Source organism: Candidatus Uabimicrobium amorphum (assembly GCF_009002475.1).
In the GTDB taxonomy this organism is placed as follows: domain Bacteria; phylum Planctomycetota; class Uabimicrobiia; order Uabimicrobiales; family Uabimicrobiaceae; genus Uabimicrobium; species Uabimicrobium amorphum.
In genome coordinates this window covers 6,260,586-6,375,928 of sequence record NZ_AP019860.1, presented here as the reverse complement: position 1 = coordinate 6,375,928, position 115,343 = coordinate 6,260,586, and the positions used below count along the sequence as shown (strand labels likewise).

The following is a 115,343-nucleotide window of genomic DNA, read 5'->3' as shown; positions in this document are numbered from 1 at the left end:
TTTAGTATTGTTCATTTATCCCCTGCTGGCGCAAAATTCAAAAACTAAAGCACTGCTCATCGGTATTAATAAATATGAGAATTTACCAAAGAAATATTGGCTTGATGGTTGCGAAAATGATGTTTCTATTGTAAAAAACATGCTCAAAACGCATTTTTCTGTAGATAATATCACAACTTTAATCAATGAAGAAGCAACACGAGAAACCATTTTAAAAGAACTCGACAAGTTGTCACAATACGCAAAAAAGCCTTCAACGCAAATCATCATTTTTTTTAGCGGACATGGTTCTTTAAAAAAAGATGGTCCTGATGGAGATGAAGCGGATGGTTTTGATGAAACTATTTTAACCTATAACAGTACTCTACAGGGCGAAGGAGATATTATTGATGATGAAATTCATCAAGTATTACAAAACTTAACAGCTCTTAAAGCTCATGTAACCATGATTTTTGATTGTTGCCACTCTGGATCAGGAAATCGTGGCAGTACAAAGATGCGTAATTTGGAAAGACCCTTTTCGCTATTGTCGCAAACAGCAAAGATGGAAGTGGAAAAGCATGAGGCTATTCCAGGGATGGTATTTTTGTCTGCATGCCATTCATATGAAAAAGAACCTGAATACGTGGATAAAATTAGCGGAAAAACATTTGGTCTTCTCACTTTTCACCTTGTCAAAGCAATAGAAGAAGCAAAACAACAAACAATTACATACCAATGGCTTTTTGAAAAGATTCACTCTTACTACGCCCAAATCCCCTGGACACCATCGCCAACATTATCAGGTAACAAACAAAAAATAGTGTTCGCTAAACAATTACAAATCTTACCAAAAATGGCAAAAGTCACCAAAGTACAACAGAGAAAAAAACGCGTCTTTTTAAATCGTGGCTCTTTACACAACTTTAGCAAAGGGTCTATTTTTTGTTTGTTGCCTCCTGATGAAGTCTTAAAAATAGGAACAAATCTTCCGAAGAAATACCTACTAGTAAAGCTTATCGATTGTTCTCCTTTTTCAAGTATTGCTAAAGTCATCCGTAACAAAGGTGACATTACTCATCACTTTCCTCGAGAAATGCATCCGCTACTCAGTAACAATACACATATTAGACATGTAACAAAAAACTGGAAAGCGTTAGAGCTACTACATAACTATGGCGATTTACGACTGCAATTGTTTATAGAGCACGAGTTCTATAATGAGGAACTCCATAGGAAAGCAATTAGTTTTGAGTATTTTACAGCACATCATCCACTATTATCTGCCACATTAAAACAACTTGAAGAGGTAAATGCGGTTAAGATGGTATCAAAACTACAAAAAGCAGATGCTATACTCCGAGTAGGAAAAAAGAAAGCTGCTGTTGTCTGGGCTCAAGGTGACAATATTTTAGATTCTTCTCCTATTTCTAAAAATCATGAGCCAAAAGGGTTTGGTCCTGTTCTCTTAAACAATAGCAAACAAAGTTGTTTGAAGTTAGAAGATATATTGTTACACATGGGAAAGGCATACAACCTCATTACTCTAAACCCAATAGAAGAATGGAACGGGTTTACGGTGGACTTAGTGGATCTTGAGGAAATAGATGAAAGTGATGACATCGATGAGATAGTAGCGATTGATGATGAAATGCCTTCGTTCGAAGATTTAAGGCAAATTGGTTTTTTATTTCATAACAATACCGATAGCGATGTATACCCTCATGTGATTTATATCGATAGCTCGTTACAAATTCAGGTGCTATACCCGCCAAAGTCAGTCCCTGATGATGTGGAAATTTCTGTTGGCCCTGGCCAAAAAAGAATATTGAGTGGCTTAGAGCTAGAATCACTAGACGAAAATGGAAGAGAAACACTCAAAATAATTGTTTCCAGTATTCATCAGGACTTTAGTGAACTCGAACTTCATTCTCTTAGCAAAAGTCGCGCACAAAAAATATCTGAAACAGAACAGACTGTCATTGGTAATTTGTTATTTCAAAGTGTATTTAGTAAAAAACGCTCTACATTTGGTGCTTTCTGTAAAAGGGCTCGTCTATTAAAACAACCACCTCGATGGACAGTACTAACAAAAAGATGGATTACTACTGGCGAATAAAGACAAAACCAATGTCAAAATATTACCTACTACTTTTTATACTAATAGCGACAATACTAGCGCAACAATACACAGATAAGGAACTAGACTCGTGGTTAGCAAACCTAAAGCATCGCGATGTAAATATAAAAATTCATGCGATTAAAAAGTTACAAAAACATCGTGTAGAACGTGCGGTTCCAGCGCTCCTTGCTGCTTTGTATGATACAGATTCCTCTGTGCGTCAAATGGCCTTAAACGCACTGCAAAAAATTGACCGCGATGTTTTTCCTTATGCCCAAAAAATTTATGCGAAAAATGTCGATATGGCTATCGGTTCTTTGTCGTCTTCCCCAAAAAACCGTACACGTGCCATTTCGCAGTTAGTGAACCTAGGAGGCATTAGCGTTTTGGGAACTAGTGCTGATTTTCGCCAAGGGCTTAAGTATGAAAAGCGTCATGCTTTGTTAATTGGTATTAACAATTATGACAATTACGGAAATCTCAATGGACCTCATTTTGATGCGGCGGCGATTGCTTTAGTTCTTAAACAACGTTATGGTTTTGAAAAAGTTGTATTACTTGTTGATAAAAATCCTGACAATGTAGATACTTCTGGAATTACCATTTCTGTTAAAAAAATTACTCGCGAAGTTATCCGGAGATATTTAGATAAACTAGTAAAGAGCGTGAGTCCACAAGATGCCTTATTCTTCTTTTATGCTGGTCATGGCGTTCCAGGACACATCGTGGCTAGTAATTCTACAAAGAAAAGTTTTTTATCTTTGACAAATATTGCATCTAAGTTGCATAAAGCTAAAGCACATCACACATTGATGGTTTTAGATTGTTGTTTTAGTGGTTCGCTGTTACAGGGACACTATCGCCCGCAGTTTTTGGATCTAGCAAAAAAAGAGATCGAGTTTGGCGGTGGAAACAATTTATCACGTGTATTTAGACGACGCACTTTTCAGGTAATCACTGCTGGCGCAGGTAGTGAAGCGGTAGCAGATACGATTAGTGCGTTAACACGCTACGCCAAACTTACCAAAGATAGCCAAGGGCATTCCCCATTCACCGCTGTTTTCCTACAAGCGCTACGTGGTCTTACGGGTCGCGAAGACGGTGTTCAGTTGGCGTCTGATCTTGGATATTACATGGGCTATCAGCTAGTAAATGATAAACGCATAGAAGCTTCACAAGCCCCTCGCTATGGATCCTTAGGTGGCGAGGGGGATTTTATGTTTTTCCCTGCGCACAAAGTCCTAAACCCCAAGCTATTAGCGCCATTATATCTAACCGATAAAAAATATGCACAAATGCGCAGTTCCGGCTGCACATCGTTGCTGGAATTTATTTTGCAAACACCTAAAAAAGAAGATCGCATAGCTTTGGCACGTAGTGCCATACCGCATGTCGTAAAACTACTTGAACCAGACTCGTATTCGCAAAGAGCAGCGATGGCTTTTATTAATAAAATTGCTCAGAGTTATGGTAAAGAGGTGACTCAATTACGTATGGCAATACCACTTCTTACCGCATTATTGGAGCAAAAAAAGCCATATACTGAACTTGTTGCAAAATGTTTGGGAAGTTTGCATATTTACGCCAACTCTAAAGCAGAGAGATCTTTTGAAAAATATCTAATAGAATTACGACGTAATTGGGAGCGAAAAATATCTTCCATGCCGCAAGAATTATTGGTGATTATCAACAATCAAAAAAGACGTATGGAAAAAGACATTTTACAGATCAAGCAATCTGCTAACGAAAAATCTCAGAAAATATTATGTTGCGAGCGTGAACGTTTGTTCTATGAATGGTTTGAAAAAGAAGCGCCAAACGTTTTGAAACAGCATCAACGGCAGTTACAAGATCGTTATAAAAAAGGTAAGTGGTTTGTTGAAACGGCGCGTAAAAAATATCAACAAAAAGATTATTTTGCCGCAAAGTTTATCTCTGCTTGTGCTTTGGGATTTTTAGGAGAAAGTAAAGATTTTCCGCCGCTACTTCGTCAAGGTAGTCGTGAATGGCAACAAGCACTCGATATTTTAAATGAAGAGAAGCCAAGTATATCTTTAGAAAAAAGTTCGGTTGCCCAGCGTCACCATAGTTATTCCATACACCGTTTGTTAGCGCAAAAAAACACTTTGGTTTCGGTGGATAAAGGAAACAATATCAAGGTTTGGCGCAAAAATAAGCTGGCATATCATTTACAAAAAAATATAGCTGTTGTGGATGTTGCGCTTTCACAAGATGCGAAAACCTTAGCTGTTCTCTTCAAAAATGAATTACAGATTTGGGATGTAGATCGTTTTCAACAAACACATTCTTTTCGTTTAGAGCAAGCTCAGAAAATACAATTTACTCACAGCAATGATATATATGTTTTGGTTGGAAACCAGCAGTTATATTGTTATCCGCATGGCGATCGATTCGCGCGTCAAATACACAACCTTCCTCTAGGTCTAGAAAAATTTGTATTTGTAGGAATTAATAAAATCTGTAGCGTAACATCACAAGGCGAAATTATTTTTTATCATTTGCAAACCGCTGTGATTTCATATCCCAAGAGAAATAAAAATTATTTCCCTAAAATAAAGCGTATCTTGCCGTGGCAAAAAGGCATTGTCTGTGTACAAGGCAAACACAAAGTGGTTTATTATGAGCCGAATAAGGTAGAAGTTGTATTAGCAGAGCACCATTCATCCATTTACGATGTAGCTATTTACAACCATCAACTCCTAACGATTACAAAAAATGGCGAATTGTGTATCTTTGATATCAAAAATCAAAGCCTAATAAATAATATATTTCTAGTGTCACCAACATTTGCTATTGCCGCAACAAATGATCATTATTTTCTTGGAACAAAGAGTGGCAAAATCATTTCTTCAAAAAACAGTGAACAAGCTCAAAAGATTTCATTTTCTATTAGTGGTAATCGAAAATTACTTGCGGTTGTTTATAACTCAAAACGCGTTGAATTATGGAATGCACATACATTGATGTACAGAAAAACACTTCCTCTACAGGCTACAGATGTCGCCTTTCACCCTTCCAAAAATGTTCTGGCTTTTTCTACAGATGATGGAAGAATTGGTATGTTTTTAGTAAAAGAAAATCGGGTAGAAAAATATTATCATTGCTCTGATCAAAAAATAACGCGCCTACAATGGTGCTCCAATTGTCTTTTAATACGCGACGATCAAAAAACCTTGTTCATGTGGAGCAAGAAACAGATCAAAGCCCTAGGACGCAATGTTACCAATTTCATAATACACGGCGATAGTTTTGCCTATAAAACAACAACTGGTATAAAAATTTGCACGCCACAACAAGAAAAACACCACTGGCGTTATGAAAATCCTATGACACATCGTCAATTTTTAATGTTTTTGCACCAAAAACTACCACAAGCATGGCCACCACTTCCTAAATTTAATGAAAAGCCACTGAAAATATCGCAAAACAAAAGTTTATGTATAGCTACATTTAGCAATGGGCAAATCCAACTCTGGAAAGATGCTGATCTTTTAACAGAGATCACTACGGAAAGCTCTATTGCTTTGCAGGTATTACAACACGATTCACTGTTGTATACTTTGCATAGCGATCAGTGTATACGCAAATGGCGTATACATATGCCCAGTTTAAAGCAGGAAATTCATTGTCCGTTTGTTGTAAGTGCAGTGTGCTTTACAAATAAAAAAATTATTGCTGGTGATAATAAAGGGTTTTTGCACCGTTATCACTCAAATACATCAAAATGGCAAATAATCAAACGGTGCCATTTGTCGGCGATTACCATGATAAAAGCTTTTGATAATCATAGTATTCTAACAGCAAGCAGTAATGGGGAAATTTGTTTACACAAAACAAACAATGAAAAACGTATTCAAACCAAACAACAAATCGAGGGAATGTTTTTTGTAGGAGATGTGAATACCATACTGGTAGATGGAAAATACAGTAGCAAAATATGGAATTTAAATAGCGGTATGGAAAAGATACATCTTATCATCAATACAAGTGCACCAAAGTCGTGGTGGAACGAAAATCGCGATACACATGTGAGCAAGAAAAATTCACATTTGCAAATACAAAAAATAAATTCACAAAAACATTATTCTTTTCCGTTAAGGAGCGACTTTGTTACCTGTATAGTCGACAATAGCGGAGAAAAACTGGCAGTTGTATACCGCGAACAGGTAGAAGTTTGGCAACCAACTACTTTTCGTAGGTTATGTAACATTCCCGTTCGTTTTCCTGTAAAACTAGCCTTTTCTAAAAATTCGCAAGAACTAGCTGTTGCTCAAGGTAATGCGATTAAAATTTGCAAAGTAAAAATGCCAAATTACTTTACATACACACAGCATTATCAGTTTAATAATCGTGGAGAGATTCGCTTTCACCTAATAAACTTATTTCTAAAATAAACTGGAGTTGTTATGAAACATGCATGTGTATTATTTTTACTGTTACTGACTACCGTATGGGGAGATTTAGGAAAGAGAATTTATTTTGATCACGAGGTAATAATGGCGGGTAAAAAGTCTATTATTTTGGAATCCCCTTCTTCATTTATTAATAAAACACAACTCGGAGATTTTGTATGTGTTGCCCCTGAGTTTTTTAGTCGAGACTTAAAGAAACAACCGCCACAAAAGTACGTTGTGGCGGTTGTCTCAAAGATCTATTCGCCTTTTCGTTTTCAAGTACAACCCCTTAGTGAAAAAGATCGCGAATCTTTTCCCATAAAAAGTTTACTGACAAATCAAGAGAGTTTTATAAATGTAAATGAGCGTTGGTACGCTCTACATGTATCAACCCCAAAACCAATTGTAAAAATTCGCTTCACACAAAATCATGAAGTAATTACTTCACCGCAAGATATACCTGTACCATACAAAAACACATTATCGAAGTTACACCATCGTGAAATCATATCTCTAGCAGAATCCAATGCTCATGTTCACATAAAAATTAGCGATAGTAACATACAAATACAATGGCAAACAATCCGTCTTCAACGAGAGTTTACAGCACAGCAACAAGATGAGTTGTATAAATACTTTGTCAGGGCAAAACGTTACATACATCTGTTAAGTGTGAAAGCACCGCGAAATTTCTCACAGAGTAATGTACGACTTGTAGGATTACAGCAGAATAAGCAAAACTCAAATGGTATTGTATATCAGCAGGCACGGCCTTATTTTCGTTTACACAAGGGTAATATACGATATATGATTGTCGACACAAAAAAGCAGCTTGTAGCTTCAGCATCCGATCAAGATGTTATTCTTTGGGATGCCACACAGTTACAAAAAATTTGTTCGTGGGACATAGATGACCGTGTAAGTTCTTTGTGTTTTGATGAGCAACAAAATTTGTACTGCTCTTTACAAAAAACGGTTGTACTTTTGCATCGCGAAGGTTCGATCTCTCCTATTTTTAAAACAAAAAGACGTATTCGATATATTAATATCTTAAATAAAAAAATGTTGGTTCAAACGGAAAGACATGCATGGCTGTGGGATTTAAACAAAAGTATTTCTCTAGGGAAACTGAAATTCCCCAATGTGCTTTTTATCGATGATACAACCTGTATTTCTTACGAAGATGATTACATCGCATTGATAGATCTTCTAACAATGAAAACCATATCCGATATAGAGTTGGATGATGATATCGAGGAAAAGTATGGTTGGTTGACTATTTCCTCCAATAAAGATGAAATCATATATGCCAATACTAACCGAGATATTATGCGCTGCAAAATTCAAAATCGCCAAATTATAGCGCCTATTTTAGTTAGAGTGTCAAATAAATTTGATTGGTTCATTGTCGATTCTCAGAATAACCTACATTTTTGGAATCGATCTACTTTTGGCCGTAGCAATTTTGGAAATATTGTTTTGTTAGATGGTAATCGTAAAGTCTATACTAAAGGATCGGCTATTTACTTTGATTCTCCTGCAAAAACAGTCGAACTTTATCCTAATCAGTTTGTAGGAATCGAAGCAATAGAATGTAAAGGTTTTTCCCCAATGGTTATCTATTGGGACAAAGATTTGCAACCACAAATTGTCAATACAGAAAAACCTAAACAAATTGATGAAAGTCGATTTCTTATGGCTACTCAGAAAATTCAACAATCAGGGGTTATACGTACTTTTCTTGCCTACGGTCAAGTTAATTGGCAAGATGTTCTCAGCGAAAATCAGAAAAGCAAAGCCATCATAGTTAGAAGACCTCGCGAATGGAATGTTTTTGATTTGCACTGGAAGGTAAAAACACAAAAACCTCATGTGTATCAAGAATCAATAACGCAATATAAAAAACAGTGTGCCGTTGTAGTTGGTATAGGAAAATATCAATTTTCGGATGAATTTCCAAATTTAAAAAATCCTGCCACGGATGCACGAGCGTTGGCGAATTTACTAAAAACTAAGTTTCATTTTTCTCAGGTAATAGAACTTATCGATAGCGAAAAGTCGATTAACGCAGAAAACATTTGGCAAAGTCTGGAAAAATTAAAAAACGATTCTCCTGATGCGTTATTGTTTTTTTATTCCGGTCATGGAATACCAGGATATTTTGGTCCTACACATGATGGGAGCTGGATTTCCTATCGGAAATTAATTGGAAAAATCAATGATTGTGGTGCGCGACATAACCTATTAATCTTGGATTGTTGTGCCAGTGGAAGTATTTTTAAAACAGCTAGTCATCCACAGAAAACACACCCACAATTTCCTTATACAAGTAGTTTTAGACGTGTGTTTTTGTCAAGAGGATTTCAAGTAATTACCTCTGGAACAGGTAACGAAAAAGTTCTCGATTACGTCGAAAGCTCACAACGTTATTCTCCCTTTGCCCAATTGCTTTTTCAAAAATTACAAACACCTGCTTTACATGGACGTCTTTTAGCCTCGGAACTTGGGCAATATATTTATAACAAGCAAGTTAGCGAAAATGAGCAAAATGTTCTCCAGGCAGCTAACTACAAACGTCTATACAACAATAACGGAGAGTTTACCTTTTTTTCAAAGCCCACGTTTCCCGATGCAACAATCGTTCAAGTACTCAATAGCAAAGATTCGCGACTAAACCCATTGAAGATCTCCAGCTGTAAAATAATTGAACAGCGTATATTGAACGAAAAAAACACTGAAAAAAGAGAACGTCTTATCCAATTGATCATACCAGAATTGAAAAGTATGCTTGGTGAAAAAGACTTGCAAGGCTCTGCCATAGAATTGATTGCCAAACTCGCAGAACAAAAGGTATCTTCGGAGTTTTCTATGGTGATTGATGACATTTCACAGTTATTAAATACGCGAGAAGATTTGAGTAATGTCGCTTTAAAATGTTTAGACAAAATACGTATGTATGCCACAAAAACAACCGTTAGTCATATGGAAAAATACGTTTTGTCTATGCGACGCAATCAAAATATTTTGCGTCTTATGGACAATTCATTCTTTTCTAAACAACAACGAAAGGCTATGGCGAAAGCCGCAATGTATTCGTTGGAAAAACAAAATACCGTAAAACATTTTTCGGAATTGTTTGATGAAGTAATGTCTTATCAACATTTGCTAGCGCATCAAAAACACTATCGCGAAAAGATAAAAAAACTGGAAAGCGAAGGTCGAAGACTAGCAATGCGCGCAGCGCAGTTGCAGAAAAATAAGCAATCCTTTCCTGCAAAAATGTTCGCGGCAAAAGCAACGGGATTATGCGGTTTTGCCGAACAACGACTCGATCAGAGTTCTAGTGATTGGCAAGATGCATCTCAAGTCATTTTTACACCGCAGCAGCACCTCTCTGGAGGACAAAGTGTACGTTTGTTGTGGCAAAGTCCGGTATCGCGACATCATGATAAACCCATACGTTATTTATTGTGTTCAGAGGACAACAAACGGATTGTTTCGGCATGTGAAAATATGATTAAAGTGTGGAACTGGCAGCGTAAAACTGTCGAGGCAACTTTTTACCAACCGCAAAAATCTATTTGTGCGCTAGCGTTTTCAGATAACGTTGTCATTAGTGCGCAAGAAGATGGTTCTCTTACTGTGTGGTATATCGATACACAAGAAAAAGAAACGTGGAGTACCACCTTGAATTTTCGCATAAGTGCACTCGCAATATCTCCCGACGAAAAATTTGTCGTGGCTGGAGATTACAATGGACAGATTTTAGTGTGGGAGTTGAACACACGAAAATTATATGCGCAACGCAAAATTCATTTATCGGACATCAAGCATATTATATTTAACTCCAAAAACGATCGTTTTATTAGTTGTGGCAGCGATGATAAGATATATCAATTACAGACAGGCAACGGTAAAATAGAAGAGCTTTTTCAATACAATAAACAAAACACTTCTATTTTAGATATTGCCTTATATCGCGGGAAAATTGCCACTATTAGCGAAGATCAAGTAGTACGCATTTACACCGAAGGAAATAGCACTCCACAAATGCTGTTTCATAGCAATGGTAACCATCACTTTATTCGTTTTTGTGAACCAAACTACATCTTACTTGGTGGCAATAAAAAAATTCAAATCTACGATCCAATGTCGGGAATTGCGCTGCAAGAATACAACTACACAGAACGCATTACCGCTATGATTCGCTACTGTGATACAAGCCTTGTGATCCATCGCGGTCATGTTAAAAGGAGTACCCAATACAATTTATTATTAGGAACGAACATTGGCATCATTGACACCATAAACGTGCATAAAAAATCTTCTATATTCGCAGAAAAAAAACATGCTCATAGGACTGTCGAAAGCGTTGTTTTTCACCCGGATGGCGAAACAATTTACACCGGAAACGTTACTGGTGAGGTGATCAAATGGAATTTACCAACACATACACATGAAGTGATTGCGCGATTAGACAATAAAATAATACAACTAGGAGTAATAGACTTTCCTTTGCAACAAAAGACACAGCTGTTCATTGCGAACCAAAGTAAACAATTGTTGGTGGTGGATGATAATCGCAATGGCAAAAAACATAAAAAAACCTTATGTCACAAAGCGCAAATAGCCGATTTTTGTTTTCTGCCAGATAAACAAAAGGTAATTTCTGTCGATCATGTAGGAACTTTGAAGTTATGGCAGGCCCAAGATAAATACCAATTTGTCAAAAAGCAAGATCTAAACGATGGTATACTAAGCTTGGCCACGGCAAAATACCCCAAACCTTCGCGTGATAAAGGTGCCAATGAAAATTTTAACATAAAGTTGTTCACTGGTCATGCTTCGCGAATAAACCTATATGAAGTTTCGCTGCCAACTTCAGAAAAAAAATTACCAGAAGAATTCGTAAAATCACAACGGGAAACAGAAATAAAATACGAGAGTTCTATTGAGACCAACTCCGCCGTATTGTCTTTATGCGCGAATGAAATGTTTTTAGTAGCCGGACTTGCAAATGGTGAAGTGCTTATTTTTGAAAAAATAGACCCTGAGTTCACGCAAGAAAAAGCGTTTAAAAAAATAAAAACATTTACACATGGCGGACGTATTCGCGTTGTGAAAATTTTTGGCAATATTCTTGTTAGCGGAAGCACAAATGGGACCATTCAGATTTGTGATATAAATAGTAAAGAGATTATCGATACCATTTATGCGCATGAAGGTTGGGTGAATGATATTGATTTTAATTTGGCCAACCAAATGTTGGTATCCGTGGGGGCAGATGGATTTGTAAAACTTTGGGACCTAACAATCCATTTGCAGATCGGTAATTATAATGCCGATTATTATGAATCTGAAGATTTAGAAGATTCGGAAGATACGATGTCGTCCATTAAACACCTTGCCATTTCACCAACATCATCAATGATCGTTTCGTATCATCAAAGCCGTACTTTAGTTATAAGTGACGTGCAAATGCGTTTTTCTCCAAAAAGAATCAATACCGACATTGATGTAACATGCATCGCTTTTCGCCAAGATGGAAAAATATTCGCATGTGGCACTATGCCCGGTTATGTTTTCGTCTATGACCAATCCGGCAAACTGCTCGCAAAATTCTCAGCTCATAAAGATATGATAAAATACATTACTTTCAGTAAAGACGGTAAAACCATGAGCACCACAAGTGAAGATCGAACAATACATATTTGGGACTACCAAAAATGGGAGGCACCGGTTATGTCTCTACCTGCGTATGCCCCCTATTCACCGCAAGAAAATCAAAAACGTGTCTCCAGTCCTGATGGGAGAACTATTGCTTTGATAAACACTGACAATAGTATTGATATCGTTCGCGAAGGAAAACGTTTTCCCTTTCATTTTGCCAAACAATCGCGCAACATTGATCACGTTGCCTTAAGTTCGCATAACCAAGGTTATCCCCAAATCTTAGCATATTCTCAAGGGGAAATCATACATATTTGCAATGTCGATTTGCAAAAAACATTTGTGACCATAAAAATAAAAAACATCGCGACGCTTGCTGTTCATCATAAAGGTACTTTACTGGCCGTAGGAAAAATAGATGGCGACATTGATTTGTATGATATACCTGCGATTCCACGATACGCAAAATATCTGAACAATAATATTTATTATTTTGACAACGAACACTTGCGTTTTGATAACACAAACTCACTGTTAACACAGAGTAAAAATTTTGCTTTTATGTCGTTAAGCCCTAACAAACCATTGGCCATATCTCTACAAAAAGACATCTCTCTACAAGAAAAAAATCGTTTAAAATTTTGGCTAAATATGTATATTTGGTCTTGTCCAATTCCAGGAACAATACCAACGCAGGAGCAAATAAAATCGCAGGAACAAATAGATTGGGGCGGATTATACATCACAAGTTTGTACAATTCTTTGCCAAAGAACAAAGAGACACTCGAAATGATCTATCATATGCCTTCAACAGGGATCCAGATTGAGGAGTATGAGCTTGAGGAGTATAAGCTTAAGCTTGAGTCTGAGAATATGCCTGTTGACTCTACAGTGAAATAACCATTACCCAACGTTGAAAAGAGGCGCTGATTGAATTTAAACCGAGACTGGAGAGAAATTCAATCAGTGCCTATCACACTACTGTGTTAATCGAATCACGTAATGCCCATCTGTATTCTTTGATGTATTCGCCAATTTGAATCCTAGTTTGCGCCCATTCACATTCTCATGGGTATCATTTCCCGACCATGTGAATGCTTGGTCTGTTGATACGGCATAGATGTAAATATTGCTGTTGAGTGTACGCAAACCAGAAAGATATACACCTTTATTCGCTCTTACTTTCCACCAATACTCGGTTTTCCATTGTCCTCTGAGATCCTTGTAAGTAATGGCGATGTGGATATCCTTATTTGAATCGTTTTCAACATGAATGCGCCCGCCAATTTTGAACTTAACAGCAAGACTATTCCCTTCGATATGTGCACTAAGATTCGTATTGCGCAAGATTGCGTTGAAATAATTATTTACGTAGTTGGTACTGCCTCCAAAAGCATTGGCAATGGCCTGACTACCGTAGTGCTTTGCTAAGTAGCGTAAATCGCCATAGCTTCTGAGCACTTTTTGAATTTCGTGGTTAATATTTGTCTGAACTTGTTCCTCAACAGTGTCTCGTAGTAGAGAGGAAACAGCTCTTGTCGTAGCGTTATTGCTCGACCAGTCAACATATCTTCCCTCACACTTGGCGTTGATTTTCCAGTTGTTGACACTGAAGAATATTGGTGCGCCAATCCAACCAGAGTCTGTTACCCATGGAGTGTACCATTTTACTTTTTTGAAATGGCTTTTGATTCCCTGAAATTGCAGTTTCGTTCCCCAAGTCCAACCTCTTCTATAATATTTGTAGTCAAAGTCAACATAGAGAACTCTTTTGGATCTTCGCGAGATAAAAGAACGATTGTAGTAGCTTTTACTGGTGGATACGTTTTTGATGAACACGCGAAAATTGGATACGTGTAGCCGTTGACTGTCTCCATTTAATACATAACCAGCAACATTTGAATTTAAAGCGGCGGCCAATTCTTTGACAAAAAAGCGTTGTGGTATTTTGAGACGAAGTGTGTCATCCTCGACACTGGCTTGGATTCTCTCTGCAGATGTGAAGGCGAAAGACAGTAAAATGATAGCGATATAAATAACTTTATTCATGATAAATTCTCCTGTTTGTGTATTAAAATTTCTTGTTTATTTTTCAATACGACGCTGACAGAAAAATTTTTATTTTTTATGTAACGGTAAATTCTTTCCTAGTTATGTAAAGCGCAATCAGATCGCAGTTCTTTCATAAAAATCAAAATAAAACAAAGATGAAAGTTTCTCCTTAAGAATCAGAACACAACAACTTTTACTAGTTATTCTTCCACAGTTGTGTAAGAGGGAATTTATTTTTTAAATACAGAGTACTGTTGTCAAACAAATTGGGGTTAGTTTTATTAAAGTCAATGCCAAGTTCATTCCAACGGTATATGTTTTTGTATATTGTATGATTGCTTATGTCGGGTAAATTCCATAGCTTTGTTATTCCATTATCGTTGATTGTAATTAAACAACGTGGAGATAAATACTTCATAGCAATTATTTTTTTATCTGGGGTATAAAAAAAGAGTCCTTTTTGTGTTTGTTTGAACCAAAAATGGATGGTGTTTCCTTGATGATAGACAACATTTTCCTGGGAAAATTGTACAAATGATTTTTGATAGGACTGCTGGCCAACAGAAGCTTCCTCTTGCATGGCATTTAGATTCCATATTTTTCTAGAACCCATCTGTGATGATGATATCATTCGTTTGCCATCATGGGAGAAGTCCACATTTGTTACCGAAGTTCTGTGTCCTCTTAGTATGGAGATTTGTTGCTTATTTTTTCGATCCCATATTTTTAAAAAGCCATTATTTCCTGCGGAGATAATATATTTGCCGTTTAGGTCAAAATCAACAAGTTTAGGTGACTTTGTTGGTATAACGCCAATTTGTTTATAGGTTGTTAAACTCCATAGACGAATATTATCATTGCTCGCAGAAGCAAAAATATCTCCTTCTGGGGAACACGTTATATCTGTAATAGGCGCTTTGTGGTAAAACTTCGCAATTATTTTTTTTTGCTTTAAATCCCATAATTCGGCGATATTTTTTTGCCAGAAAGAGCAAATGAGATATCGGTCTCCAGGAACAAGATCTATCTTGTCAATAAGATCTTCCGTTTTAAATTTTGCTAACCATTTTTTTTGTACAAGACTCCACACCGCAATTTTGTTTAGATTAACGAATATCAGAATTTTGCGATTTATGTAAGCTGAATCTGTGGGGGATTTTCTTTCAAAAACGTTTATTGGTTTTCCTAGACTTATATCCCATAGTTTTAACGCGGCATCTTCCCCTGCAGAAGCAAGAGTATCTCCTTGTGGAGAAAACGCAATACTCATGATGCTTCCGTTATGCCCATCTAAAGTGGTTTCTTCGTAAGCGGTGTTATCCCAGTTCGTGAAATTCGACCACACAGTCCGCCATATTTTTACAACGCCATCACCTGCCGAAGCAAGGCTTTTGCCATCAGGACTAAAACGAACGGTATTTACCCATGAAGTATGCCCTCGCAAAGTTGTAATTTCTTTACGTTTTTCTATATTCCACAGCTTTATAGTTTTGTCGGTACTTGAAGAGGCAAGCACTTTACCGTCTGGTGCAAAATCAAGCTCTGTAATATCAGATTCGTGGCCTAATAATTCCGCGACCTTTTGATAGTTATTCGCATTCCACAAACAAATCTTATTTTCTGAGCTAGAAGCAAAAATGTCTCCTGTTGGTGAAAAGCACAAGCTCTCCACTCTGTTATTGTGCGCTTTTAGCGTTGTAATTAGTTTTCTTTCCTTGATATTCCAAATTTTTATTGTTTCAAATCCTCCGGAAATAAGAATGTTTCCATCGCGGTTAAAAGCGATACTGTCAACTCCGACAAGTATGCCATCCTCATCTGAGTGTCCTTGAAACACAGCTACTTCGCTATTATTGTCAGGATTCCATAGGCGAATAGTATTGTCCCAACTACAAGACGCTAGAATTTTATTGTTTGGACTAAAACGTACTTTATTAATAAAACCACTATGGCCGTGGAGAGTTGTATGAAGTTTTCCTGAGGTAGTACTCCAAATTTTTATAACATCATCGTGTCCTCCTGAAAGAATCCAACGTCCATCAGAGCTAAAACAGATGTCCTCGATTTGTTGTTTATGACCTGCCAATGGTGGCTTTTGTTTCCAATTTTGACAGTCCCAAAACAAAACGTTATTGTTACTCGCCACCGCAAGCATTGTACCATCACTATTAAAACAAAGGTTGTTAACCTCGAGCTTTAAATGAGCTAGCTTTTTTCCGGTGCTGTATTGCCATATCTCGATATTTTTGTTATTTGCTGTTGCAATCATATTTTTGTCGGGTGACAAAACTATGTAATAAGTAGTGGTTTCGGCTGGGATTTTTTTTATGAGTTTATATGTTGTGGCATCCCATATAACAATACTTTGATCTGTTCCAATGGAAATGATTGTCTTTCCATTGGTTGTGAAGTATGCTTTGTATATAGCCTTGTGCTCTAGGGTAGCCATTTGTTTTCTTGAGTCAATGTCCCATAGTTTTATCTTGCCATCGCCTACGGAAGCTAGGGTACTTTGCTGTCGATGAAAGCTCACATTCTGCACTTTGGGATGAAATAGTCTGAACAACTCTTTGCCAGATTGAAGATTCCACAGAATTATCTCTCCACCACTTGCAGAAGCAAAAATATTTTGCTGTGGATGAAAACTTATGCTTTTTACCACACGAGAATGACCAGAAAATTGAAGGGTGTTTTTTTTGTTCTTCACATCCCATAAATACATCTTATTATCTCTGCTACTGGCCATAATCATTTCACTATCATTCGTAAATACTAGATTGTTAATGGCCTCTTTATGCCCAGAAAGTATGGCAATTTGCTGCCCAGTTTTTACATCCCAAAGTCGAATATCTTTGTTATCACTACAGGCAAAATATTTTCCATCACGACTAAAGTGCATTGCGTTGATTTTTGATATACAATGACGCCCAATGGGACTTTGCCATAACAATTGCGCACAGTGGCGGTTGTAAATTAAGCTTTTTGCTTGTTTCCATTCGGCACTCTGCACGCGTAGCAAAGAGTTTTCGTCGTTTTCGCCGATCGCTTTTTTTGCCAAGATACGCGCTTTAAAGTAATGTTTTTTATCAAAGTAATTTTGCGCTTTAATGAGTAGATTTTTACCTTTTGCGTGTCGCCGCGCAAGTTCTTCTTCGTGCTCATTGACTCTTTTGCGCCCTTGAGTATTTAGCCACGTATAACATATATTTATTCTATGCCAAAATTGCATTTTGGCGACTAGAGTTTCTTGTGAAGGACGAAATTGTAAACGTTTTGTATACGCAACAACATCACTTGGAAGAGAACGCTGGTGACTAAACTGGTCCCACAAAGGTTTTTGATACTTCATGACATAGTTCTTTAGACTGTCTATCGCTTTTGGGTTCGCGTAAATGGCCAATTTTCCTAAAGAGCGCGCTATTGCTGTTGTTTTATTCATAGAAGAAAGGCTGAGTCTACTTTGATCTCCAACATTGTTGTTTATTTGTTCTCGTAAAAAATTGGCGATAGGAGTTACCAATTTACGCAAATCCTCTACTTTTTCCGCGGAAATCTCGTTTCCAAACACGTCATCGATAAACTTTATTGCCGCATAACGAACCGTAAATTCATCGTCACGCAAAATTTTCGCAATATGAACCATAGCGCTTTTAAATAAAGCAATGCGGTCTTCGTCTTTTTGGTCTAAAATAAACTTCTTTAGCGCTTCACATGAGGATATTCGTATGTCCAAGTAGCTTTTTTCTTCAATGTATAGAGGGCCAACAAGCTTTGGGTTGAGAACTTTGTAGGCGGGAAAGAACATAAAATCCCCATCTCCTCCAAGGCTTGCATATCTGGGCGTCTGTGATGCATCTAGTCTCTTGTCATTTACTAGCGTTGTCATCATGTAATATCCAAGGTCTGAAGACAGTTGAATTCCATCAGTTCGTCCAGTCAAACCCTTGAGTGCTTGCAACAATACCGCAGAAAAAGGAGAGTGTCCTCCTGCTTCTGTTAGTTGCGCATACTTTGTCGAAACTTGTAACTTATCAGCGACAACTTCGTTTCCTGTTCCAGCGGTAATTACCTGAAATGCCCTGCGTCCAAAAACGCGATCTATATTTTCTCCCTTACCAAACTCAAATGTACTTTCATTATATCCTTGTAATTTGGGTTTATACTCTTCTTGAAGAATGGAACCACCAAAACAACAATCCAATATCATCAGAATATGACGCGCATTTGTATTGGCGAGTTGTTGCGCGATTTGCTTTAAGGCAAGATTTTGCGGAGTACCTTCTCTACTGTCTGCAGTAACGATATGCCCAGTAACTCCATGTCCTGCATAGAAAAACATTAATGCATCATTCGCATCAACATTGCTACAGATTTCATCAATATGTTTTTGTAACACCGCTTTGTCAATATAGCCTTTTGCTACAATGATTTTTTCGGTTCCATACCTAGAATTTTTGAAAGAGTAAACATCAAAAAATGGATCTTCGCGTATTTTTTCTAGCTCATTTACTTGATATACTTGAGTTGGAATCGTATCACATAGATAAATAACGTTTTCAAATCCATAACGCTCTGACAAAACCGATGCAAGTTCACCAGCATCAAAATTTGCTCCTTCCAACGACGTATAGTATTTATATTGATTAATACCCACGATAAGGGCGTGTCGCTTACCATAACGCAGTCGTTGACGAAAATCTTCGCTAGCCCCAAGAATATTCAAACCACCCAGGTTTTGTATCATCCGTCGAACGCTAGAACGTTTCTTTGATAACGTAACAATGTGTTTTTGGGTTGCCTGCGTTAATAATTTATCGATGATGTCTAAAGCATGCCTAGTCGCATTGTGATCACGCCGACTTTCTAAAGCTTTCATGAGTAACGGTCGAATAGCTTTTGCTTCATCTCCTAGGTGTCTTATTTTTAATAACGCAGATAAGCTTTCATCAATATTAGAAGACTGTAGTTGCTGCACTAATTTTTTGAACCTTTGCGGAGGTTTTTCTGATTGGGAAAAAATCAAACCACACAAAAAGAGTCCAGAAAAAATGAAAAATGTGTGTTTAGTCATTGAAATATCCACTTTACAATACTGTTTGAACCTATTTTACTCGTTTATTCACATTATAACACTTTCTGAAAAAAGTACACTGTGTGGCCCTCTTTGCACGACATTATTACAAAATATTCATACCTACTCTATTTGAATTACATGATCTCCGTCTGAGTCTTTTGATGCATGCATCTCTCTAAATCCTAACTTGCGCCCCTTCACATAATCATGCGTGTCGTCTCCTGTCCATTCACGCGACTGATCATGAGAGATGGCATAGATGTAAATATAAGGATTGAGTGTACGTAACCCTGCAGGGTATATACCTTTCCTTGCTTTTATTTCCCACCAACATTCGGTTTTCCATTGCCCTGTTAAATCTTTGTAGTGAATGGCGATATCAATATCTTTACTTGAATTGTTTTCAACATAAATGCGCCCGCCCATTTTGATTTTAATAACAAGACCATCGTCCTCGATATGAGCACGGAGATTCGTATGATCTAAAATGGATTCAAAGTACTTTTTTATATAGTCGGCTTTCCCTCCAAAGGTGTCGGCGAGAGCTTCACCACCGTAGTGCTTTGCCAAGTAGCGTAAATCGCCGTATTTTTTGAGCAGTTTTTGAATTTCATCATTGATGTTTGTCTCAACTTCTTCTTCGACAATGTCTTGTATTAGTGATGAAAGGGCGCGTGTGATCGCATTGTTGCTCGACCAATCGATATATCTTCCGTAGCATCGAGCATCCATTTCCCAATCGTTGACACTAAAAAATATTGGTGTGCCAATCCAACCTGAATCGGTTATCCAAAACAAAGCTTTTCTATAATATTTGTAGTCAAAGTCAACATACAAAACTTTTTTCGATCTTCGCGAGATAAAGGAATGATTGTAGTAACTTTTATTGGTCGATACGTTTGTGATAAACACTCGAAAATTAGATACACGTAATCGTTCTTTCTTTCCATCCAACACAAAACCAGCCACTTCTGAATTTAAAGCGGCGGCCAATTCTTTCGTAAAAAAGCTTTGAGGTATTTTAAGGTGTAGCATGTCGTCATCAATATTGGCTTGTATTCTGTCTGCAAAAGTAAAGGTGAAAGACAGAATAATAGCGATATACACAATTTTATTCATGATAAATTCTCCTCTTTGTGCATCAAATCCCTGATTTATTTTTTCAATACGAAGTTCATAAAAAAATTTTACTTATCGGCCAATTCACATATATTTGCGAAAAGCAGCATGTGTTTCGCACAGAATATCTTTTTTATTAGTACGCTATCATGTTTAAGCATCTATCTTATGTAATTACGAATTTTTCCCCTGTCTATTTGTATCTTTTTTGTTTTTTTGAAAAAAGCTTGCTTTTAAGACATTATTCGCTATATTCAGTACCAACTTTTTTAAATAAGTTAAATATTTGCAATTTTCATCTAATATTTAATATGAAGTATTAACTACAAATAAAGTAATAAATTCAAATTTTATGCTGCTGGCAATTGCATTTAAACTTATTTAGACCAAACCTTTTCGTAAAAACAAGCCAAGTAAAAGTTTCTTCACTTTTAGCTCGAACTATTTGCTGAAATTCATATTTACACTTGGCGCGATTGAATAAACACATGCCCTTCTCTAGGAGAAAAAAGTGAGATTAATGCTCTTTCTATGCGCCTGCATGATCGTTACGCAAGGATGCATTTCCTCAAATATTGATAAATTACAAAAACAAACGATCATGGCCCAGGTTGATCCGATCACAACATCTCATCGTGGACTGACAATGGTTTTGGACATCAATATAAAAAGATACAACGAAGCACTAGAACTCTACGAAAAAACTCTTTACAACGTCTATACAGCTGAACACTACAGACTTTTGAAAGAAGTAAAAGACAAAAAAGGCATGGTGATCTATGGCGAAGTACGCAGATCTTCATTGCAAGCTCGCAAGAATATCATGAATAATTTTAGAAAAGATAAAAATGCCATTATATCTTCAGTAAAAAAGCTCAAAAAAGAAGACTTAACGAGACAACAAGATGAAAATATAACCAGCTTCGTCACTAGAGTGTGGGGAAAAATTACAGATAAAGTCAAATTATCAACCGTTGACACAACAAAACTCCAAGAACAGCTATCATTCGTGAGTAAGTTGACTATTACAGACAAAAATTTCGATATACAGCTTATTTCTGACTTTTACAACACTACGTTTTCCTCAATACCAGGTCTAACCAATGGCGGAAATGTGCTAAAAATGGCGATATATATCGAAAAAGCGAATGAGATAAAGGCCAACATCCAACAAGGTGAAGAAGCGATCTTAAGAGCTGTAGAAGTAATTGCTTCTTATTTAGCTCCGGATGAAGAAATAGATGTTGAAGCTCTGGTTAATCTCGCAAATACGGTTTATAAAGTCTACGACCAAATTAAAAATGAAGAGGAAGAGGGAGAGAATTCGTAATGAGAGTGAAAAAAACATTCGTTATTTTGCTAGTCCTTACGTCTTTGGTCTTAGGATGTCGCAATTATAATATCGGAAAAAAAGCATACGAGAATACCAGAGACGGTATCATTCAAAACCTACAAACGGCTCAAACCAACATAGGAACATCAAACCTGAAAGACCTGCTAGATGAATCGGTCGAAATTTTAGAAAGTGCACATGGCCCTTACGTCTCCTCACAAAGACTTTTAGAAGAAAGAAAACTGTTTGTTTTCAAAACAAAAGTCACTCCCAATGATTTTGAAGTGATTGATCAAAAAATTGATGCTGCCAACGCAGGGTATCATCAACGCCTAAAAACCGAAAATGCAACAGCGTTAAAAACAGTGAAAGAAACCAAAGACACCTTAGAGAAGGTGCAAAAAACATTTGAAAGTTTAAAGAAAGGCGATACCTCGATTGCTTTAGCTTTACAATACACATTGCATTACACAAGCGTTGTTCGTGCAAATGTGGACAAACTAGACTTCATTAGCGATGAGCGCAAACAAAATATCAAAGATGTTTTGGATGATATTGATTTAGTGGTTAAGGAATTTGAACAACAATTAAAGTTTTTCGAAATATTATCAGATGATAATAAAACAGCGGAAGAAAAACTACAAGAGTTGGCAAATCGAATAGAAGCATTGACCAAGGTGATTGAAGAGTTGAAAAATGACTAATTCATGGATATTAAAGGAGATTTAAATGGCTCAATCTTTAAGCACGTTATCTCGTAGCGGTAGAAGTTTTAACTCGAGTTTAAGAAATAATAGAGATGCTTTTGAAGGCGATACAGTTCCAGAAAATTTGCAAAGTATATTGAGAGAGCACTTACAAAATACGATTGAATCTTTAAAAAATGTACAACGAGAAGCCGAAAATTCAAATGGCAACCCTGTAGGGCTTACAGATAATGTTATTGATGATATTCTCGATGACTTGATCTCTCAATGTGAAGACTTAATGGTGACAGACAACAATCGCGCAGTACTTTACGAAACCTGGAAAAATCTTTTCCGCGACCAAAAAAGAAGACGCAAACCCATATGGGTAAACATTTACGATCAACGCGAAATTGCAGCCCTGGATAATGCAAGGCGAGAACTAGAGCAGGCGGTAGCTCAGATCAATAGAGTCAATAAAGCGGTAAATGTTGGTGTACAAATTTTAAACGTCGCAGCGAATGCGGCCCTTAGATTTTTGCTGTTGTAAAAGAACGTACTTTATAGATTCGTCTCTAATGGATTTGGTGGTCATAAACAAAAAAATGAACCACAGAGGTCACAGAGAAATGTTCTTAAGATTTTAAATACGTAAGTCACTATAGAAAAAGACTTAGTTATTTCTTGAAGAGTAATGTTTCTATTGTTTTTTTACAATTTTTCTCTGTGCCTCTGCAGAAGTTTCCGTAGTAGTCGGATAAGTAGGAGTTACCTAACAGAAGAAAGGGGAGAGTACTGCAACCGTTTTAATTTAAATGATTTAGAATCAAGAAAATAATGATCTCGAATATAACGAGAAAGTTTAGTAAGAGTAAATTTAGTATTTTTGATATTCCAACGCAAAGAAGGAGAAAGAGCAGCAACTTTCAAAGAAAGACGAGCAAAAATAAAACGTAAAGAACTGATGGCAAAAGAAGCATTTTGTGCGACATGATAAGTTCCATGATAAGAAGCAATGGCAAGAACATGCTTAAAGTCGCGAAACATGTTTTCGATCTTCCATCTAACAGAATGCTCTTGATGTATAACATTAGAGTTAACATTGGGGTTAGAAGAGAGAAAAACAGAATATTTAAGCCGACGAGTAAATGGGCAAAAGTAGGGTTTAATTAACAGAGCAATATCGCCGAGAATGTTATGCGATGCATTTAAACGATAGTACAAACCGATCGAATGACTATGCTTCGGAGGCTTAGGAATACAACCATTCTTAAGTTCTAAAACATGAGTATCAACAGAATCGATATTAACAACCCACGAAGACTTTAATGCTCCATAGAATTCAAGACCAAGTTGCTTTGCTAGTTTCATAACTTCAATGATGGAGTATTCCGAGTCGGTAACCATGCGCACCCCATCAAGAGTAAGACCGTTGGCATGTACATAATTATTTAATTCTAAAAGCATCTGTTTTATTTGCACTTTTGGACTTACATGATTAGGGTGCTGTTTCGATGTAATAAAAGTGGGGGCTAAAGGAAAAATGAATTTATCTTTTCCTACGCATACAGCAAAAAATAACAATTTTTGCGCATGCATGTAGCACCTATCTGTTGGATTGTACACGTTAAATGTATATGCCATTTTTCTTCCCCAGCGTTTTATTATCGTGCTGTCTAAAATTAGTCTTATTTTCCAACGACTCTTTGACGATTTCTCTTTTTTGCTTCTGTATTTTTTTAAGAACGTTACTAATAGCCCAAAGCTTATTTCTTTGATTAGTTGCCACCAATCGACATCTTTGTCTTTCAAAAGATCATAATATTTGTTTTTGTTCTTTTGTAACGTTTGTGAAATATCATTAATACTATCAAATTGAAATATTGGATAAAGTATCAGTTCATTTAGAGTTTCTTTTACTCTCGTACCATATCTTTCTTCCAATTTTTTATACTCTTCACTCTTGTACCACGGATATATTTCTTGTACTCTATCTATCAGGGGAATTCCTGTTTCCATTTTTATATCCTTAAAAAGGAAACTAATTTTTGAATTTTTGAATTTTGAATTCCCCTAATTATATTAAATTAAAACAGTTGCATCACTCTCCTTTCTTCTTTCTTCTGTTAATTCTAATCTTTAGCTAATTACTGAAACTCCTGCTCTGTGGTTTTATACTAACCACCAAAAGCGTTAGAATAAAAATAAAATATATTTAAACTAAATACAGAAAAGGTAATTATTATGAGTAAAACCAAAGATGGTAACGCTTCCATAGAAAATTTGCCGACAAAAGTTTTTGGCATTATAGGTGTTATATTGTTCGGACTTGTGATTGGTCTTTTTACGCATTTATCAAAAGGACCAGGAACTACGGCAACGTTAATTGGTTTGTTATTTGCTTTAATCGGCGGAAGTTTAGTTCCACTATTTCAAGGTACCAATTTTTCCGAGATGAAACGCCTACGCATGTTTATTTTTGCTGGGCTTATTTCTTTAGGTTTATTGTTGGGCTTATGGATCGGAATTTCTTTGCGCATCCACAGCCAGACAGACTTTATGCCTGGTATCAGTGAAGAGATTAAACAGAAAAGACTTGCAGCAAAACAAACAGAACTTGATTTAGAAAAAGATATTCAAGTAAAAAAAATACAAATGGAGAAAGCACTGATCTTGGAAGAGCTTGGACTTGATAAAAAGAGTGATATAGCGAACAATCTTGTACTTCTAAAGTGGGAAAAGACAAAGCAACTACTCGAAAATTTAGATACCTATATGAAGACAAAGAAAATTTCAGATAAAGGAAGAAACACTTTTCTTCTAGAGGTTTTAAAAAGAGATTTAGGTAATTTAACTTTTGACGCAAGTGACATATATCTGGAGGAAGATTCTGAAAAGAAAACTGAGGGAGGAGACTCAAAAACAGGAACAAATCCAGTAGAAATGCATTTTGCACCTGCACCGAAAGTGAGAAATCAGCTTGCAAGTCTTATAAGTGGATTCATGGAAACTGCCAAAGTAAAGAGTACCTGGCCAGAGGATAGAAGCGTTATTAAAGACGACAACCAAAAATCTTTAGCGAAAGTTTATGATGCGTTAACATCTAATAAAGAGATTGATATAGCAAACGTTCGCGAAATTTTAGATAAGATAGGTACTAGTAAGGCTATAGAGCTAAAGGATAACTTTAATTCGTCTTATGAAGATTGGAAAATGTCGGAGGAAGAATGAAACCATACAAGTTTTTGACATTTTTTGCGATACTACTCTCTTTACATAGCCAAGAATTATCCAGAGATGTCATAAAAAAAGCCATGGATCAATTTGCATCGCAAAGAATTTTTAGAATTTACACATCGAGAAGTCAAGGGTCTGCGGTTTTACTAAAAACAGAACGTCAGGGAGATAAAGTATTTGGATACTTTGTTACTTGTTACCATGTACTTCGTAAATCAAAGTGGTTTTCGATGAAAAACCAAAAGAAAGAAACTATATTATCACGGAACGTACAAGTATACAATAAGCCAAATGCAGATTTAACTTACATAAAAGCACAGCTCACAAAAACACCGGAAGGTATAAAGTTTTCACGGAATGATGATTCTAAAAAAAATTTACACCGAGAAGCTCTAGCTATCGGTTATCCTGTTTTCAAAAGTCTTTCCTTATACCCCTCAAAAATTCGCATGTGGGAACTTGAGACGGCTTTCTCGTTATTGAATATGCCGGCGAAAAAAGCCCCTTATAAATTTATTGTCGCTTCGGGAGAATCAACGGCAAAAGGGATGAGTGGTGGTGCAGTGGTAATTCCAACATCAAATGGCTTTTTCATTACAGGCATCGTTTTTGGCAAATTAAAAAATAGTGTTGGCTTGATTATAGGTGCCAAACAAGTAGAAGATTTATTTCCTTTGGAAAGTGATTTATCTAACTACAAAGATGCTTCCTTTGAGGCTGACGGACTGTCTATGAAGAAAGTAGAAACCCATTCGTTCGAAATTGCAGAAGCGCAAGCAATCGAACAAGATAAACTTAGCTGGAATTACTTTGATGTTGCCTCGGCTTTAGAAAATCCGGAAATGTTGCAAGAATTAAGAAAAGATTTTCAAGAAATTATTATTCGAAAATTACCAAAAGATAAGAAAATTACTCTGAGGACAAAGCAGCGTGATCTGAACATTTCCCTAAATGGAAAAAAACTACAACCGAAAGAAATCGATATAACCCTAAAAGAAAACGGCGAAACGCAACCAAAATACGAATATGAGTATACTTTATCAGAAATATTGCGCGGCGAAAATCTACTCATCATTAACAAACCAGCCAAAAGACTAAAAGCATATAAATTTACCGATTTTATTACACCATGTAAACTCGATGTACATCTGCAAGCAGATGGAAAAGACTTCTATCATATATCGCGAGAACTGCCTTTACAAACAGGTTTCACGATCTACACCACCATGGAAGAAGAAGAGCTTGAAGTTGAGGAGATTTCGGAAGCCAATGCTGCTTTAGTCGTTCATAAGAGTTTTGTCGAAGATTTAATCAATAAAGTTCCTTTTCGTTTTCCGATTGCGAAAAAGGGTAGTGTCGAAGGATTACAAGTAAAATCATCTTTCCATGGTACCCTATATTTCAATCCGCAGTGTAAGATAAACGTGATTGATCATCAAAGTCTTGAGTACGAAGCAACGGGAGGACTTTATCTCGATGACTTCAACTTTAATACATTCTTGCTGGGAGCAAAAGTCAACCGTCAGACTTTGCCGTTTCGCGGTACGACAAGAATGCAGTTTTTGCAAAACTATATAGCCATCCGCGCAACAAAAGCCCTCTCTAGCGACACCAATTTTAATGTACCAATAAAAATTGGTAGTTTGGAAATGAATCCCAACATTTCGAATATTGCCAAGGAACTCATCATCAACTTTATCAATAATGTTTTAGTGGGTTCCGAAATACCATTCAATAATTATCCTGTGGAACCTGTAGGTCTCGTTCCTAAAAGCATCATTCTTAAAAAGGATTGGTTTATTTTTCCATTTCAAGTGGGGGATGTTGCCAAGGACAAGACTTTTACAGTTAGAATACCTGATAATCCAGATGTTGTTGAATTTGAAATGCATCCTCCTTTTGCAGGAGAAGAATTTTTGACGTTTCTAAAAAATGTAATTAAGTCAGAAAAGGTTTCGTTATTGCAAAGTTTACCACTGAAAAAAATTAGCTGTAAATTCACGAAAAACGAAATCGATCTCGAACCTACATGGGAAAAACTACATTTTCACGAAGATAGCTTTAGAAGTTTTCCTCTGTTTTTAAAGAAACTAAAAAGTTCTCATGTCGTGATAAAAAAAATAAATTCTTTATTAGAACAACATCGCCCGACACAAACTTTAAATGAACTCGAAGAACTGTCAGCACAAGTACTTGCCCAAAGACTCGATGCAGATGAATTGGCCAAATTGTTAATCGCTTTGCTCAAGCAGACTTCGCAAAAAAACCTAAGCGATGCCGAAAAAAAATCAGCGCAAATACTCGCAGAAAAATTGGACGCCGACGCCCTAGCTAAATTATTGATTCCCCTACTCAAAGGCAAAATTATTCCACAAGATTCCAAAAAAAAGGCAGAGGAAGCGGCACAAACATTTTTGCTACACAGTTTAAATAAAATATTAAAGGATGCAAATTTAGCGAATGTACTAAATAAAATAAACGAAAACCTAACAGAAGAAATGAGAGAACATATTTGCGCTAGTTTGCGAAAGAAAACGAAGGAGTTAATGGGAAAAACCACATTAAGTCGTTCTCAGCGAATTTGGTGTAATCGTCTTTTGCTAGAAGATCTCTTTGCACACGAGCTAAAAAAATATCAAGAGATAGAGCTCGGAGAGAGACGTTTATGGATTGGAAAGTATCGCAAGGCGGTATTTGAACAATTGAATATTTCCGCAACAACAACAGTTGAGTTTAGCGATAAAAAAATAGGCGTTTTGAAGTTATTCGAAAATGGCGAACTTTTAAATAGCCAACTAAAAGGAAATGCGAAAATACAAAGTGTAATTCATAGCGATCAAATCCAAAATTCCCAAATAACGTGGCCAAAAGTATCACTAGATCAAACCTCGCGTTTTGTCTATGAAAACCATGGTCATAAAATGGAAATACAGTCAAACAATTTACAAATTGATCTGCAGACTTTGCTTAGTTCCTCTAGCCCAGAGGTCAAAATAAGTGGTAATTTAACGAGTATTCTTTTTACTAAGGGTAGAAATACTCTGCGTTGTTTTGGTTTAAACACCACAAACATGAAATTAAATTTGAAATCGCGCACCATGACTGGAGATTTTAGCTTTACCAAAATAGAGTACGAAACAACGGATGGTAAAATCACCGTTGCTCCAGAAGCAAACACGCGACTACAAATCACACAAAACCAAGGGAATACGTTTCTTTATCTAAAAGGACCTCTCAAACAAATAACAGTAAAATCCGGTCGTGAAGAAATAGACTTTAAACAAATCAAAAGCCATGAACTATCGATTCAATTAGCACCTATTTTTTCTATACGAGGTAGTATCAGTTTTCAGGTATCTTCTCTCGCCTTTCCTGTAAAAATAGGTAAAATTCTAGTTCGCAAAATGAATATTGATGTGAATACTCTTGGTAAAATTAAACTACAAATTCCTCATCTCCAATTGCGAATAGCTCACAATGAGTTGGAGAGTTACATCAAAAAAAACATTCCAGATAAGACAACTTTAAATATAGGTATTTCTTTAAAAATCGAAAATCTCAAACCAAAATCATTGGTTTTCAAAGACTCTTTTGTTCATGTAAAGATGGAACCAAAAGTCACTTTATTTGGTAGTGGGTCTGTCAAATGCAAACCACAAATATCTTTTCACTTGTTAAAGAATGAAAATTTGTCAAAACAAAAAGTTATAGCCGTTATGAACAAGTGCAAGATCGAAGATATTACAAACTTTCCCAACTGGATAGAAGAGACATTCCCTGTACACGAAGAATTGGAAAAGCTCATAATAAAGATATTCAAGATAGAAAAATCTTTATTTCCTAATTTTCCCGATTACATTGAGGACGGAAAATTGACAAGCTTTTCATGGCATCGCGAAGGCGACGACATAGTTTTCGAAATGTCTTGTACTCCGTAATAACTGTTGAAAACAATTTGCTCATTTTAAGTACAAAATAACAATATCCTTGTATCAAATAGACAAGGATATTGTTATATAAAAGGCGTGCGATTACTACATAAAAATGACAACATCATCAAAACCTAGAATTTAAAGTAAGCAGCAACGCGAATCCCTTTTGCTAAATCTATCGCTGTAGTTTTTCCATTTCCACGGTCGCCAACATTGTATATGTTTCTACCTCACAAATATTTATACACTTGCGAAAATACCCTTTTGCTTTTTCGCTGTCGTTGTTGATTAGATAGTACAAACCAATATAGTAATAAAACATTCCAAGATTATCTTCCTCTTCTGCCTGTGTCTGGATCTTTGCTAAAGAAATTTTCTTTTGATAGTACAAAATTAGCCTACTACCTAAGTCTTGCGCATTCTTATCCACCTTAAAAAAATCCGATGATGGTTTTTGATTTATTCTCATTGCTGCTGCAATGGCATGGAGTTTAAGATATGGCACAAATTCGGCATTTGGTGGCAGACGTTTTATTACTCGATTTAGATACGTTAATGCCATTTGAAAATCACTATCAGCGATGCTAAACAGTGCAATGGCCATCTCATAATTAACCAGTGCTTCAGCAGCTACGTATGAGAGATTGCTACGTATATAATTGAAATATTGTCTCGCTAAAGGTAGATTGAGTTTCATGGTTAACTGATTACCATATCCCATGGCTTTTTCCACAAAAAAAGCTCGTATGTTCTTATCTATTATAGAATGTTTGTTCATCGTATGATCCGCCGCAGCTAAATTCTCTCCCCACAAGCAGCGCAGCAGTAAACTTTTTTGAGACATTTTTTGCGTTAGGGCGAAAAGATGAGTATTGCGTTTTGGTGATATGATCGGACACGAGTATGAATTGTATAGATTAGGGGAAAAATCAAAATGTATATCGTCACCTATAAACTTACATAAACGATGCTTTAAGTACTGAGAATATTGTGGAGGGTGATGAGAAAAACTAAAAATGTTGACCTTATTCATCGTTGCCGAAGCAAGACGATGATGACTAATAAAATCGATTTCGTCTACGGAAGTCGAATGAGCATGCAAAGTTTTCACTTCATGTTGTTTTTCTACATTCCAAATCTTTACAGTATTATCGCGACTCGCCGAGGCAAGTAAGGCTCCATCATCGCTAAACTGCAAATGATTTATGTAGTTTTTGTGTCCGGAGAGTAGACCGACCGTTTTGTTGTGCTTGAAATCCCAAAGGCGAATATTATGTTTTTGGGCAACGGCTAGAATAGAAAGCTTAGGATGAAAGGCAGTACAACCTGAATAACTTTTTAAAACCGTCAGTAACTTTCGAGGTTTAATTTTCCAAATTTGCACCCTTGAACTACTGGTGATCGCAATCATATTATTGTTCAAACTGACATAAGAGGCATATTTTTCTTGAAAAGTGCTCACTAGCTTTTGCGATTTTAGATTCCATACATTCACAACATAACGATCGTCGACAGAAGCACAAAGTTGCTTATCGGGACTCACCGTCATGTGTCTTACTACGTGGTTGTTTTCCAATATGCCTATTCGCGAGCGGGTAGAAATATCCCACAGCTCTATATCATCATTGCGATTGGCAATCGCCAGCTGATCTTCCCCTGTAAAAGATATATCAAAAAAACCCTCCCATGGCGTATCAAGCTTTGTCAGGTAACGGCTACTACCGCTGTCCCACAAACCAACCCCCTCGTAAGTAGAACTCGCAATTGTTTTACCATCAGGGCTAAACTTTACTCCATGTGAACCTGATATGGAGTATAATACATTGTTTAAAGAGACATCCCATAGTTTTACCGCAAAACCACTATCGCCACTTGCTAGAGTTTTTCCATCAGGGCTAAAGTCAATACTGAATATGGCTCTATTAAAATCGGTTTCGTTACCTTGGATAATGGCAATGGTTTGCCAATTGTTCGTATTCCATAAACGAATAGTACCGTCTCCCCCACATGAAGCAAGTATCTTTCCGTTAGGAGTAAAAACGATATCGTTTACGATTTGTTTCTTGTCTTGCGAACTACGGTGTGCATCAAATACTTTTATCTGGCGACTCGTTTTTATATCCCAAATCAAAATGCGACCGTCATCGCTACCAACAACCAGTTTGTTACTTAATGGATGAAATGCAACACAATTTAAAGCATTATAGTGCTTGAAAGTTCTGTAGTGCTTTTTTTTCTTCACATCCCATAAAGTTACCAAAGCATCTTGACAACAATAAGCAAGTAACGTTCCTGATGGATCAAAACTTATGTCACGTATGATGTTGTCCTTTTTCAAAAGACCGTATAATTGACCACGATGCCATATTTTGACAGAGTCATTTATGCTAGCCGCGATAAAATTTCCATCAGGACTATAGCAAACTGCGCTTGTGGAGTACTTTGCTGTTTCTTTCCAGATTTGTGTTTTCTTTCCTGTAGATAAGTTCCAAGTTTCAATATAAACATCATATTTACCACTGGTCATTGAATAATCACTACGAGATATTAATAATATATTTTTTTGGGGATGAAATACAACTCTTTCCGCTCCATTTGCAAACGAGTTTTGTTGTCTGCCACTACTCACGTCCCAGAGCTTCACACTATCTTCACTACATGAAGCAACGAATGATCCATCGGGAGAAAATATGACATCTTCTACGACTTTCTGATGACCTTTACGCCCAGACAATAACTCTTTTTGCAGATAGTTCCATATTTCAAAATAACCATACGCGCCAATAACCAGCTTGTTGCGACAAAAATTTAAACTAGTAACGGCGCGTTTCATTTTTGTCAATAACCAGCTTTTCTTCACAACAGTGTCCCACAGGTAGACACAATAGTCCTTGTCAGCATACGCAATGTAACGTCCGTTATTGCAAAACGCTACGCGTTCAATGGCAACTTTGTTTTCATGAAAAATGACTTTACTTTTACGATGTGTATGCCACAGTTGCAAAGTAAAACCACGTGCAGCCACAAGCCTTTGCTTGTAAACATCTATATCAGTAACTGAGTATCGGCCAATATTCCATATTTGTAGTTTTTCGTTTGCAATATTATAACGCAAAACGCCATTGCGTTGGCTGGCACAAAATAAATGCTGCCCACGATCATCGAAATGTAGATCGAAAACCGTTACAGGATTCGATATTTTTTTGATTTGTTGGCCCGTTTTTATATTCCATAAGTAAATATTTTTATCATAACCCACAGATGCAATACAATTAGAATGAAGAGCTACGCGAGAGGCGTTTTTTGTTGACTTACTCCACAGTAAAGCACCATCCTTCACTCGCCAACATTGCAGGTGATCTAGGGCCAAAGTAATGAGTAAACGATCGTCTGAACTCCAATAACACTTGCGTATGCGATCAGAAGAAGCACCAATGCTTCTAGTCATGGTTCCAGAGTCGACATCCCATATACGAACGGTTCGCGAAACGGCAGCTAACCATTTTTTATTGTGGCTGACCGCGATATAATCACTTTTGATTGGCAGTGGACTACGCCATAGCATGCGAAAATCTGGACCAGACATAAGCAACAAACGTGCCTGCTGCCATTCATCACTATCTCTACGGAGTAAGGGCGGAAATGCAGGTAATTCTGGTCCGCATTCGTTAAAGCCAATGGCACGTGCAGCTAACATCTTTGCCGCAAAAAAGTTTTTCTCGCGCAAGTGTCTTTTCGCTTTTTCTAGTAATGTCCTACCTTTGTTGTGGCGCGCGGTCATTTTTGCTTCATGAGCCTTAACCAACGCCAAGCCATGGTCATTCAGCCATAGATAGTACTTACAGCGCTGATACCAATAGTCCATGCGTTTCTTGATATCCGTCTTTACTAGGCGAAGCTTTGTTATTTTTTCGATTTGTTGTTGTACTGCCAGAGGAAAATGTTTACCAGAAGTCACATTATCCCATTTTTGTTGTTGCAGTTCACTATATCTACGAACAATTTCTACGGCTTGCGGTTTGCTATGTCGCGAAAGTAATCCCAAACAATGCACGATTTGTCGTGTCAAAGTTTCATCCGACTGTTGTCGAAAAAGAGTGATTAATGGTGAGATAACGTCACGAAATTCGTCTATGTTATTACGATATCTCCGTGCCATTTCTTCCAAAAAAGTCACGGCGCCATAACGCGCTAAGTGCCCTTTTTCCACCAATAACCTTGACATATGCGGAATCGCACTTTGGGTTAAGGCAATGCGATCTGTAGAGGGCTGTTGCAGAATAAATTTTTGCAATGCCGCACATGCCGATTGCTTGAATTCATCGTAGCTTTCTTCTTCCAGGTACAATGGCTCGATAAATTTGGGATTTAGCACTTTGTTTTTGGGGAAAAACATAAAATCACCATTGCCATATAAAGTGCCATAACGAGGAGCTTGTGAAGCTCCTATGCGTTCATCATTTACCAAAGTATCTGTCATGTAATAACCAAGTTGCGATGTCAAAATAGTACCGTCAGCGCGACCGACCACCCCTTGCAATGCTTGTAACAGAATCGCGGTAAATGGTGAATGTCCACGAGTATCCTTAAATTGTTGCGCGTAAATAGTGGACGTTTCATTTAATTTATCGGCAACAGCTTCGTCTCCAGCCCCAGCTGTAATCACTTGAAAAACACGTCTCTCAAAAATGCGACGTAAATTATTCCCTCCGGGAGAAAAAAAAGAACTTGTTGTTAAATGCGAAAAGTGGGGACGGTATTTCGCTTCAAGTATCGAACCGCTAAAACAACAGTCTAGCACCATAAGTGTATGGCGCGCATTCATTGATTCTAATTGTTTTGCCACTTCCGTTAGGGAGATCATTGTTTCTAAGTTAGGTTTTTGGGCAATATCACTGCTACTATCCGCTGTTACCAAGTAACCAGGTATTCCGTGTCCCGCATAGTAAAAAAATAAAGCATCTCCTGGTTGCACTTTTTGTGCAAGTTGCTGTAATTCGTTTTTGATTGTTTGCTGTGTGATCTTTGGCCGAATGTGCCATTTAACTTTTCTCTGAAGAACACTTGGTCGTTCATCCACTAACAACACAACATTTTGAAAATGATAGCGCGATGTCAATACTCCAGCAACCTCTGCAGCATCAAAATTAGGACCACTAAGATCGGAAAAACGGTCATATTGATTGATTCCAATCACTAAAGCATGGCATTTGTTATATTTAAAGCCGTTAGAAAAATCGCGACTATGACCAAGGATATTTAGACCACCTAAATTACGCTTACGTATCACAATAGATCTATGCGATTTTATACGCTTTTGCTTTGGAGTTAACGAGCTGTCTATAATATCTATCGCATACTTAATGGCATTTTTGGCTTGTCCCTCTTTTACAAGCTTTAACAATTGCCGTCGAAGAATAACAGCTTCGCTCTTCATGTTTTTCAGCGCGGTAAACGCGATAAGATGCTGGTTTACATCTGAAGATTTTAGTTGCGTAACAATCTCATCTATTTGTTGACGAAATTCAGAAGTCATTGATTGCGCAATCACTAGAGAACAGATCGCACAATACAGAATAGGATACAATAGATGTTTACTTTTCATCAATTTGTGACGAGGATACAAACTTTTACAAGCTTGGGAGATATCGTTACTCGAACGCGTATGTGTTCAGTATGAGTACGATGCCTTCTAAAATCTCGTATCTCCTTTCTAGAAACAAAATATCCATCAACTTGTTGTATTCATTTACAGTAGCGACTAGTTTTTCTCCATGATCTTTACTAAATGGATAAAGGTCCTATTATACTTAGTGAATTTTAAGCGAGGCCAAAGAGTTCCTACACCACTTTGATCTATTTCAGGATATACCAAACAGAAAATCTAACAACATTACAATAGGCAATAAAATTAAAACTCCCACAATAACCAAACAAACAAATGAGGTATTAAACCATATCCAAAATACGACTAAATTTTTTACTTTTTTTTGCCAGTATACTTTTTCCATTTGCAACTTGAAAACAGACAACTCAGAGCTACCATAATTTTTGAGTATTTTAAGATGCTCTTTCGCTATATTTATCTCTTTTGAAATCAAAGCAAGCGTTACAATTTTTTCATGACAACGGATTTTATTTTGTTGGGCTTTAGTGTTGTTTGGTTTTAGTTCTATCGCTCTTTCATAAAGAGCGATAGCCTTCATAAAAGTTGTGTACAAGTAAGCAACAGGTAATGATGAGGCAGGCGTCTTATCAAAAATTTTTGAAAAAATTGTTCTTTTCTGTTTAGGTAGAGCTTTTTGCTCTAAGAGAAAGATTGTTGCTTTATTGTATAAATCAGTCGCTTTGTTGGCTAGGGTTGTACTTTCTTGGTGCTCTAAGTAGTTTTCTATCGCCTGTTTAAATTCGCTGATACTTTGATAACGCTCTACTATATTTTTTGCTAATGACTTTTTACACGTTTGTTGAAGTTGAACAGATATTTTGGGATGAAAAACGGGTGGCTTACTTTCTTTTGCAGCAAGTAGAACCAGCCACAGACTCTTACCAGTGTGTGGTGGCCTGCGATGTAAAATTTCGAACAAGATACCTCCCAAAAGATAAACATCGGTACCATATGATATATCTTGGCCTCTTCCTTCTGCAAGCTCTGGTGGCATATAGCAAGGAGTTCCCATAGGCGTTGTAATGTCTTTTTTATGAAAAGTGCGTTGTTCACCATAATTTTTGTTAATCTCAACAGCGATTCCCCAATCCACCACCAATACCTCACCAAAGTCTCCAATCATGATATTTTCTGGCTTGAGATCACAGTGAATTACCCCTTTACTATGTGCATAGCTTATCGCATCGCACACTTTGAGCAAAATTTCTAAGTGCTTTCGTAGATTATATTCTCGTGCTTTCGCTTGTTGTTCTTCGGTTTTTGGATATAGAAGATTTTTCCACGAAATTCCGTTGACAAGTTTCATTGCTAGGAGAAGTTCGCCGTCAGAATTTTCATCTATTTCGTGCACTGGCACAATATTCGGGTGGTCCAAGTAAGCTGTTACAAGAGATTCGGCAATAAATTTATTTTTAGCCACCCCCGGTAGTATTTTTTTTATAACAACTTCCCTTTTTAGTTTTACCTGTTGCGCCTTATATATAATTCCCATACCACCACGATTGATTTCCTTATAATTTTTGTAATCTTGGTGTAATTCAATCTTGGAATTCTTATCTTTAGAGGTTGAACTATCATCAAACTCTACCGCACCTAATTTATTTTTTGTAGCAACAGTTCTACTCTCAGAAAAAGTTTCACCACCTTTATTATCCTGCAGGGTAACATTTCCTGAAAATGTTTGCTGGACACAATTGTTTTTGGAGTCTATGGTTTTGTCGTGGGAAAATGTTTGTGATTTTTTTTCGGAAAAGATAGTTATGTCACCTGAGAATGTTATTTTTTTGGATTTGTATGTATCACGTACCGAATAGTTTTTCACTTCCTGTAAAATTTTTTCCCACTGAGATCTAAAATCGTTCATCTTATTCCCATTTCTAAATTATACATACGAAACCTTGTTGTTTACCACGACATTTCTCTTCATCAACTAAATTAAGCCACAAAAATGGAGAAATGCAATAAAGGGAAGGGTCAATAAAAAAAGGACTTGTAAAATAAGCAACATTTTTCCTAATTTTAGATAGAAATCCATGCGTTTTCCCCTATCGTAAATTTTGATTAAGTTTGCCCTCAAAACAGAAGCTCCTAAGTATTGCAGATTTTCTAATTCATCAATATGGCTTTGTGCCATATAGAACTCTCTTGCTGCTAGGGCTAATTCCGCAATTTTTACATGGCAAAATATCTTATGGTTATGTACAGCTTCATACTGCGGTGTTAACTCAATGGCCCTTTCGTACAAAGCAATTGCTTGAATGAATTTAGAATAGAGTGATGGCAATGGTAGACCAGCGACAATAGAAACTTCAAGCTTGGAAAGCCGGATAATTTCCAAGTGAAATAGACTTCCAATAAAGGCATAGATTAATTTGTATGGCAAAGCAAAAAAAATGTAGCGCAATCTAAATTTCGACATCTGCATTTGCCGCGTTGCTTCATTGTATAGACCAGTAGCTTTATTCGCCAAGGCAACGCTTTGCCTATATTCCAAATAGTTTTCTATTTCTTCTTTGAATTTATTAATACTTTGATGACGGTCCATCGTATTTTTGCTAAGAGATTTTCTACAGACTTTTTGAATTTGGTTCAGGTTTTTTTTCTGCAAAACATCTGGTGTGCCCTTTTGAGCAGCAAGTAAAACTTGCCATAGGCTTTTGCCTGTGTGCGGTGGCCTGCGATACAAAATTTCATATAAGATTCCGCCCAAAAGATAGACATCTGTAGTATACGATATATCTTTGCCTCTCCCCTCAGCAAGTTCAGGCGGCATATAGCAAGGTGTTCCCATTGGAGTAGAGATATCTCTTTTATGGAAAGTGCGTTTTTCATTTGTGTTATTATTAATATCCACTGCAATTCCCCAGTCCATTACAAACACCTCGCCAAAATCCCCCACCATTATGTTTTCTGGTTTGAGGTCGCAATGAATGATACCTTTACTGTGCGCATAGCTTATTGCATTGCACACGTTGAGGAGAATTTCTAAATGTTTCTGCAAGTCATACTGTTGTGCTTTTGCTTTTTGCTCTTCTGTTTTTGGATATAAAAGATCTTTCCATGAGATTCCCTTGACAAGTTTCATTCCCAGGAGAAATTCTCCATGTCGATTTTCGTCTATTTCGTGTATAGGTATAATGTTTGGGTGCTCTAGGTAAGCTGTAACAAGAGATTCTGCTAAAAATTTTTTTTTATCTACCCCAGGTAACATTTTTTTTACAGCGATTTCTCTTTTTAATTTTTTTTGCTCCACTCGATAAATAATCCCCATTCCCCCGCGGTCAATTTCTTTGTAATTGCGGTAATCAGGGTGTGCTTCTGTTGATGTTTTAGTCTCAAGGCCGACATTGCAATTTACTTTACCTAAAGTGTCTTGCGCAGAAACAGTTGCGCCATCAGAAAATGTTTCTTGGGGAGTTTTTTCAACTATTGTACTACTTCCCGAAAAAGTTTTAAGTGTAGCATCGCTGGGGTTTAGCGTTTGATCATCGGAAAATGTTTGTGATTCATTGCTCGAGTAAAGCGTGATCTCATTTGAAAATGTCATTTCTTTTGATTTGTATGTGTGTCTTACCGAGTGTTGCTTAGAAGAATCTCCTTCTATAATTTTTGCCCACAGTAACCGAAATTCACCTTTGTCCATTATCATTCCTTTAAATCTATAGTGGAAAACATATTGCAATTGGAAAATACACACAATTAGTCATTTTTAGATTAGCTACGGATTAAAACAACAGATTTCTTATATTGTTTCACTCACACATAACAAATAGCTACTCATGTATAATATTTAGTAAGTACATCGAATACGGCGGTAACTGTTTTTTACTGTTTTTGTCTTTGGCATAATACGCAGTTTTACTGGTGTATTTTCCCACATCAGTTTTTTCAAGCCAAGTTTTCACCTTGGCGATATCCATCTGTTTCTCGTAAAAGAAAAAGCATAGATGCTCCGTCCCAACAGAATCGTCAAATTGGAATCCACCTTGCGAAGGAAGGATGAGTTTCTGCGTGTCTTCAAGTAGTTTACTGTTTTCACCCGGGTACAGCAAAGTCACTTCGCCTTTGGTGTCGCGTAATAAAATGGCCAAGTGAGTGCGTTTGTGAATTTGTGTTTGTATTTGCAGCTCGTCTAGTTCGTAGATTTCCTCTGTTTCCGCGGAGAAACTTTCAAATTCTTGTTCACCATCGCGTTTTATTTTGAGGTCAATACTAAAAGGCGTGTGGTACACTTGCATATTGACAAGGGCGTGAACTTGCTTATCGCGATTAATGGCGTATAAATTCCATTTTGCATGTCCCTTGGTATGAACTTGGGTTTTGAGATTGTAGTTTTGGCTGAGCCCCTTGCCGCTGTGATCCAGTCTTACTCCTGCTGGAATTTTTGCTAGCCATTCCTTGATTTTTTGTTGCTCTTCTTGCTGCAATTCTTGTTTTGAGCTAAAAAAAACCCAGTCGACATTTTTTTTCAAGTACTGCATGGAGACGAGTATATTTTTGTTTTTTTCTTGCGGGTCGCTGAGCTTTTCAACGGAAATATTTTTACCTTCGCGAATAAATTTGTATAAGTAACAAGGTTTGCTCAAATGAATTGCAAACGGTGTATCTGCAGCTACACGCACATCTTGCCCGGCACAGTCAAGAGTTTCATCTTTATTGAGAACAAAACTGTACGCCGCACCACCCGTAGGAAATACAAAATAGCCAACCACAAATAGCAGTAATACTACGACTAATGTAAGTTGCAGCGGACGTGACGATTTTGCTGTAGGTGATTTTGGCAAGGCTCTAGCACTCTCCACAATAGTCGTTTCGTTTGGCATAATGTAGCGTGCGAGGTCGTCATTCATTTGTTGTGCGCTTTGATAGCGTTTTTGTGGTACTTTCTGTACCGATTTGACAAAAATTTTCTCTAGCTCTTTATCCACGTCCTTGTTCAATTTGGAAGGGTATTTCATTTTGCCACGAGTGATATTAAGGAGAACTGCCAGAGTATTTTGTCCTTCGACATAAAAGTCATTCGCAAGCATTTCATAAAGAATCACACCAACAGCATAAACATCACTCTGCGGGCCAACATTTTCCGCCTGCGCTTGTTCTGGGGACATATATCGTGGTGTTCCCAGTGTCGAGCCTTCTTCGGTAAGGTTTTCTTTGTTATCCATTTCTTTAATGATGCCAAAATCAACCAACCACGAATTACCCTCATTGTCGATAATGACGTTTTCTGGTTTTACATCGCGGTGAATAATATTCTTGCTGTGTACTGTTTGCAAGATGGTAAGTAAATCGCGCGTTATTTTTACACTTTCGGAAATCGACAATTCGTTGTCGTTCATATAATCGCGTAAGGTTTTGCCTTCAATACACTCCATCGAATAACAAAAAAAGTCACTTTGTTCCTTAAAGGTAAATATCTCTGGCAAAAACAGATTGCGGTTCTGGCGTCGCAACTCAGCCAATACCTGGGCTTCCTTTCGGAAGCGCGCAATTTCATCCTCCTCGTAGCCTCCATTTTTAGTCTTGAGAACCTTCAAGGCTTCGATGCGATTCAAGGGAACATTGCGCACACGCCATAGTTGTCCCATCGCCCCTTGTGAAAGTAAGTCCACAAGCTCGTACTCATTTCCCAGAGTTTCCTTGAGTTTATTCAAAAAATCGCCATGACTAGAAGCAAATAAATTTGCTAGAGTCTCATCATTTTGCGGTTGGTTCATTTTCTTTCTACCTTTCGGCTTATCATATTGCTATATTTGGTAACTGTCATGTTATGCATTGTATATTTTTGTTGCTTATTTACAATAAAAAATGTAGTGTTTTTAATCATTTGTAAAAATTGGAATTATCTCATTTGGTAAGAAAACATTGGTTTGACGACTTATTCGCAATACTTCGTTATTGTTAGGTTTGTTCGAACTGGTTGAGTCTAAAATAAAGTTTCAGGAGCAAAAAATGCAAAAAGCTTTGCAATATGTTTTATTAATTTGTATGTGTTTTATATATGCGGACAATGAACCCACAGGCGTCATCACAAACGGAAACGAAATAACTTTTTTTTATGCAAAAAATTCAGATGCGGTGGGTAAAACAGATAAAGTTGTGGGTAATGCCTCAAGAAGACAGTTAGAAAAAGAAGTGCTATTACACGTGGCAAACGACCTCTTTGACGGCGACATTGCTAAAACTTTGGATAGTAAAGAGTTTCATACTGTAAGAAAAAAAATTTATGAACGTGGAGAAAACTACAGTAAAGCGGCAGCACGCGCGTATGCTGCGGAAGCTCTACAAAATCAATATGTCGAAGAATACAAACGCTTGGAAAAATACCGCAAGTTAACATCCTATTCTAACACAACAGGAGTAGTAATTGAGACTTTGGCAACATTTGCAAGTGAATTAACCAGCCTAAAAAAAAATCCGAAAATACGCAAAGCTATAACCTCAGGAAAAATAACGCCTGCCGTACTGAAATTACTCCAGCCAACGCTCGCGCGAAAAATCACGTCAAGTGAAAATCGCCTTAATATACTCCGTGGTAAGCGAGACGCCCACAATAAAATGTTAGATAAAATGTTTTTAGAAGAGGAAAGTAGACAACAAGAACACTTACTTTTAGAGAAAGTACGTAGAGAACGCCAACAAGACTTACAAAGTTTTCGAAACGAAATAGACAAAAAAATTAACAGTCTGCCATATCTGAAACAAAAGGAAATTGTTGATTTGGTCAACCGCTTGATGGAACAACGTGAACAAAAAAATCAGCAACAACAACAGGAACTGGAAAAAAAATTAAAGAAAGAGCTAGGCGACGAATTTAACAAACAGATTTCAGAAATGGAAAAAAAAATATTTTCACAACTAAATCGTCAAAAGAAGGCGTCCATCCAACAACAAGCAAAAGAAAACATTTTTCAGGATACAATGAGAAATATCGAAGATGCCCGAGCAGGTATTTACTTCCTTGCCTCAATATCAAAACTTGTTTTTAAAGATGATACTCCTCAGATAATTAGTACCATCGGTAATTCCTATTTGGATATTGCGCAGTCTGTCGCGGAAATTGATTTCAGTGACTTTGCCAGCTTAACAACCATGGTCGCGACAGGAAATATCATCAATGCTTCCTTAGCAATTATCTCTATTCTAAATAAAACCCAAAAACCTAATTTTGAACAAATCATCTCTGAGCAGTTACAAAAAATTAATGAAAACATTGCCAATTTATCTTACGAAATGCACCAAAGATTTGACAATGTAGATTACAAACTAAGAGAAATATACTATGTTACTTCGCAAAACCACAGGATTTTACAAGACGTTTTAGCTGATGTACAAGCAATACAACAAAAAGTGGAGAACATAAATGTAAACATTTTAAAAATAGAAAATTCTCTCATTGAGCTAGAAGAATCCATTGTTCAAAAAATATCAAATCAGATGCAGAAAAATATGGAAAGAGAAGCGCAAGTTGCTTTTACGGATTTAATCAAAGAGTTTAAAATTGATCTAAAAGAAGAAGATCGTGTTATCATGTCTGATAATATGAAAGACAAATTCGTCTATGCACTATCGAAATACCAAGCCTTAGCAACAGAGCACTCTAAAAATATCTTTCAGCAGGACATACCATACGCTGAATTTTATTCGTCTTACAAGGATATAAGAGACAAAAATGAGACAGCAAACTACACTCTATGGGAAAATATCTTAAGCCAAACAACAGATCGCCACTTCTCTCATTTTATTTATTTGTTCTCTGGAGCACAAACGACGCAAAATAAATATGCAAACCCATCTAGTTGGGTCTATGCGGGAAACAACTTTGCTAGGTTTGTCGCCAAATACCCCGACACGTACCTACAACGCGAAACCTCTGCCGGTAGAATTAATGATATTTTGAGAAGCGGTTGGCACATTCAAGATGGCATCTCCTCCATATCTAAAGTAAATATTTTAAAAGACAATATCAAAGCTTACCGCAATGCCCTCGCTCAGGTAAGAGAAGAAATCAATCGTCAAATTGACCATTATAACAACACGCAATTTTTTGCTTTTCATCTATGGCAAGGTATCTACGAAACCACCGAGATGCCATTTATACCCAACAAGTTGATGTTCAACGGCAAAGAATACCGAATTTCGACCACACAAATGATGAGTCTACCCAGTTACTATAAAAAAGCCTTCGCTCTTGGTTACGACCTAAAGTTTACGGCAAGTGCAAAGTGGAGTAATACACGCAAAGAAAATATTCTAAAGCAACAGCGCAAAGTCATAAAAGGTGGACTTTTTGAAAATGACAAGATAGATCTTCGAAGCGTAAAAACCGGTGAAAAATACTTTGGCGTTTTGGATATTGATGTCAACGTTATATTAACACAAAACGGTCGGGAAGTTCTTCATACGTTTAGCACGAAAACCACAGAGGAAAAGCACTATGGTGGTGAAAATAACAAAAAACCATATAGTGCTATTAGCGAAGAACAAGAATTTATAGCAAGTTGGCCGGAAATAGAAAAAAAAATAGCGTATAATTTACAGTTATCAGAGTTTATAGACCATCCTGAAGCTGACACAATAATTTCAAGTAACAAAGAAGTAAAAGGTTCTCTCTCCTATGCTAACACAAATGTACATGGTGACTCCTTAATCACTGTAGGGGATTCATTTAGCGGTAATTTCTCCCATTTGCGAAGCAAGCTAACTTTAAAGGCGGGCAATCAGATTACCATTTTACCTCAAACTCAATTTGATTTCCGTAATGGAGATGTTCATCTCACGATTCACAAAAATCCAGCAGCACTTATGATTTCGGAAACTTTAAAAGAACGTCGTAAAGTAATACTGTATGGCGATAATAAAGTGATACACCTACCACAGCCCGTAGGTAAACCCGATATGGTAGACATAAAAAGCGTTAAAGTCGCTGATCAAGGTATTTTACAATCTGAACAAGTCAAAAATAATTTACGGCGTTTGACAATCATGCGCGGCGTATTAAAAAAATATGCAGAGATTACAATGCCCGCTTCTTTATCCATGGGAAGTCTTAGTAACTTTTTTAAAAAGCAAAATCCAAGTAGACTTCCTAAAGCACAAGAAGTACAAGAACTTTTCGACATACACAAAGAAAAACTCTTAAACACCGATACGCATAAAATATTTGATCGGGTTATTTGGGACCCGATCAATAAAAAAATAGACCTTTTTGAAAAGCAAGCTACAAATATCATGCAGTCTATTGAAAATCAGACAACAAAGGAGTCACGCATTGATATTCAAGATGTGGTAGAACAATTGATGACAATTAAATCAGTGCACCATATCCATCAAGTAGCAAAAGAATAAACCCGCAACATCATTATTGAATCCAGAAAACCACAGAAAGAAAGGCACAGAGAATTTTTTAGATAATCTATATGCGAAGAATCCATGCATTAACTTCGTACATTTCTCTGTGCCTCTTTCGTTTATCCCAATCTTAAATTCTCTAAACAGCACGCGCCAAGTCATGACACATTGACTTACCATGACTTTGCAAAAACTGCAGCAGATCGAACAGGGTCTCTCGCTGTTGTTTGCTAAAATAGAATGTATTATTCGTCAATGGTAGAGTATGCTCATAACGTTTACTATTTTTATTGTAGTGCAATATAGTGTGTTGCCAAGAATCGTAATCCACCCCAGAAAAATCCATCCACGACAAACGACAGTGGTCAAGACGAACTCCACAAATGTAAAATCCGATAAACATTTTGTCTTGTGAAATTTCCAGTTTGTAGCAAATGAGTTTTCCCCATAAATAACAGCCAAACATAATCAGCATACACAGCGGAAGCATCAATATACGAAAAACACCACTGAGTATAGAAAGAAAACCGATTATAGTAAGGATAGATAAACTATTAATCGCTTGGAACGCATACAGTATTAGTAGCAAAATACATCCGTACACGATAACGCGAATACTTTTTTGAAGATACTTCTGCAAATCCTCCCTGAAATTAATATTTCGCGCAAAATCTTTTATTGTGTGTCCTAACTTCATGTATAGAGTTATTGTATTGGGGGTATCACTAATCGATAGTTGAAACTTCTCGTCAAGTTTTTGACATTTTTTCACAAATGCTGCGCCGTAATGATTCCACATATCTTTCCTCCTTAAGTTTTATTTTTCAATACGACACATCTTCTTTCTAATTCTACTTCTATTAATTTAAATTACGAACATCACTACCAAATCTATGTTAGAGATCATTTTCTTTTGGAAATTTTATGGAAACGATCTATTTTTGCACCTTAGCGACAATGGTTTACAATTGTAGAAAAAATATATAAAATAAAATTTCAAAATAAGACGTGTCATCAATTAAAGTTTTTTTAAGGCGAGACCCATGAATAGAGTAATCGTATTGTGGCTACTTCTGCTGTTTTCTTGCTATGCGCAAAACGACGAACAAATGTTAAGAGTTTTAGTCAAGGAGTTACGTAATCCAGAAACAAACATCGAGGCACTTAAAAAGCTCGAAAAAATGGGAGAAAAAGCGCAGCGAGTAGCACCTTTATTAGAGGTGTTGCAAAAAAAAGCGCTACGCCAAGGCGATGAAAAACTCTTTTTCCAACTATTCAAAACTCTACAGCAAATAAAACCCGCACAGCAAATAAAATCAGCACAACAAGAACTACCAACTCAACAAAAAACGCAAATTACAAATGTAAATTCTGTTGAAAAGATGGGTAAAGTAACGATTCAAAAAGCCCGCGAAGCGTACCGTAGAGGTAAGTGGCGTGAGTGCGGTACTTTGGCAGGTTTTTGTTTGCAACAAATTCGCAATTTGAGCAGTGATAAAAAACGATTTACGGCGATGATAGATGTTTGCAACCACCTAATTCGTTTGGCTTTGTTAAAAAACCCTTTATTGTGGCAATATCAACCACCCAAGAAAATCAACAGTGTTGACTGGGGACTAGGAAATACTGTGGCTTACAGCTATCGAGATAGCATTCTATTGTATGACATTTCTTTACAAAAACAAATAGGTGCATTTTGCGGTGATGGTTCAGAAGTTCAGAGGTTGGCATGGGCACCAGATCACAAGCATATTGCTTTTACTGATAATAAAAATCGCGTACGCATATGGAAAATACAACCAAATACAGTGCGCACGCTGTTTACTGCGCAATCTGTTATTGAAAACATAAATTGGCACAAAAGTAATGTACTTGTTGCACAAAGTAAAGAAATCGTTCATTTGTGGAATATGACAGATAATTACAAAATCAATAACATTCAAGTTAGTAGTTCTTTGTCATTGAATCACGATGCCAAGTTATTTGCAACAGACCGTCAAATGGGAATCGCTGTAAACGGTAACGTTTATCAAGTAGGAACAGGTCATGATTTTGTTGCGCCTAAATTTCATCCTCGTGCTGATAAAGTGGCTTCATTCGATAATAGTGCGACAAATGCACATACTATCAAAATTTGGGATGTCAATTCTGGTAAAAAAAGAAAATCTATCAAACTCGTTTCCACTTTACAAAAAGATCTAGATGACTATGTTGATGAGAGCCTATTACATCGTTATATTTCGTGGAGCCGCGATGGTAGGTTCTTGATTTCATTCGATGGAATGCTAATGGTATTGTGGGATATGGAGCAATACACAATGATTGCTTCATGGCAGCATCGTCCTGTTGTTAGTGCTTCATGGAGCTCTGATAGTAAATATTGCGTAACGACAGACAGTAGCCATCAAGTGTACTTATGGGACATTGAAAAACACAAAAGTATCGGATCTATTACTCACGGGCATCGCAAAATTACCTCTTTGCATTGGAACTCTGATAACCGAAGTTTTTACTCCAGTGATAACACAGGGAGTCATAACCTGTGGTCAGTGACAAATTGTCACCAAGCGAGATGGATCACCTCTAACAAGGGATATGAACCTCGTGAAAGTATTGACCGCACCCTTATTGCAAACAAAGTCGGTGTTGAAAATAATAAGATTGTGGTACAACGCCGCGACGGAAAAGCCCAAGTTTTTGTTGGTAGTGGTGAACTCATGCAGTGGAGACCTAACAGGTCCGAGCTTGCTATACTAAATCAAAATACACTACAAATTTACCATGGCGCAACGAATCGCAATAAAATTTACAATGGGCCTACACCAGAAAGTGAATGGATAAATCCATATCCGTTGGCGTTGAGTTGGAGTCCGAATGGTAAATTTTTGGCATACACAACCAGCACCGATGTTGTGTTGTACGATGGTAAAAGTTTGACGTCCATAGCAAAAGGTTCTTTTCAAAATACCAAATTGCAATGGAGTCGCGATAGCTGCATTTTGGCATACGCTCTTACAGATAATAATGATTACAGTAGTGTGGTAAAATTGTATAACACGGTCACTAAAACAACCCAAAATTGCTATCGTGGTGAGGATAAAATTTTACAACTGGCCTATGGTGATCATCTCGTTTATTTTACCAATAAAACCCTGTACGTTAGGAACATCAACAAAAATAAAATCATCCAACAATTCTCCATTGCATCCGATAATACTCCCATGCATGTATGCTGGTCTAAAGATCAATCAACTTTAGCTCTTTGTGGTGTGAAAGCTACGCTACTGTGGAATAGCAATACCTGGATACCCCAAGGAGTTATTTACAAACACTTCATTGCTCATCACCAAAATTTTCTTGCGTTTATCGACAATGAAAGTCAGCGAAAATCTTCTTCTTCTGAAGAAGAAAATGTCCCACCACAACTTTGTGAAACCACTATTTACATTTATGATATGCACAAGAATCGCTATGCTCAAAAACTAAATGCACATAAATATCGGCTTACAGCAATCAGTTGGAGCACCGATGGAAAATTTTTAAGTTCTGCTGATGAAGCAGGGTATATTTGTTTATGGAATGTTGCACAGCCATCACAAGCACTTATTGTCACTTCCAAGGAACAACAAAATAATGATATTACTAGCGACATCGTGGAGGATCCATTTAACGATGGTATCCTTTACGATGAGTCTTATGCTACATCGCAAAACAAAGCGGTTATGTGTAGCCATGATGGTAAATATATTGCGGTGTTACGCAACGATGAAATCGAAGTGATTGACGCAATTAATTTTTCGTCTGTAGCGAAGATTAACACGAATGATAATGAAATCAAAAATGCCGCGTGGAATCCTGATAAAAATGTATTGGCGTATTCCATGAGAGAAGCAATGTACTTGTGGGATGTTTCCAGCAAAAAAAATACAAAATATATTTACTTTGACCACCTACAAAAAGTGAAGTGGAGTCCAAGTGGCAAATTACTTGCAACAGCATCAAAAAATGGTGCCATTTATATTTATGATACTACAGGCCAAAAGCAAAACGCCCTTAGAGGTCACTTCGATGCTGTATCTGATTTTCAGTGGCATCCCAATAGTCGCCATCTCGTTAGCATCTCGCAAAATCAAGATAAAAAAGCGCTTTTATGGGATACGTATACGGGAAAAATAGTTTCGACTATAGATATCGGCAAATCGATAAATCACCTTGCGTGGTCATCGCGCGGTAAGCGCATGGCTTTTTGCACAGATGCGATGGTTTATCTATGGGATGGCGAGGTGAAACTACTTTTAGATGATAGTGACTCTACATCGTCAAATACTTTTGAATTTATTGCGTGGAACAATAGTGATACCGCAATAGCTATTTTAACACGTAGCCACGAAGAGGCATATATTCTTGACGTTAATCATCGCCAAAAAACGAGTCTTACGCCACCAGGAGAGCTATATCCAAGTGCCGCGCAACATAAGAGTTTTTGGAAAAAATTTACTTCCGATGGTTATGACATATCGGAATTTGTTACATTGGACAACAACTACTCTTTTTTGTGGAAACGCTATAATGGTTACATTTATACTAGGTCACACCCAAACTCTACCAGCAATAATGCCCAAATACGTTTAAACCATCCGCAAAAACTGCTTTCGCATTCCTGGCATCCACAAGGTAAAATTCTCGCCTACACAGGTGAAGATGATAGTAAAGTGCATTTGTGGAAAAAATCTAATATTCGTCATACCTCAGTGACATTTCCCATAACATCTTCTTTCCACAGCCCGGATGGTAAATATGCTTTGCTTCACCATAATGAATTCATACACATTATCGATAGCAAAACTAGCAAAACTCTTTTAAAACTAACAGGTAAAGTTAGTACACGATGTTGGGGACCCTTTAGTCGTAAAATAGTTGCTATTGAAGACAATAATAACATCGTATTGTGGGATATTTTTTCCAAGGAAAAAACGAACGTTGGTTATCATCTTAACGCCCATAGTGTACAATGGGGTGCATCACAAACTTTCGTGTCTATATCAACAACAGAGATTAAGTTATGGAGTAGTGGTAATAGTAATAACACCGCGATTATTCAAAACCTGCCAAATAACAACTTTACTTCTGCCGCATGGAGTAAGGACTATAGCAAACTAGCTATTGCAAATACTTCAAGTCTTTGGATATGGAATGTACAAAAACATCTACTCGAAAAGGAAATACCACTACAACTAGAAAACCCTATTTCATGGATAGGCTGGAACTACAACAGCGATAAGATCGCATTTCTCAGTGATGTATTTGCAGACTCAAATGTTCATATTTGGAATATTTCTACGGGTAAAAAAATAGCCACGCATCGCTCTTTTAACGCAAATTATTTTGCTTGGGCACCACACCACGACATTTTTGCACTCGCAAAATTTAATATGGTATCGATTATAGACCTCGCAACAAATATCAATGTCGCCATTCTACAAGGCAAAGGTACTCTCTGCGGTTTGCAGTGGTGTCCTGCAAATAGTTCGCTATACACAACAACTTTTGATGGAACACTGACACAATGGCATATCCCTTCTTCATTTAACAATCTCGTTCCTGTCAATTACGATTTTCAATCTTCACGGATCAATAACTCTGGAAATCTACGTTGCTTGTGGTGGGCAGATAAAAAAACGTTGATGTCCTCATCTACTAAAGAATTGCGTTTTTGGGGAGTAGACAACAAGCAGCATCAAGTTATATCTCAAGATGAACAATTGTCCGTAGCTGCTGCGAATGATAAAAGTGTAGCGATAGCAATTGGCAATAAAGTGAAAATTTACCACCGCGCAAACGGCCTAGTGCATGATACCTTGTCGAAACACAAAGCGCAAATCACTGCTTTGGCCTGGTTACAAGATAGCTCTTTCCTAGCTACCGCGGCACAAGATAAAACGGTCTATATCTGGGATACGAACAAAAAAACTATGGAAAAACAGTTTTCTCATCCGCAGCAAGTTATAGCTGTTACGTGGTTCAAAAATGGTAAACAACTACTAACAGCAACGCGAGATAATATCTATGTCTATGACGTTGTGACACAAGAGATCGTGCACAAACTTCCCGGTGAACGTATACAGCATGTGTCGTTACATCCTGATGAGAAGACTCTTTTTACTGTGGAAAACGGAAATATCAAAAAATGGCACATCGGTAATCTGCGACACGAACTGTTTCCTAGGGAAAAACAAGTGCCTTTGTGGTATCAAAAACTCCGTATCAAACGAACCGAAAACAGCGACAGCAGTATATTTAATTTTTATAGCCCACTCCAGGGAAGTCTATTACAACAGGCATTAAACTATAAGCCGCGTGCAGTAACCGAACATTTGTTTTTGGGAAAAGTCCAGGAAGATTTGCAATTTATTGATTTTGTCAACAACAAATAGAGATAAGGAAAATCAATGCGCTTAATCATTTTTATTTGGTTAACATCGGTGCTTTTTGCACAAGATCTAGAAGAATTGATCTACAATCTCGAAACGCACAACGATGTAAAAAAAATACAAACCATCAAGCAACTGCAGAATATGGGAAAAAAAGCCCGCTTAGCTCTACCCCAATTGAAAAGTATTTTTGCAAATGCGGCAAGTAACAATAATAAATCTGTTGCCGATGCCGCTCTTCTTGCGATTTTTACAATAGAGCCTCAGGCCGTTCATCTATCCGCAACCACGTCTTTAAAAACAAAGCCAATAAAACAACAACGTGTAACCATACAAAAGGAAAATATAGGCGGCTTAACCATACTTGGTTCCAGTCGCGACTTTGGTCAACGCTTGCGCTATGGTAAACGCCACGCTCTGATTATAGGCATTAATAAATATCAACACCATTCTCATCTTAGTGGTCCCAATTTTGACGCTGGAGAAGTGGCAACAGTTTTGACAAATCGCTATGGCTTCGAGAATGTAATTTATTTATGCGACACTTTACCCACCTCTGTATACAATAACCAAGATTTGACGATAAAACAACAAAGTGCAAATCGCACTATTTACACATGTAAATACGGTGGAGAAAAAATTGTTGTTGTGAACTACGTTACCAAAAGATTCGTTCAGCACTACCTGGATTCTATAACGGCGAATGTCGGAGATAACGACGCGTTATTTTTATTTTACGCAGGACATGGAATTCCGGGATACATGGTGACTGCCGATGGTAAACAGCAACAAAATAGCCTCAAATTGACAGCTATTGCGGAGCAAATGGCCACGAGTAACGCGCGCCATTGTTTAATGGTCTTAGATAGTTGTTTTAGCGGCTCTATCTTACAGTCGCAATATCGGCCAAAGTTACAGGGGTATACTACGAATAAACTCGAGTTTGCCAGCGGTGCAAATATCGACCGAGTATTTCGACGTCGTTCTTTTCAGGTAATTACTGCCGGAACGGGAAACGAAGCTGTCGCCGATCAGTTAGGTGTCTCGACCAAGTATGCACAGGTAACAGGTGCAGGCGAACACTCCCCCTTTTCAGCGGTGTTTTTACAAGCGATCAAAGGCTTAACTGGACGCGTTGATGGAACACAACTTACATCTGACCTTGGCTATTACATGATGACAACGTTGGTAAATGACGGAAGAATAGAAGCCTCACAAACGCCACGCTATCGCAGTTTAGCAGGAGACGGTGACTTTATGTTTTTTCCTGCGTACAAAGTACTCAATCCAAAATTATTAGAGCCATTGTATTTAACAGATGACTCTTATGCCGACTTGAGAGGCTCAGCATGTGAAGCTCTTGAAAAATTTATCCAAAAACAGTCACCGCAAAATCGTCGCCCTCTGACACGCAGCTCTATTGGCCATGTCAGTAAACTGTTAAAAGATGAAAACATTAAGGTGCGCAATACGGCATTGGCCTTTATAAATCAGGCGGCCGAAAACTACGGTCGCGACCCAGAATTTGCCGATGTTGTCTATTTACTCGTCAAAATGGCAGATACACAACCTCGATTAGAAATACATCATCAGATAATAGAAACCATTGGCTATCTAGCCCCTCACACTTCTACCCACGCAGTCGCAAAAGTAGCTAGCTTTGCACAAAAACTCAAAACACAATGGCAAAAATATGACAATAAAATACTGCCACGGAAAGTTAAATCTAGGGTTTTAAAAGTAATAGGCAAGCAACAAAAAACTACCCCCAGCAATCTCCAACAACAACTTCAATACTGGTTGTCTATACAGCGCGACTATTACTGGCTTGTTACAGATGGTATTAAGCTCGCAGACAAATACAAGGATAGCAAACAAAAAATAACCAAGGACGCCAACCTAGTTTTGGATAATGCAGCAAAAGAATACCAAAATGCCCGAGACCAACGCCGTAGTTACATGGAACAAGAAGAGTCGTATCAAAAATGCGGCGCATACGCCGGTTATGCGATGGAGCTGCTAAACGAAATCGAAGGAATGGAAAAACTAAAAGCGCGCGCAAGAGGTTATTGTCGTTTAGCATTACTAGAGCGCTACAAAATATGGTGTTCGCCTGTCCCAGATTATCGAGGGGATTTAAAAACGGTTTCGTGGCAGACAAACGCAGATGGAAGTCTTGACATGGCAATGAATCAACTAGCGATCACCAGTATATGTCTCAGTAGCGATAATAAAAAAATTGTTTCGGTATGTTCAAACGGAACGATAAGAGTATGGAATGCGGAAAACGGAGTACAAATCGCAAAGTTAACCAATAAAAATTGCAATTCGGCTTCGTGGTCACCCGACAACAAAACCATTGCCGTCGGTTGTAATGAGGGTCTTCTACTGTGGACCCCTGAACTTCATCAACAACGATGGTTAAGTTCACAATTGGTACATAATGTCTCCTGGAATTCCCGTGGCAATTACATCTGTGCTACCAACGGAAAGCGCATCTATCTGTGGAATGAAAATGGTAAAAATATCGCGAATTTTACATCCCCCAGCTCCGTAAGCCATCTTTCATGGGCACCTGATAGCAAAAAAATCGCCGTTTGCTACCAACAACAAGGAAAAAGTCACGACGCCATTGATATATGGGAAATCTCCCAAAGTAAAACTCTTGTGACGATAGATTGTCCTTCCTCAGTGACCTCTTTATCATGGAGTCCTGATAGCAACCGTATTGGCTTTGGTTCGGATTACGTTGCTTATATTTGGAACATTACCCCATTACAAGAAGTGGTAGATTTTGATGTGCGAAGAAAAGATATAGCGAATGCCAATCCTGAAGTAGAAATCTTTGCCATCGCATGGAGTTCTCACCAACGACACATCGCATGTGGATACCAAGATGGTATTATTCTCATTTTAGACGCCAATACCGGTAAAGAAATCTATCGTATCGAGGCGCACACCACTGCGGTGACATCTCTACAATGGAATCGCGATGGTGATAAAATTATTTCCGGCTCAAGAGATGGAACCGTACAGATGTGGAGAATACCACTCAATGAAATTCCATCGTTAACGTTTAACGCAACCTCGACGGAGGACTACATTTCAGATGTACTTTGGAGCCCGGATGGTCGCAAACTTGCATCGGCAGCAGATTTTTTACAAATTTGGAATAGCCAAGGCAAAGAATTGCAAAAATTTATTCCAGCCAAATCCCCAATAAACGTTATTGCCTGGAAGGCAGACAGCAAACAGCTAGCTTGTGCAGAAAATGGTATGATCACGGTTTGGAATAGCGAAACAAATGAAACGATCAAACAATTTAAAAATGCCCACAAAGTGTTATCTCTCTTTTGGAAACAAGACCAATGTTTAGCACTGATTGAGGTCGATGGATTTATTTTAGAAGTATGGGATATCACGTCTAATACAAAAGTGAGTGACTGCTTTTACGACTGGTCAGGGATGTCTTCGATTACCTGGCATCCCAACGGCAAAAAATTTGCTTCCTCATCATGGGATAAGTTCTTATGCATTTGGGATGTCACAACAGGTGAAGTAATTGACAAAATAGAGTTAGACGCCTTTTACAATCTCGCTTGGAGCCCGAATGGCAAACAAATCGCTTGCGGAGCGAATAATCCACGGAAAAAAATCCATATTTTTGATATGGCTTCACAAAAAATAACAAAAACTTTTTCTGGCCACGAAGCACCAGGAATTATGGTCACGTGGAATGGCGAAGGCAACAAATTGATATCGACGTCGCGTAATAAAATTTGCATCTGGGATGTTGTCACAGAAAAAGAAATTACCTCATATGAGTTTAAGAACGCTTCTCAGCCACGTTGGCATCCACAGCAGGATATAATAGCACATATTACAGAGATTGATGCGCGCATTTTTATTCGCAATATAAAATCTATTCGCAAAATTGTTCGCGGCGAACAACAGCCACGATGGTTTGTCAAAGCAAAAAATGGACAGCTAAGAGCATCCGATATAGCACTTTCACCGTATACCAACGAATGGTTTCTAAAAACAGCACTAAACACACATCCACAAAAGATTACTGAAATATTATTTGAATATACAATAGACAGTAACATGAGACCACAGAAACTAGATCCGCTGTATCTATGGGAGCAAATAAAAATAGACTAAAACCTGATTCTAACGTTTTTGGTTAGTACAAAGCCATAGTTTAAACGTGTTATCAAATCTTTACTCCCCACAATTATTTTTTATTGTAAAGTGAAACAGCGAGCGTCGTATTGAAAATAAAACAAGAAAGGAGAAAAATATGAAAACGCTCGCAGTCGGAGCTATTAATGGCTACCAAAAATATATTTCCCCATACAAGGGCTTCTGTTGTGCGCATCGTGTGTATCATGGTGAAGATTCGTGTTCACAATATGCGAAAAAAGCGGTTGCGGAACATGGTTTGTGGAAAGCGATTTCCAAAGTGCGTAAGAGATTTGCGGAGTGTCGTGAAGCCAATAGACTAATAAAACACCGCGCCATGTTAATGAGCCAAGAAGAAAAAGAGATAGGTCTTAACGACATAGTCCAAGGAATTCGCGTAATTAAGGAAGGTTGCAACGCTGCAGTCCACGTATGCGATCTATCGCTCGCGTCTGCGGATTGCTGTTCTTCCTTATAACAGTCCTCACTTCAAGCATTGCAACATACGTTGCAATACGATACAATATGACTTAACGTTGTATCACCACAGAAACGCAAAGAAAAACAAATGGAATGGACGCAACAATACGTTGACCATTTTTTCCTTTCTCTGTGTCTCTGTGGTTCCATCTTTTCATTACAACAAAGACCACCTACACACAACAAAACACCAAAATCGAGGAAATCGCACAATGCAGGAAGCCTTTCATTTATATCGTCGACGCTTTGAAAAACAAACCCAGTACCACCCCCCTAAATTTTACTACGAAGAACAAATTCCCTCATTATGTCAACGTCTCTCCTCGCAAGAATTTACCGAGCTATGCAACACACTACGCGAACTCTCACAACTTTCCTTAGCCTATCTTCCCCCACACAGCAACCGACGTAAATTAGAAGAGCAATTCATACAAGCCCTGCAAGGCCAAGTAACGGAGTACCAACACCGCAATGAAATATACGGCGTTGTCGTCCACCCCCAAAACAAACAAGCCCACATAGTACAAGTACTCACGGCCACCGAAGCAAGCGAAAACTACCAGTTTGACTTTTCTTTATCAGACTATGAATTACCACAAAGCTACGAAAGTAAACTACTGCAAATCGCCAAAACGTTATCACTACCTCCGGCCAAATATCGTATTGCAATACTCCCCGAGTCAACGACAAATACAAATGAACGAGAAATTTCCGGAAATTCATTGGATATCGCCATCGCCATCGCCCTATGGGAATGCTGGCAACGCTCCATACTGCGTACCCCGATCATCGCCACAGGGATCATAGATGGCGAAAAGTTACTTGAGGTTGACTACTTCAGCGAAAAGCTCTCTTGTGTCAGGGAAAAACAGCTGTACTTTATCGCACCCAAAGCGCAGAAACAAAATACCGCTTCTTCTTACACCAAATGGTGCGATCATTTTAACGATGTCAAACAACTGCTAGGCACCAATCCATTTATTGCACAACCAGTCGATTATAGCCAATTACAAAAATCGCCTTTCATCGAAGACCAAGCACTGATAAACAAACTGTACGATGTGTCCATTTACACCGAACAGTGCAATAGCCCCGAAGTACAAGTTCCTGCCAAAGTAGATCTTCACCTAGTTGCCAACTATATTGCTGCACATCTATCATACAACTACAATATTATCATCGATGCTCGAGATGGTGAGCTACACTTCACCTCGCCAAGCCGCCATTTATGCGAATACGTTAGTCAATGCGAAGAAGTTTTGTGGATCATAGTAGATCACGACGGTAATTATACGAAGGAACTCCCTTTTGCCACACGCCACATCACAGTTCGCTACGCACAAATGAATGAAACTCCACCTTTTGCCCTGTGGCGCTGTAATGCAACCCTAGCAGGCTACAATGAAAAATGTCTCACCGCGCTCAACCAAGAGTTTTTAACTCAAGACATGGCCTTTGCCTGTAGTGACATAGACAACCGCGTCCAAACGCCACAGGACTTTTTCACAACACCGCGCTCCATCCTATTTTTATACGCGCAAAATGCCACGCTCTTTCCACAAATGCAGGCTATTTATCACCAGTTTCTCACTTCGCGCAATGTCATTCCACTGTGGCTAGATATGAATTTACTTCCCGAAGCGGCACAAAGCCTCTCGCAAATCATCTCCTACTTCCTGTCGTGTACCCGCGAAGAGAGCAAAGACATTTGCAACAGACAACTCGTTATTTTTGCCCAAGTGGCCACCATAAATTCGCAACAACACAAACAAAAAATATTGCAACTTCTCGCCCAAGCAAAGCAACAGGCAAACATCACCATCATCGCGAACTTCTACCAAACCCAGGCATCTTATGGCGACTTCAAAGAGTTATGCGCACAATTTGCCCACGCGCGTCCACTTGCCGAACACCACAGCTACACGCGCGTACAAGTTTCGCAACAGCTTGAAAACGTAGACAGCAAAAATATATACGCGCTAGCACAAATGTACTGTGGTGTATATCGTAAAATTTATTTACCCACGCAACAAGACATTCGCATCGGACGCAAAGGCTACCACAACGATATTGCCATAGACAGCCAGTTCATCTCACGCCAACACGCGACCATTTGTTTAAGCGAAGACGGTAAGCAAATAAATTTGCGTAATTTTTCCGCCCATGGGAGTCATTTTCATAAAAGTAAAATCGCCAAAGGCGAAACGCAAGACTTCACATTGCAGCAACAAAATACATTGCAAATGGGAAGCGAACGCGTTGAAATTATCTGTGCTCGTTCACAGCCATCCCTCACAACGATCGACAATCTTCCGCAAACACAACAAAACACCGTCTCACTCAGTATTTGTTCAAATCCACAACAAATGGACACCGTGATCCAGTGGCTACAAACGCATGCCCCGCAAATATTTTGTGCCGTCATAAACCGTGTGCTCTATCACACCCACATCCACGGCAACGCGCGTGATCCGCAGGCTAAAATCAATTTACGAGTGCACCGTGATGACAGTAAAATCACAGTTACCGTATCGCACAACGGTGCTGCTTACGATTATGCAACCGCGATTGATTTCTACTGGCAAAACGAAAAGCTATGTGCTCCCGCAACTAACGACGACTACATACCGTTTTTGCTACGTAACGCCGCACATATCGAGTTTGACTCTAGCGGTCACCACATTACGATCGTACACGAGCATCATGACTTCGCAGCCATGACCAGAAACAGCGACCAGTTCCCCAAAACTAAGGAAATTGCCGCCACGTGTGAAGTCATTCCCATCGAAAGTGCACGGTGGTTTTTGCGTAGGTTGGGACATAACTTTGGTGTTGTCGGATATAACGAAGAGGATTTTTATCAGGTGTACATCATGTATTTGCTACTACACAACCTACATGAGAGTTGGTATGAAAAGGTGCGGCACTATTTTGCGGTCGAGGAACAGGGCAAGTTTGTTGAGCAACTACGGCTCATTTACACACAAACACAGGTACAGTAGTACTGTCTACTTTGTATAGAAAAGATTTTACCACAGAGACACAGAGAAAAGGAGTAAAAGCTGTTGTACGTTATTTTTCATAATGTATACTTCAAGAAGTTGTGAGATGCTTCAAATATAGATGGAAGAATAACTATAACACTTTCTCTGTGCCTCTGTGGTTCAAAACGTTGTGGACGCGACAACCAATACGGTAAATGAAAAAGATTTTACCACAGAGACACAGAGAAAAGGAGTAAAAGCTGTTGTACGTTATTTTTCATAATGCATACTTCAAGAAGTTGTGAGATGCTTCAAATATAGATGGAAGAATAACTATAACACTTTCTCTGTGACTCGGTGGTTCAAAACGTTGTGGACGCGACAACCAATACGGTAAATGAAAAAGATTTTACCACAGAGACACAGAGAAAAGGAGTGAAAGCTATTGTACGTTATTTTTCATAATGTATACTTCAAGAAGTTGTGAGATGCTTCAAATATAGATGGAAGAATAACTATAACACTTTCTCTGTGACTCTGTGGTTCAAAACGTTGTGGACGCGACAACCAATACGGTAAATGAAAAAGATTTCACCATAGATTGATAAAAAAACGTGAAACTTTTAAATAATTGCCATATAATAATGGCAACTTTTCTGCCATAAAAATGGAGGATGCCATGACATTGAAAAAAAATTTTCACGTACCACTTAGTGAAGAAGTGTACGGAAAACTAAGACAACAAGCAAAAAAATCGAAAAAACCAGCAACAGAGATAGCGCGAGCAGCTATTGAACATTGGCTTGCCGAAAAAGAAAAAAGAGATTTGCATAACGAAATAAAAAAATATGCTCAAGCCAACGCTGGCACGGAACACGACTTAGATGACAGTTTACAAGAAGCCACCATTCAATTTTTGATAAAGGAGGAATAATTGCAGCGTGGAGATGTCTATATTGCGGAGTTAAAACCTCGCTCAGGCTCAGAACAACAAGGACGAAGACCAGTAATTGTTGTTTCTCATGATGGATTTAACGAAGTAGAATCATGGAGGTCGATCATCGTGGTTCCGATCTCTTCTTCTAAATCGAAAACGCAAAGAGGGCCTACTGTTGTTATCATAGAAAAAGATGAAGCGGGGCTAAGCAAACAGAGCTGTGCGCTATGCCATCAGGTAACAACTTTAGATCGTTCAAAATTAGGTAAAAACATAGGGAAATTAAAAACGAGTACTCTTTGTGAAGTTAATGAAGCCCTGAAGAAAGCCATGAATTTGTCATGATAAATACGACAATGCGAGATCAAATCGTTTTTAGCCTTACATTTACTTTCTCTGTGCCTCTGTGGTTCAAAACATTGTGGCCACGACAACCAATAGAGTAAATGAAAAAGATTTTACCACAGAGACACAGAGAAAAGGAGTAAAAGCTGTTGTACGTTATTTTTCATAATGTATACTTCAAGAAGTTGTGAGATGCTTCAAATATAGATGGAAGAACAACTATAATAGTTTCTCTGTGTCTCTGTGGTTCAAAACATTGTGGACGCGACAACCAATAAGGTAAATAAAACCAATACGAGTAAAAAAATGAAAGCAAAAAAAATCTACTACATTCACAGCAACGACAAAGTATATGAACTACGTAAACGCGGCAACAAAATTCGCGTCTACTTACACCCACAGCCGAGCGAAGAATTTGTAGGTGAGTTGGCACGTGATATGAATCGCATCATGGAAACGGAAAAAATCTGGGAGTGGCAAGGCATCGACTACCTAAAACACGCACTCCCCTCACAGATGCGCACCTGGATCACACGCGGACCGACACCCGATGAACGCATTGTCATCAACCGTTGGTTTATTGAAAAAGGCTTCCTGGGTGACATTGCCGCAAAGAGTCACTTGTATATTGGTCTTGTCGAAGGAATGCGCGATTTATTCGCTTTTGATCGCCACAACCTTTACACTCCGGATCAAAACGGTAGTGTCGATTACGTGCGCTACCATACAAAAAAATATCGCCGCGTATGGTGGCAGATCGCGCTGTTGCTTTTTGTATTGCTTTCTACAGGAGCTGCAATGCTCACAATGCGCACGCAAGTTCCCAGTTACATAGCACCTCCCGATATGATCAGCGTACACGATGATACTGCACAAGACGCCGTATCAGTAACTGCAAGCATTGAAAATGACGCCGACGGCAAAAAAAACAATGTGCTTGCTGTCGTAGGGGAAACCGAGACAGTACGTTGCGTTGTCGACGCCGAGATCACACGTTACCAGTTTAGTCGCGACGGCAAGCGCGTGGCGATCGCTACCATTGATAAGACCATACACGTATACAACACCACAAATGCACAGAAAATCACCCAGCAATCACTCACGTTCCTACCTCATTTGCTGGCGTTTAACAACAGTGGACGCACCCTCACCGCGATTTCTGCAGAGCGTGAGGTGTGGTTATGGGATTTGTTGCTGCAAAAACAAATCGGTGAGGTGTGGCAAAGTGAGGGCGTTGAGTTTGCGACAACAGTGAACGCTCTCAAGGTAAACACGCAAAAAATTTGGGCCACGGGAGAACAAGTCATCCTTGTTTCCGATGATCATGGCAAAAGCTGGGGCTACTACGAAACCGAAGCGCAACTTCACGACGTTTACACTTATGAGGACCAAGTATGGTGTGTGGGTGAAGATGGTGTGATTCTATACTCACGCGATGGTGAGTATTGGCAACAACAGCGCAGCCGTACTTTTGTGCATCTCTACGCCATTGCCGGCAACAAACAGCGCCTATGGGCGGTGGGCGAGCGCGGGGTTATTTTGCACAGTAGCGATGGCAAAACATGGCGCGAGCAAGCTAAAATCAGTGACGAAAACTTACACGCCATTACCGTCACGGCAAATGGAGAGAGTATTTGGATTGCCGCCGACAACGGTATGATTGTCTACTCCGTGGATTCCGGTGCCTCCTGGCAAAAACGCTTTGTCGGACCACGTGAAAAACTCCAGGCGGTTTCTTGTAGTAACGACGGCTCAAACGTGTGGATTGCCGGGACAAATGGACGCTTTATTTGCAGCGATGACCGTGGTAAAACATGGACGCATAGCTACCTGAGTGGCAAAGAGCATATACACGCCATCGCCAGTGATGGTGACCGCCAAGTGTGGTGCGCTGGGACAAAAGGTGTGCTATACTATTCGTCAGACGCAGGCAATACCTGGGCATTGCGCATCGCCAACACCAAACGCAACATCCATTGTGCGCAGTTTGCCAATAACAAATTGTGGCTAAGTGGAGAGAGCAACGTAAGTGAAATGAGCGGATTTCCCACCGCCATACGCAATGTTAGCGTGGGCGACGATGCGATTTACATCACCACCGATCACACCTACCGCATTGCCCTCGACAACTTCGGTGATAATTTCTCCCACAGCCAAGCACAAAAAATCACCGAAGGACAAGCCCTTGTCGCCTGGAGTCCACGGGATCGCGATGTGACCGCGATCTACCAGCAAGGACAGATCACACTATGGCGTTGGGGCAAAAAACGACGCTCATGGTCATGCGATCCACAAACTTCACTGCTGCGTTTTTGCGAAGGCAAACTCGTAAGTGCGACACAAACGGGATTGATCCAAATCTGGGACACCGCAAACGGCAAGGAAGCAGAGAGCTGGGACGTAAAAACACCTGTGAACAACATATGCATAATAGACGATATTGTCTACGCGCAACGCAAATACGATGGCGTTGTGTTAATGCGTGACCGTGATAAAAATACACAACAACTTCCCACTGCAGAGCAACAGAGTATGCAACAATCCCCTGGTTTAACTTGGTGCTCCGCCGGTGTGCTGTATCTCGCAGACGCTAAAGTGCGTTTATGGGGTGCTGCCGAAGATGAGGAGGATGACTGGGGTGACGAAGTGGAAAGTACACCCGAAGTTCAAAAAGAATTTGCCGACGATGCAACAACGATTGCCAGCGATGGCGAAAATCAACTGGCAACACTCGACAATGACAACACACTACGCATATGGAACATCACAACAGGTGAAGAAATCGCCTTTAAACAGCTTTCATCTTCCGTAAATAACTTACATTTTATAGATAATAAACGCTTGCTATACGCTGGCGAAAATACCATAGGCCTGTGGCACATCACCGCAGAAAAACCACTAGGCAAAGCCACACCGCGCATTGCGCAACTGCAACACGCGATAGATGCTCCGCAAAATGTCATTGTCGAGCGCGAATTTACCTGCGAATTGCAAGTCGTCAATAACGGCAAAATCAGCGCCCACGACGTAGAAGTAATCTGCACGCTACCCACAGGAATCGAACTCGTTAGCGGAGCGCAAAAAACCACCGACAGTTACCGCATTACATGGGGAAAAACCGCCAACATTTTCACCCGCACCGTGGCAGGCAAAAGCGAAGAGAAATATACATTCCAATTACGCGCCACTACCACAGGAGAGAAAAGAATCGGCACTCTTCTACGCGCCGCCGGAGAAGAACTCACCACACAGCAACTAAACATCAACATAAGCAAAGCCGCTCCCCAAGGTTGGGAGAATTCGCTGTGGGAGTTGTGTTGGAATGCGCAGGAGGAGTATATAGACTTTACGGTAGAGGAGTGGGGAGCATTGTCGCACGAGAAGCAGGTGGAGTTAGCGCGTAGTTATCAGGAGTGGTATGCGCAGGAAAAAGGGTTGGAGTTGACGAAAGAGATGGCAAGAAGCGGTGCGAAGTTTGTGTTGAAAATGATACCGCCGGGAAAGTTTTGGATGGGCTCACCGCAGGGAGAAAAGGATCGCGAATATGTCGAAGTGCGACATAAGGTGTGGGTGAGTGAGGTGTACTATGTGGGGGAGACAGAGGTGACACAGGGGCAGTGGTCGGCGGTTATGGGGTCGAATCCGTCTGTTTTTAAAGATGTGGGGTTACAGGGGCCGGTGGAGGACGTATCGTGGAATGATTGCCAGGAGTTTTGTGGTAAGGTGGGGATGAGGTTATTGACGGAGGCGGAGTGGGAGTATGCTTGTCGTGCGGGAACGACGCGAGCTTACAATTTAGGAGATAGTATAGATACGGATAGAGTGAATTACAATGGTGACTATCTGTACAGAGGAAAAAAAGGAGAATGCAGAGAAACAACAACGGTGGTAAAAAGTTTACCCAATGAAAATAGCTGGGGTTGTTATGATTTTCATGGGAATGTGTGGGAGTGGTGCAGTGACTGGTATGGTGATTACAGTGTAGCTGAGCAGAAGGATCCCAAAGGCTCACCACAAGGCTCGTTTCGGGTGTGTCGTGGCTGCAACTGGAACGACGCTGCCTGGTTCTGTCGGTCGGCTGTACGTTCCGGGAATTGGCCCGACCACCGCAATGGCAATCTGGGTTTGCGCCTCTGCGTTTCGGGTGCGAAAGTCAAGTAACAGTTGACTTGTATCCCTTTGCTCTTTTACTTTTTTACCCTTTGCGCGACGCAAAAATGGACTACACTAGAACAGTAAAACAACATATGTATGTAGTTTGCCTATAGGTTTACTATGCAGTCTATCTATAGAAATACCTATGGGCATCTCTATAGACAAACCTATAGAGCTACTGGCAGTCCTCCTCCAGTATGGGACAAAAATTCCTATAGGAATAACCTATAGCGCATCACAGTTGCAAACTACCATTTTCTCTGTGCCTCTCTCTGTCGTAAAATCTTTTTCATTTGTTGATATTGGCTGTCGTGTCCACAATGTTTTGAACCACAGAGGCACAGAGAAAGTCAACTATGATAGTGTTGTCCGTCAAGCTATATTTGAAGCATCTCACAACTTCCTGAACTATGCCTTATGAAAAATAACTTACAACAGCTTTTACTCCTTTTCTCTGTGTCTCTGTGGTAAAATCTTTTCCTTACAAGTAACAACAGCATTGCGCAAATTGCTAAATTTACCAAACTAACCGAAGAACAGATACTCCAATTGAAATCGCATTGCAGTAAAAAAAATAACAGACAACGATTACATTTATATGCTACTCTAATTGCTAGCTAAAATTCGCCAACGTGTCATCCCCATGAAAATGGGGATCCAGCAATATAGTTTTTTCACTAAACTGGTTTGCCACTTTCGCGGCAATGACACAAGTGGCTGTTAAATAAAACGTTAAACTTCTAGCAAATAAACTCAACTAGCAACTAAGGTACGCTATTTCGTCAGTACAATCGTAGTCCATTTTTACGGCAAAGGTAAAAATGTAAAAGGGATACAAGTCTACTGTTACTTGACTTTCTCACCCGAAACGCAGAGGCGCAACCCCAGATCGCTACCGCAGACGTCGGGCCCGTAGTTGTTGCGCTGAGCCGACCGACAGTCCCCGGCCTTGTAGCTCCAGCCGCCGCCACGATTCACCCGTTCCGAGCCTTGTGGTGAACCTTTGGGATCCTTCTGCTCAGCTACACTGTAATCACCATACCAGTCACTGCACCACTCCCACACATTCCCATGAAAATCATAACACCCCCAACTGTTCTTATTGGGTAAACTTTTTACTACCGTTTCTGTTCGTCTATACTCTTTTCCGTTATGATTTACTTTATCCGAATCTATACTATCTCCCAAATTATAAGCTCGCGTCGTCCCCGCACGACAAGCATACTCCCACTCCGCCTGCGTCAATAACCTCATCCCCACTTTCTTACAAAACTCCTGACAATCTTCCCATGATACCTGCTCCACAGGCCCCTGTAATCCCACATTTTTAAAAATAGACGGATTCGCCCCCATAACAGTAGACCACTGCCCCTGCGTTACCTCCGTCTCTCCTACATAGTATACCTCACTCACCCACACCTTATGCCGTACCTCATTATCTTCGCGATCCTTTTCTCCCTGCGGTGAGCCCATCCAAAACTTCCCCGGTGGGATCATCTTCAACACAAATTTCGCACCACTTCTTGCCACCTCCTTCGTCAACTCCAACCCTTTTTCCTGCGCATACCACTCCTGGTAACTACGTGATAACTCCACCTGCTTGCCGTGCGACAAAGCTCCCCACTCCTCTACAGTAAAGTCTATATATCCCCTCTCCGCATTCCAACACAACTCCCACAACGAACTCTCCCAACCTTGGGGTATGCTGGTACGCCACAGAGGTGCGATAGCTATGATACTCACTATGAGAATACAAGCGGCCAGCGCAAGTCTTTTCCACTTGCGTTCGTGACCAACAACGGGAATGCGGTGGATTTCTTGTAAGCGTACGCTGTCTTCTAATGCGCAGTGTTTACGCGCAAAGATCTCACGCCAGCGCGGTATAATTTTATGTGCGCGTAGTGGCTGGTCATCGCGAAAGCTAAAGCTTGTTTTTTGGTGATAGCGTTCCAGTTTTTTGCGTAGTTGTGGTTGCAATGCACGTGACATGTGTGCCGCAAATGGGGTATTTTCCCCGCGAAGGTGAAAAAGATTGTGGCTACGGTAGGTGATGTCGTCTTTTTTGATGTACAAATCGCCGAGCGGTTGTAGGTGCTGTATCGCGTCTAACACTTGTTGACGTTCTTCGTTTTCCAGGTCTTGTTGTAGGTGAGTGCGTAGCCACTGTGGCATCGCACTGTGGCGAAACCACGGTAAGCGCATCAGGCGTAGTAAACGTTTTTCGCTAAACAGCGTCGTGGCGTTGTCGTCACGCATATGCCCGAGATATAGCGTTGCTTTCCAGTGAATCTGTGGGTACACGGCACAGCGTTGTAGCCAGCGGTAGCCACTGTCGTCGAGGTATTCACGCAAGGCTTCTTGTAATTCGCTAATTTCCTGCGGTTTGGGAGAGCGTTCTTCGATCCAGCTTTCGCTGTCTTCGCGCAGACACATTGGTAATTGTGCGTCCCAGGACACAACATCGGTTGAGCTGACCTCTTCACCGGCCATCAGTCTGGCGAAGGCTTCGACACCGATACTGTTGGTGGAAAACATAACAAAGTCCATCTTGGCTAGCGACCATTCGCGGTATCCCCAGTTCGAAGTAGGTTCTGGGGTAAAAAACGAGCGAATGTCCCACTCGCAAAAACGCTCTACCCACGGATAGACTTCGTGGCGGAATGGATCAAAAAAGCCTGTGCTCGAACCAAAAATGAGTAGGCGATGTTGGTAGTATTGGTAGGCCATTTGCGCGAGCGACGCACCGCGCTGTCCGGCAGCATCGTAGCAATAGCGTGGATCTTCGTTGTAGTACATGATCTTGACAATGATACCGTTTTTTTGCAAATGCGCGAGAAGCTCTTGCGCCCACTGTGCGTTGTGGTCTTGTACAGCGTTGCGGTCTACAAGTGCCAGGTACTCGGGTGCGAGGCGTTGTGATTTGTAAACTGGAGTAAACATTCCCGCGGCATCGGCGGTGGCCTTGGCGGTCGCGGAAAAATCGAGCTTGTTGGAAAACACGTGACGGCGTTGTTGTAGGGTTTGCAATTGCGGAATGTCAATGGTCTGCGGAAAAAGCGGCAGTGGATTTTTTACCTCAAGGCGTTGCTGCTCCTTGGCATTGGCTAACTGCAATTCGCGTTTGTTACCGTAGTAGAACTTTTGCCACCATAGTCGTTCTATTGCGGACACTGCCACAATTACCACCACAAGCCACAACCACAATGGCAACGGCGGAGTGATGATCGCCGCATAGTTTTTATTGGCAAGTTGCGAAAAAAAGCGATATACCGCAATCGAACGCTGCGAAAGAGTGATCTTTAAACGAATACTTTCACTATTGATACTCACCAATTGCTGATAGCTCTCGTAGTTATTGTGTTGTACTTGTAAGTACCCTTGTTTTTGCCGTGTGCGAAAGTGAAAGGCAAACGTTCCCTGTGCTGTCGTTGTCGTTTTTTGCCCGAGAAATTCAACTTTGGCGTTCGCCACCGTCTCATTACCAGCGTCCACCACTGTCCCTTCGAGACGATGATCTACAAGGGATTGCAGTTGTACCATGATATCACGTGTTGTGGTGAGATCGATCTCCTCTTGCCATGCTTGGTAGTCGCGATGTTCCACTTGTAAAATGGCTCTCTGTAGCGTTTCGGCAAATTGTACGCGATAAGCATCATCGACAAAAGGAACGTTCTGTCCTTGAAACGTCACCCGCGCGTCAGTAACGGACTTTTCTTTCTCCCCACTGACCTTTATCGTTAAGTCATGCCGCACAATTTTCTTGAGTGCAATGTCATACACTTGTCGCGGTTTGCTTACGGTGATGGCCTTTTCTACCGAAAAATAACCATCGCAGCTTGCACCTAGCTTCAACTCTTTCTCATCGGCAATGTACAATGAAAATTGATAGCGACCACTGTCATCTGTTGCCAATGTTTTTCCCGCAAGTGCCAAGGTCGCATTGGTGAGTGCTTGCCCTTTGTCGTCACTTACCTTTCCCGAAACTTCAAGTCGTGATAATACAATGTTGTCAAGCTTTATATGATGCTCTCTTTGCAGCTCAAGATTGCGTTCGACCAAACCGTTGCCGTAATCAACGAGTACTTTGACCTCGCGTTCACGCGTGGACAACGTAGTCGCAAAATAACCATTGCTCCGAGTAATGAGCTTTTTATTGGCCACACTCACCGCGATATCGGCAATTCCACTATGATTATGATCCACAACAAGCCCCGAGATAAGATACGTACGCGGTAAATTCCACCATGTATGTAATAAAAATGTCACCACCAAAAACATAGCCGCTGCGAGCCAGCGTCGCCACCGCATAGGCCGTGGCTCGTCGCGAAGTACAACATCGTCTTCTTCGACAACGACCTCATCAACAGGAGTAATCGCCGCGCAGAACCGCGGGAAATAGGTGCGAAAATTCTGTTGTTGTTGTGGAGAACTACACACAATAGGTGCGATATAGTTCGTCAGCTTCGCAATAGTGACCTCATCTTGCTCAGCAGCAAGCACAATCAACACCGACTGCACGGACTGCATCTGTGGAATCGTCGTGGTGAAGCCAAGTGACTTTAGTTGTGAAAGCAGTTGCGGTAAATTTTGTTGTACGTTTTGTACCTTGACCTTGTCCATCTTGTTACCCTGACTACGATTAATTGTCGACTGTCCTATAATAACGTCCAATTATAATAGATGCGATGTTTGAAAATCAAAAATAAACCATAACTCAAAAAAATATGCTACCTCGATTTCTCAAGGTAGCAGCATGGTCTTTACAATACGAACAAAGTTATAAAACTTACAAAAAATTTATCCATTTTTTTGTTTAAACAGTAATCCGTGGTTCTTATCTTCTTCAAGTTCTTTGTTAGGGTAAAGGTTTAGAAGAAATATTAAGGATGTAATTGATCCTGAGAGTACTTGATGGTCTCCTTTTTTCTCTTGCGCTGCTTTTTCAAGAATCTTTTGACAACTATCTATGCGCTGCTGCCAATTTGACCATAAATTTTCGAAAACTTTAGGTGAGCTTGTTTTGTAGAATTGAGGCCGTAGGCTGTCTCGATTAGCTGCGTTTTTAAAATAAAAGGAATAGTAGATATCATCGCGACCTGGTAAAGAATTAAGTGCTTGTAAAACCACTTCTGGATTTATCAAACGATTTTTTTCTAAAAAGTTATTTTGTTGCTGAAAATAGGTAGGGTAAAATATTTTAAAGTATGTTCTTAGCAACTCTCTTTTTTTATCCAAATCTTCTAGTCGTTGTTGAAGTTTCGAATCGCCTTTTTCCCAGCGTTTATCAAGTAAAAGCTTTCGCAATTCTTCAAGTTTACTTTTGATACGGTAACGGTCTTTATGCTCTTCTAGACGTTTTGCTACAACACCTGTATATGTTGTTATTTTTGTTCTGGCGACTAAACTTCCTAAGCAACGAAACCCGGGTTTTAAGACAATCCTATTACCGGCTTCTAAAATAATCTTTTTGTGTTTTGGTATGTTAAATCCGTTTTTGTCGGCACTAAGAATGATATTTTCTTCTGCTTTAGCATACCATTCATCTTGTACCGTTGCAGAATTATTTACCACCATATATTCACCGAGTGTTGTTTTTGCATCTACTATGGTAGGATTAATTTGATGGTTAAAGTTATCCACAAATCTCTTTTTTCTGTGAAAATAAAATCCCGAATCTGCTATAGGTTTAAGAAAAGATGATCGCCTAGCACTCATAAAATAAAAAGGTGCTGAGCTTCCAAATCCAAGAGCATAGTAGTGCCTGTAGGGGCTGTAATAATACGATTTTCTGTCGCCTTCTTTGATTAAAGACTTTGGTACTTCTGAGTTATGGCCAAATTCAAAAAATAATCGTGGAAAGTGAACCAAGCCTAATCGAATACCTGTTTTAATGTATTGTGGTAATTTCTGATCAATATTAACACTACGGATATCTTCCTGCCCACCAAATCTTATTTGCCCCTTTTCTAACTCATAACAATGTAACGTACTAAAAAAATCTTCTTTGTAATCAGAGGTAATTTTTAAATTACTATCATGTACATTTTGCCAAAGAATCCACCTATTTTGCCTTATGTCAGAAATACTCTGTTCGCGATATTTTTTGTACTCGTTTATGAGAGTCTGTTTCGGATGATGCTTTGCATATGGTTTGTCTAAAGTGTCTATTGAATCTGTTATAAAAGTGTCTATATTAAAATTAGAATTTTCTTCATTGTAAAGTTCTTCTAAATAACTTCTATCTGCCAGTTTAGAATAATTAAAGTCTTGTTGTTCGATTGTTTGGTAAATCTCAACATACTCTCGTAACAACTTTGTTATCAGACTGGCACTAGGGAAATTTTTTAAAAAGTCATCTAAAGCTTTTCCTACACGTAAAATTCTGTAGCACTCTTCGTTTTCACTGGGATTCAGAAAAATTTTATAATATTCGTCTTTTTTCTCTTCATATTGGTTATTTGGATAGGAGTTATTATACATCGCGATAGCTCTAACAGCATATGTTGCTCCGAAATCCCAAGCTTTTATATTGGGTATTTTCGAATATTCGCCAAACAGGATTCTATCAAAGTATTTTTCTTGATCTGGATTGTAACCGACCTTTTTCTTTGCCTCTTGAATGAGCACATTCCAATATTTAAAAGGAATCTTTTTCTGCGGATCTTTTAAAATGTTGTCAATAACGCTATCTAGTTCCTGAGATGTTTGGTATGCCGACTGCACTGATTTCTTTAGAGACATAGATTCACAAGAGATCAAAAAATTTCGGTATTTTTCTTTGGCTTCAATCAAATACTCTACTTTGTTTGCAGGTATCTTTGTTATCTTTTCTTCGAATTTATCTTTTCCTGTCGACAGATTGCCAAATTCTTTTGCCAATTCATTTTGATCTTCCTCTTGCCCTCTTGCCGAAAAGCTATCCATCAGTACTGTCGTTCTATCTTGGAGAGATCTGATTTCCTTCTCTATGTCACTCAACTTTGTTAAGATTTTCTCCTGATTGATTAAGATTTTCTTAAGCAGTGCGAAGTTGCGTTGTGTGCTCTGATGAATATCTGTTAACTTTGCATCCACTACATCAAAACGACGATGCATGCTCTCCGAGAGCTGAATAATTTGTTCGCTTATAATACCTAACTGTTTCAGGACTATTTCATCTACAGATTCCTTTTCCATTAGTACATTCGCAATTTCAACAGCTAACATAGCATAGTCTAATGATAAAGCCGCAGCGCCTACTTCACCGTATCTACTTATATATGTTTTTGCGTTTCTGTGTATTCGTACCGCATTAGTAGAGAATTTACCTACCTTTACAATCCGGTCTCCTAGTTTTTTTAACGTCGGATCGTCGGCCATGTTTAAAATACTACCTAATACATATGAACTTTTTTCAAAGTTATCAATCTGCATTCTTTCATATTCGTCTATTCGTTGACGAAGGTTCGCCATTAATTCCCCGGTTTGCTTTCTTTGCTCATCCTCCTGCTCTTTTTGTTTAATTTTGAGAAGTTGTAGAACCATTTGGTTGGTAACTTTTTGTCTTTCTGAAATTATATCAAGTTTGGTATTTGTTATCTGTGCGGTTCTGACAACTAAAGTACCCACATTTTTTATTTCGCCGCGCGTACGTTCATGCTCTGCTACTGTGACAGACATCATTTTGCCAACCTGTGTTTTAATCAAGTTTTCTATATATTGTCGATTTTTTTTACTGTCTTCTTTTAAAGCGCTTATTATGTATTGAGCATCTTTACTTGGAATAAATGGTATGTCACTTGGTGTTATATTTTTTTTATATTTTTTCAATTTTTGAACATAGTGCCGAACCATGTTATTCACTTTATCGTATTTTGTCTGCCGTCCGGCGATAGTGGTCTTTCCATACACAAAATTTATGAATTCTACGCCTTTTTCAAACACCAAGCCTCCTAGTTTTGCAGATTCTAATGTAATATATAACCATGGTACACGCTTTGCGAGAGCTTCGCCGACCTCTTCAGGTATGTGTCCATCTAATGTATGCACATCTTCTGCCCATTCCTTTATATATTGACCTGCAAACCTAAAGACCTCAGCCGTTTCTCTTTTTTCATAGCTATGCTTTAAAGAATTTGTAGCGTGTTGTCGTAAATGTTTGTAAAATTTGAGGTTTATTTCTGTATCTTTTTTTTCTGTTAATCCGTTTGAAGAGTACTTCTCGATATCCTCAGTAAGTGTTTTCATTATTTTTTTTGCTGCTGGGTTGTTTGGAACTTCACTTTGTTTAATATCAAGGTATTCTGCTACTATTTTTTCTTTTTCTTCCAGAATTTTGAGTTTCATATTCATAGCAGCAAGTGGATCAGTAAAGGTCATGGATGTCCCTTCAACATCAACATCCATCCTATCAGCACTTTCCTCTAGGCCATTTTGGGCGTTGAGAGTTCTGGATACTAGACATAAAAAAATCAGAATGAAAATGTATTTCATATTGTTTCTCTCTATAGTTATTTATTTCCGTGTATTAGAATCTCTTGCATATTTTTTATTTGTCTTTTTATATTAGAGATTTCCATAGTTTTCTTATAAAGATTTTCGTTTTGTAATTTTAAAAACTGAATTTGTTTATTTTGCTGCTTAATTTGTTGGTTTTGCTGAATGGTATACAAAGTGAGTTCTTCAATTTTCTGTAGTAACTTAGCTTGCATTTTACCTATAGGAACCCCTTTTGCCTTTATCTCTTCTTCAGATGGTATATCAGGAAGATGCTTGTTTTTATTGATTTGCTGCTCAACTTCCTCTAGAGGCATAAGTTTGTAATCATCATCAAAAACAAAGTCCGCCCAACCACTTTCAACCACTATTTCGGTAGCAATTACTTGCCCATTCACCGCCAACTCGTAGTTTTGGTGAGGTTTGCAATTGATCCCTACCTGATTATTATCATTCCATTGCAAAGCAACTTTTTGTCCACTCACAGTAGTACCAAGAGCACCACCTTTGTAACCATAAACAACAGGACCACTACTGGCAAAGCCATTAAATGGCTTTGCTGGGTGATAAACTCCTACTCCATGAGCCGCATCTGTGTACAATAAAATATCGTTGTTGTTCGTTTGAACTGTACTGTGAAAGTCACTTTTGCCTTTTACTTCTAAGCCTTTTGTAGCAATAATTTCACCATTAACAGCCAATTCATAATGTCCAAAAGGTTTACAATTGATCCCTACCTGATTGTGGTCATTCCATTGCAAAGCAACTTTTTGTCCACTTACAGTAGTACCAAGAGCACCACCTTTGTAACCATAAACAACAGGACCACTGCTGGAAAAGCCATTAAATGGCTTTGCTGGGTGATAGACTCCTACTCCATGAGCCGTATCTGTGTACAATAAAATATCGTTGTTGTTCGTTTGAACTGTGCTGTGAAAGCCACTTTTACCTTTTACTTCTAATTCATTTGTGACATTTAGAATACCATTTACATTTAAGTTACTGTATACATGGACAAAACCATCGGTAGCAACATGTATTCTTTTTTGTCCCTTTGTTACTATGTTTAGACCATAATCACCACCTAGATTTCCAATAAACGGTGCATTGCCGTTTTCGTGACCTACTTGCACGCCAACATTATTTGCCGGATAGGTAACAAATTTAGCAGAGCCATGAACATGCAGTTTTGCAGTAGGTTTTGTAGTACCAATGCCTACTCGTCCAGAGTTATCAGAGAAGAACGTATATCTATTTCCTACTCTGTCGTAAAGATAGCAACCAGCCTCTCCTCCTCCTATTTGCCATTGGTTACCTTTTCCGTTGTACAAGTAAAGATTGGCACTATTACCTGTTGTCTTTATTTTGACATCTCCGCTAACATGAAGTTTTTCAGTAGGTTTTGTAGTACCAATGCCTACTCGTCCAGAGTTATCAGAGAAGAACGTATATCTATTTCCTACTCTGTCGTAAAGATAGCAACCAGCCTCTCCTCCTCCTATTTGCCATTGGTTACCTTTTCCGTTGTACAAGTAAAGATTGGCACTATTACCTGTTGTCTTTATTTTGACATCTCCGCTAACATGAAGTTTTTCAGTAGGTTTTGTAGTACCGATGCCTACTCGTCCAGAGTTATCAGAGAAGAACGTATATCTATTTCCTACTCTGTCGTAAAGATAGCAACCAGCCTCTCCTCCTCCTATTTGCCATTGGTTACCTTTTCCGTTGTACAAGTAAAGATTGGCACTATTACCTGTTGTCTTTATTTTAATATCACTATTAAATTCCTGAGCAGTTAATAGTAAACTGAAAATAAAAAGAAAAATAACAATTCTGTACATAGTTTTTCTTTCTGTTTTAAAAATTTCAAAAATGTTAACTAATTTCATCCAGAGACAATCAACTTGTTACTTTTATCTCTTCTGCAGCGCAGGAACTGAAGTCTATTTCCTATAAAAACTGATTTGTTTTTGTACTGTTATGCTCGAAAAATATTCTATTCAACAAAAATTACTCATGAAGCAATTGCTGCAATAACTTTTCAACGTTGTGTAAACGCTGTTGCGTTTTTTTTCTCTGCTGTAAGTTTTTTATGGGCGTAACCGACACGCCGCATACAAATATCCGACTAAACAGCTTTTTTTTGAAAAATATGTGCATATGGATAAAGCGATTTCTGCTCTTGGCGGATACGCCCATTTGTATTTAATTTAATTTAATGACCTACTTCACTTCATGCACATTCTCTTTAGCTTCAGGTAAAAATTGTAATATGTAAAATCGCTGCAGTATAAAAATTATTTTGGATTACTTTGTGCTAATTTCTTTCACAAGTTTTTCTAACAGTTTAATTTTTTGGTCTTGCAGTTCCATTTTTTGATTTTGAAATTTGATTTTCTTTTCCTGATTTATTGTATACAAAGTAAGCTCTTCAATTTTTTGTAGTAACTTAGCCTGCATTTGACCTACGGGAACGCCATTTGCCTTTATGTCTTTTTCTGACGGTATATCTGGAAGATGCCTATTTTTCTTGATTTTCTGCTCAACTTCCTCTAGAGACATAAGTTTGTAATCATCATCAAAAACGAAGTCCGCCCAACCGCTTTCAACCACTATTTCAGTAGCAATTACTTCACCATTAACCGCTAACTCATAGTGTTGGTGAGGTTTGCAATTGATTCCTACCTGATTATTATCATTCCATTGCAAAGCAACTTTTTGTCCACTCACAGTAGTACCAAGAGCACCACCTTTGTAACCATAAACAACAGGACCACTGCTAGCAAAGCCATTAAATGGCTTTGCTGGGTGATAGACTCCTACTCCATGAGCCGCATCTGTGTACAATAAAATATCGTTGTTGTTCATTTGAACTGTATTGTGAAAGTCACTTTTGCCTTTTACTTCTAAACCTTTTGTAGCAATAATTTCACCATTAACAGCCAATTCATAATGTCCAAAAGGTTTACAATTGATCCCTACCTGATTGTTGTCATTCCATTGCAAAGCAACTTTTTGTCCACTTACAGTAGTACCAAGAGCACCACCTTTGTAACCATAAACAACAGGACCACTGCTGGAAAAGCCATTAAATGGCTTTGCTGGGTGATAGACTCCTACTCCATGAGCCGCATCTGTGTACAATAAAATATCGTTGTTGTTCGTTTGAATTGTGCTGTGAAAGCCACTTTTACCTTTTACTTCTAATCCATTTGTGACATTGAGAATACCATTTACATTCAAGTTGCTATATACGTGCACAAAACCATCCGTAGCAACATGTATTCTTTTTTGCCCCTTTGTCACTATGTTTAGACCATAATCACCACCTAGATTTCCAATAAACGGTGCATTGCCGTTTTCCTGACCTATTTGAACACCAATATTCTTCGGAGCATAAGTAACGAATTTAGCTGAACCATTAACATGTAGTTTCGCAGAAGGTGTTGTTGTCCCAATTCCAACATCGCCACTATTTGTGATGGCAAAAGGTACTGTTGAGTCCGGCCCATTTCTATTGTAGAAGTACAAAGCTTTATTTTCTTGCGGTTGGATACCCCATTTACTAAGACCATCAAAATTTACCCATTTTGTAGCCAAGCGACCATTTACTAACGCGTTACCTTCAACTTGAAGTTTTTCATTTTCACCTACGTTTGTTGTGCCAATACCAATATGACCATTATTATTAGCAAATAGCGCATAATTTTTGTTGTTTATATCGTAAATGTAGTAGCCAGTTTCCCCAGCACCTATTTGCCATTTATTGCCTTTGCCATTCATCAAATTAAGGACTGCACTAGTAGAAGTTGATTTAATCTCCACTAATTCATTAACTTCTAGTTTTCCTGTAAATTTGCTTGTACCATTAACATGTAGTTTCGCAGAAGGTGTTGTTGTTCCAATTCCCACACTACCATTGTTATGAGCAAACAGCGCAAAATGTTTTTTGTTTATGTCATAAATGTAGTAGCCAGTTTCCCCAGCGCCTATTTGCCATTTATTGTCTTTGCCATTCATCAAATTAAGGACTGCGCTAGTAGAAGTTGATTTAATCTCCACTAATTCATTAACCTCTAGTTTTCCTGTAAATTTGCTTGTACCATTAACATGTAGCTTAGTAGAAGGCGTTGTCCCAATTCCCACGTTACCATTTTTGTCAATGCTGAAAAGATCATAGTCTAAATCGTAGTTGCCAAGAACAAAATTTCCTGATTGTGAAGCGAGATACCACTTGCGATAATCGTTTTCGAGTAGTAATGCTGCCGTACTTTTTGAGAACTCATTTGTTGCACGGATATGAACTATGCGACCGTCGATATTTACATGCTGTTCTTTGGGGCTATAAATACTTGCTCCTAGTAAATCCATTGCCCCTCTTACGGTAAGCACTTCACGACCTATTTGCATGTGAATTAGATCAGCGTGCGACCCACCAAAGTTTTTTTGAACGTTGAAGTTAAGAGAAGTAAATGCTCCCAATAGTTGCACCGTCCCATAACTATCGGCAAGTTTTCTCCCATCCACATAATAAAATCTGCCAGAAACACCATTTAAAGTATTGGTGTGTGTGCCAAAAACTTTGTTTTGGTTAACTTGTAGAGTACCACCAATTTTGACAATAGTAATTTTTTCGTCAAAAGTTAAATTAGACGCCAGACCTGCAAAGTGAAAGATAGGATTTACAACGACCTTATCAAAAGTAATTTGACAACGGCGCGAAACAGTTCGATTTCCGTGTGCCTCGATGGTTATGGAGTGCGCTTTTTTTATTCTCGGAGAAAACAATGCTAGGTCAAAGACATCTGTGTCCTTTTCAAACTTTGAAACGACATCTCCACTAATCGTTATTTTTGTATTGGCAATAGTTCCCGCCACTTTCTTTGCTGTTTGGTCATGGCTTGCAAAATTTGCAAATGCAAGTGTTTTCTTTTCTCCAAATAAGTCTGCGGCTTGTTTTTCGTCAAGAACTTCGCGACCTATTTGTAGTCGTATGTGATCAGAATGTGATCCACCAAAGTTTTTTTGAACACTAAAGTTAATGGTACGAAACTCTCCTAAAAGTTGTACTGTACCATAACTATCGGCAAGTTTTCTCCCGTCTACATGGTAAAATCTTCCCGATACGCCATTGTATAAATTGTTAAATGTACCAACAACTTTGTTTTTGTCTACTTGCAAAGTACCGCTTTTTTTCACAATAGTTACATTGCTGTCAAAGGTTACAAACGATGCTACCTCTGCAAAATGCAATATCGGATTCAATACTGGTTTGCTAAAGGTAATTTTGCACTTACGCGACACTGTTTTATTACCGTGAGCAAGAATTTCAACAAAGTCGGATGTTTTTAATTTGGGAGAAAAAACCGACAGGTCAAATGTCGTGGCATTATCGACAAACCTGTAGACGGCACCACTTTCGCTACTTACTTCTACCTGGGTATCCCAAAGAGTACCTGTGGCTTTTTTGGTGTTGGCATCATAGTTGGTGAAGTCGGTAAAGGCCATTGTTGATGTATCGGCTTGTATTTGTGCGATAAATATGAAAAATGTAAATAATATTGACAATGTTTTCATTTTTTCTTTTTCCTCTAACTAATCCGGGTTCATTTTCTTGCTGCTAGCGATAAACATAACGTTTATTGTCATATTATGCGTCGAAAACCGCGAGCATAACAATTGATGACGGTCCAAAATTTACACTTAGAATTTATCCAATATGATTTTAAATAATTTTTTTCTGCTACTATTTTTCTAAGAAAAATATAATCTTCAAAATCTTCGAGTATATTCGTTGCTAATTGTGAATCTATTTTCACTAATAAATCAAAATTATTTTGGATTACTTTGTGCTAATTTCTTTCACAAGTTTTTCTAACAGTTTAATTCTTTGATCTTGTAGTTTAATTTTTTGGTCTTGCAGTCCCATTTTTTGATTTTGAAATTTGATTTTCTTTTCCTGATTTATTGTATACAAAGTAAGCTCTTCAATTTTTTGTAGTAACTTAGCTTGCATTTTACCTATAGGAACCCCTTTGGCCTTTATCTCTTCTTCAGATGGTATATCAGGAAGATGCTTGTTTTTATTGATTTGCTGCTCAACTTCCTCTAGAGGCATAAGTTTGTAATCATCATCAAAAACGAAGTCAGCCCAACCACTTTCAACAACTATTTCAGTAGCAATTACTTCACCATTAACCGCTAACTCATAGTGTTGGTGTGGTTTGCAATTGATTCCTACCTGATTATTGTTATTCCATTGCAAAGCAACTTTTTGTCCACTTACAGTAGTACCAAGAGCACCACCGTTGTAACCATAAACAACAGGACCACTACTGGCAAAACCATTAAATGGCTTTGCTGGGTGATAAACTCCTACTCCATGAGCCGTATCTGTGTACAATAAAATATCGTTGTTGTTCGTTTGAATTGTGCTGTGAAAGTCACTTTTACCTTTTACTTCTAATCCATTTGTGACATTTAGAATACCATTTACATTCAAGTTGCTGTATACGTGCACAAAACCGTCAGTAGCAACATGTATTCTTTTTTCCCCCTTTGTTATAATGCTTAGGCCATAATCGCCACCTAGATTTCCAATAAATGGCGCATTGCCATTTTTGTGTCCTATTTGTATACCAACATTATTCGAAGGATAAGTAACAAATTTAACTGAGCCATTTACATTCAAGTTGCTGTGTACGTGCACAAAACCGTCAGTAGTAACATGTATTCTTTTTTCCCCCTTTGTCACTATGTTTAGACCATAATCACCACCTAGATTTCCAATAAACGGTGCATTGCCATTTTCATGTCCTATTTGTATACCAACATTATTCGGAGGATAAGTAACGAACTTAGCTGAACCATTAACATGTAGTTTCGCAGAAGGTGTTGTTGTCCCAATTCCAACATCGCCATCTATTTTAGCACTACCTAATATATGCAGAGGTACTTTACGTGACACGAAGCTTACAGCATCGGAGGTTATGGAAAAACTATATGGGCTGTAGATACTTCCTTTTCTTTGTGCTTCCGCAAAAATGGTGTGCTCTCCCATTTGTATATAGGGTCCGGCTTGATGACTACTTTTAAAATGCGCTCCTAGCCTACTGTTACCTGTATCCACGTCTAGTTTCCCCACAAACTTACTCGCTCCACCAACCGCAAGTTTATAACCGTTTGTTGGTTGATGATCTATTCCGACCATTCCCCAACCATTCCACTTAATCGCTATATTTCCGGTTGAACTTGCTCCCAGGGTTCCGCCATCTTTTCCGTGTATCTTATTTACATGCAACTCACCATCTATTTTAGCACTGCCTACTATGTGCAGAGGTTCTTTACGCGACACAAGGCTCACTGCGTCAGAGGTTAGGGAAAAACTGTATGGACTGTAGATACTTCCTTTTCTTTTGGCTTCCGCAAAAATGGTGTGCTCTCCCATTTGAATATAGGGTCCGGCTTGATGACTACTTTTAAAATGCGCTCCTAGCCTACTGTTGCCTGTATCCACGTCTAGTTTCCCCACAAACTTACTCGCCCCACCAACCGCAAGTTTATACCCGCTTGTTGGTTGATGATCTATTCCGACCATCCCCCAACCATTCCATTTGATCGCTACAGTTCCAGTTGAACTTGCACCTAGGGTTCCACCATCTTTTCCATATATCTTATTTACGTGCAATTCACCATTTACACTCAGTAGGTCTTTCACTTTGATTTTTAAAAACTCAAAATTCCCAATTCGTATCTGCTCTTCGTCATGAGCCCATACAACCGTGGTTATAACAAACAACATAAAAATAATAACTCTCATTCCTTACTCCTTGTTTGATAATCAACAAAATCTGATGTTTTCACTCTATTCGGGATAAAATCTCATATAAGTGACATGCCCGCGAATTTCCAGTAGATAATTCAATTTTAGGTACTGTTTTGTTCCGTTATTGCCAACGACTGCTTTAAAAACAACGAAATTGCCCACTACTTCGGCAACAATATCATTGACATGCGTCATAGAACCTATTCGTTTATTGCTTTTATAATCGCAGATTCTTTTTACCACTGGTGGGCTTTTATGAGGGTTCGTTACGATGTATTCTTTATAACCCACAGAAATACTTCCGCCATCTCCGTGTACGTTTCCATAAACAGTAATACGCACTGTCCCTCCCACACCATTTCCACAATTGAGAGTGCACAAACTGGTTGTTGCATTTTCTGGACATTCTTTGTAACCGGTAAAACTTTTTATACTTCGGGAAGTATTGGTGATCGACTCTGGGCGATCCGTAAGAGCTTCTACCTGAACAAGTTTAAAACAAGCGGTGCCATTATCTGGCCCACTCGCGGCACCAAAAAAGGCTTCATGTATACCTGAGTCATATCGAACTCCTACATTCTCTATTCTTTTTACTCCATCCACATACAAATCGGCTTGCGGAGTTTTTGGATCAGCATATAACTCATATAAATGATATTTGTCGGCATGATCAACCATTGTATATTCGTTACTGTAAGGTGTTGCGCGGTTACCTATTTGTGCGCGAACTTGATTGCCTATCACGACTAACTTAACAATATACATAGGCCCTTGTCTTTTTCCGGGGGCAGTATTGACTTCCACTTTAAAATACGTACTTCCCTCGATTAGCTTGACTTCCATTCTCATGATAAAGCCTTTGGAAGGGTCTTTTAGTAAGTTTTTCTCTTTGTCATTAAAAGAATACTGGTAGTAGCATCCGCCTTTACTATTATTGTCTGTTACACACCATCCACCATCTTTAGCTGAAGTAGATAACCCCTCAAGGTTAGAAGTTTTTAGAGTAAGTCCCTCCTGCTCCGGATTTGTGGTTCCCTTATGCTCTAATAGCATAACTCCTTCTGCTGAGGTAAAAATGGACAACATAAAAATACATAAGACAAAATATTTCATTATTCCCTCCGTCTACAAAAATAAAATTTTGCTAAATAAAATTAATTATTTAAATTTATTAAAAAAAATGTTTTTTTGCAACACAATCTTATCTAAGGAATTCCCTTATTTTTATTACGCGAACGTCTTAGACGCTATAAGGTATTGATAAATTTCAACTTCGATACAACGGGTCTTTTTAGAAAATCAAATAAAGCAGATAGTGGAATTTTTTTTGGTTAGTGTAAGAACACGAGGTTGTGCTAAGGTGATGTGTTTTGGTGAGGTTTATTATGAATGGCAAAAAGTATTTACAGCTTATTGCTGTTTTGTACATTATTTTGTTTAGCTTTTCCTCAATCTAAGGACGAAAATTTATCATCTTTCATTAGATTTTATAGCATTCCATACAAGTGTTATTACTAGTGCTAAAAAAGTTGAGAGAAAAATAATGTGAGGTGGTATCCAATTTGGCAGGAATACTAAAACCAGAATAAAAGCTACGAGGAATACACATAGAATAATGGTCGAAAAAATAACGGTAGAGATTCCTTTTGTGTGGCGCTTAACTTCAGAGTATACACTACTACGATCTTTTATTTTTATTCGCAATTCGTTTATTTTTTCTTCATCTACGGGTGTTGTATCTAATACTTCTAATTTTTCTATTTGTGATAAAGCAAGATTGATGTCTTCATTTTGAAATGCAAGTGTTGCGTATTCTAGTCTTGATTTAATTTCTCCTTGGATTGCTTTAATATTTCCTTGCCAAATTTCACGAGCATTTTTAAAGCTAAAAATACTTTCTAGAAACATATCGTTTAATTGTATTTTAGATTTTTCTATTTCTTTTTTAGGTGTATTTTTTATATATGCTGCATTGTGATTTGAATTTTCTAAACACTTTAAGCACTTTTCAAGTTGAATTGTTGCTTGATTACTTATTACGATACTTTCTTGATTAGATAAAAAATCCTCTAACTCATTTTGAAATTCCGCTACATTTGCGTGTCTTGACTTTGCATTTTTTGCCATTGCACGTTTACAAATATTTATTAGATCATCTGGTACTTCACTATCAAAGCTTGGTAGTTGTCCTCTCTTGGCTTCAAGCAACGTATGCCATAAATCTTTGTTCTTACGAGGAGGATTTCTATACAGAATTTCATATAAAATTCCTCCCAATAGATATACATCTGTTGCATACGATATGTCCTTACCTCTTCCTTCTACTAACTCGGGAGGCATATAGCTGGGAGTTCCCATTGGTTTACAAATAGAATCTTTGCAGGTAATGTATGCCTTTTTTTGATCATTATCTACACTGACAGCTATGTCCCAATTTTTAACTAAAACTTCTCCGTAGACGCCCACTATTATATTTTGTGGCTTTAAATCACAGTTTACGATACCGTTGCTATGTGCATAGTTTACCGCGTTGCATATTTTTAGTAACATTTTTAGGTAAGAAGAAAGTTCATATTTTTGAGACTCTTGTTCTTGTTTTTTTGTCTGTGGATGAAGCAACTCGTTAAGAGAATAGCCCTTAACAGGTTTCATTGTAAGGAAAATTTTGCCTGTTTCACTTTGCTCTATATTGTGAATTGGTACAATATTCGGGTGCTCAAGGTAAGCGGCGACCATTGCCCCAACGAACGATTTGTTTTTTGAACTTGGTAGCATTTTTTTTACGGTTACTTTTCTCTTTAACTTTTTTTGCCAAGCTTCATAGACAACATTCATATCATCACGATTCGTTTCCTTTATATCTCTGTATGTGTTTTGAGCATTAATGTGGATCTCCTGCTCTTGGGAATCTTGAGCAATTGTCGTTTCTTTAGAAAAAGTATCTCTTGGTGTTATCGTCTGACTTTCAGAAAAGGTTTGCTTAGTATCTGAGTTGTTAGAAGTTTTTGTTTTTTGTTCAGGAAAAATAGTTACATTATGTGAAAATGTGTCCTGCGTTTTATATGTATCATTTACTTTGTCACCTTGTAATGATTCACGGTCAACTATCTTTTCCCATAGTGATTTAAATGTCGCATCGTCCATTATTTGCCTTTGTAGTTTTCTTTTAGTAGAGGATTCCTTTTTCCATCTTAGTCTTTTTCTTTTTTGGAAAGACCAAAGATATCTAAGATGTCTCTCGTTGTTGAGGGGTCGTCTTTCAAGAACATTTCTATTATCGGCCACAGAATTATAATTGGTAAAGTACAGAGAAAAATGAAAAAAAATGCAACACTATTACCACCAAGGCTAGCAAAATTTCTTTTTAATATAAAATAAATATCGCCTTTACCTTTTATTGCTTTCTGTAACTCTTTTATTTCTCGCTGAATTTCAAATTTTAAATTTTTCAGATCAAATTTTTCTATTTGTAATGAAGCGATATGGGTATCTCCATTATGAAAAGCAAATTTTGCATATTCTAATCTGGCTCTCATTTCGCCTTGTTGCGCTTCTAAATTTTCGTTCCACAACTCTAAAGCATTTTTAAAGGTAAAAATACTTTCCAAGAACATGTCGTTTACAAGTAACCTCTTTTTTTCTTGTTCTTGTATCTTTTCTTTTGTGCACTCAACTCTCTTTTTCGCTTTTTTACTTATATAAAAGGTTATACTTGATTTAGTTGTTTTAATTTCTTCTTCTAAAGAAGTAACCTCTAGTTTTATTTTTCTCGAACAAATCAAACTTTTTGTTAAACACTCTCCCGCTTTTTCGCTCATCTGTATACTTTTGTGATAACATGAGAGATATCTTTCTATATCCATTTTAAATCTGTCAATACTACTGTATCTATTTTGTTGAGACTTGGCTATTGCTTTATAACAAATACATTTGAGTTCTTTTGGTATGGAATATGAAACATTAGCTATATTCCCTTCTTTAGCATCCAACAGCGTTAACCACAAATTTTTATTTCTCCGAGGTGGTTTCTTATGTAGAATTTCGTACAAAATTCCTCCCAGTAGATACACATCTGTTGCATATGAGATATCTTTACCTCTACCTTCTGCTAATTCAGGTGGCATGTAACAAGGAGTCCCCATAGGCGTTTTTATGGTATCTTTGTGGAAAGTACGTATTTCTTCAACTTTTTTGTTGATGTCAACAGCTATTCCCCAATCCATCACCAAAACTTCACCATAGTCACCGATCATAATATTTTCTGGTTTTAAATCGCAATGGATAATTCCTTTGTTGTGCGCATAGTTAAGAGCATCACACACACTAAGCAAAATTTGTAGATGCGCTTCAAAATCATACTGGTCGGCTTTTTCCTGTTCTTCTGTGGTTTTGGGATATAAAAGTTGTTTCCATGAGACACCTTTTACTAATTTCATTGCAATTAGAATTTCACCTTGTTCATTTTCTTCTATGTCGTGTATTGGTATAATGTTGGGATGTTCAAGGTAAGCTGTTACCAAAGATTCAGCTAAAAATTTGTCTTTTTGCGCCGACGGCAACATTTTTTTGATCGCAACTTCTCTATCGAATTTACTTTGCTGAGCGCAATAAATAACTCCCATTCCGCCACGATTGATTTCTTTAAAATCTTGATAGTTTTTTTGGAACGCCAACTGGGTTGGCAAAATTTGGGAAGCAAGATTTTGCTCGATGAAGGGCTGTGGAGCAACAGTGTTTTTTTCAGAAAAAGTGTTTAAACCAGGAGCTATTGTTTCCTTGCTGGAAAATGTTGACTCTTCATCTTCAGGAAACACAGTTACAACCTGCGAAAATGTCATCTCGCTTGATTTGTAAGTTTTGCCTATCCTGTCACTATCAAGTGCTTCAGGAGTCACCACTTTATCCCACAATGTTCTAAATTGTTTTTCGTCCACTTTTAACCTCATGTATCTACGAATCTTACCGTTCTATAATGAAATTTGATAGAAATAAAATAACTACAGTTATCCCCATTGTCTAGACTATTTTTGAGCATGGATTAAATTTGGACGGTTGAATAGATGGTAAAACGGAATTTTTCCAACTTTCTCCAAAGGACAGGCATACCCATTAGCACGTATGAAAAAGAGATAACCAAGCAGGTCACCATGCTTTTGTGCAGATTTATAGTCGCAAAAAGCTCCCTTGGTTCGATAAAGTCTATCAAATCTTCCAAAAAATCTCTCTACGCAATTTGTTGGTCGCCATGGCCCTCTGTGTTTATCATGTAATCTAATAGCTATAATGTAATGTCTAACAGTCTCTTAGAATTTCTCAGTGTTTGTGGATGATAAAAAATAAGGGAATTCCTTAGATAAGAAGGTCTTGAAAAAACAAGATATTTTATATATTCTAAAAAGTAGAATTATTTATATTCAACTTAATTTTTTAAGAAGAAAATACAAAATTTCTAATTTGAAAATTAGGTAATAAAAAACATGGCAAAGAGCCATACTAAAAGTTGAAACGTCATTACAAGCGTCACTGCAAAAGTAACTTAGAATCAAAACTTGTAATATTATTGCATGAGTATGGAGACAATATGTGGAAGTTTTTTTTGTTTGTGCTTTTTTGGAGCACAACACTTTTTGCACAGGGGTTGTGTGGAACGATTGATTCAGATGGCGAAGGTTTTACGCAGCAAAAACATCAAGAGAAAACAAGTGGTCTTTCTCTGATTGGAGATGCAAGTAAACTATGGCCTCAAGATGAAAGAGTTTTACATGTGCGTTTTGTTGGTATTAGAAATACAATATTGGAACAACAAATTCAAAAAGTAGTCGAAAACAGTTGGGAAAAATGCTGCGGGATTAATTTTATATTTGATAATGACAAAGATGCGCAAATTACAGTAAAAATAACTTACAGCGAGGGGTATAGTTCTAGCATCGGTACCGATTCAAAACTTAGCAAACCAAGTATGCGTCTTTCCTTTTATCGTTATGATAAAAAATCAAAAAAAGCAATACTGAAAAAAGGTGTTTTAAAGAAAATCAACGGAGAAAAAGTCATTCGCTATGACTCTTATTTCTACCGTAAGGTAGTTCATGAATTTGGCCATGCTATGGGATTCAAACATGAACAACAAAGTCCTAACTTAAACATTGATTGGGACGAAGAAAAAGTAATCAAATACTACAAAGATACAAATTCATGGGATGAAAACAAAACGCGCCGCAATGTCTTAAAAAAATTAGAAGATGCTACGATCCGCAGGGTATACGGTAATATAGATGAGAACTCAGGAACTTTTGATGGTGTCAATCGCCAACCATTTCAAAGCGAAACGGTTGAGATTATGAACGTTACAACTGCTTTTGATCCACATTCCGTTATGTGCTATGAGATTCATTTTCCGTTGGCTAAAAATCCCAACAAACATCTTTTGGGTGTTTTGAATGGCAAGTACCAGCAAGATCTTGAAGATAATTATATAAGTACAGGCATACGAAATGCTTTTCATAAACAAAAGTTAGCGATTGATGAAGAAGCATCTATACTTGAGTCTGACGATGCCTTCTATATTATCACCAACATTGGTGATGTGCGTTATACTCTAATCTACAATTCTGAATCAGAAGATTTTGATATTTATCCGTGGTGGGGAGACCGTTACACTCTTTCCACTGTTGATCGTTATTTTGCGAATCGGCTCTATCCATATAGTAGAGAGTCAGACAACAATCGTTTTATCGAACGTGAAGTGGAAAGAGCATTTGATGAAATTCTGTCACGTGCCCCTAATAATGACGAACAAAAGAAGTTTGGTAAATACATGGGGAAATATGGCTTGTTAGAAATGCGCTACTCCGTTAGTGAAAAAGCAACGACCTTACTCAAGAAAAAATATCGTAGTTACCATGGTAGTGAAGCCAATGATGAGTTTATCGAGAATAGTCGTCAGTTATTAGTAGAAGGGGAGATGGATCAAATAGTAAAACGATTGTCTACAACGATGCATCTTCGTTCTCGTGATCAAATAGCATTTGACAAGTCTTTGAACGTCGAAGGTGTAAAAAATATCCACATTGGTGACAATTTCCAGGCGTTTGCCGGTGAAAAAATGTACTTTACCGCTGGGCGAAGAATTGTTTTGAAATCCGGTTTTCGTGCCGAAGTAGGTAGTAATGTTGTAGTAAAGATCTATAAATAGTTTTATCTCAAGATTAGCGAGAACTAGTAAGAATATCAGGTGATCGTGGGATGGGAAAAAAATAGTGCCTATAGATGACACACAAAAATTTTGTGCGTGATTCGCATTTCTTGGTCAATATAAAAAACAGAGACGAAAGACCTTTTGCTTACTTCCCTGTTGCCTCTGAAATGGAATCACGCATAGCACAGATGTTCGTGGTTTTCACTCAAGCATTTTTGAGTTTGATCGCTTGGATCCACACGCGCAAATTATTTGGCAATTGTGCACTATCTTCCACCTCACACCACAACTTACTATTTTGCACAGCAAAAGAGGTGGCGATAAACAACTGTGTGATCTCAGTGACGAATTTACCTTTGTGTAAGAAACTGCACAAAAAGTGGCGCAGTGGTGCTTGACGTTTTCTGGCAAGACTGCTCTCAAACAAAAATAGCCTTTCAATGTTATGAAATAATTCGTGTAGGCGTTTTGTGTCCATGCATAGTCGCATTGAGTCTAAGAAGTCTTGCAGTTGCTCCGCATCGCTGCATAGTTCCAAGAGCTTGTCGTATTCACTCATTACTGCTCTCCCCTTTGGTGATAGAATATGACAATATCGTGCCCTTCGTAGGTGAAGTCGCACATACCTTGGCTGTTGATCGTCGCTGAGTGCTCAATATAGGATTGTAGTGATGTTCGTGCGATATAATCAAGACCGTATTTCCCCACAGATGCGGTGGCGATGTCTGGATTTTGCCACATAAGTTCCACAATGGCTGAGGTGATTTGTTCGCCGCTAAACTCATCGCGCAGTTCCGTAAGTTTTTGTTGTAGATATGTACACAACGAATCTTCCTCGGCGGCCTGTTCCATCAGAGAGAGACATTGCTGTTGTAGTTTTTCATCGCTTGGATGGCGATAGAGAATCTCAATAGCTCCGCGAGGAAAACTTTGTAGACGCAATTGTTTGTCTTGTAAAAGATCCCAGTGCGGAGTATTTGCGCGTTCTAAGAGTGCAATATCCTCACTGGGAAGCAGTTCGTTCACTTGTTGACAAACGTCGTTGACAAATGTAAATAGCATTACTTTGTTAATCGCAGGTGCTGCCGCAAGGCGCGTTTTTTTTTGCGTAGCGATGGGATTTTCTAGAAAGTTGTCGCTAATGTAATCTAACCAGTCTTCGCTGGCAAATGTTTCCTCAACTTCATCCCAAAATTTTTCCTCACTCATCTTGACCTCCCTCATGTTTGAGAAAATATTTATGCATTAAGTTTTTGATATCTTTTTCAAAACTTGCTTGGCGCCCACTCATTTTCATAAAGTCGCGTCCTTTATTCGCCACTACTTGGCTATACCAAGAAAGTAGGTCAGCCATTAGTGGGTTAAAAAGTCCTTTTACATCCTCAGCGTCAAGACTTTCGGCGCTTTGCCCTTGTTGCAAACGCGCGATGAGCCCTTGTAACTGATGAAACTTGGTCGCTTCTTTTAGCCATGCTTCCTGAATAACGTCTTCGATAGATCCCTTGCTTACGGAAATAGAACCATCGCGAACCACTTTGCGCAGTATGGCAAACGCCACGAGGGTAATGAGTTCCACAACTTCAGTCATTAAGTAATCGCGATATGGGCCGTAGGACATCGCGTTCATCACTGCTCGCAGTCCCTGGTTTACCTCGTGTTTTGCCTCAGAGCGTAGCGCCTTGAGTTCGCGAATCGTTGCTGTAAAGTCTGTGAGATCTTGTTGTTGTATCTTTGTCAATAGAATTTGAGTGAGCTCAATAGCTCTATTTTTCGCTTCCGCGCTTGTCACAAGATTTCTCCTTATGCTTTTGTGAAAATGTCTTGTGCGATGATAACAAATCATCATGCGTTTTTCCTCGAAAAAAATAGAGTTATTCTTCGTTATTGGTACTACACCCCTGTATACGAAAAGATAAACCACAGAGACACAGAGAAAGTAAATAAAAATCTGTTGTTCGTTATTTTTTATGATATATACTTCAACGAGTTGTAAAACAATAAAGTGAAAAAATTTGCGTATAAGATGTTCAAATGTAACTAAACTTACGATACGTTTATTGTTTTAACTTTCTCTGTGTCTCTGTGGTTCATTTTTTTCCAACACAAAGCGCAATACCGAACATGAATTTAATAATCAATAAATGAGTAAAAAACAAAACCGTCCTCACAATTTTCAACGGTTGCTCGTATAGAACTCATTTGTTCATTATGACTCTTGGCCCTACGTAGTGTGCTCGCGTTAATCACGGCCATCACTGTATTTTTATTTTTTATAACAATCATTTTTCCGGTCATTGTATTTCCCCTTTTATATTTAAGAAAACATCTTAATAGCATAGTAACTAAGTTCTGTAGCATTGCGTAAATTTAGCTTGCGTTTAATATTGTGTTTATGAGTTTCGATGGTTTTCCTACTCACAAACAGTCGCTGCGAAATTTGCGTGGTGCTGAGTCCTTTGGCGATCATCTGTAATACCTGCATCTCCCGACTGGTGACATTTTTTTTACGCTTCACCGTTTTTCGCTGGCGACGCTCTCTAAAATACACCTCACCAAGTGCCATCGTCGATATTGCTTGAACGACTTCTTTATCGTCATCGCTTTTACAGACGTAACCGCGTGCTCCAGCGTGAAAGATACACTCGACAAACTCGCGACTTTTCGCACAAGAAAACACCAGTACATGTGTTTGCGGCCACTGACAACAAACGTGATCGATGAAATCGATGCCACACATATCCGGCAACGGAAAATCGCTAATCACAATGTGTGGTCCACATTCCGCAATTTTTATAAACGCTTCCCGTGCCGTCGACGCTACAGCGCATACATCCCATTGTTTATGCGGATAAAACAATATCTTTAAACCACGACATACAATAGGATGGCTGTCCACTATGCAGATTTTGGTATTTGACATCGTCGTACCTTTCTACATATCAAAAAAACTCTAAGGGATTTTCTGATTTCATATTTCAATACGACGCTAACTTGAAATATCTCTTTATTTACAGCAAAAAATAAAGTAAGTTATCTTGTCGTTTTTGATATTCGCTTCCGGAATGGTTTTGAACCACAGAGACACAGAGAAAGTAAATAACTATTAACGTATTGTAAGCCACATTATATTTGTACATCTTTTACTGAAGGTTATATGAAAAAACGAAATACGTAGTTTTCTCGTAAAAGAACACTTTCAACAACGTGTTTATTCCTTTTCTCTGTGTCTCTGTGGTTCAAACCATTCCGGAAGCGAATATCAAAAGCAATTAGGAACAAAACAATGTTATTAGGAGTGAACAATGAAGTACATAGTAGTCGCCTGCGTCTTTCTCTCAGCGCTATACGCACAAACAACACTAGATCTACTACAAAAAGAAAACGCCATACTAAAAAAAGAAATCACCAAACTAAAACTACGACAACAGCAGACCATGGACACGCTGTTTGAACTTAATCTAGAACTAAAACAACTACGCCGCCAAAAACAAACCGCGACACAAAGCAAGACAGCGGTCATCGATGTGGATGCGGTATTTCAAAATTACCAAAAGCGCGCCGATGTAGAACAAGGAATCCAAGCAGACACACAACAAAATCTCAAGCAAATAGAGGCCATGGAAAAAAACGTGCAAAAACTACGCGAAGAAATTGCGAAAATGCGCTACGGTTTACCTGAGAGAGGTCAGAAGGAAGTGGAATTAGAGGAAGCGGTTTTCCAGATAGAGTACAACAAAAAACGCGTACAGTATTTTTTTGACAAAAGAACACGCAATGCCATTACGCATTTATACAATGAAATCTGCAGCGAAATTGCTCGCTATGCCAAAGAGAACGAAATTGCTCAAGTAACGCAACTTTCTTATATTGATGTAAAGGCAGAGTCCTCTGAACAAATTCGCGCGCAAATCCGCTCACGACAACTCTTGTACTGGCAACAACAAAGTGACATCACCAAAGTTATTATTGAGCGCATGAACAAGAACTACGAAAAAGAAAAAGCGCTTATGGCTGCACAAATGAAAAAAGAGCAGGAAAAGAAAGAGAAGGAAAAGGCAAAAGAGGATAAGTAGGACAGACAAATTGATATAGGCCGTGAGTACTCACGGCCTATACATTTTCATAAACTCACCGATTATAAAATCGCGATTCATATCATATATTTAAGATGTAATGATCATCTATTCCGTCATTTGCTAGGATTAAAAGCAATCGATAGATAGCCACCTGTTGTCTGAAAAGGTGCAAATACAGAAGCCATTTTCTTATTGCGAAGACTATCAACAATAGTCACGACAGCATCAATATTACCATTGCCACAACCAACGACAAAACGGTTATTACCAAATAATACAAAATCCGGCAAAACGTCTACCGCCACTTGGGCAACTTTAGTTTTTGTAGTGGCGTTGATTAAATCTAAAGTGTTGGCTATATTATTAATGGAGACAAAACGGTTATCACCAAAGGTAGTGGCCACGGGTTCTCCTTCACTTAGAACTTCTGCGACTGTTTTTGTCTGGGCAATATTAATCAACCTGACACGGTCGTCATTTCTGTGGCTTGTAACAAATTGACCATTGCCAAAAGTTACTGTATCTGCAGGTGTGCTGCTACCATGATCAAGCGTAAGTACAATGTCAAATGTTGTTGCATCAATTAGTGTTGTTCGCAAACCATGCACAGCGAAATGGTTATCACCAAACGCTAGCGTTGCCGCCCCAATGACTGCCGGTTCACTAAACACTTTGGATACATTTCCAGTAATATCAAATATTTTAACTTCGTTAGTTGACACAGCCATTAATAAGTTGTTACCAAAAACTATATCAAAAGGAGTGTTGGCAAAGTTAACAAATGCTACTTCGTTGAAATCGCTACTGCGACGGATGCTAACCCCATTCGTGGTAGCTATGGCCACATGCTCATCCGTGCCAATAATTGTTTGTGGGGCAAAAATAAAATTTGTGGAAAGTTTTTTATGCGTAGTCGCATCGATCACGATCACGTTATTGGCAACAATGGCAAAGAACTTACCGTCGGAAAACGCTGCTAACTTTGGAGATAGCTTGGAAAAACGTTGCGGAGATTTTGGCAATGGGGAGACAGCCACTTTTTGCGAATTCTTGATGGCGCGCAATCTGGCCAATTCTTTTTTGTATTCTTCGATTTTTTGTTTGATTTTAGGGTCTTTGCTATGTTTATATTTGCGCAATGAGCGGCAAATTTTTTTGCGCAACTCTAGATAATTGGCCGGCAATTTTTGTCGCGGTGGCCCGCCAACAAAAAATTGTCGTTCTATGCCATTGGTGTTACCGTTTATAATAAAAGCTTGCCTTTGGTCATGGACAACGCAAAATGAAGAATTATTGTCAAAACTGAAACAACTCTGACCGCTGCTAAGAGGATTGGTAAAGTTTACAGAGATATTGTTGATATTCGCAACTTTCTCACCACTAATGGCATCGATTAGGATCGCAGTATCATCAAAACGATGTGAGACTAGAAAATGATTACCGCCAAATACGATGTTAGATGGCGTTGAGTTGACTTCAATAGTAGAAACAATATTCGCAAAGGGCAAACCATCGCCATTTACTCCGACCTCAACGACGGATACAGTACCATTTGTCTGGTTGGCGATGAGAAAACGATTGTTCCCAAAATCGAGGTGTACCGCACCTTCTAATTGAAAACTTACTAATTCGCTGATATTGCGATCCACAGCATAGTAAAATATAACTTCGGAACGCTCTCCATCCTCTTCAGGGACAACCGTTGCAAAGAAATTATTTCCGAAAAGTACTTGTGTTGGCAGACGATCAAAGAAGAAAAAATCAATAAAATCTTGGGTTTCAATATCAATAAAAGAAATATTGGCAAATGTATCATCGGTGTAGGCAATAATACCGTTACCTACCGCTACACTAATTGTTCCTCCTCCTTCAAGAGCAATTTCATCTTCAATTTCCCCCGTTGTTGTGTTTACCAGAGCAAGGGCAGAAGGGAATTCTCCGTCAGGAAAGAACGTGGGGACCGCAAAAAATTCTTCCACAAATGTGGCACTTCCCAATATGCCTTCGTCAAAGGGAATCTCGGCCACTATCACATTCTCATCACCGGAAGAGTCGATAATTAATCCACCTATTTCTTCATCAGCGTAAAAAAAGTGATTGTCGCGAAATAACAAATTCGCATCTGCCGCTAAAAACTCTGCAACTTTAATGATTTGCTGTACCTCATTGGTGACCGCGTCGATAAAAATGATACCATCATTTTCTGTGGCAACCGCAAAACGTCCGTTACCAAAAGCAGAGCAAGTGGGCAGTCCAAAGTTATCAAAAACGGTCACTTGTTGGGTCGCCAAGTTGAGAATATGAAAACGGCTATTTTCATGGTCGACGACTAAAAATTTTTGTAGTGGCTGGATGACAATTTCCACCAAAGTACTGGTATTACTCACAGGGTTAAAAGCTGTTACCGTAAAACCGCTTAGCGCTTTTTCACTTCCCACTGTGGGTACGCCACTGATCACTCCTGTTTTTGTGTCAAAAACAAATCCTTGTGGTAGAGCCGGAGATATTTCAAATTTAGAGGCAAGCCCTTGGGTAAAAGAAGGAGTACTGGCGGTAATGGGAGATCCTACTACCGCAATGATTATTGGCTGTGAATATTTGAACCCTTGTAATTTTTTAAAACCGCGTGTTGTTGTTTTTTCACCGTAGCCATTAGCACATAACAGCATAGAGGTAAATACGACTAGTAATATTGACTTACATTTTATCATGACCTAATCCCAAACTATATTCGGACAATAATACGTAAAATAAACTTATTTTCCCGGATTAAAGGCAATAGACAGAAAATCGCCCTCGGCATCAACAAAAGGAATTGTGGTTGTACGAACGTTGCGAATACTATCAATAATATTGATGGAGCTATCGATCGAACTGCCGTCACCACTACCGATTACAAAGCGATTATTCCCAAAAACAGCAATCGTTGGACGAAAGCCAACGTCAATATTTTTGTTTATGCTAAGTGTGGCGTCGATGGTATGAAAGGTATCCCCAATACTATTGATGGTTCCAAAGCGATTGTTGCCAAAAGCAAATGCCGTGGGATTTCCAATAGCTGCAAATTCAGTAACAATTTTTTGCTGGGCAATATCGACTATGCCAATTTTAGATTTTGTGTCCAATGTCGCGGTGATGAACTTACCACCGCCAAAGGCAATGGTATTAGAAATGGCATTATTGCCTGCTTGTGCATTAAAAACAATATTGTTAGTTGTGGCATCAATGAGGACTGTATGTGAACCGTGAGCTCCAAAGTGATTGCCGCCAAATGCAACATCCGTCAGAATCGTATCGTTAAAAACAAAAGATTGGAGTATATTGCCTTCGAGACCAAATATTTTACCTTCTCCACGAAAAACAGCAAAAAAACGATCGTTCCCAAACACCACACGGCTAGAACCAGAAAATGGTACGACAGCCAATTCATTGAGGTTGGTAGAGTCTAAAAGAGTAGCTCCTGCGTTGTGCGTAACAACAACACGCTTGCCACCAGCAACTACCGTACGAAGGGTAAACGGAAATGTTCTTAAATCAAGTTGCACATTGCGAATTGCATCAATAATCAACAGTTGGTTGTTGTCAATCGCAAAAAATTTGTCATCACTAAAAGCAACACGACGGTTCTTTTCTTCAAGTTTTCGCCTATTTCGTGTTGTTTTTTGTCTTGGTGTATTTGTCTGGAAATGGTGAAGATTTATTTCTTTTATTTTTTCTTTAGTTATCGCAATTTCTTGCTTTAATTGTCGTGTTTTATGGTGTTTGTAGTTTTGCAATTGTTGGCGAAAAGTGGTTTTCAGTGATCGATATTGTTGTTTATCTTTTACTGACATTCCTCGACGTTGCTCGAAAAAGAATTGCCTTTCGATCCCATTGGTATTGCCATTCACAATAACCGCCTGAGGTTCGTCATGGGTAATGCAAAATGAAGAAGCGTTGGCAAAACTAAAGCATACTGGGGCGTTAACAAATGGATTTAAGTCTGGCATAGCAACACCATCAATGTTGGCAACAACCTTATTTGTAATCGCATCAATGAGTACTGCGCGATCGTCAAATTCGTGTGTGACCAAAAAGTGATTGCCACCAAAGGTAACATGGTTGGGACCAATGTTCACCGGTACGTTTGCCAGTTCTTTAAAAAAAGGAACGCCATCGCGATCTATACCTGCTTCGACAATGGTCACCACATTGATAGCTTTACGAGCTATGGCAAAGCGGTTGTTGCCGAAAGCGGCGTGATTCACTCCTCCCCCCACCAAACTTCCAATGAGTTCGATATTTTTACCATCCGCCGAGAAAAAATCTACTCTGGATCTAGGTGGAAAATCATCTGCTTTAACATGGACGAAAACATTGTTGCCAAAAAGTATCTGGTCGGAATCGTTGCGTTTGTTTTGCAAACGAGGTTTATCGTTTTTTTTCCGAAGAAAATCGAGGTTTTCTTTATTTTGGGGAGAAATATCATGACTCAGAAAAAATCTCTTACCCGCAATTAGCTCATCGTCTATATCCACAAAAAAAGCATTAAATCTTCCTGTGTGAGCAAGGATACCATTCCCGAAAGCTGTGTCCATTCCATTATCTTCTTCTAAATCAAGAAAGTCTATTACTTCGGCGGTTTCAGGATCGATAATCACCAGCGCCCCACTTCCATCTTCAAGAAATGAAGGAACGGCCAAGAAACCATTCACAATAGCTGCTTGCCCTTGGATGCCTTCTTCAAGGGGGATTTCTGCCACCAATATATTTTGCGAACTTGAAGAGTCAATAATCAAAACGCCCTCATCACCAGTAATTAGGAAACGATTTTTTAAAAAAATAGTACTGGAATCACCACCGAGCTCAATTCCTTCTCCTACAACTTCTAGTATTTCATTGGTAGTGCCATCTATAAAAACAACTCCTACCCCACCATCACATGCTACGGCAAAACGGCCATTGCCAAATGCCGCGGATACGGGAAATGCCATTTCTATCGTGCTAACAAACTGTGGCGCGGCAACGTCAAAAATTTTAACGAAATCGTTGTTGGCGTCCGCCAACAAAAATTTTTGCGGCGGAACAACAATGATTTCAATATTTGTGCTGGTACTGCTCACCGGATTGAAAGCAATTACCGTAAAAAGAGTTGTTGCTATTTCGCTGCCTGTTTGCGGTGTTCCACTGATGATACCGGTTTTGTTATTAAACTGTAGACCAGCCGGTAAGGCTGGTGTGATTTGATACCTAGAGGCTAACCCTTCTTGAAAAGAGGGAATATTACTGGCGATAGGTAAACCTACCGTAGCGACTAAGTAAGAAGTGCTGTACTTCATACCGCTGAGCTTTTTAAATCCGAGCTTTCTAGTATCGTTGTCTCCATGTACATAGCTAATAAACATTAAGCAAACACACAACCAAAGCCCACATTTTCTTATATAATCATAGTTCATTGTTATTGTCCTTGAATCGTTTTATTTCCCTGGATTGAAAACAATGTCGGTAAATTCTGGAACTCCTAGAGGAGCAGGAATCGTTGTGATTTCTTTGTGTGTGATACTGTCTATAACAGTAATCGCCTCACTTCCATTTCTTATTCCACAGAGTATGGCAATTCGATTGTTGCCAGCGGCCATGTTGTGAGGGTTAAACGCAGTTGGTACTGTGAGTACTTCTGTACCAAAACTAGCAACAATACTCACTGTATGAGCTTGTAAATTAGATACAATAAAACGATTGTTGTTAAAAATAACGCTTCCAGGTTGTCCTCTATTCGTAAAAGTAGAGATCCCTTTTTGCGCTAAGTTTACTAAATCAACAGAATTGGCTTGAAAATTTCCCCTGGTAATCGCCAAGTTACCATTACCAAACGCAATAGAGTCTGAATCGTTAGTAGATTCTGATCCTATTGTGAAAACAACATCATTGCTGGTTGCGTCTATTACAACAGTTCTAGTAGAACCCTTAATCGCGAAATAATTGTCGCCAAAAGCAGCGGCACTGATTTGAAATGGAAGTGTCTCGGCCACAAATGTTTTCAATACATTACCATTGTCATCAAAAATTTTCGCTTGGCGATTATCGGAGACCGCTAAAAACTTTTCATTGCCAAATACAATTTCAAAAACATTGCCGTCCATAGATATGTTGGTAGTTTCTTCAAAGCTTTGGGAATCGAAAATAGAAACTCCGGGAAACTTTGGTAGTACAATGCGATTTTTTCCACTTGCAATTGTATCACCTCCTACCGTGTTAAAAGCTCGAGGTATAAGGCGTGTAGCGGCATCGATAACCAAGATGTTTCCCGAACGACTCAAAGCAAAAAATTTACCACCTTCAAAAGTAACCCTGCGGTTAAATCTACGCGAAAAACGCGATGAAGAGACAGAACGCTTATTGGTCAGGTTGTATAGTTTTTGCTGATTTTTACGAATCTGTTTGCGCAATTGCGGATCTTTATTACGTCGATACTGGAGAAACTGTTTTTGAATTTGGTGGCGTAGTATTTGCTGCTCCTTTTTGTCCTCTATAGACAAGGGACCAGCAGGTGGAAAATCATACTCGTCCTCAATGCCACCGTTGTTGCCATCGATGATATAAACTTTACTCCTAGCACCAAGAAATCTTTCCATAACGGTACAAAAAGATGAGGTATTGCCGAAACTAAAACAAGTATCAGCTCTACTAAAAGGATTGGCGTTGGGAGTCCGAATGCCATTGATCGTTGTAGAGATTTCGTTGGTAGTGGCATCAATTAATATTGCCGTATCGGAAAACTGGTGGGTAACGAGAAAGTGGTTACCGCCAAAGGTAATGCGATTGGGACTAATATTCACTGGAATAGTTGCGAGTGTGTTGATTTCCATTCGACCGATGTTCGATATAACTTCGACAATGGTCACCGTATTGTCTAACTGGTTGGCAATAGCAAAGCGGTTATTGCCAAAGGCAATACTGGAAATACCAGCTCCTGGTACAGAGTCCAGTTGTTCTACGATCCGTTGATGCATAGAAAAGAATCGCACTTCCGAACGAAGTTTATCACCCACTTGTGGCATAACTAACGCCGCGACGTTGTTGCCAAAAACCATTTGCGTGGGTACTTGTTCTAGGTCAAAAAAGAAAAAATCGATAAATTCTTGTGTTTCAAAATCGATAAACGAAGCTGTAGGACCATTGACTCCGTCATCGATAAAATCGACATATAACAACATACGGTTACCAGCATCTGTAGCGATGGTCTGTTGGCCTTCTAATGGGATTTCGTCTTCTATTTCAAATGTCTGAGGATTCACTAAAGCCAACGCTGTGGGGAAATCTCCATCTTCAAAAAATGTTGGTATACCGAAAAAACCGTTAATCACAACGGCCTGTCCTTCTATGCCCTCGTCAAACTGCAGAGTGGCCACTAATTTATTCTCTGTAGTCGCAACGTCAAAAATCAAAACGGTTTCATCGCCCACAATGCAAAAGCGATTTTGGAAAAATAATACGCTACTGTCTCCTCCTAGTTCGACGTCTTGTGCCACAATTTCTTGAATTTGATTGGTGATTGCATCGACAAAAACAACGCCATTGCCGTCTGTTGCAATTGCGAAACGACCATTGCCAAAGGCAGAAGACACAGGATTTGCAACCGCAACTACAGCGACATCTTGTGGCGCTGCGATGTCAAAAATGCGCACAAATCCATTTTCGTCATCGACAACGAGAAATTTTTGCGGGTGCATCACCACAATTTCGACAAACCCAGTAGTAGAACTTACCGGGTTAAAGGCGGTGATGGTGAAACGCTTTGTTTCGTTTTCACTGTTGGCGACAGAAGTTCCCGAAATCACACCCGTTTTGTTGTTAAATTGTAGCCCTGCTGGTAAGGCTGGGGTAATTTCGTACCGCGAAGCGACCCCTTGTGTAAATGAGGGGACATTAACGGCAATGGCCGTGCCAATAGTGGACACGACATATGGCTGTGAGTACTTAAGTCCCTGTAGCTTTTTTAAACCGCGCTCCTGCGCGTAGATCATTGTACTCGCACATACACAAAAAATGACCAACAGTCCTTTGTAAATATTCATGACCTCCTCCATAGGCAATGTTGACAAGCATTACTTTTTTATAGTATGTTACTGTATCAGTCGTTAAGATAAAACAGTCACCAGGGGTAAAAAACACCTTTGCTCAAGTTTTTATCTAGGTCGAATCATCAATTCATAAAATATAAAATTTAAGATAAAGTATGCGCTCAGGGAACACGAGAGCGGATTTACTTTCTATCGATGATAATATCTAAGCTATACTAACAAAATAAGTTATTTTAATGCTATGAAATTTTACTCATGTATAAAATTTTTAATGATAACTTGTACAAGAAATGACATTGGACTTCATTGTTTTTTATTGTTCATCTCGCCTTGATGTTCCACTTGGTTATTTCTTGTCCAAATCTATGCGAATGTTTTTGTAATTAATGTCATTTCCCTTCACAACGCGATTTTTTTCGTCCCCAATGTAAACCAATTTCTTCTCATTTACATCATAAAATTGCGTAGTAGAAAAGCCCTTAGCGTTATTTGTCAACCACTTTCTGATTTCGGAACAATCTAAAGTTGCTTTGTCCCAAAAACAATACACCACTTTTTTTCCAGGATGATCATCAATAGTTAAAGTGTCTTGTGCTGGTATTGTCAATACGGCATCACGATTATTTTCTTGGGTTTTATTCTCTTCTTTATATGGATATACTTGCTCTATTTTTACAGGATGATCATTCATCCCTAAATAACAAAGGAAAATAGCAAAGTGGCTGCGTTCATAAAAACGTACGCCCATTTTTATCTGAGAGTTACTCTTTAGTTGTACCTGATGTAGAGGAAGTTCTTTATCATGATCTTTCAGCATAATGTTAATCGAAAATGGTGTCTGTAAAATTTGAATCTTCGCCAAAAGTTTTTTTGACGATGTACTACTTTCTATCTGGAATATATTCCATATAATGGGGGAAACTAGTGAGGCGTCGGTGGCGATGTGAGTACTTTTTATTGCACTTTTGTCAATGGGCTTTGTATCATCGGTGATGTACCAATTGGTATTCTGATGGAAATTCTCTAACGCAATGTATTCTGGCATTTCTTCGCGGGTAATCTGACCATTTTTCTCTACAAATAACGAAGCCTTGCCTTTGTATTGTATTTCCGCAGAAGCCGTACTGGAAAAACTATAAGAACTCCCATTTAGTTTTAAGGGTTTGTTATCTATCAAAATCAACGGAATTTCAGCTTTATTTTGTTGGCCTATGGTTTCGGAGTGATTGTTTTGAGGTGAAACATTTTTTGTATTGCTACATCCCAAAATAATAAGTAAAGACACAAAGCAAAGAAACCTAATCACGAGAATCTCCTAACATGTAGATTAAAATAATTTGCAATAATATGTTTTTTGACTATAATTCTCCAATACAAAAAACATTTCAAATAATTATAAAAATAAAATTTCATTCTCACTTCTAGCGCCTTCGGTGGTTGGTGTAAAGCCACATAGGTCACAAAGAAAATCTAAAAAAACAATAGAAATATTTATTCTCTTGAAAGAGAGTAAGCCTTCATTTTCTAGTGTCTTGCAGTACTTTTATGTTTATAGAAAAAATTTCAATGTGACCTTGGTGATTTTATTTTATGCGTATACAACTACCACCACCAAATCTGTTACAGTGAGATTTTATTTCTCTTTATCTCAAGCCTTGACGAAAAATTCAAGGAGTAATTTGCAAATAAAATTTTAAAATCGCCATTTTCCAATATTAGCTTTCCTATCGGAGACAGTGGATGCTATCACTTTTTAAGAGATTATGTGTTGTTGCTTTCATAACGTTGTTTACGCATGCGCAACATTACCCCATGCCCGTTTTACCGGAAGAAATTATAGAAGAAACTCGTCCAGTAGTATGGAATTTTGGAGTATCTTTTGGCCCTCGTATTTTCGTAAATGATTCCATCGATTTCACAGATGAATTCTTTGCGAATAACAATGCTGTATTCAATCAAGAAGATGTAAATCAATTTGAGCCGGGTTTTGTATTGCAAATGTCGTTTAGGGGTGACATGGATCGTTATCTTTATCCGGGAATTTCTTTTGGATTACAATTTGAGTACATGTTCACTTACGTTGATGATGTGCAATTACAAGCAGTGGACGCACTGCAAAATGTAGTTTTTGATTTTGACGACGATTTTATTACCTCGCATAGCATTAGTTTAACTCCAACTGCCTACTTGCGCTTTTTTTCTTTGTTAGAGCACATGTTTCCTTCTGTGCTCCTACCTAATTATTTTGAAACCTTCATGTATATTGGTTGTAGATTTCAATACAATTTGTATTCTGACAAAGCCGGAGATGGTCTGGAGATCGAGGACTTTGAAAGTTTTAATATTGGTTATGAAATAGGCATCGGTACGGAGTGGTACCTATGGGAGCAATGGACTTTCTCTTCCACACTGTCATACGCAACTAATATCAGTGATTTTTCCGTGGAGGTAGGAGGGGAAGAAATTTTCTCTGCAGAGTTAGACCTCACAGCAATACGTTTAATGTTCGGTATGCATTACTACTTTTAACCTTAATCGAGGAAACTGTTATGATTCGCATCATCATCTTTGTTACGTTATTTATAACAAGTTGCCAACACCAATTTTACAGTCGCGATGATTTAAGTGTTGAAAGAAAACTCCCACAATCAAAAGAGGCAATTTTTCCTAAAACACAATTACAAATCGAAGCGGAAATGCATAATGCCCCCATTCGTAAGATTTTAGCGGACGATAATGGACGATACTTGGTGACCGCTTCGCTGGATAAAACGACACGTATTTGGTTTGTGGATAGTGGAAGTTTGCATGTCACTTTACGAACCCCCATCAATCAGGGGCGTGAGGGAAAAATATATGCCGCTTCGATCTCTCCGGATGGCGATTTTGTAGCGATTGGCGGGTGGACAGGTCTTGATCAGGACCATCGTGCAACTATCTATGTTTTCGAGGTACAAACAGGTAAACTAGTGAAAAGCATCACCGGTTTGCCCAATGTGATTATGGATCTGGAATTTTCAAAAAACGGCGCGTTTTTAGTCGCGGCTTTAGGAGGAAAGCACGGTATCCGTGTCTACCAAACAAATAATTATTCTCTATTTGCCAAGGATATTCATTATGATGGTGCCGTAAGCAAAATACGTTTTAATAATCGCAATCAATTGGCAACAGCAAGTCGCGATGGACACATAAGAACGTACAATAATCTATTTCTGCTAACCGCAAAACAAGCCATCACAGGTCAACCACATTCTCTCGATTTTTCTCCCGATGGTCTCCGCTTGGCGATAGGTTTTTTAGATATTCCTGAGGTAGCTATTCTCTCTACCGCTAATTTGAAAAAAGAACTCACCTTATCTACTCAGGACACAAAAGGATTTCCCCACTCTGTATGCTGGGCAATTGACAATTCTCTGTACGCTGGAGGTAGCCTCCACAAAACACAAAATCGGAAATTTTTACGCCGTTGGTACAATGCTGCTCCTGATACTTTTCAAGATATACTTCTGGGAGAGTACGATGTGAGTAGTTTGTTTTCGTTGGTTGATGGTAGCATTGCTTTTGCCACAGTTGACCCAACTTTTGGAATTCTTTACCAAAACAACTTGCTACTCTACAAAAGTGCTCCCGTGATCGACAATCGTAAATATGGACAATACCTAAAAGTATCTCCTGATGGTCTAACAGTTCAATTTCGTTATGGTCAAAAAGAAAGGGAACAGGCGTACTTTTCTCTCATTCCCCTTGCAAAAGGTTTAAATGGCTTTTCGCAAAAGATCCCAAGAGATCACAACGGTAACACCATACCTTTTTTCGCAGCCATAACGGAGTCACCGAAAATCAAATTTGAACGAAATCAACATAGTTTTCGTCTAAACGGTAAAGATGTGCGATTCTCCGATGCGGAAATCATTAGATGCGTTGCATTCGATAACGCAAATAAAAAAGTCGTGGTAGGCAGTGATCTTTATTTGAGGTGTTTTAACACTCAAGCACAATTAGTATGGCAAGCCGCAGTGTCGGAGGCCTGTCATGTGAATATAACGCGTAATGGTAAATTTGTCATTGCTACGATGGCCGATGGCTGTATACGATGGTATTCTCTAGAAAATGGTGACGTAAAACTGACTTTTTTTCAACATAAAGATTTAAAACGTTGGGTTGTATGGAACCCACGAGGAGCATTTGCCTCATCTGCCAATGGTGAGAGTTTGCTTGTACAACACAAAAATCGCGAGGATAGTAAATTGCCAAATATCTTGTCGGTTTCCAGTGAGTTTCGTCGTCCCAAAACCGTGGCGCAGTCTTTGGGAGTGACTTCTCCAACTTTACCACCAACAGCTTTGAAAAACATACAAGAACAACAAGTGGTAGATCCATTTGGCAATATTTTCTTTGAAGATAACACCGATGCGGACGAACAAAGTAGTCGCTCTTTACAAGCGGAACTCACCTCAGCAGAAAAAAAACAAAAATTGGAAAAAGAACGGCCCGATCTTTACATTTTGAGCATCGGTATCAGTCTTTACAAAAATCCACGTTGGCAATTGCAATTTGCCGCCAAGGACGCTAAAGATTTTATTGACAATCTGCAAAATCAAAAGCAGCAAGTATATCGGAGTGTTAGAGTCAAGACGATTGTAGACAGCGACGCTACTAGAGCAAATATCCTCGATGGTTTAGAATGGATAAAACGCCAAAGCACTGCAAAAGACATGGTGATGATTTTTCTTTCCGGGCATGGGGAAAACGATAATCACGGAGGGTATTATTTTTTGCCGTATAACTTTCTACCAGATAGTTTACCTCTCACAGCCATTTCTTTTGCCCAGTTGCAAAGAGCAATTGCCTCCTTTGTTGCAAAGACAGTATTTTTTGTAGATACATGTCGCTCTGGAGGGATTCTCAGTGGTAAACGTATAGATATAGACTCGCAAATTCAAAAGTTATCTTCGTCAAAAAGCAAAGACTTAGTTATTTTTGCCTCCTCGGCAGGACAACAATTATCTCTAGAAAATCAAGAATGGGGTAATGGTGCTTTTACTAAGGCACTTCTTGAAGGATTAGCAGGTAAATCAGATTTGATGAATACGGGCGAAGTTACCGTTTCTAGTCTGTATTTGTATATTTCGAATCGGGTAAAAGAATTAACCGATCGCCGGCAAACACCGACTCTTGCCATCCCAAATAATTCTCCTGATTTTGTTATTACGAAATTAAAAGATTAATTGTGCTACGGCGTGTCGTTCATTAACATTTATTCAATAGCGAGAAATCATGGATAACGAACAAGATAATTCGCGGAAACACACCGTACACAAATCTTGTAAATCGCAGGAAGTGACATTTTCACAGGATATTACCGTATTTCCGGAGCAACAGACTTTTTCTGGTGATGGCACAATTCACTCGAACTCTGCACCAACAGATACATTTTCCGACGATAGGACAATCCACAGCGAAAATCTATCACCAACAGATACCTTTTCCGGCGATGGCACAATCCATAGTGAAAATCTGTCACCAACAGATACCTTTTCTGGCGATGGGACAATCCATAGTGAAAATCTGTCACCAACAAATACCTTTTCCGACGACGGCACAATCCATAGTGAAAATCTGTCACCAACAGATACCTTTTCCGACGATGGCACAATCCATAGTGAAAATCTATCACCGACGGACACATTTTCCCACGACTCCACAATTTCCCCTGAAGAAAATTCCGCAAATAACCAAAGCGAAATAAAAAAGGTATGGAAAGACATTATTCCAGAGGATCAAATTGGAGAATCAAATCCGGACGCAACTTACCGAAGTAGAAATTGGGGTAGTGGAAAGAACGTTTCTCTAAATTTGCCTATACTAACACTGGCAGAAGACAGCAAAAATAAACATTCTCAAGTAAAACAAAATAAGGAAATGGTTGTAGCCAATCGCGTAGCCCCAGATGCAACAGATTCTTCAACTCGGAATTACAAAATGCTGGAAGAAATCGCCCGTGGCGGTATGGGAGTTGTGTTCAGAGGGAAGCAGTCTAGTCTACAACGCGAAGTCGCCATCAAAAAAATACTTGGGGAAGAAAATCGTATCAAAAAACAAAAATTTGTCTCTGAATCATTGGTAACTGCTTACCTCAACCACCCAAACATTGTTCCGGTCCACGAACTCGGAGAAAACAAGAATGGAGAAGTATTTCTAACAATGAAACTGGTCGGGGGAATAGAGTGGAAAAACTTACTTCATCCTAAGACATCTGAAGAACGAAAATTAGCTCAAAAATATAATGTTGAAAAACATCTTAAAGTGTTACTGGATGTATGTAATGCGATCGCATATGCGCACAGCAAAGGAATTGTCCACAACGATTTAAAACCATCAAATGTGATGATCGGAGAATTTGGCGAAGTACTGGTGATGGATTGGGGAATTGCCGTCGACATTAGAAATCAAAAAGAGAACAGTGTCGCGGTACATAAATCTGCCGTAAAATCTCCTCTTGGAACTCCTAGCTATATGTCATGGGAACTTGCAAAAGGATCGGGAAAGCACATTGGCCCATGGACAGATGTGTATTTACTTGGAGGTATACTCTATCACATCTTGATGGGAACTCCTCCACATAGAGGAGGCACTATGGCAGCCCTTGTTGCTGCTGTTACAGGTGAACTACCTAAATTTTCCGAAGACATACCAGAGGAACTACAACGGATATGCCACAAAGCAATGGCCGTGAATATTAAAAACCGCTATCAAAATGTGGATCACATGAAAAAAGATATCGAAAGTTACCTGTCGCATCAACAAAGTATGACAATTACGAATGCTGCAGAAAAACGACTTCATGACTGCCAACGAAAAATAAATTTTGCAGAATCAGCGATCATTAGAAAACAAGCTACACCTCTGTACCATAAATTTTCTGAAGCAATTTTTGGTTTCCAACAAGCAATTGAACTATGGCCGAATAACAAGAAAGCTTTAAAAGAAAAGCAAGTTGCCCAATTATCACTGATTGAGTTGGCGCTTAAAAATGAAGACTTGGGATTGGCAATAGCACAAACTAACGAACTAAAAGACGGTTTGCAAAAATTTCAGCTACTACAAAAAATAAAATCTATCTTAAAACAAAATCAACAACGAGATCTGCGACAGCAAATAATCAGATATGGACTTTTAGCAGCCGTCGTCATCATTATCGTAACACTTGCCACAAGTTCATACTGGATCAATCAAGAAAAAGTAAAAGCACAAACTGCGACAAAACTCGCCGAAGAGAGAAACAAAAAGTTGATAGAAACACAAGGTGAAGTAAGATCATTAGAAGAAAAAAGGTTACGACGAAATCAATTCTTAACAACTGTTGATAAAATAGAACGGCTTTTAACGAACAAAAAATTTGCTATTGCTTATAACATTTTCGATGACATTGATGAAGACCTACAGTTCCAAAGCTATCACAAGGCAATTGTTGCTTTATCTGACAAAATGAAATACGCTGTTAGTGAAGAGGTAAAAAAACTTTGGGAATTGGGACAAAAGAATATTTCAGACCACAAATTTGAGCAAGCAACCGCCGCTTTTTTACAGGGGCAAAAAAATCAACAAGCCTATCTTCCAAACAAACTACGCCCATTTACGATGTGGTTAGAAACTAGTCAAAAACTACAAAAAGTACAAGCTTTTGTGAAAGACAAACAATGGAAAAAAGCATTAGAGGGAATGGGAAAAATAGAAAAATCACTACAAGAAGAAATTCGTTATATACAAGAAACTTCTCGCCTATGCAATGAGAAAATTTGGCAGGAAGCAAGGGCAAAAGTAAAACTTTATGTCCAGCGCCAAAATTTTGTGGCAGCAAAAAATTTGCTAATAGCACAACAAGCAAATCGCCGTTTTAAAAAAGAGATATACACATTACAAGCACTACACCGTTTAAAAAAAGAAATAGAAAGCAAGCAGTGGCGCGTAGCCGTCAAGAGGTTTAAAGTAGCAAAAACAAACGCGCAATCAACGACATTGCAAGTATCTCCATTTTTAGAAAAGGCAGAAAAATCGATCAAAGCCGGTTTGGCAAATATCAAAGAAGTAAAACGCAAAATAACAGTGAAGCAGATATTCTCAAAAATAGACACATCGCTACAAAAACGACAGTGGGAAAAAGTAGATGCACTACTACAAAAAGTACAAAAATTAATCAAAGGTAGTGGAGAAAAAATACAACTGCAAAAATACCAAAAACTATATCCTCCCGTCCAATTTGATGTTATGTCAAAACGCACAAAGAATGAGGGGTGGGAAGTTATGAGAGATGTAATGCATTCACAACAGCCATACTTTTTACTTCTGAATGTCTCCTCCAGCATTCAAAAAAATATTTACTTATATGGATATCAAAAAGATAGTTCGGGGAAATGGGCTCAAATTTTCCCAAACAACCCACTTTTTGAGCGTCCTGAGCCAACCCAGCCAACACTCTCAGGTACATATTTTATTCCTGAGATGGGAAAAGCTTTTGTTTTAGACGATGTGGTGGGCGATGAATTTATTTATTTTTTTTATAGCAATACCGCAATACAAAATCCGTTAGCCACCTTAATGAAAATGCTCCGCCGCAAAGACCCACGGGTAATTATACAAACATTTGTGCACAAATAATGCTTGGACTAGAGTCAGACTAACAATTTTATTCTTTCCGGAGTATCCAGCACTCTAATTTTAAAATCCTACCTCCCTGACCTCATAGAAAATTAATCTAAGGTTTTCCCTCATTTTGAACTGCGAAAAAACGTCCCTCCCTTTGCAAAAAAATATTACATTAAAGAGTCATTCTTTTACGAAAACTAGAAATTATATTTTTATTTTAGATTTACCCATAAATATAAAAAATTTAACTTTATTGATTTTTAATAATAATATTGATTTTTAATTTGTATGGCTTTATTTTAGTTTATTCAAGATATAGATAATAAGGTGATAGATATTTTCCACCATAGTTAACTCATCGAGTACTTCTATAACTACAAATTTACAGAATATGGAGAAACAAGGAATGCAAAATTTATTATATATACTATTGGTGTTTGTTTTAGCAGTGCCATTTGCATTTACCCAACAAGAAGAATATCCGAATATGAGTATCATAAATAGGAATCAAGGTGATCCAGGCTTGTTAACAATATCGGCAGTAGGAGGAGATAACTGGACTCAAAGCGCTATACTATTAAAATCCTACAATTATATCCGCGGTGCAGGTGTATATGCTCATACCCTAAATAATCTTAATACTGCATGGTTTTGGGGATTACCTCCTAAAAGCTCTGCTGCACAAGATCAATTCATAATTTCTTTTAGAAATACCCCAGCAGGAACTGACTATCGTCCAGTAGCGAGCCAAGAACATGCTGTACTAAAGTTGGATAAATCTGGAAATTTAGTGACAATAGGTTCAGTCTCAACTCCAAAACTACAAGTTCATTCTTTACAGTTAGCTGGAACAACAGTGTCTTGCGGTTTAGGCCCAAGTTCTGCACATAACCTGACTTTTAGAATTACAGGTAGGCCAGGAGAGAGAGCAGGAACAGCTGATGGAGGAGGAATCCTTTTTCAGCCAGCAGAAGCCTATGCCAAAGAAGCGATGTACATCAATAGAGGTGGTAGAGTTGGTCTTGGAACTAGAAAGCCAACTAAAACACTAGATGTTCGCGGTGAAGTCATCTCAAGCGATACTATCACTGGAAAAAATTTAGTTGCTACTGCTTCTGTTACTGGCGATTCCCTAAAAACCAAAAATTTAATCCTGAGTGGGACTTCTATCTCTTCAGCTATCAGCGAACAATCTGGAAGTAATTTAACTTTTTCTATTACAGGTGGAGTCGGACAAGCCGGAGGAATCCTTTTTCAGCCAGCAGAAGCCTATGCCAAAGAAGCAATGTACATCAATAGAGGTGGTAGAGTTGGTCTTGGAACTATAAATCCAACGAAAACACTAGACGTTCGCGGTGAAGTCGTCTCAAGTGATACCATCACTGGAAAAAATCTAGTTGCTACGACTTCTGTTACTGGTGATTCCTTAAAAACCAAGAATTTAATCCTAAGTGGGACTTCTATCTCTTCTACTATTAGCGAAGCGTCTGGAAGCAATTTAACTTTTTCTATTACAGGTGGAGTAGCACAAGCCGGAGGAATCCTTTTTCAAACAGCAGAAGACTATGCCAAAGAAGCAATGTATATTAGCAGAGGTGGAAATGTTGGTATAGGAACTATAAATCCGACAAAAATGCTAGATGTTCGTGGGGAAGTTGTATCAAGCAGTACCATTAGTGGAAAAAATGTAGTTGCTACGGAGTCTGTCACTGGTGATTTCCTAAAAACCAAGAATTTAACTGTGGGTGGAACATCTATACACTCAAAAATAGGCACAAGTTCTGATCGCGATCTGGTTCTGGGTATAGAAGGTGGAGTTAGTGGTCATGGAGCGATGGTATTTCAAACTGGTCAAAATCAAGCCGAAGAAAGAATGCGTATTAGTAATTCAGGAGCTGTTGGCATAGGAACAAAAAATCCACAAGAGCATCTTCATGTGGGAGGAAATATATTAGCATCTGGTAAGATTACAGCCCAGAACGTTACAGCATCCAATCAACTCTCAGCAGAAACAGTAAGCGTATCGGGAGGACACCTAAAATTAGAAAACGGTAAGGTTCACAGCAATTTTGGTCCTAGTTCTAATCGCAATCTCGTATTAGATGTCAATGGTGGATTAAGCACCGCTGGTGGACTTCTTTTTCGCACCCAAAGTAAAGATCGCATGTTTATAAACAGCAACGGAGCTGTAGGCGTTGGCACAACTACACCGACAAAAATGCTAGACATTGTTGGTGACATACAAGCATCTGGAACCGTATTTGCCAAAAAAGTTGAAGCGGAATATATAGAAAGTAGTTCATTTAAACTCAAAGGACTAGAAGTTGAAAGAGTAACTAACGGAACGAGAGTTTTTGGCAAATTTGGTGATAGTTTCCCTGGAAATCTTATTCTTGATGTTGAAGGGGGCACAAGTGACAACGGTTCCCTTATTTTTCAGACACAGGGGCAAAAAAGAATGTACATCAACAGTGGTGGGCTTGTTGGAATTGGAACTACACCAGTTGATGGTTTTATATTAAATGTCAAAGGGAATGTCAAATCTTCTGGAAATTTAATACTTGGCGGAGAAATAAGCACTAACGGTGATATTAAAAGTGGTGAAATAAGCCTTGTAAATCTAAATACAAAGGTATCTACTCTTGAAGATCGTATAAAAGCAACAGATACGAATTTGTTCGAAATACTTAAGTTAAAAGGTAGTATAGAAGAAGTAAATAAAACCTTGAAACAAGTAAATGAAAAAACTAACAAAATAGATTTAATAGATACAACACAGACGGCGTTAAAACAAAATTTTACTATGTTAAGTGGCGCTTTTCTCCAAAACCAGATGGAATTCACAGCTCTTCAAAATAAAGTAGGACAACATTTATTTCAGAGTGAAAATAAAAACATTTTAGAAACAGATGAAGTACGTACACGCTCTCTAAAAATAAAAGGGGAAATTGAAGCACAGTCATTAGTAATTATGCATGATGTTAACTGGCCGGATTATGTTTTTGAATCGGACTACAATTTGATGCCACTTGAAACATTAGAAGAAAAAATTAAGACTTTAAAACATCTCCCGGGGATTCCGAGCAAGGAAAAAATTGCCCAAAATGGCATTAACATCACGGAGATTTCGACTCAGCTACTAAAGAAAATTGAAGAACTTACTCTTTACACCATTAAGCAAAATAATCGCAATAAACATTTGCAAAAACAGAACGATGAGTTAAAAACGGAGCTTTCTAACGTTCGCCAAGAAATAAAACAACTACAAAGTATTTTGCAAAAAATAGCTCAAACACACACAAAAACAAAATGAGTACATCATGATATTGGATTACAAGGGATTAAATTCTCTTGTAATTAATAACTTATATTTTTAATAAACAAAGGTGCTTTTATGAATAAATTTCGATATATGGTTATTATTTGCCTGTTTTCATGTCATTTGTTTTCCCAACAAGATCAAAAAGATGTACAAAGAGATGTATATGTTACTGCAGCATCTAGACCAAATGATCATACGATGACAACTCTAACAAAACATAACGTGAAAAAAGAGGCTCTAAATGCCACAAGGAAGGAGATTAAAAGACAATATAACATAACAACAGATGCAGAAGCCAAAAAACATCCCGTATACAAACGTGTAAGCAGAGAGATTGATAAAAGTCTAAAATATGATCCTTCCGGTAGGGAAGTGAAGCGTACTCAGAAGGTAACCATGTGGTCAGCTTTCGCAACAGAACAAAGAAAAAAAGTTAGTAAAAGATACAAAGAAAGAGAAATCATCGGTTACGTAAAAGGAACAGCAAATGCTGTTAGTAACATGGGAAACGTTGCAGGGGCAATAAAAAAAGCTGCTTCTATTAAAGGAAAAAATGACAAATCCGTACTTAATCCCAAATTAGAAAAACATCTTAGTCAAAAAGGTTATAAATACATAGGACGCGCTTCCACTGCTGGGCTTATTGCCTCAGGCGTTGAAATCGGAGCTGAAATGGCTCAAGAGTTACACGAAAGAGAGGGGGTTCAACCTGCAGAAGCAAAATTAAAATTTTTTGAAGAAAAGATGGAGAAAGAAGTTGAACAACTTTGTGATGAAACTGAAAAAAATGGGGATACAGCATTAGCAAAAGACGAAGAAAAAAGACAAGGATTCAGTCATGATAGCCCACCAGTTACTGTCATTCAACAAACAATAGGTTTAAGCAGAGAAGATGCTGAGGCAATGGTTGATGATTTAAAAAATCACAACCAGGCACTAGCACAAAAAGTTATCGCAGAGGTGGGAGATCAGGTTATACGTGAAGGCCAAAAAATACGAGATCACCTAGATAAAGCAATGACAGAACAAAAAGCCGAAATAGAAGCGATAAGGAAGCAACAAATAGAAAATACAAAGGATATAAAAGAAACCAAATCAATGGTGGAATTTCTTTGGAAAAAAAAGAAAGAAGAATTAGAATTAGAAAAGAAACGCCAAGAAGATGAAGCACTTTTAGCTTCAATAGTAGCAAAAAGAGAGCAAGAAGAACAACAATTTATTACATCTATGGAAACGAAAAAAACCATAATATTCTTAACTTCGACAATTTTAAATAGAGGGGGTGAGAAAGAAAAAAAATTAGCCAGAGATATTCAAAAATTTGGGTCTGCTTCTATTAAGGCAATGGTTGCTACACGAAAGTTAGCTCAAGTTTTTGAACCTAGCATCACTGATATTTTCACAGAGAATACAACTGGGAAAAAAGCAAACAAAGTAAATCTTTTTAGTGCAGCGACTTTGGTTGCGAGTGGTAATTACTTAGCAGTTGCTTTGGAAATTGTCAATATGTTTAACGAGCAACCGAGTGAACACCAAATAGTGATGGAACAATTTGGAAAGTTGAGTAAACAGCTAGCAGATGTAAGTAAAGATATGCATTTGCGTTTTGACCGCGTAGATAAAAAACTGGCAGAAATATACAGTTTAACATCTAAAAGTTACGATCTCCTTCATGACATAATAATCAATCAGAAAAAAATGATGGAGACTTTAAATGATATACGCAATGACCTAAAGGTACTGAATGAAGATATATCTAATGAAATACAACAGTTAGGTCTCGATATAAAAAAAATAAAGCAAGAGGAGCACACGTTTGAAGTCTATACTAAATATGGGGATTTGTCTACCCGCAAACTTCCCGATATCGAAGATGAGGAGTATAAAAACGCTGAACAAATATTTATTAAAGACTTGAACGGTTTTTTTTCACTTTCGTCTGAACATGCAGTAACGAGATCAACACAATCTGTTTACACTCAAAATTTGGCTAAGTTACAGGAGGCGATTAATAATAATGATTATGAACAACTTCAAAATTTTTTAAATCTTACTGAGTTTCTAAGTGAAAACCAATCGCTAGGAGAACAGGAAAGCGATCAAACACTTATGACACAAGTAAGGCTGTCAGCAATATTTTTCTACGTATGGTCCAATTTGTTAAAGCGTCCACTAGAAATTGCCAAAAAATTAGAAGACGGCTCGACAACCGAAGAATTAGAAAAAAAATTAGAAGAGAGGTTGAGTAAAAACTCTGATTCAGAATATTCCCAAAAACAAATTGAAGATTTAAAAAAGCAAATCCAAAAACGTAAAAGTCTTGAAACTCAACTAAAAAACCTTGGCTATTTTAATTGGAAGCAACTATCACTATTAAATCAACTTTTTGACAACCATCAAAAAAAACATCTAAATATCTTTCCACCGATTGCGCCACTCTTACCAATAAATTTAAAAGCATGGTCTGATGGTGCAGAATACTTCATTAGAGCAGTTAATAACTGGCCGTACCACTATCTCGAAAATACAACAACAGATGGTTTATATCGAATAATGTATACTGGAGACCAGTATAAAAAACTTCTAGATCTCTTTCCTACAGACCAATTTCTTATGGAGCGTTTTGAAGACTACATGAGTACTTATAATGAGTTAAAATCCAAAAGTTTAACGTCGTTCGATGATTTATGGGAATCTCCCTTCAAGGAAGAACCAAGAGACTATAAAAGTTATGTAGCGATCACCTCTGAAGATGCATTTCAAATTAAGGAAACAGAAAACTGGGACAATAATACAGAAATAGATTCGGTTTCACTACCTCCTATACAAGACTTACTTCCCCATTATATACACCAGGGCGAAGATATTGGTCTTTTCGAATTTGATAAAATACTATGCTACGAAAAATGGACTTATAAGTATGATACTGGTGGAGGTACAGGAAACAACTACCGAACTAAAAAGGTTGGCGAAGTGGAAGTTTTTCTTCGTATAGCCATAAAATGTAACGAGTCAAAACTAAATAGTGGGGAAATGCAAGAAGGTGAACAACAAGGTCAAGAAGTACAAAAACTACAGGCGTTGAAACTTGCTCTTGAAGAATTACTATCGTTTCATTACAAACACGACAACTTAATGGGAGAACCTAGTTCTTTTATTAAAAATAATTGGGAAAAAGGAGCAAATTTAAAAAATTACTTTTTTGATAAAATATCTAAAAGATTTACTTCAAAGTATGGCGGGAACATCTTGTATCCAGAATCACTCAAAGAATCTATTGAAAGTGATGGAAGTGTGATCCTTGGAAAGTTTATAAAATTATATTCAAATGACTTAAACCAAGGTTCTAGATTAGTTGTACGCAGTAAGGAAAATGTAAAATTTGAAGTAGCTCTTCCTAATGACGCTGAAGTAACTGTTGAAGCAAGAAATAAAATTGAATTCGCCAGTGACTTAAAAATTAAGCGTCCTAAAAAAAATGTAACGATAAAATTTGGTGTAAATAAAGAAAGTTCCGGTTTTCAGGGAAAGTTATTCGAAGAAATAAAAGTTCTTCGTAATCAAAAAAGAAGCAACTGGTTGGAAG

Annotated in this window: 48 protein-coding genes (2 of these 48 cut by a window edge); 23 read left to right on the top strand and 25 right to left on the bottom strand. The window is 38.4% G+C overall.

The window, feature by feature from the left end; genetic code table 11:
• The 3 genes in view from UABAM_RS22800 to UABAM_RS22790 are tightly spaced (at most 12 nt apart) and all read left to right on the top strand, a layout consistent with a single transcriptional unit that may run on beyond the window.
• On the top strand, nt 1-2,098 hold the 3' portion of the coding sequence (locus tag UABAM_RS22800; protein WP_151970302.1) for a caspase family protein. Its footprint begins 20 nt before the window's first position; only the last 2,098 of its 2,118 coding nucleotides appear in the window; the start codon falls outside the window, past its left edge; its stop codon occupies nt 2,096-2,098.
• Nucleotides 2,099-2,109: 11 nt separating this feature from the next.
• Nucleotides 2,110-6,516, top strand: coding sequence for a caspase family protein (locus UABAM_RS22795; RefSeq protein WP_173013508.1), 4,407 nt, complete (start codon nt 2,110-2,112; stop codon nt 6,514-6,516).
• Nucleotides 6,517-6,528: 12 nt separating this feature from the next.
• Nucleotides 6,529-13,086, top strand: a complete 6,558-nt coding sequence (locus UABAM_RS22790; RefSeq protein ID WP_151970300.1) for a caspase family protein — start codon at nt 6,529-6,531, stop codon at nt 13,084-13,086.
• Nucleotides 13,087-13,164: 78 nt separating this feature from the next.
• On the opposite strand, the gene UABAM_RS22785 is transcribed toward UABAM_RS22790, so the two are convergent.
• The 3 genes from UABAM_RS22785 to UABAM_RS22775 form a co-directional block, all read right to left on the bottom strand.
• Nucleotides 13,165-14,235 (bottom strand): DUF1036 domain-containing protein, encoded by a 1,071-nt coding sequence (locus UABAM_RS22785; RefSeq protein ID WP_151970299.1) that lies wholly within the window; start codon nt 14,233-14,235, stop codon nt 13,165-13,167.
• A gap of 199 nt (nt 14,236-14,434) precedes the next feature.
• A complete protein-coding gene (locus UABAM_RS22780) occupies nt 14,435-19,309 on the bottom strand; it encodes a WD40 domain-containing protein (protein ID WP_151970298.1) in 4,875 nt (1,624 codons plus the stop codon).
• 123 nt (nt 19,310-19,432) lie between these two features.
• Nucleotides 19,433-20,431, bottom strand: a complete 999-nt coding sequence (locus UABAM_RS22775; protein WP_151970297.1) for a DUF1036 domain-containing protein — start codon at nt 20,429-20,431, stop codon at nt 19,433-19,435.
• A gap of 511 nt (nt 20,432-20,942) precedes the next feature.
• On the opposite strand from UABAM_RS22775, the gene UABAM_RS22770 reads away from it, so the two are divergent.
• Genes UABAM_RS22770 through UABAM_RS22760 form a run of 3 tightly spaced genes read left to right on the top strand, consistent with a single transcriptional unit; the run spans nt 20,943 to nt 23,000 of the window.
• Nucleotides 20,943-21,761 carry a hypothetical protein gene (locus UABAM_RS22770; protein WP_151970296.1) on the top strand — a complete coding sequence of 273 codons (819 nt, stop codon included), beginning with the start codon at nt 20,943-20,945 and terminating at the stop codon, nt 21,759-21,761.
• Nucleotides 21,761-22,468, top strand: coding sequence for a hypothetical protein (locus UABAM_RS22765; protein ID WP_151970295.1), 708 nt, complete (start codon nt 21,761-21,763; stop codon nt 22,466-22,468). Before UABAM_RS22770 ends, UABAM_RS22765 begins: the two co-directional genes overlap by 1 nt.
• Nucleotides 22,469-22,493: 25 nt before the next feature.
• Complete coding sequence (locus UABAM_RS22760) at nt 22,494-23,000, top strand: hypothetical protein (RefSeq protein WP_151970294.1); 507 nt, start codon at nt 22,494-22,496, stop codon at nt 22,998-23,000.
• Nucleotides 23,001-23,218: 218 nt separating this feature from the next.
• Here UABAM_RS22760 and UABAM_RS22755 read toward each other — a convergent pair whose 3' ends face one another.
• Nucleotides 23,219-24,469 carry a hypothetical protein gene (locus UABAM_RS22755; protein WP_151966752.1) on the bottom strand — a complete coding sequence of 417 codons (1,251 nt, stop codon included), beginning with the start codon at nt 24,467-24,469 and terminating at the stop codon, nt 23,219-23,221.
• 225 nt (nt 24,470-24,694) lie between these two features.
• Here UABAM_RS22755 and UABAM_RS22750 point away from each other — a divergent pair, with 225 nt between their 5' ends.
• Both UABAM_RS22750 and UABAM_RS22745 read left to right on the top strand, forming a co-directional pair.
• Nucleotides 24,695-25,681 (top strand): hypothetical protein, encoded by a 987-nt coding sequence (locus UABAM_RS22750; protein WP_151970293.1) that lies wholly within the window; start codon nt 24,695-24,697, stop codon nt 25,679-25,681.
• Nucleotides 25,678-29,625, top strand: coding sequence for a serine protease family protein (locus UABAM_RS22745; RefSeq protein WP_151970292.1), 3,948 nt, complete (start codon nt 25,678-25,680; stop codon nt 29,623-29,625). Before UABAM_RS22750 ends, UABAM_RS22745 begins: the two co-directional genes overlap by 4 nt.
• A 169-nt stretch (nt 29,626-29,794) precedes the next feature.
• Here the strand turns inward: UABAM_RS22745 and UABAM_RS22740 are convergent, their stop codons facing one another.
• The 4 genes from UABAM_RS22740 to UABAM_RS22725 all read right to left on the bottom strand — a co-directional run bounded on the left by UABAM_RS22740 (nt 29,795) and on the right by UABAM_RS22725 (nt 41,004).
• The gene (locus tag UABAM_RS22740) at nt 29,795-35,224 is read right to left on the bottom strand and encodes a WD40 domain-containing protein (RefSeq protein WP_151970291.1); all 5,430 of its coding nucleotides are present in this window, start codon (nt 35,222-35,224) and stop codon (nt 29,795-29,797) included.
• Nucleotides 35,225-35,480: 256 nt separating this feature from the next.
• Nucleotides 35,481-37,151 carry a serine/threonine-protein kinase gene (locus UABAM_RS22735; protein WP_151970290.1) on the bottom strand — a complete coding sequence of 557 codons (1,671 nt, stop codon included), beginning with the start codon at nt 37,149-37,151 and terminating at the stop codon, nt 35,481-35,483.
• A gap of 66 nt (nt 37,152-37,217) precedes the next feature.
• Nucleotides 37,218-38,930, bottom strand: coding sequence for a serine/threonine protein kinase (locus UABAM_RS22730; protein ID WP_173013507.1), 1,713 nt, complete (start codon nt 38,928-38,930; stop codon nt 37,218-37,220).
• Nucleotides 38,931-39,060: 130 nt separating this feature from the next.
• A complete protein-coding gene (locus UABAM_RS22725) occupies nt 39,061-41,004 on the bottom strand; it encodes a serine/threonine protein kinase (protein WP_151970288.1) in 1,944 nt (647 codons plus the stop codon).
• Between the two features lie 235 nt (nt 41,005-41,239).
• Between UABAM_RS22725 and UABAM_RS22720 the strand changes: the two genes are divergently transcribed.
• Nucleotides 41,240-44,635: a hypothetical protein gene (locus UABAM_RS22720; RefSeq protein WP_151970287.1), complete on the top strand. Its 3,396-nt coding sequence runs from the start codon at nt 41,240-41,242 to the stop codon at nt 44,633-44,635.
• Between the two features lie 142 nt (nt 44,636-44,777).
• On the opposite strand, the gene UABAM_RS22715 is transcribed toward UABAM_RS22720, so the two are convergent.
• Nucleotides 44,778-45,437, bottom strand: a complete 660-nt coding sequence (locus UABAM_RS22715) for a hypothetical protein (RefSeq protein ID WP_151970286.1) — start codon at nt 45,435-45,437, stop codon at nt 44,778-44,780.
• A gap of 244 nt (nt 45,438-45,681) precedes the next feature.
• Here UABAM_RS22715 and UABAM_RS22710 point away from each other — a divergent pair, with 244 nt between their 5' ends.
• The 7 genes from UABAM_RS22710 (at nt 45,682) to UABAM_RS22680 (ending at nt 64,161) form a co-directional block, all read left to right on the top strand.
• Nucleotides 45,682-51,072 carry a WD40 repeat domain-containing protein gene (locus tag UABAM_RS22710; RefSeq protein ID WP_151970285.1) on the top strand — a complete coding sequence of 1,797 codons (5,391 nt, stop codon included), beginning with the start codon at nt 45,682-45,684 and terminating at the stop codon, nt 51,070-51,072.
• Between the two features lie 15 nt (nt 51,073-51,087).
• Complete coding sequence (locus UABAM_RS22705; RefSeq protein ID WP_151970284.1) at nt 51,088-55,233, top strand: WD40 domain-containing protein; 4,146 nt, start codon at nt 51,088-51,090, stop codon at nt 55,231-55,233.
• Between the two features lie 139 nt (nt 55,234-55,372).
• Nucleotides 55,373-55,732, top strand: a complete 360-nt coding sequence (yidD, locus tag UABAM_RS22700; protein ID WP_151970283.1) for a membrane protein insertion efficiency factor YidD — start codon at nt 55,373-55,375, stop codon at nt 55,730-55,732.
• A 214-nt stretch (nt 55,733-55,946) separates the two neighbouring features.
• Nucleotides 55,947-58,736, top strand: a complete 2,790-nt coding sequence (locus UABAM_RS22695) for an FHA domain-containing protein (protein WP_151970282.1) — start codon at nt 55,947-55,949, stop codon at nt 58,734-58,736.
• A gap of 661 nt (nt 58,737-59,397) precedes the next feature.
• Nucleotides 59,398-59,652 carry a hypothetical protein gene (locus UABAM_RS22690; RefSeq protein ID WP_151970281.1) on the top strand — a complete coding sequence of 85 codons (255 nt, stop codon included), beginning with the start codon at nt 59,398-59,400 and terminating at the stop codon, nt 59,650-59,652.
• Nucleotides 59,653-60,000 (top strand): type II toxin-antitoxin system PemK/MazF family toxin, encoded by a 348-nt coding sequence (locus UABAM_RS22685; protein WP_151970280.1) that lies wholly within the window; start codon nt 59,653-59,655, stop codon nt 59,998-60,000.
• 306 nt (nt 60,001-60,306) lie between these two features.
• Nucleotides 60,307-64,161, top strand: coding sequence for an SUMF1/EgtB/PvdO family nonheme iron enzyme (locus UABAM_RS22680; protein WP_151970279.1), 3,855 nt, complete (start codon nt 60,307-60,309; stop codon nt 64,159-64,161).
• A gap of 840 nt (nt 64,162-65,001) precedes the next feature.
• On the opposite strand, the gene UABAM_RS22675 is transcribed toward UABAM_RS22680, so the two are convergent.
• The 8 genes from UABAM_RS22675 to UABAM_RS22640 form a co-directional block, all read right to left on the bottom strand.
• Nucleotides 65,002-68,775, bottom strand: a complete 3,774-nt coding sequence (locus tag UABAM_RS22675) for an SUMF1/EgtB/PvdO family nonheme iron enzyme (protein WP_151970278.1) — start codon at nt 68,773-68,775, stop codon at nt 65,002-65,004.
• Between the two features lie 177 nt (nt 68,776-68,952).
• Nucleotides 68,953-72,627, bottom strand: coding sequence for a hypothetical protein (locus UABAM_RS22670; RefSeq protein ID WP_151970277.1), 3,675 nt, complete (start codon nt 72,625-72,627; stop codon nt 68,953-68,955).
• Between the two features lie 17 nt (nt 72,628-72,644).
• The gene (locus UABAM_RS22665; RefSeq protein ID WP_151970276.1) at nt 72,645-74,471 is read right to left on the bottom strand and encodes a hypothetical protein; all 1,827 of its coding nucleotides are present in this window, start codon (nt 74,469-74,471) and stop codon (nt 72,645-72,647) included.
• Nucleotides 74,472-74,937: 466 nt separating this feature from the next.
• Nucleotides 74,938-78,207, bottom strand: coding sequence for a hypothetical protein (locus UABAM_RS22660; protein ID WP_151970275.1), 3,270 nt, complete (start codon nt 78,205-78,207; stop codon nt 74,938-74,940).
• A gap of 265 nt (nt 78,208-78,472) precedes the next feature.
• Nucleotides 78,473-80,449 (bottom strand): hypothetical protein, encoded by a 1,977-nt coding sequence (locus tag UABAM_RS22655; protein WP_151970274.1) that lies wholly within the window; start codon nt 80,447-80,449, stop codon nt 78,473-78,475.
• Between the two features lie 45 nt (nt 80,450-80,494).
• Nucleotides 80,495-81,568, bottom strand: a complete 1,074-nt coding sequence (locus UABAM_RS22650) for a hypothetical protein (RefSeq protein WP_151970273.1) — start codon at nt 81,566-81,568, stop codon at nt 80,495-80,497.
• 357 nt (nt 81,569-81,925) lie between these two features.
• Nucleotides 81,926-83,599, bottom strand: coding sequence for a protein kinase domain-containing protein (locus UABAM_RS22645; RefSeq protein WP_151970272.1), 1,674 nt, complete (start codon nt 83,597-83,599; stop codon nt 81,926-81,928).
• Between the two features lie 47 nt (nt 83,600-83,646).
• Nucleotides 83,647-85,389, bottom strand: a complete 1,743-nt coding sequence (locus UABAM_RS22640; protein ID WP_173013506.1) for a serine/threonine-protein kinase — start codon at nt 85,387-85,389, stop codon at nt 83,647-83,649.
• A gap of 647 nt (nt 85,390-86,036) precedes the next feature.
• Between UABAM_RS22640 and UABAM_RS22635 the strand changes: the two genes are divergently transcribed.
• The gene (locus UABAM_RS22635; RefSeq protein WP_151970270.1) at nt 86,037-87,647 is read left to right on the top strand and encodes a zinc metalloprotease; all 1,611 of its coding nucleotides are present in this window, start codon (nt 86,037-86,039) and stop codon (nt 87,645-87,647) included.
• 208 nt (nt 87,648-87,855) lie between these two features.
• Here UABAM_RS22635 and UABAM_RS22630 read toward each other — a convergent pair whose 3' ends face one another.
• The 4 genes from UABAM_RS22630 to UABAM_RS22615 all read right to left on the bottom strand — a co-directional run bounded on the left by UABAM_RS22630 (nt 87,856) and on the right by UABAM_RS22615 (nt 90,570).
• Nucleotides 87,856-88,209: a hypothetical protein gene (locus UABAM_RS22630; RefSeq protein ID WP_151970269.1), complete on the bottom strand. Its 354-nt coding sequence runs from the start codon at nt 88,207-88,209 to the stop codon at nt 87,856-87,858.
• Entirely contained in the window at nt 88,209-88,859 is a 651-nt protein-coding gene (locus tag UABAM_RS22625; RefSeq protein ID WP_151970268.1) for a hypothetical protein, read from the bottom strand. Before UABAM_RS22625 ends, UABAM_RS22630 begins: the two co-directional genes overlap by 1 nt.
• Nucleotides 88,852-89,439, bottom strand: coding sequence for a hypothetical protein (locus UABAM_RS22620; RefSeq protein WP_151970267.1), 588 nt, complete (start codon nt 89,437-89,439; stop codon nt 88,852-88,854). The genes UABAM_RS22625 and UABAM_RS22620 overlap by 8 nt, the downstream gene beginning before the upstream one ends.
• Before the next feature lie 525 nt (nt 89,440-89,964).
• The gene (locus tag UABAM_RS22615; RefSeq protein WP_151970266.1) at nt 89,965-90,570 is read right to left on the bottom strand and encodes a LuxR C-terminal-related transcriptional regulator; all 606 of its coding nucleotides are present in this window, start codon (nt 90,568-90,570) and stop codon (nt 89,965-89,967) included.
• Between the two features lie 382 nt (nt 90,571-90,952).
• Here UABAM_RS22615 and UABAM_RS22610 point away from each other — a divergent pair, with 382 nt between their 5' ends.
• Complete coding sequence (locus UABAM_RS22610) at nt 90,953-91,723, top strand: OmpH family outer membrane protein (protein ID WP_151970265.1); 771 nt, start codon at nt 90,953-90,955, stop codon at nt 91,721-91,723.
• Nucleotides 91,724-91,839: 116 nt separating this feature from the next.
• Here the strand turns inward: UABAM_RS22610 and UABAM_RS22605 are convergent, their stop codons facing one another.
• The 4 genes from UABAM_RS22605 to UABAM_RS22590 form a co-directional block, all read right to left on the bottom strand.
• Nucleotides 91,840-94,437, bottom strand: coding sequence for an Ig domain-containing protein (locus UABAM_RS22605; RefSeq protein ID WP_151970264.1), 2,598 nt, complete (start codon nt 94,435-94,437; stop codon nt 91,840-91,842).
• A gap of 45 nt (nt 94,438-94,482) precedes the next feature.
• A complete protein-coding gene (locus UABAM_RS22600) occupies nt 94,483-97,161 on the bottom strand; it encodes an Ig domain-containing protein (protein WP_151970263.1) in 2,679 nt (892 codons plus the stop codon).
• Between the two features lie 21 nt (nt 97,162-97,182).
• Complete coding sequence (locus tag UABAM_RS22595; RefSeq protein WP_173013505.1) at nt 97,183-99,783, bottom strand: Ig domain-containing protein; 2,601 nt, start codon at nt 99,781-99,783, stop codon at nt 97,183-97,185.
• A gap of 352 nt (nt 99,784-100,135) precedes the next feature.
• Nucleotides 100,136-101,095 carry a hypothetical protein gene (locus UABAM_RS22590; RefSeq protein WP_151970261.1) on the bottom strand — a complete coding sequence of 320 codons (960 nt, stop codon included), beginning with the start codon at nt 101,093-101,095 and terminating at the stop codon, nt 100,136-100,138.
• 434 nt (nt 101,096-101,529) lie between these two features.
• Between UABAM_RS22590 and UABAM_RS22585 the strand changes: the two genes are divergently transcribed.
• The 5 genes from UABAM_RS22585 to UABAM_RS22565 all read left to right on the top strand — a co-directional run.
• Nucleotides 101,530-102,318 (top strand): hypothetical protein, encoded by a 789-nt coding sequence (locus UABAM_RS22585; protein WP_151970260.1) that lies wholly within the window; start codon nt 101,530-101,532, stop codon nt 102,316-102,318.
• A gap of 20 nt (nt 102,319-102,338) precedes the next feature.
• Nucleotides 102,339-105,017, top strand: a complete 2,679-nt coding sequence (locus tag UABAM_RS22580) for a caspase family protein (protein ID WP_151970259.1) — start codon at nt 102,339-102,341, stop codon at nt 105,015-105,017.
• Between the two features lie 49 nt (nt 105,018-105,066).
• Nucleotides 105,067-108,447, top strand: coding sequence for a protein kinase domain-containing protein (locus UABAM_RS22575; protein WP_151970258.1), 3,381 nt, complete (start codon nt 105,067-105,069; stop codon nt 108,445-108,447).
• 394 nt (nt 108,448-108,841) lie between these two features.
• The gene (locus UABAM_RS22570) at nt 108,842-111,748 is read left to right on the top strand and encodes a coiled-coil domain-containing protein (protein WP_151970257.1); all 2,907 of its coding nucleotides are present in this window, start codon (nt 108,842-108,844) and stop codon (nt 111,746-111,748) included.
• Nucleotides 111,749-111,829: 81 nt separating this feature from the next.
• Nucleotides 111,830-115,343 carry the 5' portion of a hypothetical protein gene (locus tag UABAM_RS22565; RefSeq protein WP_151970256.1) on the top strand. 596 nt of this gene lie beyond the right edge of the window, so the window shows 3,514 of its 4,110 coding nt (coding positions 1-3,514); it begins with the start codon at nt 111,830-111,832; its stop codon lies off the right edge, out of view.

What these genes read in the sequence shown, in the direction of transcription:
- UABAM_RS22665 (WP_151970276.1), bottom strand. Translation starts at nt 74,471, where the DNA reads ATGTACAGAATTGTTATTTTTCTTTTTATTTTCAGTTTACTATTAACT.
- UABAM_RS22605 (WP_151970264.1), bottom strand. Translation starts at nt 94,437, where the DNA reads ATGATAAAATGTAAGTCAATATTACTAGTCGTATTTACCTCTATGCTG.
- UABAM_RS22715 (WP_151970286.1), bottom strand. Translation starts at nt 45,437, where the DNA reads ATGTGGAATCATTACGGCGCAGCATTTGTGAAAAAATGTCAAAAACTT.
- UABAM_RS22650 (WP_151970273.1), bottom strand. Translation starts at nt 81,568, where the DNA reads ATGAAATATTTTGTCTTATGTATTTTTATGTTGTCCATTTTTACCTCA.
- UABAM_RS22755 (WP_151966752.1), bottom strand. Translation starts at nt 24,469, where the DNA reads ATGGAAACAGGAATTCCCCTGATAGATAGAGTACAAGAAATATATCCG.
- UABAM_RS22720 (WP_151970287.1), top strand. Translation starts at nt 41,240, where the DNA reads ATGCAAAAAGCTTTGCAATATGTTTTATTAATTTGTATGTGTTTTATA.
- UABAM_RS22595 (WP_173013505.1), bottom strand. Translation starts at nt 99,783, where the DNA reads ATGAATATTTACAAAGGACTGTTGGTCATTTTTTGTGTATGTGCGAGT.
- UABAM_RS22655 (WP_151970274.1), bottom strand. Translation starts at nt 80,449, where the DNA reads ATGAGAGTTATTATTTTTATGTTGTTTGTTATAACCACGGTTGTATGG.
- UABAM_RS22625 (WP_151970268.1), bottom strand. Translation starts at nt 88,859, where the DNA reads ATGAGTGAGGAAAAATTTTGGGATGAAGTTGAGGAAACATTTGCCAGC.
- UABAM_RS22795 (WP_173013508.1), top strand. Translation starts at nt 2,110, where the DNA reads ATGTCAAAATATTACCTACTACTTTTTATACTAATAGCGACAATACTA.
- UABAM_RS22775 (WP_151970297.1), bottom strand. Translation starts at nt 20,431, where the DNA reads ATGAATAAAATTGTGTATATCGCTATTATTCTGTCTTTCACCTTTACT.
- UABAM_RS22740 (WP_151970291.1), bottom strand. Translation starts at nt 35,224, where the DNA reads ATGAAAAGTAAACATCTATTGTATCCTATTCTGTATTGTGCGATCTGT.
- UABAM_RS22645 (WP_151970272.1), bottom strand. Translation starts at nt 83,599, where the DNA reads ATGGACGATGCGACATTTAAATCACTATGGGAAAAGATAGTTGACCGT.
- UABAM_RS22730 (WP_173013507.1), bottom strand. Translation starts at nt 38,930, where the DNA reads ATGGACAAAGGTGAATTTCGGTTACTGTGGGCAAAAATTATAGAAGGA.
- UABAM_RS22785 (WP_151970299.1), bottom strand. Translation starts at nt 14,235, where the DNA reads ATGAATAAAGTTATTTATATCGCTATCATTTTACTGTCTTTCGCCTTC.
- UABAM_RS22765 (WP_151970295.1), top strand. Translation starts at nt 21,761, where the DNA reads ATGAGAGTGAAAAAAACATTCGTTATTTTGCTAGTCCTTACGTCTTTG.
- UABAM_RS22630 (WP_151970269.1), bottom strand. Translation starts at nt 88,209, where the DNA reads ATGAGTGAATACGACAAGCTCTTGGAACTATGCAGCGATGCGGAGCAA.
- UABAM_RS22660 (WP_151970275.1), bottom strand. Translation starts at nt 78,207, where the DNA reads ATGAAAACATTGTCAATATTATTTACATTTTTCATATTTATCGCACAA.
- UABAM_RS22610 (WP_151970265.1), top strand. Translation starts at nt 90,953, where the DNA reads ATGAAGTACATAGTAGTCGCCTGCGTCTTTCTCTCAGCGCTATACGCA.
- UABAM_RS22745 (WP_151970292.1), top strand. Translation starts at nt 25,678, where the DNA reads ATGAAACCATACAAGTTTTTGACATTTTTTGCGATACTACTCTCTTTA.
- UABAM_RS22575 (WP_151970258.1), top strand. Translation starts at nt 105,067, where the DNA reads ATGGATAACGAACAAGATAATTCGCGGAAACACACCGTACACAAATCT.
- UABAM_RS22790 (WP_151970300.1), top strand. Translation starts at nt 6,529, where the DNA reads ATGAAACATGCATGTGTATTATTTTTACTGTTACTGACTACCGTATGG.
- UABAM_RS22705 (WP_151970284.1), top strand. Translation starts at nt 51,088, where the DNA reads ATGCGCTTAATCATTTTTATTTGGTTAACATCGGTGCTTTTTGCACAA.
- UABAM_RS22760 (WP_151970294.1), top strand. Translation starts at nt 22,494, where the DNA reads ATGGCTCAATCTTTAAGCACGTTATCTCGTAGCGGTAGAAGTTTTAAC.
- UABAM_RS22675 (WP_151970278.1), bottom strand. Translation starts at nt 68,775, where the DNA reads ATGGACAAGGTCAAGGTACAAAACGTACAACAAAATTTACCGCAACTG.
- UABAM_RS22725 (WP_151970288.1), bottom strand. Translation starts at nt 41,004, where the DNA reads ATGAACCAACCGCAAAATGATGAGACTCTAGCAAATTTATTTGCTTCT.
- UABAM_RS22735 (WP_151970290.1), bottom strand. Translation starts at nt 37,151, where the DNA reads ATGAACGATTTTAGATCTCAGTGGGAAAAAATTTTACAGGAAGTGAAA.
- yidD (WP_151970283.1), top strand. Translation starts at nt 55,373, where the DNA reads ATGAAAACGCTCGCAGTCGGAGCTATTAATGGCTACCAAAAATATATT.
- UABAM_RS22680 (WP_151970279.1), top strand. Translation starts at nt 60,307, where the DNA reads ATGAAAGCAAAAAAAATCTACTACATTCACAGCAACGACAAAGTATAT.
- UABAM_RS22600 (WP_151970263.1), bottom strand. Translation starts at nt 97,161, where the DNA reads ATGAACTATGATTATATAAGAAAATGTGGGCTTTGGTTGTGTGTTTGC.
- UABAM_RS22710 (WP_151970285.1), top strand. Translation starts at nt 45,682, where the DNA reads ATGAATAGAGTAATCGTATTGTGGCTACTTCTGCTGTTTTCTTGCTAT.
- UABAM_RS22670 (WP_151970277.1), bottom strand. Translation starts at nt 72,627, where the DNA reads ATGAAATACATTTTCATTCTGATTTTTTTATGTCTAGTATCCAGAACT.
- UABAM_RS22615 (WP_151970266.1), bottom strand. Translation starts at nt 90,570, where the DNA reads ATGTCAAATACCAAAATCTGCATAGTGGACAGCCATCCTATTGTATGT.
- UABAM_RS22635 (WP_151970270.1), top strand. Translation starts at nt 86,037, where the DNA reads ATGTGGAAGTTTTTTTTGTTTGTGCTTTTTTGGAGCACAACACTTTTT.
- UABAM_RS22780 (WP_151970298.1), bottom strand. Translation starts at nt 19,309, where the DNA reads ATGACTAAACACACATTTTTCATTTTTTCTGGACTCTTTTTGTGTGGT.
- UABAM_RS22585 (WP_151970260.1), top strand. Translation starts at nt 101,530, where the DNA reads ATGCTATCACTTTTTAAGAGATTATGTGTTGTTGCTTTCATAACGTTG.
- UABAM_RS22580 (WP_151970259.1), top strand. Translation starts at nt 102,339, where the DNA reads ATGATTCGCATCATCATCTTTGTTACGTTATTTATAACAAGTTGCCAA.
- UABAM_RS22570 (WP_151970257.1), top strand. Translation starts at nt 108,842, where the DNA reads ATGCAAAATTTATTATATATACTATTGGTGTTTGTTTTAGCAGTGCCA.
- UABAM_RS22690 (WP_151970281.1), top strand. Translation starts at nt 59,398, where the DNA reads ATGACATTGAAAAAAAATTTTCACGTACCACTTAGTGAAGAAGTGTAC.
- UABAM_RS22695 (WP_151970282.1), top strand. Translation starts at nt 55,947, where the DNA reads ATGCAGGAAGCCTTTCATTTATATCGTCGACGCTTTGAAAAACAAACC.
- UABAM_RS22750 (WP_151970293.1), top strand. Translation starts at nt 24,695, where the DNA reads ATGAGTAAAACCAAAGATGGTAACGCTTCCATAGAAAATTTGCCGACA.